This is a genomic window from Microbacterium sp. 1S1 (genome assembly GCF_008271365.1).
GTDB lineage: Bacteria > Actinomycetota > Actinomycetes > Actinomycetales > Microbacteriaceae > Microbacterium.
Map to the genome: position 1 here is coordinate 1289070 of NZ_CP043430.1, position 115343 is coordinate 1404412.

The following is a 115343-nucleotide window of genomic DNA, read 5'->3' on the forward strand; positions in this document are numbered from 1 at the left end:
TGGCGCGTGACGCCGGGGCCGCGTCGGTGACGTTCGCCTCCGCTGCTCCGCCGGTCCGGCACCCGCACGTGTACGGCATCAACATGCCGTCGCGGCACGAGCTCATCGCCCACGGGCGCACGATCCCCGAGATCGCGGAGGAGCTGGGCTGCGACCACCTCGTGTACCAGGAGGTCGACGACCTGAAGGCCGCGATCACCGAGGGCTCCGTGCTCGAAGACCTCGACATGAGCTGCTTCGACGGCCGCTACGTCACGGGCACCGTCACCGACGAGTACCTCGCGTGGGTGGAGGGGTCGCAGACCTCTTGATGTCCGGGTCCCTGAGCTCGCCCCAGGGCCGACCCCTCTGGCAGGGTCGTGCCCTCGCGTTGATCGGGATCGTGCTGGTCGCGTTCTCACTGCGATCGGCCGTCGCCTCGCTCTCCCCGGTCCTCGACCACGTCGCCGAGGACTTCCCGGTGGCCCCGGTGATCGTCGGGCTGATCGGTGCGGCTCCGCCCGTCTGCTTCGCGCTCTTCGGGCTGCTCACCCCGCTGTTCGAGCGACGGTTCGGGCTGGAGCGGATGGCGGTCGTGGCGATCGTGCTGATGGCGGCGGGCATGCTGCTGCGGGGTCTCGCCCCGGACTCGTGGAGCCTGCTCGCGGCGACCGCGGTCGTGTTCGCCGGAGTGGGGTCGGGGAACGTCCTCCTGCCGCCGCTGGTCAAGAAGTACTTCGCCGACCGCCTCGGCGTCATGATGACGGCCTACTCGACGACGCTGGCGGTGTCGACCTTCCTGCCGCCGCTGGTCGCCGTCCCCGTCGCCGACTCGCTCGGGTGGCGGATCTCGCTGGGGATGTGGGGCGTGGTGGCCGCGCTTGCGCTCGTGCCGTGGGTCACGCTGCTGGTGCGCTCCCGCGGCGGCGACGAGCGCCCGGTGCCGACGGAGCTCCTGGTCCCCGACCCGACCGACGGTGTGGACGATGTGCGCGACGCGGTCGCCGCCTCGACCGGGCCGATCACGACCCAGTCGGCGAGCCCTCGCGTCTTCGCTCGGCTCTGGCGGTTGCCGCTGGCGTGGGCGCTCGCTCTCGTGTTCGGCACCTCGTCGACCATGGCCTACGTCGCCTTCGCCTGGCTGCCCACCATCCTCGTCGATCTCGGCGGCGTGACCCCGGCGACCGCCGGCTTCCTGCTCTCGCTGTTCGCGCTCGTCGGTCTGCCCTGCTCCATGCTGGTTCCCGTGCTCGTCGTCCGGTTCCAGGCCACGCGCCCGCTGTTCTTCGTCGCCGTGATCGCCGGCCTCGTCGGGCTCACCGGTCTGCTGCTGTTCCCGACCGTCGCGCTGCCGCTCTGGGTCGCGATCTTCGGGCTCACCGCGATCATGTTCCCGCTGAGTCTCGTGCTGCTGAGCATCCGCGCCAGGACGCCGGAGAGCGCCGTCGCCCTGAGTGGCTTCGTGCAGAGCATCGGCTACGCGATCGCCGCGGTCTTCCCGCTCCTCGTCGGTCTCCTGCACGACACCAGCGGCGGGTGGCAGGTGCCGCTCCTGGTGGTGGCGGGAGTGTTGGTCGTCTCCGTACCCGCGGGGATCATCGCGGGTCGCCGCCGCACGATCGAAGGCGAGTGGGAGCGGCGCCACGGCCGCTGGTGACGATCGGCGTCAGTGCGCTCTGCGGGGCGGCGCGGTCGAGGAGCGCACGATGAGCTGCGGCTCGGTCGAGGGCATCTCCCCGATGGGCTCCTGACCTTCGATCTGGGCGATGAGCCGCAGAGCGGCGGCGCGGCCCATGGCCTCGAACGGCTGACGGATGGTGGTCAGCGCGGGCGAGGCGTAGGCGGCGAGGGCGATGTCGTCGACGCTCACGACGGAGATGTCCTCCGGAACGCTGCGCCCGGCCTCGTGCAGGGCGCGGATGAGGCCGAAGGCCATCTCGTCGCTGCTGACGAACACCGCGGTCGCCTCGGGGATCGCGGCGATGGTGCGGCCGGCCCGGTACCCGGACTCCGGGGTCCAGTCCGCCGGTATCACCGGCGGCGGGACGATGCCGCGCTCGCGGAGCGTCTGCTCCCACGCCTCGCTGCGCTGCTGCGTCTCCGTCCAGTAGTCGTCGCCGGAGACGTGCCAGACGGTCTCATGGCCGAGGTCGAGGAGGTGCTCCACAGCGAGACGCGCGATCGCGCGCTGGTCGACCGCGAGCGGGGCGTCCTCGTCGAGGGACGTGCGCTCGCTGCGGGTGGCGGGGGTCCGCTCGGTGCGCGCGCGCATCGCCGGGGTGTCCAGGGCGATCGGCACGCCGAGGATGATGCCTTCCGCGCCCTGCCGCTCCAGGCGATCGAAGGCCTCGAGGAAGGCATCGTCCGAGGCGTGGTCGGCCACCGCGGCCGTGGTCACGGTGTAGCCGTTCGCCGCCGCGGCTTGCTGGATGCCGACGCCGAGCGCGGCGGAGGAGTAGCGGTCGGTCGAGACGACGATCACGCCCAGCACGCGGGTGCGCCCCGACGCGAGCGAGGCGGCGGCGGCGTGCACCCGGTAGCCGAGCTCCTCGACGGCGGTGAGCACCCGTCGCGCGGTGTCGGGGCGGACGTTGTTCTGCCCGGACATGACGCGCGAGACGGTCTGCGTGGAGACGCCGGCGAGGCGGGCGACGTCGACCTGGCTGGGGGCGCGGTCGTCTTTCGGGCGGCGAGGGGACATGCCCCAATGGTAGCGATCCATCGGCGGAAAACCAGGGAGCGCGGGCCCCGGCGATGCGATAATGTGAACGCAAACAATTCGACTGGGAGAGCAATGTCCGACCTTCTCGCCGCGGCTTCCGACGGCTCCACCACCGCCGTCGCCGCGCGGACAGCCGCCGCCGCCTCCGGTGGTCCCGCTCTGTCCTGGCGCGATAGAGAGATCCTCCGTGACGGCGTGCCCCACCGCATCCTCTCGGGTTCGATCCACTACTTCCGCGTGCATCCCGACCAGTGGGAGGACCGCCTGCGTCGGCTGGCCGCGATGGGCGCGAACACCGTCGACACCTACGTCGCCTGGAACTTCCACGAGCGGGTCGAGGGGGACATCCGCTTCGACGGCTGGCGGGACGTCGAGCGCTTCGTGCGACTGGCGGGCGAGGTCGGCCTGGACGTCTTCCTCCGGCCGAGCCCCTACATCTGCGCCGAGTGGTCGAACGGCGGGCTCCCGTTCTGGCTCACCGGGAGGGTCTCGGCGCTCCGGACGAGCGACCCCGCGTTCCTCGCCGCGGTCGACGCCTGGTACGACGCCCTGCTCCCGCGGCTCGTGCCCCTGCAGGCGGCCTACGGTGGCCCGATCGTGGCGATCCAGATCGAGAACGAGTACGGATCGTTCGGCAGCGATGCCGCCTACCTCGCCCACTTGCGCGACGGGCTGCGCCGACGGGGCATGGTGGAGATGCTGACGACGGCCGACGGGATCACCCGGGACATGATCGCGCACGGAAGCGTGCCGGGCGCGATGACGACGTTCACGTTCGGCACCGGGGTGCCCGTGGCCGCCTCCCTCCGGCGACACGGCGAGGCGCTCATGTGCAGCGAGCTCTGGGGCGGCTGGTTCGACCACTGGGGTGAGCGGCACCACGTGCGCTCGGCGGACAGCATGGGCGGCACGATCCGGGAACTCCTCGACGAGGGAGGGTCGGTCAGTCTCTACATGGCGCATGGGGGGACCAACTTCGGCCTGTGGAACGGGGCGAATCACGATGTCGTGCTGCAGCCGACGGTGACCAGTTACGACTCCGATGCCCCGATCGGCGAGGACGGCACCCTCGGGGAGAAGTTCCATGCCCTTCGTGCGCTCTTCGCGCCCTTCCATCCGAAGGCACTGCCGCCGGTGCCCGATCAGCCGCGACGGCAGTCCGCGGCCGCTGCGCCCCTGGAGCCACGGGCGGCGCTCCTCGACGTCGTGCGGGCGACCCCGGCGGCGGGAGGGCTCTCGCCGCGCCCGCTGACGTTCGAACAACTCGGGGCGGAGGACGGCCTGGTCGCCTACGAGGCCGACGTGTCGTTTCCGGACGAGGCGACGCTGACCGTCGACGGCCTGCACGACCGGGCGGTCGTGTTCCTCGACGACCGGCGCCTCGGGGTGCTGGAACGCGACGGCGAGACGACGATCGCGCTCCCCGTCACCGGCGGTTCCGGGCGGCTGACGCTCGTCGTCGAGAGTCTCGGACGCATCAACTACGGGCCGTACACCGGCGAGGGCAAAGGCGTCATGCGCGGCGTGATGATCGGCCGTCGTCTCGTGAACGGCTGGACGCACCGCCTCATCCCGCAGACGGCCCCGGTTCCCGGGACGAGCGCCACCCGCGGGGCCGACGGCGTCGCCGTCGCCGTGCTCGACGTCGATGAGCCGCTGGACGCGTGGCTCGCGTTCCCGGGCGGCGGCAAGGGCATGGTGTGGCTGAACGGGTTCCTCCTCGGTCGCTACTGGCGCGTCGGTCCCCAGGAGACGCTCTACGCCCCGGCGCCCGTGTGGCGCGCCGGGCGCAACGAGGTCGTCGTGCTCGACACCGACGGTCTCGGCGAGACGGTGGAGATCCGCGAAGCACCGGCCTTCGGGGAGACCGAGGAGTTCATCGGCTCCTGAGTCGGGTGCGAACCGGGTGGGGACCTTCGGCCAATGTTTGCGCATAGCTGGTCTCCAGCTCTTGTCTTAAGGCGCGGGCACGTCCTACGGTGATAGCGCAAACATCGATCGCGATCGATGATCCATCTGCGGCGCATCGGGGCGTCCCGTCCTCCGGCCGTCGCACCGTTCGAGAGGCAAGACGTGTCGACACCTTCCCGACCGCCGCGCACCGCCGTCGCCGTCAGCTCCCTGCTGGCGACGGCTCTCGCGCTCGGCGGAGCGCTCCTCCCCGCGACCGCTGCGCAGGCCGCCGATCTCATCCCCGTCCCCCCGTCGGACTACCGGCTGCACGCGGTGTCCAGCGAGTCCGATCCGTACCCGGCGCCGCCCTCTCTCGACGGCACGGCCCTCGGCGCCTTCGACGGCGACTACGCGACGCAGTGGACCTCGCGGTACTCGTCCAACGCCCCCTTCCCGCACTGGATCGCCGTCGACCTGCAGCGGTCCCTCTCGGTCAAGGCGCTGGACTACTCGGTCAAGCGCGGGCAGAGCGTCGCGGCGAAGACCGTCGAGGTGTACGTCACGGATGACGCCGACGCCGCGCGCACCTCCCCGGCCGACGGGGGATGGGGCGACGCCGTCGCGGCTGCCACCCTGCACGCGCCCACCGCGAACGACGAGAAGCAGCGCATCACGCTGGAGACCGCGACGGACGGCCGGTTCGTCGCGCTGCTCATCCTCGACGCGCAGGGCACCACGGGCGGCGGCGCCGGCGAGCTCCAGGTGCTCTCCGATGAGGAGCTCCCGCCCATCGCGACCGAGCCGGAGACGCCGGAGCAGCCGGAGACCGGCGACACCGTCGAGATCGCCGCGGGCGGCACCACGGCCACCGTCTCCTCCGCCTTCCCGCAGATCCTCGGCTACCGCGTGGGCGATGAGCGCATCGGCGGGCAGAAGAGCTCGCCGCGTACGTGGGCGGTCAACGGCACCGCCTATGCGTCCACCACCACCTCGACGGCGACCGCGAACGGCGTCGACTACGTCTCGGCCCTCACCGGCATCGACGTCACGGTGCGCAGCAGCATCCGTGTCAGCGCCGAGGGTACGGTCGAGTTCGCCGTCACGGCGGTGGAGGGCTCCGCCGCCGTGAACACCCTCGGGCTGCCCGACAACGCCTTCCTCTCGGCGACGGCCGCGGACGGCGCCGTCCTCGACCGCACCGTGATCAGCCCGAACAGCACCACGAACGCCGATGAGCACATCGCGGTGGGAGCGGCGACGGCCACCGGGACGAAGGGCGCGGCCTTCGCGTTCCTCGGCGACGGGACCCTCGCCGGCAGCGTGATCACGAACGCCACGACGCAGGCCTCTGGCAGCACCGCCTCGTGGAACACCCGGCTCACGACGCGGGTGACCGCGGCCGACGGGCGGACGGCAGAGATCGGCTCGAACACCTGGCTCATCCACCCGACCGCGGCGGTCGACAGCCGGGTGGCGACGTACGCTCTGCCGAAGGTCACCGTGCTCCTCACGGCCGACCGCAACGGCGACGAGACGGTGGACTGGCAGGACGCCGCGATCCGGTACCGCGAGGTCGACGCCCCGCGCCTCGGTGCCGACCGGGTCGCCGACCGCGTGGTCAGCCGCATCCCGTTCAACTTCGCCTCCAGTGCCACGAACTACTTCGACCTCGTGCTCGACAACACCAAGCGCATCGCGAACCAGACCGACGGCCTCGGCCAGTGGGTGCTCAACAAGGGCTTCGGCAGCGAGGGTCACGACTCCGCGAACACGGACTACGGCGGGAACTACAACGAGCGCGCCGGAGGCCTGGCGGATCTCAACCGTCTCGTCGACGAGGGGGCGAAGCTCAACGCCGACATGAGCGTGCACGTCAACGCCACGGAGATCTACCCGCAGGCGGACGCGTTCGACGCGGCGATCCTCGACGGTGCGCCGCCCTACAAGCCGGGCTGGAACTGGCTCGACCAGTCCTACTACATCAATCAGCAGACCGACCTCGGCACCGGACGCGTGCTCGACCGCTTCCAGCAGTTGCGGGACGAGGTTCCGGGGCTCAGCGGCGTCTACATCGACGTGTACTACTCCAACGGCTGGGTGGCCGAGGAACTCGCGGACGAACTGAACGCCATGGACCTCGAGGTCGCGACCGAGTGGGGTGACAAGTTCGTCGACAGCACGGTCTGGTCGCACTGGCCGAACGACCTCGCCTACGGCGGCAAGGACAACAAGGGCATCAACTCGACGATGGTGCGGTTCATCCAGAACGCGCAGGCGGACGTCTGGAACGACGACGTCCTCCTCGGCCAGCAGCGCCTCGTCGATGCCGAGGGCTGGGTGGGCAACCGCAACTGGGACGGCTTCATCGGCAACATCTGGTCGCAGAGCCTGCCGACGAAGTTCCTCCAGCACTTCGACCTGCAGACGTACGAGGCCGGGGTCGAGGCGACCTTCACCGACGGCGTCGCGGCCCGGATCGACGGCGGCACCCGGGTCGTCACGATGGACGGCGCGACCGTCCTCCGCGGCGACTCCTATCTCCTCCCGTGGCAGTCGCTGGAGTCGAGCGCCGAATCGGGTTCGCCCGTCGACGCCGACAAGATGTACTTCTTCACGGCCTCCGGCGGCGAGAAGACCTTCGGTCTCACGGACGCCTTCCGCGGCAACACGACCTTCGACGTGTTCGCGCTGGGCGACCAGGGGCGCGAGAAGGTGGACACCGTCACCGCGGTCGACGGTGAGCTCACCCTCTCCGGCGACAAGGGGACGGCCTACGTCGTCGTGCCCCAGGGCGGGGCACAGCGGACGCCGATCGAGTACCGCGACGCAGGCCTGATCGATCCCGGGTTCAACTCGGGCTCGCTGGACGGCTGGAGCCCCCGAGGTGACGTGACCATCGAGCGCACCGACCTCGGCGGGGTGAAGAACGCCTCACGGGGCGACAACATCGCGGTATTCGGTTCGTCCGCCTCCGCGATCTCGCAGACCGTCACGGGACTCACGCCCGGGAAGCGTTACACGTTCTCCGCCCAGGTGCAGATCGATCCGAAGGCTACGCGTGATGTGAGCGTCGCGGTCGACACCGGGGACGGCGTCGTGAGCCGCACCTGGAACCTCTCGCCGACCTACAACTACATGCGCGCCGACTCCAAGGCCGGACAGTACTACCAGCGCGGATCGGTGTCGTTCCTTGCTCCCTCCTCGGGCACGGTGACCGTCTCGGTCTCGGCGGTCGCCGGTGACGCGGCGGTGCGGATCGACAACGCCAGGGTGATGGCGGACACGACGGCACCGGCCGCGGCCGGCACCGTGTACTCGAACGACTTCGAGGGCAATCAGCCCGGGTGGGGGCCGTTCGTGAAGGGCGACGCCAACGGCATCGACGATCCGCGCACGAGCATCTCGCGCCGACACGACCCCTACACGAGCAGCGACTGGCGCAACACGGCCAAGCCGTTCGACAGCGGAGCCCTCGCCGGCCTGGCGGTCGACACCACGCTCTCGGGAGAGCACTCGCTCCTGTCGCACTCCGAGAACTCCGGCGTCGTCTACCGGACCGACCCCACGCTCGTGCCGTTGCAGGCGGGCCACACGTATCGGATCGGATTCGACTACCAGGCCGGCGCGAGCGGGGCGTACCGCTGGCTGACCGGTACGGACGCCGTGCTCGACGGGGAGATCTCGTCGACCACCGTGCGCCGCACGCCGATCGTGCAGGCACGGGAGACCACCGCCTTCCAGGAGGACGTGATCGTGGGCTGCGGCGACTACACGTGGGTCGGTCTCGAGCGCGTCGGTGGCCCGGACGTCGACTTCGTCCTCGACGACTTCACGGTCACCGACCTCGGTCCGACGGAGGGCGGCACCCCGTGCGCCACCGTCTCCGGCGAGGCCGTGACCCTGAGCCCCGGGGCGCAGACGCCGTTCACCACGACCTTCACCAACAGCGAGGACATCCTGGCGGAGAACGTCGGCGTGCAGCTCGACCTCCCGGAGGGCTACACCGTCGAGGTCGCGGACGGGTCCTCGAACCTGTTCGCGAAGGTGGCCCCCGGTGAGAGCGTGACGACGGACTGGCTGCTGACGGCACCGGCATCGGCCGCGGGCTCCGCCGTGAGCATCGGCATCGCGGCCACCTATCTCGTCGACTGCGACGTGCGGACCGTGCAGACGGCGCAGGAGGCGGCGGTCGCCTCCCGTGCCCGCATCCCGAACGCGCAGATCACCGCGAGCGCGAGCTCTGAGGAGACCGCGGGCGAAGACGGCAAGGCGGCGAACATGCTCGACGGCAACGCCGGGACGTTCTGGCACAGTCGCTGGAGCAGCGACGCCCCCGGGTACCCGCACGTGCTGACGTTCGATCTCGGGGCCGCGGAGACGGTCGACGGCATCTCCTACCTGCGCCGGGGTGCGAACCAGAACGGTCCGATCAAGGGCTTCCAGGTCGCGGTCTCCACCGACGGGCAGACGTTCACCGACGTCGCCGCGGGAGAGTGGAACAACGTCGCAGACTGGCAGGACGTCGACTTCGCAGCGACGACGGCCCGTTATGTGCGGGTGACGGCGACCTCGTCGATCTCGGGCACGCCGTTCGCGGCCGTGGCGGAGATGGCGGTGTACGGTGTCACCTCCCCGCAGGCCGGGCACGCACCGGAGGCGCGACCTGAGGACGACCTCGGGGCCTGCGCTCCGGAGACCGATCCGGTGCTCACGCTCGGCGCGGATTCCGTGCGGGCAGGGGAGATGGTCGAGGCCGTGCTCTCGGGCTTCGCGCCCGACGCCGCCGTCTCGTTCTGGCTGGACGGCGTGCGGCTCGCGGACGCGACGGTCGATGCACGCGGCGCGCTGACCACCCGCGTGCTCATCCCCTCGGACGCGACGCTCGGGAAGCATCGGTTCATCGTCAAGGACGCCTCTGGCGCGGAGGTGGCCGGTGCGACCCTCAAGGTCAAGAAGGCGAAGCCGGCGAAGAAAGCCGTCCTCACGCCGTCGGTCGGTACCGCGGCGGCAGGAGACTCCCTTCGCGTGCAGCTCCGCGGCTTCGAGCCCGAGGCGGTCGTGCAGCTCTGGCTCCACTCGGAGCCGGTCCGCGTGGGCGAGGTGACGATCGCCGCCGATGGCAGTGCGGTCGCGACCGTCCTCATCCCGGCGGCCACGCCCGCCGGCGCCCACGCGCTCGTCGCGACGGACGCCGAGGGTGCCGAGCTGGCCCGTGCGGACCTGACGGTCACCGGCGCGGCGACGGGTGCCGGCGGCGCTCTGGCCACGACCGGAGCCGACGGGATGACCTGGCTGGCGGTGGCCGTCGGGGCTCTCGCGCTGAGCGCTCTCGGCGCAGGACTCTGGCGGCGTCGTCGCAGCTGAGTCCGTCTCCACGGAAGAGGCCCGGGTTCGCCCGGGCCTCTTCTGCACGCGGCGCACGCTTCGCGAGTCTTCCACGGGTCACGGTTCTGCGGAGGGAGGGCGTCCCTGCGGCCCTCGAGACTCGACGGGTAGCCCCGAAAGGAGTCTCACATGCATACTGTAAGCATGCCGAACGTCCTCATCCGCGACCTCGATCCGGCCGTGCATTCCGTACTCGCCGCACGCGCGCGCGAGCGAGGTCAGTCGCTTCAGCAGTACCTGTCGACGGAGCTCGCCCGCCTCGCCTCGCGCCCGACGCTTTCGGAGTTCCTGAGTGGACGAGCGGAGCAGCCGAGGGCGACCGCGCTCACCCCGGAGACCATCGTCGCCGCCGTGCACGAGGGGCGCGCCGAGCGGTGATCGTCGTCGACGCTTCGATCGTCGTCGACCTGGTCTGCACCGGGACATCGATCCGAACCCTGGCGGCGCGGGTGGAGGCTGAGGTGCTGCTGGCCCCGGACCTGTTGCCGGTGGAGGTGGCCAGTGCGCTGCGGTGGCTCGAACGCGGCGGTGTCCTCAATGCCGCGGCGCTCGAATCCGCAGCCGACGACCTCGCCCGCCTTCCTGTCGACCTGCAGCCCACGCTGCCGCTGGTGCCGCGCATCCTGGCGCTGCGCGCGAACCTCACCGCCTACGACGCCGCGTACGTCGCGCTCGCCGCGGCGCTCGGATGCCCGCTCCTCACCCATGACCGGAGGCTCGCGCGGGCGGCCTCCGGTCTGTGCGCGGTCGAGGTGCCCTAACCCTTGACGGCGCCGGCGGCGAGACCCGAACGCCAGTACTTCTGCAGCGTGAAGAACAGGGCGATGAGCGGGATCACGCCGAGCAGCGCGCCGAGCATGACGGCGCCCTTGTCGGGGGAGAAGTAGCTCATCATGCCGTAGAGGCCGAGGGTGACCGGCTTGAGGTCGGGGCTCGAGATCATCATGAGCGGGAGGAGGAAGTTGTTCCACGTGGCCACGAAGATGAACAGGAAGATCGTCACCATCGCGGGGCCGAGCAGCCGCAGCACGATCGTGAAGAAGATCCGGGCCTCGCCGGCGCCGTCGATGCGAGCGGCCTCCAGCAGCTCGGTCGGCACGGACGACTGTGCGTAGACCATGCCGAGGAAGACGCCGAACGGGGAGACGGCCGACGGGATGATGATCGCCCATACCGTGTTCGTGAGGCCGAGCGCCTGGAACTCGATATACAGCGGCACCGTGAGGAGGGCGACCGGCAGGAGGAGCCCCGCCATGATGATGCCGACCGCCAGCTTCTTGCCGGGGAAGGCGAACTTGGCGATCGCGTAGCCGGCCATCACGGCGAACAGCGTGCCGATCACCCCCGCGCTGAGCGAGTAGAAGAGGGAGTTGCCGACCCAGCGCCAGAACAGGCCCTGCGTCCAGCCCATGAGGCTCTCGTAGTTGGCGGCGAGGTTCGGCTCGGCGAACCAGAAGCCGAACGTCGACGTGAGGTCGGTGTTGTTCTTCGTCGAGGCGACCACGAGCCAGAACACCGGCACGAGGAAGTACAGCGTGGCGACGACGAGGGCGATGATGCCGAACGTGCGTGCGGCGGGGCCGGGGGCGATCGACGGGGGAGGGCGTCCGCCGCCTGCGGCTTCCGCGGGCGTCGCTTCGTCGGCGGAGCCACGGTGACGAGTCGTGTGGTGGTCATGCGTCGCCCTTCCGCCGCTGGAGCAGTGCGTACACGATCGCGAGCACGCCCGCGATGCCGGCCATGAGGAGCGAGTACGCCGACGCCGGACCGCTGCCCGACGGCGACAGCTCGCCCATCATCGTGTTGTAGGTGAGCATCATCGGTGTGAAGTCCTTGCCCATCCAGGAGTTCGCGGCCTCCAGGATGACCGGCTCGTTGAACAGCTGGATGGTGCCGATGATCGACAGCAGCACGGCCAGCAGCGCGGCGCCGCGTACGAGCGGCACCTTGATGCGGGTCGCGATCTGGAAACCGGTCGCGCCGTCCAGGCGGGCGGCCTCGTAGAGGTCGCGCGGGATGGCCTGCAGGGCGCTCAGGAAGATGAGCATGTTGTAACCCGTGTAGGTCCACGTCGTCATGTTCGCCATCGAGAAGAGGATCGTCTGCGGCGACATGAGGTCGGTCCCCTCCGGCAGATACGGCAGGAAGGGCGACACCTCGGGCGTGTAGAGGTAGAGCCACATCATCGCCGCGATGATGCCGGGGACCGCGTACGGGAGGAAGAAGGCGAGGCGGAACAGGGCGGGGCGGCGCACGATGAACGAGTCCAGCAGCAGGGCCAGGGCGAGGGCCGCGATGATCATCACCGGGATCTGGAAGGCCGCGTAGAGCACGACCCGTCCCATGCCGGCCCAGAACGCGCCGTCCGTCGCCGCCGCCGCGAAGTTGTCGAGGCCGACGAACGTGTCGACGAGCTCGCCGCCGCCGTACAGGCCTCCGCCGGCGGGTACCTGCGCGAAGAACGACGACCGGACCGACACGATGATCGGGATGAGGAAGACGACGGCGAACAGCAGCGCGAACGGCGCCATGAACAGCCACCCGGTCAGCCCCTCCCGTCGGATCCGCGATCGCCTCGTCGACGGGGCGACGGGGCGGCGCGCGGGAGGGAGCGGCGCCGCTGCCCTCGTCTCGGTCACTGTGGCCATGATGTGCCTCTCGCTCTCACGACGACGGCGGAGTGCGCGATCGCCCGTGCACTCCGCCGTCGTTCATCCGATGATGCCGTCCGGTCCGGTCATTCCGCGACCGGGAGGCCGAGGTCCTTGAGCGACGCGACGGCCGTGTCCTGAGCCGTGGTGAAGATGTCGGCGACCGTGGCCGTTCCGGCGGCGGCCGCGGCGGCCGTCTCGTTCATGTTCGCCAGGGTCGAGAAGCCGGGAGCGTACGGGAAGTCCGGGTTGAGGTTCTCGGTGGCCGTGCCGAGCTCTGCCAGCACATCCTGGCCGCCGAACTGACGCAGCATCTTCTCGGGCGTCTCGACCTCCCCCTTCGCAGCGACCACGAGACCCTGCGAGGCGAGGTCGTCGACCTGGGTGTTGAACCAGTCGTTGAACTCCATGGCGGCCTCGGGGTTCTCGCAGCCCTTCATGACCGAGACGCCGGACCCGCCGTCGGGGCCGCTCATCGCCCCGGCGCCGAAGTCGGGAAGCTGGGCGACTCGCCACTGTCCCTCGGCGGGCGTACCGTCGAGCGAGTCGAGGAGGAAGCCGGCCTCCCACGCCGCGCCGACGTGGCCGATGAGGCTGCCGTTGTTCAGCGCCGCCGTGAAGCCCTCGCCCCACCGCTCTGTCGCGAGCGTCTGCTTGCCGTCGAGCAGGCCCTGCCAGAAGGCGGCGACCCGCTCGGAGCCCGCTCCCTCGGCGTCCACCTTCCACTCCTCGCCCTCGGTGGAGAACCAGGTGTCGCCGGCGGCCGCAGCCTGTCCGGAGAGCCAGTTCTGTGCCTCGTCCGGCGTGAACGCCGTGACGAACTTGCCGGCAGCGGCGGCGGTGGCCGAGGCGGCGGTCAGGTCGTCGAGCGTCGCCGGGGCGTCGATGCCGAGCGCCTCGAACTCCGCTGCGTTGTAGAAGTAGACCAGGGGTCCGGTGTCCTGGGGAAGACCCACGATGGCGTCGCCGACCCGCATACCGCTGAACGCTCCGGCCGAGTAGTGATCCTCGTACTTCTCGGCCTCGGCGGCGACGTCCTCCAGCAGCCCCTTCACGTAGAGCTGCGGCACCTCGGAGTATCCGGTCTGCGCGAGGCACGGACCGTTCCCGGCCTTGATGTCGGTCTCGAGCTTGAGGATCATGTCGCTGGCCTTGCCATCGAACTTCGTGGCCTTGACCTGGATGTCGGGGTGCTCCTCGTTCCAGCGGTCGACGATCTCGGCGACTGTCGTCATGCCCTCCCCGTCGGGGAGGCGGTGCATGTACTCGATGGTGACCGGCTCTCCGCCGGCGTCGCCGCCTCCGGAGGCCGCCGGGGCGCAGGCCGCGAGTCCGAATGCCGACACCGCGCCGAGGGCGACGACCGCGGCGACGCGGGGGGTGCGTGAGGTGGGTGCCATGCTGTTCTCCTCTTTGAGGTCATGTTCCTGCGGATCGCCCGAAGCGGGAACGCGGCGAGGGTGCGCCGTCGATCACATGCACATCAAATCAGAAAATGTTTGCGCTCACAAGACGCGGATCGGCGGTATCTCGCCGAGTCTGCGAGACCTTGAGGGAGCGCTGACATCACGGAGGACACGTGCGCCGTGCACCAGACGGCGACAGGGCGAGGGCGCGCGGGCCGCGCATCGTCCTCCGGGTACGACGAAACACCCGCACGAGCCGTGCGGGTGTTTCGAACCGAGGGGCTAGGCCTTCTCTAGTTCGTCTTCGTCTTCGTCCGCGTACTCATCGGCCCACTTGTCGACGTAGGCGTCTTCGTCGGAGTCGCTCGAGTGCGCGAGCTCGCGCTCCAGCGCCGAGTAGTTCACCGACGGACTGTACGCCTTGAGTTCGCGGGCGATCTTTGTGTGCTTCGCCTTCTGACGGCCACGGCCCATGCCTGAGACCCCCTCACGAGTTAGCTGCGGGCAGACGGGCGCCCGAGTCATTCACGACACCGGCTCGAGGCCGGTAAGAGTAGCATTCAGGATAGCACGCGGGGAACAGGCCCTGGCCCCGGCCAGGCTGGCGAAGGGAGCGATCTCCATGACCGACAACACCTCCACTCCGTCCGATGAGGCCACGCAGAACGCCGCTCTGCAGAAGGCCGTCATCGTCGGCATGCAGGTCGATCAGGATCCGCACGTCCTCGACGAGGCGGTCCGGTTCGCCCGGCTGCTGAATACGCCGCTCGTCGTCGCACACGTCGACGTCACCCGGTTCGTGACGTACGAGGATCCGGACGGCTACGTGCACTCCGCCCCCATCGACATCAACTTCGACGCCGGCGCGGCCGAGTTCGAGGCCGTCGAAGCCGCCGCCGCCACGATCCTCGCGGGCAAGGGTGTCACGTGGACCGCGCGTCAGCTCGTCGGCGACCCCGCTCTGGCCATCAAGCAGCTCGCGAACAAGCTGGACGCGCAGCTCATCGTCGTCGGCACCAGGAAGCGCGGCATCGGCGAGTCGATCCGGGAGTTCTTCACCGGCTCCGTCGCCGCGCGCCTGGCCCATCGCCAGCACCGCTCCGTGCTCGTCGTGCCGCTCGGGGAGTCCGTGCCGGACGAGCAGAAGGAGATCTGGCCGGAGTGATCCGGACGCGATGAGGCCCCGCCGATGGATGTCGGCGGGGCCTCGTGCGCCGCTGTCGGAGGCTAGGACTCCGGCCGGCTCAGCGCGATCGTGACGGTGCGGGCGGCGTGGTCCAGCGCGTCTTCGAGCTCGGAGACCACTGCGGCGGGCAGTACTCCGCCTTTCGCGACGTGGGTGCGCAGATCCGTCCGGATCCGTGCACGGAAGGCGTTCACCACGGCGTCGGCGCGATGCAGCTCCTCCCGGCTGGTCAGCCGCGCGTCCTCGCCCGCCGTGCGGGGCTTGTTCTTCGCCGCCGACCGGTCGTCCTTGGTCGCGGTCGCCAGGTCGGCGCGCAGGCTCTTCATCGCCTCCTGCACGCTCTGACGCACCTCGTTCGCGATCAGGCGGACGGTGTCGGTGATGCCCGCCTCGATGTGGGCGAGGTCGCCCTCGCGGGAGGCGAGTTCGGCCCGTCCGGCCTCGGTGATCGCGTAGATCGTGGTGCGTCCGTCGACCGTTTTCGTCACCAGCCCCTCCTCCTCGAGCTTCGCCAGCCGCGGGTAGATCGTGCCGGCGCTCGGGGTGTAGGTGCCGCCGGTGCGGTCCGTCAGCGACTGGATGATCCCGTAGCCGTGCTGCGGAGACTCCGCGAGCAGCGACAGCAGGTACAGGCGCAGATCGCCGTGGGAGAAGACCGCGGGGCTCATGCTTCCCACTCCGGGTCGTTCTCGATCGTCTGCGGCACGCGACGGAGGACCGTCACCCCTCCGGAGACGGAGTTGGCGCGGAGGTCGACGAAGCGACCCGCGAGCTCGCCGGTCGTGCCGTTGTAGGTGCTCGGCCCGGAGGAGCTGCGCTCGACGCCGTCGATGAGGAGGCGGCCGCTGAGCGATCGGATGACGTAGTTCGCCGCGAGGGACTCGTCGAGCCGGACGGTGGTGCCGCCGGAGACCGAGTTCACGGTGATCGTGTTGACGTCGCCGGCCGCGTCCACCAGCGTCGAGCCGGAGACGATGTCGACCGTGGCCTTGCGGATCGCGCCGGTGACGGCCACATCGCCCGAAACGCTGTTGGCGTTGATCGAGCCGGTGAGGTTGCGCACCTGCACGTCGCCGGAGACCGAGTTCACGCTGAGGTCGCCGATGAGGGTGTCGACGATGATGTCGCCGGACACGGTGTTGAGTCGGGTGTCGTTGCGGATGCCGGACACCAGCGCACCGGCGCTGACGACTCCGAGGGTCAGGGCGATGGAGCGCGGGACCGCCACGCTCACCTCGGCGCGCGGGCCGCCGGAACCGAAGTTCCGGAACACCTCGAGGAAGTTGTCCCAGCCCAGCTGGGGGTGGTCGATCTCGACCTCGCCGTCGCGGGACTCGATGCGGAGGTCCTTGGTGGTGACGCCGTGCACTTCGATTCGGATGCCGGGTTCGTCGTGCGCGATCACGTCCACCTGCCCGCCGACGAGGCCCACCTTGAGCCGGGTCGCGGAGGCGATGTCGATGACGCGTTCCTCGCCGGGGGCGATGAGCCACTTCTCGGTCATGTCTGCTTCTCCTGTGTCGAGGGATTCACGATATATCGTGTTGCCGTCACGATAACACGATATATCTCGATCGCACCACCCCCTCTTGCGATCGCGCTTGACCTTGACGTAACGGCAACTTCTACGGTGGAAGTCGACGAGCTGAGGAGGACGCATGGAGGACCGGGACTGGTCGATCCAGGAGATCGCGAGACTCGCGGGGACCACCAGCCGGACGCTGCGGCACTACGACGACATCGGGCTGCTGCCGCCGTCCCGCATCGCGAGCAACGGCTACCGGCACTATGACGCCGCGGCGCTCGTGCGGTTGCAGCGGATCCTCCTGCTGCGGGAGCTCGGGCTCGGGCTGCCGCAGATCCGCGACGTGCTGGGCCCGTCCGCGGGCTCAGGGACTCGCCCCGCGGGCTCCGGGAGCAGGAACGCGGAGGCATCGGCTCTCGAGACCCATCTCACGCTGCTGCGTGAGGAGCAGACCAGGCTGGCGCGGCAGATCGCGTCGGTCGAGAAGACCATCACGGCATTGAGAGGAGGTGAGAACCTCATGGCAGAGAACATGTTCGACGGCTTCGACCACACGCAGTACCAGCAGGAGGTCGAGGAGCGCTGGGGGAAGCAGGCCTACGCCGACAGCGACCGCTGGTGGCGGGGGATGAGCGACGCCGAGCGCGCCGACTGGCAGCAGCGCGTGTCCGACCTCGGGCGCGACTGGATCGCCGCGGCGGAGAGCGGCGTCGACCCCGCGTCCCCCGAGGCCCAGGAGCTCGCGCGACGTCACGTCGCCTGGCTCACGGGCATCCCCGGCACTCCCGCCGCCGCCCTCCGACAGAGGCCGGATCCCGCGGTCAGGGCGTACGTCATCGGACTCGGAGAGATGTACGTGGCAGACCCCCGCTTCGCCGCGAACTACGCGACGTCCTCGGGCGGCACGCACGGCGCGGAGTTCGTCCGCGACGCGCTCCGCATCTACGCGGAAGCCTCCCTCTGATCCGTCGAGCGGCCCCTTTGCGTGCGTCCCACCCCGGTGCGGACGTACTCAAAGGGCCGCTCGCACGCAAGGGGGTGGATCGAGAAAGGAGGGGAGGGCGTAGGGTCGAGCCATGACGGGGCGAGGCCGACGAGCGCGACGGACGCGCGAGCCCGACCACCGCCCCGCATCGGGAGTCTTCGCGGCGGCCGCGACGTCCTACGCGGCGAACTGCGCCCTGGGCGCCGCGGTGGCGGCGCGCCTCATCGACACGCGTCGATTCCGCTGGGTCCACCACGCGCTCTACATCCTGACCTGCGTGACGACCGGATTCGCCGTCGTCGCGGGTCTCGCCACCGGCACTCCGCGTGGCCGCCGCGCCGCCCTGGCCCTCCTCCCCGCCGCCGTGCCGCTCGCCGTGATCCCCTCGGCCGGGACGCACACGCGCCGGCACCCCCTCGTCGCTCTCACGGCGGCTCCCTTCGTCCTCGCGGGCCTCGTGGTCTCGCGCCGCCCCTCCGACCGGAAGTGACTGCATGGAACTCCTCGACGCCATCCGCCGCCGCAAGACCACGAACGGGGCGTTCCTTCCTGACCCGGTCTCCGAGGAGCATCAGCGCATCCTCCTCGAAGCGGCCGGTCGCGCGCCGTCGCAGCTCAACAGCCAGCCGTGGCGCTTCGTCGTGATCGAGAACCGCGACACGATCGACGAGATCGCGCGCATCTCCGGCGAGAGCATGACCGAGGCGATGTCGAACGGGACGTTCTTCGAGCGGTACAAGCCGTACTTCCGGTTCAGTCAGGAGGAGATGGAGGAGAAGCGCAGCGGCATGCTGTTCGACAAGCTCCCCGCGGCACTGCGTCCCTTCACATCGCAGGTGTTCACGAAGCGTGGGCAGACGCTCATGAACACGTTCGGCGTGCCGAAGACGCTGGGCTCGGAGAACCGGAAGCTGGTCGCCGGATCGCCCCTGCTGCTCGGCGTCATGCTCGACCGCAGCGAGTACCGACCGGGGCAGCTGTCGTCGTTCTACTCCGTCTTCAGCATGGGCGCGGCGATGGAGAACGTCTGGCTCACCACGGTCGAGCTGGGCATGGGCATCCAGTTCATCTCCTTCCCGATGGAGGTGCCGGGACGCTGGGACGAGATCGTGCGGCTCCTGCGGGTGCCGGACGACCTGGAGCTCATGGCCGTCTACCGGCTCGGCTACCTGCCGCCCGAGCAGCGCCGTCCCGCGATCGACTGGTCCAGCAGTCAGCGCAAGCTCGTGTCGCAGTACGTGTTCCGCGAGGACTGTGACACCCCGCAGCGAGGCTGGGACGCGCCGCCCACACGGTCCTGAGTCAGGCGCCCCCGGCCTTCCGCGGCAGCTCCTCGAGGTCGTTCAGCGCCGGTCCCTCGATGCGGGTGCCGTCCGCGGCGAACCGTGAGGCGTGCAGCGGACAGTCCCACGTGCACTCGGCGTCGTTCCAGTCGAGCACGCCGCCCAGATGCGTGCACACCGCGCTGACCGCCCGCGTCACGCCGTCGACCGTGGAGATCGCGACCGGGCGACCGCCGCGGTTCGCCACCACGCCCTCACCCTCCGCGGGCTGTGGCACCGGCACGGGCGTGGTCTCCGCCTCGACCCAGCCCTTCGTGGCGGCGGCGGCAACCTTCGCGCCCTCGACCGCGCCGCGCGCGAGGTCGGCGGGGACGGTCAGGCGGGTGCCGAGGCGCAGCATCCAGGAGGGACGCTCGCTGCGCTTCGTCCCGATGATCTCCTCCGTGAGGCGAAGTGCGGCAGCGGGCGCGTTCGACAGCCCCCACTTCGCATAGCCGGTGGCGATCCGGATGCGGCCCAGGCCGCGCGGCAGCGCGCCGACGAAGGGGATGAGGTTGTGCGACTGGTAGTCCTGTGCAGACCAGCGGTGGGTCTCCTCCGCGTCCGGGAAGTGCAGCCGGGTCCACGCCACGAGATCCTCGATCGCGGCCGTCTCGCCGTCGGAGCGCCCGACCGGATGGCCGTTGCCGCCGACGATGAGCTGCGCCGTGCCTGCGGGGCCGTCGGCGGGGGATATCGGTCGGATCGACCGGGTCGGGCTGTCGGCGGAGATGAAGGTTCCCTCGGGCACGCCGCCGGAGACCCGGAAGGAGACGCAGTACGACCGCATCCCGGCGACCTTGGAGAAGTACAGACCGCGGTCGAGGATGGGGGTCCCCGTCGCGAGGACGATGTGCTCGGCGAACATCGGGCCCGCCGTCGTCTCCACCCGCGGCTCCGGCAGGGCGTGCGCCCCGGTCACGCGGACGCCGGTGTGCAGCGTGCCGCCACCGGCGACGAACTCCTTCGCGAGTGCGTCGGCGGCGGCGACCGGATCGATCGTCACCTGCGAATCCAGGGCAACCGCTCCCGCGACGGGGAACGGCGTCGAGAGCTCCCCCGCGGTGAGCAGGCGGGTCGGCAGTCCGGCCTCCCGCGCGGCCGCGTGCTGGGCGCGGACGGCTTCGAGCCCGTCCGGACCCTGCGCGTAGGTGTGGTCCGTGCGCTCGGTGTAGCTCAGGCCCGCGCTGTCGGCGAAACCGGTGAGCCACTCCATGCCGGCGCGGTTGGCGTCGACGTACGCCTGGACGAGAGCGGCCGGATGGTGCGTGCGGATGGTGGCGAGCTGCTGCCCCTGCAGAAGGGAGAGCTTGCCGGTGTTGCCACCCGTCGACAGCTCCGCCACGTCGCCCGCGTCGACGACCACGACGTCCAGCCCGGCGCGGGTCAGCAGCACGGCCGTGGAGAGTCCGGTGAGGCCGGCCCCCACGATGAGAACCTCGTGCCGGGTGCCCGGATCGAAGGGAGTGCCGTGGGGTGCGTCCTGGTCGACCTTCCAGAGTGGCTTCATGCCGACAGTCAACGCCTCTCCGCGGGGCGGCCCCAACACCTTGACATCCGACGGCTGCGCTGGCATGCGGCGACTACAGTGGCCAGCGTGAATCTGCGTCGTGTCCTGCTCGTGGCGCTCGGCGGCACGCTGGGGACGGCGGCGCGGCTGGGGCTCGGGCTTCTCCTACCCGATCAGGGCGGATTCCCCGTGGCCGTACCCGTGGCCAACGTGCTGGGCGCGGTGCTCATCGGGGTCGTGGCGGCACGGCTGCCGGCCTCCGCCGACCTGCGCATCCTGCTGGGCACCGGTGTCCTCGGGGGCTTCACGACCTACAGCGCCTTCATGACGGGGACCGTGGACCTGTGGGCGTCGGCTCCGCTCCTGGCCGCCGCGTACGCCGCAGGCAGCCTGGTCCTCGGCCTCCTCGCGGCGGCCGCGGGCCTGTGGCTGGGACGCCCGCGCCGGGGAGCGCCGTCGTGAGCCCGCTGCTCTTCCTCGCCGCCTCGCTCGCCGGGGGAGTCGGCGCCGTCCTGCGGTACCTCGTCGACCTCGGGATCGCGCGGCTCGCCGGGCGGCGGTTCCCGTGGGGGATCCTCGTCGTCAACCTCACGGGCTCGTTCGTGCTCGGGCTCGTCGCGACAGCGCTGCCGGACGCGGCGTTCGTGCTCGGAGCGGGGCTTCTCGGGGGCTATACGACCTTCAGCACCGCGATGCTCGATGCGGTCGTGCTGTGGCGGGACGGTGAGCGCGCGGCCGCGGTGTTCGACGCCGCCGGCATGCTCGCCCTCGGTCTCCTCGCCGCCGGACTCGGGCTGGCGCTGGGGTCCGCGCTCTAGACCGGTGCTTGCGGAGGGCCGACGCAGCGCGCTATTCTCGCTGCTAATCGTTTAACGCTAAACGGTTAACATCGCGCACCGCCTTCTCGTGCACCCGTCAAAGGAGACCTCGATGCCCCGCACCTCCCGCCGCGCCCTCGGCGCTCTCGCCGCCTCCGCGGCCGCCGTCCTGGCACTCTCCGCCTGCTCGTCCTCCGCCACGGGGGAGTCCTCGGGCGGCGACATCACCCTCAGCTACGCGATCTGGGACGAGAACCAGAAGCCCGCGATGGAGGACATCGCCGCCGCCTACACCGAGGAGCACCCGAACGTCACGATCGAGATCCAGGTCACGCCGTACAAGGAGTACTTCACCAAGCTCCAGACCGCGGTGACGGGAGGCTCGGCCGCCGACGTCTTCTGGATGAACGGCCCGAACTTCCAGCTCTACGCCTCGAACGGGCAGCTCGCCCCGCTCGACGGCGTCGAGACCTCCGACTACCCCCAGGGGCTCGTCGACCTCTACACCTACGATGGTGAGCTCTACGGCGCCCCCAAGGACTTCGACACGGTCGCGCTCTGGTACAACAAGTCGTTGTTCGACGCGGCCGGTGTGGAGTACCCGAGCGCGGGCTGGACTTGGGACGACTTCCGGGCCGCGGCCGCGAAGCTGACCGACCCCGCGAAGGGGCAGTTCGGCGTCGCCGCGAGCCAGTACGGCCAGGAGAACTTCTACAACTCCATCGCGCAGGCGGGCGGCGAGGTGATCTCGGCGGACGGGACGGAGAGCGGGTACGGATCGGCTGAGGCCCTGGAGGGCATCGAGCTGTGGACCGATCTCATCGCGGACGGCTCCTCGCCCTCCGCGCAGCAGATGACCGACACGAACCCGGAGGACTTCTTCCTCTCCGGCAAGGTCGCCATGTTCCAGAACGGTTCGTGGGCCGCCATCGCCTACGCCGACAACGCCGACATCGGCACGAGCGTCGACGTGGCCCCGCTGCCCGCCGGGCCGGAGGGCAACCAGAGCGTGATCCACGGCGTCGGGAACGTCGCGAACGCCAAGAGCGCGCACGTGGAGGAGGCCAAGGACTTCGCGGCCTTCGCGAGCGGTGAGCAGGCGGCGAAGATCCAGGCCGAGACCGGCACCGTGATCCCGGCGTTCAACGGCACGCAGCAGGCGTGGGTCGACGCGCTGCCGCAGTTCGATCTGCAGGTCTACATCGACGCACTGGAGACCGCCGTCCCGTACCCCGTGTCGAAGAACACCTCCGCGTGGACGAGCATCGAGAGCGAGGTGCTGTCGCAGGTGTGGTCCGGAGCGGTCTCCCCGAAGGACGGTCTGAAGGATCTCGCCGCGCAGATGCAGACCGCGCTGGACGCCGAGCAGGAGTGACGGCATGACCGCCCTCGCGCCTCGCACGGTCGCCCCTGCGGCCGGGCGGACACCGGAGGCCTCGCCCTCCGGTGTCCGCCGGCGCCGCCGCACCCCCGGCACCTCACCGTGGTGGGCCCTCGTCTTCCTCGGCCCCACCGCCCTGGGCCTGGCCGTGTTCTACCTGTGGCCGACCGTGCGCACGCTTATCATCTCCTTCACGAAGTCGGGCCCGTTCGGCGGTTCCGAGTGGATCGGGTTCGAGAACTACGTGCGGCTGGCCCAGGACCCGGAGCTCCTCGGTGCCCTGCGCAACACCGCGGTCTACACCGTGATCGCCCTCATCGGGATCCCCCTCGCGGTCGCGATCGCCGCACTGCTGAACACCACCGGTCTCAAGGGCCGCAGCGCCTACCGCACCCTCTATTTCATCCCCGTGGTCACCATGCCCGCGGCGATCGCCCTCGTCTGGCGCATGATCTACAACGGCGACTATGGCGTGCTGAACTCGGCCCTCGGTGCCGTCGGCATCGAGGGACGGAGCTGGCTGACCGACCCGAACACCGCGCTGATCGCGATCGCCGTCGTCGGCATCTGGGCGGGGCTCGGGACCAACATCGTCATCTTCCTCGCCGGACTCCAGGGCATCCCCGACACGATCATGGAGGCCGCCGACCTCGACGGCGCGGGACCGGTGCGGAAGTTCTTCTCGATCACGATCCCGCTGCTGTCGCCCTCGATCTTCTTCGTCAGCGTCATCAGCGTGATCGGGGCCTTGCAGGTGTTCGACCTCATCTACATGATGCTCGGCCGCAGCAACCCCGCGATGCCGAACACCCGCACGGTCGTCTACCTGTTCTATGAGGCGGGCTTCCTCGACAACGACCGTGGCTACGCGGCCGCGGTCGCCTTCCTCCTGCTGCTGATCATCCTCGTGCTGACGATCGTGCAGTTCCGGTTGCAGAAGAAGTGGGTGCACTATGAGTGACGTCTCCCTCGACACCCGTGCGGTCGTCGGTGCGGCCCCCGCACGATCGCGGACGGCGGGTACGCCCCGGAACCGCGGACTGTGGATCGTGCACCTCGTGCTGATCCTGGGCGCCGCGCTCATGGTGTTCCCCTTCGTGTGGCAGCTGCTGACCTCGTTCAAGACGCTGTCGGACTCGGTGCAGGTACCGCCGTCGCTCCTCCCGCGGGAATGGGTCTTCACCAACTTCGCCGAGGTCTTCGACTCGATGCCCTTCGGGCAGATGTTCCTGAACTCCGTGCTCCTGACCGTCGGCCGCACGGTCGGGCAGGTCGCGCTGTGCACCATGGCGGGCTACGCCTTCGCGCGCATCGCCTTCCCCGGCCGGAACGCCCTGTTCGTCGTGTTCCTCTCGGTGCTCATGGTGCCGTCGCAGCTCTACCTGCTGCCCCAGTACGAGATCATCCAGTCGCTCGGCTGGCTGAACTCGCTGCAGGCGCTCATCGTGCCCGGCATCTTCAGCGCCTTCGGGACCTTCCTGATGCGGCAGTTCTTCCTCTCGATGCCTGCCGAGCTCGAAGAGGCGGCGCGCATCGACGGGGCGAATCCGTGGCAGACCTTCTGGCGGATCATGGTTCCGCTCGCGAAGCCTGGCATCATCGCACTTGTGGTGTTCACCGTGCTGTGGTCCTGGAACGATCTGCTGTGGCCGCTGATCGTGACGACCGATCCGGCGAAGATGCCGCTGTCGGTCGGACTCTCGCAGCTCGTCGGCATCCACGGCACCGACTACCCGGTGCTCATGGCGGGCGCCCTGCTGGCGACCCTGCCCATGCTGGTGACGTTCATGATCCTGCAGCGGCAGTTCATCCAGGGCATCGCGTTCAGCGGGACGAAGGGCTGAGACATGGCACAGCGTGAGCACGCCCCGGGCCGCCGTCCGACCTTGCGGATGGTGGCCGAGCGGGCCGGAGTGTCGACCGCGACCGTGTCGTACGTCTTCTCCGGGCGCGCCGGGGCGAGCGGGGCGGGCGTGGCCGAGGCCACCGCAGCGCGGGTGCTCGCCGCGGCGGACGAGCTCAACTATCGTCCGAACACGGCGGCCAGGGCGATCCGCACCGGCCGCAGCGGCATGGTGCAGCTCTCCCTCCACATGCTGAGCGACCCGTGGTCGCTGGCGGTCGCCGACGCCGTGAACGCCGAGGCGAACAAGCACGGCCTCACGACGCTCATCCTCGCCGACGGCGACTGGCACGCGGCCCTCGACCGGGTCGAGAGCGACGTGGCCTATCTCGACGGCGTCGGGCTGGACGAGGCGGATGCACGGCGGCTGGGCGACCTCGTCAAGCGCGGCCAGCGCCTGGTGGTGTTCTCGGAGCACCTGGAGCCGGACGGGTTCGACGTCATCCGCTCGGATGCGATACCGGGATGCGAGCTCGCCATGGACCACCTGCTGGAGCGGCACACGGCCATCGGCTGCATCGCCGCAGAGGGCGCGGTCCGCCTCGCGGGGACGCGCGTCACGCGGTACACGCCGTACGTCGAGAAGCTGGCGGCCGCCGGGATCCCGCCGGACCCGGCATGGACCGTGACCTATGCCGAGACGCAGGCCAGCGCCTTCACCGCTGCCATCGAGTTGCTGTCGCGGGAGAACCGCCCGGAGGCCGTGTACGCGACGACCGACTTCGCCGCAATCGCAGCCATCAACGCCGCGCACATGCTCGGGCTCCGCGTGCCGCACGACGTCGCGGTGATCGGCGTCGGGAACACCCCGGACGCGCAGCTCATCGCCCCCACCCTCACCACCGTCGGACCCACGGACTTCTACGAGCGTCAGGCGCGCATCATCGTGGAGCGGGCGCTCGAGAGCGACCCCTCACCCGGCGCGCTGCACGAGTTCCCCTGGGCGCTCATCCCCGGCGGTTCGACCGACCTCGACGCCCCGGCGCCCCGCGGCCGCTGAGCCGTCCCCATTCTCCCCCTCTGTCACGAAGGACTTCTGTTGGACCTCCACATCGGCATCATCGGCTTCGGCGCGCGCTCGACCCTCCAGGAAGAGGTGCACCGGCCGGGGCACGGCTCCCGCATCACCGCCGTCTGCGACCTCGCCCCGCGCGCCCGTGAGGACGCCAGGGCGCTCGTCCCCGACGCGCTCATCACCGACTCCCTCGACGAGCTGCTCGCGTCCGGGGTCGACGCGGTCATGGTGCTGACCCCGGACGACACGCACGCCGCGCTGACCATCCGTGCTCTCGAGGCCGGGGTCCCCGTCTTCTGTGAGAAGCCCCTCGCGATCGACCTGGCCGACGCCGACCGCATGCTGGAGACCGCCCGGCGGACGGGGACCCGGCTCTACATCGGCCACAACATGCGGCACATGCCCGTGATCACCCTCATGCGCAGGCTCATCCAGGCCGGCCGCATCGGTCAGGTCAAGGCCGTGTGGGTGCGGCACTTCGTCGGGCACGGCGGCGACTTCTACTTCAAGGACTGGCACGCCGACCGGAGCCGCACCACGGGACTCCTCCTGCAGAAGGGAGCGCACGACCTCGACATCATCCATTGGCTGGCCGGCGCGTACACCGAGCAGGTGGCGGCGATGGGCGGCCTGAGCGTCTACGGCGACATCACCGATCGGCGGGACCGCACGGGGGAGCGGATGCCCGACTGGTTCAGCATGGACAACTGGCCGCCGACCGCGCTCACGGGACTCCACCCCGTCGTCGACGTCGAGGACATCTCGATGGTGAACCTGCGGCTCGAGGGCGGGATCTTCGCGTCGTACCAGCAGTGCCACTTCACCCCGGACTATTGGCGGAACTACACGGTGATCGGCACGGAGGGGCGCATCGAGAACTTCGGCGATGTGGCCGGCAGTGAGGTGAAGCTGTGGAACCGCCGGCATGCCGGGGCGGCCGACGCGGACGAGGTGTTCATCGTGCCCGAGGTGCCCGATGCCGGACACGACGGGGCCGACGCGCTGCTCGTGGCGGAGTTCCTCCGGTTCGTGCGGCACGGTGGTCTCACGGCGACCTCCCCTGTCGCGGCGCGTGAGGCCGTGGCCGCCGGGATCCTCGCCACCGCGTCCCTCCGGGGCGACGGCTCCGCGATCTCCGTCCCCCGCTCGACCCCGACCTCGTCGCCTACTTCGACCGCGGCCAGTCCCCCGCCCCCGCCCCTTCTTCCCCTTCTTCTCCTCCTTCTCCTTCTTCTCCTCCTTCTTCCCCCTTCTTCCCCTTCTTCTTCCCTCTCCTCCACCGCCTCGTCCTGACCCCCACCCCCGTGGGGTGCAATATGCCACCTCCACGGCGCCCCCCGCGCCCCTTTCCCGTCCCATCCCGCACCCCCCGACCCGCCCTGCCCGTCCCCTCCGTCTCCGGTGGGGGTGCAATATGCCACCCCCGCCGCGCCTCCCACGCTCCTTTCCGATCCCGCACCCCGGCCCGCCCTCCCCCGGCCCCGCCCCGTCGTCCCCTCCGTCTCCGGTGGGGGTGCAATATCGCCACCCTCGCCGCGCCTTCCGCGCCCCTTTCCCGTCCCGCACGCCCCGAGCCCCCTGCCCCGGGTCGTCCCTCGGGCAGGGGAGCCCAATATGGCACCCCGCGCGCAGCCCGCAGGCGCCTTTCCGATCCCGCTCCCCGCACTGCCACAGGAGGTCCCCGCGCCCCCGGGGGGAGGCGGTGCGTGCGAGTGCGAAAAGGAGCCGAAAACGGGCGTCCGGGGTGCGGAAGTGATCCGGCGTCGCGGGAGGACGAGCCTGACGGAGCGGCTCTCAGGGAGTTCACACCGGAGCAAATGTACAAACGTACATGTACGCGCGTCCAGGAGGTGAGCGGTGGCGGAGAGTCTGCGTCGACGACGTGACCCCGAAGCGCGCCGCCGAGAGCTCGTCGCCGCGACCGCCGAACTGATCGTCGAGGTCGGGGCCGACGCCATCACCCATCGCATGGTCGCCGCCAGAGCCGGAGTGCCGCTCGGCGCGACCACCCAGTACTTCGACACCCTCGACGACCTGCGCACCGCCGCCTTCCGGTCTCTCGCGGACGAGATCGAATGCCGGCTCGACGGCGTGCGGCAGACTCTCGTCGAACGCGGAGCGGGGGCGGACGTCATCGCGGCGCTCGTGTACGAGAGCGCCCGCGACGGGCACGCGGTGCAAGCGGATCGGGCCGTGGTCACGGCAGCCGTCCACGACCCGCGTCTGCGTGAGCTCGCCCGGCACCTGTCGGACCGTCTCGTCGAGCTCCTGGAGCCCACCTATGGCGCCGACCGGGCCCGAGCGGCGATGATCTTCATCGACGGCGTCATGTGGAGCACGCAGATCCGCGACGTCGATCTCGAACAGTCCTTCCTCGAATCCGCACTGGCGCGGATCCTCGGAGAACCTCTCTCCCTCCCATCCGCAGCGACCGCCACCCCCTGACACCGAGGACCCCGCCTTGTCGAAACTCGCCATCCTCAGCCTGAAGAACCGAGCGCTGATCGCGCTCGTGACGATCGTCGCCGCGGTGTTCGGCGGCCTCGCGCTCACGAACCTGAAACAGGAGCTCATCCCGTCGCTCGAGCTGCCGGCGCTCGTGGTCATGACCACGTACCCCGGCGCCTCCCCGGAGGTGGTCGAGAACGACGTCTCCACGCCGATCGAGTCCGCGATCCAGGGCGTCCCCGACCTCGAGTCGACGACGGCGACGAGCACGACCAACGCGTCCATCGTGCAGGCGATGTTCTCCTACGGCACGAACCTCGCGACCGCGGAGCAGAAGATCCAGCAGGCGATCAACCGCATCTCCTCGCAACTGCCGGAGGACGTCACGCCCCAGGTGCTCTCGGTGTCGATCGACGACTTCCCGGTGATCCAGGTGGCGGTCACCGGGTTCGAGGACGCGGACAACGCCCAGGCGCAGCTCGAGAGCGTCGCGATCCCCGACCTGGAGGATGTCGACGGGGTGAACGCGGCCGAGATCGTCGGCGGCGTCGGACAACGCATCACCGTCACGCCGGACGCCGCGAAGCTCGCGGCGGCGGGGCAGAGCACGCAGGCGATCACCACGGCACTGCAGCAGAACGGCACGCTCTTCCCCGGTGGCGACATCACCGAGGACGGCGAGACGCTGACGGTGCAGACCGGCGCCAAGATCACCTCGGTCGACGAGATCGCCGCCCTGCCCCTGGTCGGCACGGAGCTCACGATCGGAGACGTCGCGACCGTGGCCCAGGTGTCCGACCCGGTGACCTCGATCTCCCGCGTCGACGGCGAGGACGCCCTGTCGATCTCGATCACCAAGCTCCCCGCCGCGAACACAGTCGAGGTGTCGCAGGGGGTGCTCGCCGCGCTCGACGAGATCGGGGAGGCGCTGCCCGATGCCGAGTTCACGGTTGTGTTCGACCAGGCACCGTTCATCGTGCAGTCCATCGACACCCTCGCCACGGAAGGCCTCCTCGGCCTCGTGATGGCGGTGCTCGTGATCCTCGTGTTCCTGCTGTCGGTGCGCTCGACGCTGGTCACCGCGATCTCGATCCCGACCTCTGTCCTCATCACGTTCATCGGGCTGCAGGCGTTCGGCTACTCCCTGAACGTGCTGACCCTCGGGGCGCTCACGATCGCGATCGGCCGCGTGGTCGACGACTCCATCGTGGTGATCGAGAACATCAAGCGCCATTACGTCGGCGACGCGGACAAGGGCGATGCGATCCGGCTCGCGGTGCGGGAGGTCGCCGCGGCCATCACCGCGTCGACCATCACGACCGTGGCGGTGTTCCTGCCGATCGTGTTCGTCGGCGACATGGTGGGCGAGCTGTTCCGTCCGTTCGCGATGACGGTCACGATCGCGATGGTCGCCTCGCTCTTCGTGGCGCTGACGATCGTGCCGGTGCTCGCCTACTGGTTCCTCAAGCCCGGCAAGCCGCTCCTCGACGAGCACGGGAACGCGATCGACCCGGAAGACCCCGCCGCGCCGCCGACCACGCTCCAGCGCGGCTACCGCCCGATCCTCGGCTGGACGCTGAAGCACTCGGGCCTCACGGTGGCGCTCGCCGTGGTCGTCCTCGCCGGAACCCTCGCCGCCGCGCCGCTGATGAAGGTGAACTTCCTCAGCGACTCCGGTCAGAACACCATGACCGTGACGCAGGACCTCGGGCCGACCGCGAGCCTGCAGGCGAAGTCCGACGCCGCTGCTCCCGTCGAGGAGGCCCTCCTCGACATCGACGGCATCGAGCACGTACAGGCGTCGATCGGATCGAGCGGCTCCGCCCTTCGTGACGCCTTCTCCGGCGGGGCGGGGATCACCTACTCCGTGCTGACCGACGGAGACGCCGACCAGGAGAAGCTGCGCGCCGAGGTCCAGGACGCGATCGACGGCCTCGGCGACGAGGCCGGCGAGGTCACCGTCGCGGCGTCCGCCGGTTTCGGATCCAGTGACATCGAGATCACCGTGACGGCGGCGAACGGCGATGACCTCGCCACTGCGACCTCCGCCGTGGTGGAGGAGCTCGACGGCCGGGAGGGCATCGGGCAGGTCACGGACAACCTCGCCGAGGCGCTGCCCTACATCGCCGTGGTCGTTGACCGTGAGGCCGCCGCGCGGGTCGGACTGTCCGAGGTCGCCGTCGGCACGATCGTGTCGAACACGATGCGTCCGCAGCAGATCGGTTCGGTCGAGATCGACGACACCGCGCTGACCGTGTACCTCGTCAACCCGGAGCCGCCGACGACGGTCGCCGCCCTCCAGCAGCTCGCGATCCCCACGGCTACGGGCATCGTGCCGCTGCAGGACATCGCGACCGTGGAGCAGCGCAACGGTCCCACCTCGATCACCACCGAGCAGGGCCGCCGCACCTCGACGGTCACCGTGCCGCCCGCCTCGGACAACCTCGCGGTCGCCACCCAGTCGGTCACCGAGGCGCTCGCCGCGGCCGACCTTCCCGACGGCGCTTCGGCAGAGGTCGGCGGCGTCGCCTCGCAGCAGGCCGATTCGTTCGCGCAGCTCGGCCTGGCGATGCTCGCCGCGATCCTCATCGTGTACGTCGTGATGGTGGCGACGTTCAAGTCGCTCCGTCAGCCGCTGCTGCTGCTGATCTCGGTCCCGTTCGCGGCGACCGGTGCGATCCTGCTGCAGATCGTGACGGGTGTGCCTCTCGGCGTGGCCTCGCTGATCGGCGTGCTGATGCTCATCGGTATCGTCGTGACGAACGCGATCGTGCTCGTCGATCTCGTGAACCAGTACCGGGAGAAGGGACTGTCGACCGCGGAGGCCGTGATGGCCGGTGGGGAGAAGCGTCTGCGTCCCATCCTCATGACCGCGCTCGCCACGATCCTCGCCCTCACACCGATGGCGCTGGGGATCACCGGGCACGGCGGGTTCATCTCGCAGCCGCTCGCCATCGTGGTGATCGGCGGCCTCGTCTCGTCCACGGTGCTGACGCTCATCGTGCTGCCGACCCTGTACAACCTCGTCGAGGGAGCGCGGGAGCGGCGTCGGGCACGCAAGGACGAGCATCAGGACGCCCCGCCGGTGCCCGTCCACGCGGACGGCACCCCGGTCAGTCGTCGGGAACTCCGCGAGCAGCACGGCGACTAGCCGCCGCGCGTCCACAACTCAGGAGAAGAGCCCCGGTTCCCGTCCGTCAGACGGGGACCGGGGCTTTCGCGAGCGGTTCTCCTGAGTCGTGAACCGCGGTCAGGCGAAGGAGAGGCCCCACTCCAGGGTCCAGGTCTCGCCGGGAGCCAGGCGGCGCAGGCCGAGGCCGCTGTTGAACGCGTCCGCCGGGGCCGTCATCGGCTCGATCGCCACCGCCAGCGGGGTGCCGGGATAGTTCGTGGCCGTGTACACCTGCACGAAGTCGAAGCCTTCGCCCTGCCAGAGGGTGATCGCGCGACCGTCGGGGGCGGTGAGGGTGTGCCGTACCCGTCCGTCGGGGTCGCGCTCGAGGTCGGTGAACCCGGTGTCGAGGGAGACGTCGCCGACGCGGAGGCCCTCGCGGAGGGCCGGATCGGCGGGGCGGGTGCCGATCGGGAGCATCCGGTCGTCCGTTTCGAACGCGGTACGGGCGGGGACGCGGAGCATCAGATCGTGCGGGTCGACGTCGCCGATGGTCGGGAACGGGTGCGTGCCGAGAGCGACCGGAGCCGGAGCGTCGGACCAGTTCGTGAGAGTGTGCGTGACCTCGACGCCGTCCGCGGTGAGGACATAAGCGACGGACGTCTCGATCAGGTACGGGTATCCCGTCTGCGGGAACACCGTCGCGCTCAGGGTCGCGGCGCCCTCCGTCTGCTCGACCGTGTAGGCGGTGTAGCGGAGGAGCCCGTGGCTGGCGGTGTTCGTCTTCGGCTCGCTGAGGGAGAGCTGGCGGTTCGTTCCGTCATCGTCCCACCGCCCGTCCCGGATGCGATTCGGCCAGGGCACCAGCACGACTCCGGAGCAGGACGGTGTGGGGACGTCGAGGGGGTACGGCGAGATGAGATCGACCTCGCCGATGCGCAGGCGACGCAGCGAGGCGCCGACCTGGGCGATCTGTGCGGTCACGTCACCGAGACGGAGGTGGACCTGGGTGCCGGTGGGGGAGACGGAGTTCACCTCGACATCGTAAGGCCGGAGGCCGCAGGAGTGCGGGGGTCTCCCAGAGTCGGCGAGTAGGATGGACTGGTCGGCTTCGGACACCCGCGCAGGGCGCGGACGTTTTTCAGTGTGTGAAGTGTGAGTCCAGGGGCCGATGGTGCACGTCGATCGACGTGAATCAACCATCACAGGAATGGCCCCGGCCGCAGATCGTCCGGACTCCGCCCTCGTCGGAGTGCTTGCGCGTGCGCGCAGCGCTGTTCTCGTGCGAGAACGCAAGAAGGACACCCGAATGCCCAAGAACAAGAAGCCCCGCGGCGGTCGCGCCGCCGCGAACTTCGAGCCGCGCTACGGCGCCAAGAAGACATCGTTCCACGACCGTCACCGTCCGTCCGGCGGTCGGGACGCGGCGCGCGATGAGCGCCCCGCCCGCGACGACCGCGAAGGTCGCGCGACGAGCGGTTACGACCGCCGCCCGGGGAGCCGCAGCCCCGGCCACCGCGGCTACCGTCCGGACGAGGCGGAGTCCGGTGCCCCGAAGCGTCGGTGGAGCTCCCAGGAGCGCGCCGGCCGCGACGAGGCCCGCAACATCCGCAACCGTGCGGAGTCCGGGCGCCGCGAGGCCCCGCACCGCCGCGACGACCGCACCACGGGAGGCCGGTTCGAGGACCGCTCCGAGCGTCCGCGGTACGGCGACCGTGCCGGAACCGCGCGGTTCGACGCCCGTCCCCGTCGCGACGACCGGGGCGGTTCCGCACGCCAGGGATTCCGTGACGGCGACCACCGTGACGGCGGACGTCCGCGGTTCGACGACCGCCGGACCGAGCGTCCTCGGTTCGACCGTGACGACCGCCCCCGCGGGGCCGACCGACGCGACGACCGCGGCCGCGCCGGCGATCAGGGAGGCGAGCGTTCCTACGACGCCGCCCGTGCGCGCCGTTCCTTCGACCGCGACCGCACGCAGCGCTCCTTCGAGGGGGGCCGCGAGCGGCCGTCGACCGGAGGGGCGTATCGCACCGAGCGCCCGCGTCGCGACGAGCGCCCTCCGCGTGACGAGCGTCCGACCCGCAGCGACTGGAACGCGAAGCCGAAGGCGTCGTTCGAGCAGGCCGACGACGTCGTCCACGAGCGCCTCGAGGCACAGGCCGTGCAGGCCGTCGAGGTCGAGGGCGTCACCTTCGCCGACCTCGGCCTCGGCTCGAACATCACCGAGACCCTGAACAACATGGGCGCCGCGACGCCGTTCCCGATCCAGGCGGCGAGCATCCCGGCCGTCCTCGAGGGGCGCGACGTGCTCGCCCGCGGACGCACGGGCTCCGGCAAGACCATCGCCTTCGGCGCACCGCTCGTCGAGCGGGTGCTGCAGTCGCAGGCAGGCAAGCGCCGCGAGTTCGGCCGTGCGCCGCGCGCGATCATCCTCGCTCCGACGCGCGAGCTCGCGCTGCAGATCGACCGGACCATCCAGCCGATCGCCCGCAGCGTCGGCCTCTTCACGACGCAGATCTACGGCGGCGTGCCGCAGGGACGTCAGGTGGGCGCGCTGAAGAAGGGCGTCGATATCGTCATCGGCACCCCCGGTCGTGTCGAGGACCTGATGAACCAGGGCAAGCTCGACCTCTCCGACTGCCGGATCGCGGTGCTGGACGAGGCCGACCACATGTGCGAGCTCGGATTCGTCGAACCCGTGCAGCGCATTCTCCGCCGCACGGCCGAGGGCAGCCAGAAGCTCCTGTTCTCCGCGACCCTCGACCGCGAGGTCGCGGCGCTGGTGGACGAGTTCCTCGTGGACCCGGCCGTGTTCGAGGTCGCCGGTGAGGATCAGGAGTCCAGCACGATCGAGCACCGGGTGCTCGTGATCGAGCACCGCGATAAGGCCGACATCCTCACCTCCCTCGTCGACCGGGAGGGCAAGACGCTCGTCTTCGCCCGCACCCGTGCCTACGCCGAGATGCTGGCCGACCAGTTCGACGACGCCGGCATCCCCGCGGTGTCTCTGCACGGCGACCTCAACCAGGCCAAGCGGACGCGGAACCTGGAGAAGCTGACCTCGGGCCGGGTGAACGTGCTGGTGGCCACCGACGTCGCCGCTCGCGGCATCCACGTCGACGACATCGACCTCGTGGTCCAGGCCGATGCGCCGGACGAGTACAAGACCTACCTGCACCGCTCGGGTCGCACCGGTCGTGCGGGGCGTTCGGGCCGCGTCGTCACGCTCATCACACGTCAGCGCCAGCGTCGGATGACCGAGTTGCTCGGTCGCGCCGAGATCGAGGCCCCGTTCGAGCACGCTCGCCTCGACGACGACGTGATCGAGGAGATCGCCGGCCGCGCCCCGTCCGCCGCCGAGCTCACGTCCTGATCGCGTTCACAACTCAGGAGATGCGCATTCGAAGGCCCGGGAACCGCGGTTCCGGGGCCTTCCCACGCCCGGCCTCCTGAGTTGTGGACGCGTGTCAGCCGAGCGTGTGCTCGTGCAGTGCCGTCGTCATGGTCGTGCCGTTGAGGTCGAGGTAAAGGACCCGCTCGGTGACCGTGAGGGTCAGGGTGTTCCGCCGCGCGAGGTGGGGCGTCGCGGTGTCGATGAAGCCGGGATCGAAGCTGTAGACCCGGATGTCCTCGGCGTTGTGGATGCGCTTGTCGGCCCACGGTGCCATGACCTTGGCCGGGTCGCGGTGCGTATAGACCACCGTCCGCTCCGCGAGGCGGGAAGCATGATGCAGTCGTGCGGCATCGGGAGCGCCCACCTCGATCCAGACGGTGATCCGTCCCGTGAGGTCGCGCACCAGAACCGCGGGCTCCTCGGTCTCGGAGACGCTGCCGCCGAACGCGACGCCCTCGGCGAACTCGAGCCCGTAAGCGAGGACGCGCGTGAGCATGTATGCGTCGGTCTCGGACGGATGCCGGGCCGCCCGGAGCGAGACGTCTTCGTACACGCCGCGATCGGTGTCGGCGAGCTGCATCTCGAACGTGTGGACTGTCGAACCGATCGCCATGATTCCCGAGCCTACGCGGCGCGGAGACCTCGCGCCGACCGGGTCAGAACAGCATCGGCTGCGTCGGGGCGGTGGCGCGCCCGCTTGGGGTGAACATCACCGTACCGCCCACCGGCGGCCCCGCCTGGACATGGCCCTGTCCCGGACGGAAACCGCGCCGCGGATAGTCGTCCTCGTGGCGGCCGTCGAGTCCGTGCATGCGGATCAGGGGACGAGCCCGTTTGGCCAGCCACTGCCGATACGGTTTCGGGGCCTCGACGGACGCCCCGGGGTACAGGCCGCGGTACGACGAGACGAGATCGGGACGGTTCTCACCGAGCCACTGGAAGAACCACGGCTTGACGCCAGGACGCAGATGCAGCGCGCCGTAGATCACGCTCCGTGCCCCGGCGGCCTTGATGCGGCGCAGGGCGTCGTCGATCGCGGCGAGAGAGTCGGTCAGGTGCGGCATGATCGGCATGAGGAACACCGTGACGGGGAACCCGGCATCGGCGAGGGCCCGCACGGTGTCGAGGCGGGCCTGCGTGGTCGGGGCCCCCGGTTCGATCGCCTTCTGCAGCGCATCGTCGTACATCGCGATCGACATCTGCACGTCGACCGGGACGCGCTGCGCCGCCTTCCTCAGCAGAGGGATGTCGCGGCGGATCAGCGTGCCCTTCGTGAGGATCGACATCGGCGTTCCCGACGCGGCCAGGGCCTCGATGATCCCCGGCATGAGGGCGTAGCGCCCCTCGGCCCTCTGGTACGGGTCGGTGTTGGTGCCGAGGGCGACCGTCTCGTGCTGCCAGCTCCCGCGGCGCAGCTCCCGCTCCAGCACCTCGACGACGTTGACCTTGACGACGATCTGCGAGTCGAAGTCGGCGCCGCCGTCGAGATCGAGGTACTCGTGCGTGCCTCGGGCGAAGCAGTACGTGCAGGCGTGAGAGCAGCCGCGATAGGGGTTGATCGTCCAGGCGAAGGGCATGCGGGAGGCGCCGGGGACGTGGTTCAGGGCGGACTTCGACAGCACCTCGTGGAACGTCATACCGGAGAACTCCGGTGTGGTCACCGTGCGGAGGACACTGGATCGATTCTCGAGGCCCGGCAGTGCCGCCTCGTCGCCGTCCGCGAGCTTCTGTCCCTGCCACCGCATGGTGCCATTCGAACAAAGAAACGAAACAATGTCAAGCGAGTATGGCATCAATGTTCGAATGGAAGAATGGAGCGCATGCCCTCCTCGCCGCACGCTCAGCATGCGGCGCCGCGCTCCCCGATCTTCGGCCCCGCCCTCCCGGTCGGGCTGGCGGTGACCGCGCTCGGCATGGTGCTGTCTCTCACCGGTGCGGCCGCGTCGCCGGCCGCTCCCGAAGAGCTGCCGCGCCCCGCCGCCGTCCTGCAGGTGCCGTCGGTCGAGAACGCCGCGACGCCCGCGGCCGACCCGTGTGCCGATCCCGCGGTGCAGAGCGCGATCGAGGCGGGAGACGACGCGGCCACCATCGCGGCGTTCGGCGGCGGGCTGCCCTTCCGCGACGCGGTTGTTGCGGGGAACGCGCCCTGTGTCTCCCTCAGCGATCCTGCCCGGATCTGGGTCGTGGTGAACAAGGGGCGTCCCCTCGACCCCGCCGCCTACGAGCCCGCGGGACTGAGCCAGGTACCGTTGCAGATGACGACGCCCTCCGGTCGCGTCCGTGCGGAAGTCGCCGACGCGGCCGGGCGCATGGCCGAAGCCGCCGTGACCGCGGGGGTCGGGCGCATCGGGGCGAACAACGGCTACCGCTCCTACGGTTTGCAGGTCGCGACCTACGATGCGCACGTGCGGGATCAGGGGCAGGCCGACGCGGATGCCGGCTCGGCGCGACCGGGGCACAGCGAGCATCAGACCGGGCTCGCCCTCGACGTCGTGGCGTGTGATGGAGGCTGTGGGGGCCTCGACGGGTTCGGCGCCACACGGCAGAGCGACTGGGTGGCCGCGCACGCCTGGGAATACGGATTCATCGTGCGCTACGAGGAGGGCGGCACCCCCGTGACCGGGTACGCCCCGGAGCCCTGGCACCTGCGCTACGTCGGCACGGAGCTGGCGGCGGCGTATCACGAGGGCGGCTATCGCACCCTCGAGGAGTTCTTCGGGCTGCCCGCGGCGCCCGACTACGGTCACTGAGCGGCGGCGTCCGGAGGAGTGAGAAGCCGCCTCTGAGGCATTCCACAAACGCGGTACCCAGTGTCACCGTCGATGGGATGCATTCTCACAATCGCGTGTCCTGCCCCGTCTTTCCGCCGTAGACTCGCCGGAGCAAAGACGCACGACACGTTCGGGAGGACGGCATGGAACGCGACATCTACGAAGAGGATCACGAGGCATTCCGCGACCTCGTCAAGGATTTCGTCAAGCGCCACGTCACGCACGCGGCGATCGAGAAGTGGGACGCCGCCGGAGAGGTGGACCGCGCGACGATGCGCGCCGCGGGTGAGGCGGGCATCATCGGGCTTTCCGTGCCCGAGGAGTTCGGCGGCGCCGGGATGCTCCAGGACTACCGCTTCCGCGCGATCGTCAACGAAGAGGTCATCGCTGCCGGAGCGGGCTCGCTCGCCGGGGCCTTCGGCATCCAGGACGACCTGGCCGTGCCGTACCTCGTGCACATGGGTACCCAGGAGCAGAAGGAGAAGTGGCTGCCTCGCATGGCCACGGGCGAGGTCGTCGGCGCGCTCGCCATGACCGAGCCCGGCGCCGGGTCCGACCTCCGCGGCATCAAGACCACTGCGAAGAAGGTCGACGGCGGCTACCTCGTCAACGGTGCCAAGACCTTCATCTCGTCGGGCGCGACCGCCGACCTCGTCGTGACCTTCGTCAAGACCGGCGAGGGCAACCGGCCCGACGCGTTCAGCCTCGTCCTCATCGAGAAGGGCATGGAGGGGTTCGACAACGGCAAGAAGCTGTCGAAGATGGGCTTCCACGGCCACGACACCGCCGAGCTGTCCTTCAGCGACGTGTTCGTGCCCGAGGAGAACCTCATCGGCGGCGTCGAGGGCAAGGGCTTCATCCAGCTCATGATGAACCTCCCGCTCGAGCGCCTCTCGATCGGCGTGGCCGGAGCCGCCGCGGCACAGGCTGCGCTCGACTGGACGGTCGCGTACACGAAGGACCGCGAGGCCTTCGGCGAGCGCATCATCGACTTCCAGAACAGTCGCTTCACCATCGCCGACATGTCCGCCACGGTCGACGCGCTGTGGGCCTTCATCGACCGCGCGCTCCTCGCGTACAAGGACGGCAAGCTCTCGGCCGAGGAAGCCGCGAAGGTCAAGTTCTGGGCCACGGAGCGCGAGTGGGAGGTGCTCGACGCCGGGGTCCAGTTGCATGGCGGCTATGGCTACATCACCGAGTACCCCATCGCCCGGGCCTTCCTCGACGCCCGCGTGCACCGCATCTACGGCGGCACGAACGAGATCATGCGGGAGATCGTCGGACGGCAGATCGCCGGCAAGCGCTGACGTCAGGCCCGGTCCCTGGGCATAACTCCGGAGAATCCCGATGACACGCCGGGGCGGTCCCGTCCGCCCCGGCGTGTCGTGCCGTGACTCCGGAGTTGTGCCCGTGGATTACGGGAGGGGTGCCGCGGCGGCCTCGCGGGCGGCCCTGGAGGCGGGGGAGGCGGCGCCGATCTTCCAGTACCCGCAGAAGCTCACGGCGTTCTTGTCGACCCCGCGCTCGCCGACGAGCTGCTTGCGGGCGCCGGAGGCCAGCGCCTGCTCCCCGGCCGCATAGGCGTGGAACGGAGCGTCCGGGAGTGCCGTCCTGCCCAGGGCGTCAAGTGCAAGGGCACCGGGCGGGATCTCCCCCGGCCGCACGATCCAGACCACCTCGAGCCCGGGCGGGTGCGGGAACTCCAGGGCATCCTCCGCTGAAGGGACCTCGATGATCGCCGTCCCCGCGGCGTCGGCCGGCAGGGAGGCGCTGATCGACGCGATCGCGGGGAGGGCGGTCTCGTCGCCGACCAGCATCACTCGGTCGGTGCCGCGCTCGGGGTTGAAGGTCAGGCCCTCGTCGATGATGAGGACGTGCTCGCCGGGGGAGCAGGTCTCCGCCCACCGCGAGGCCGGACCGGCGGTGCCGTCGGCCGCCGAGCCGTGCAGGACGAAGTCGACGTCGAGCTCGGCGTGAGTTTCGGACGTGGCCGGGCGGTAGGCGCGCACGGTGTAGTTGCGCATCACGGGGCGCTCGCCGTCGGGGATGCGGAGGAACTTCAGGTATCCGAACATCCGGTTCGCCTTGGCGGGCACCCGCTCCAGCCCCGCCTCACCCCCGATCGGCAGGAACAGCCGGAACCACTGGTCGAAGCCCATCGGGCGGAAGCGGTCGATCTCACCGCCGCCCAGGGTCACCCGCATCCAGTGCGGGGCGAGCCGTTCGGTGCGGAGCACGGTGAGGTGCAGGAGCTCGGGCGTCTCCGGCTTGACCATCTTGCTGAATGCCATGGGTCACCTTTCAGGGGAGCTGCCAGGGGAAGAAGAGGAGGAAGAGCGCGGCCGACACCGCGAGCATGGCCACGGTGAACACGGTGTCCCGCGTCCGGAACGGCACGAGATGCCGCTCGGTCCGCGTCGGATGCGCGCCGAACGCGCGGGAGTCCATCGCGAGGGCCACGCGCTCCGCATGCCGGATGGCACCGGCGAGCAGCGGCACGATGTACCCCCAGCCGCGAGCGATGCGGGCGAGAGGCCCGCGGCCGCCGTGGTAACCGCGCACGCGGTGCGCAGCCCGGATCACGCTCAGCTCGTAGCCGAAGCGCGGCACGAAGCGGAAGGCCGCCAGGGCCGTGTAGCCGATGCGGTACGGCACGCGCAGCTGCTGCACGCTCGCCCGGACCAGGTCGGACCCACTGGTCGTGAGACCTCCGACGAGGGCGAGCGCGACGATCGAGCCCAGCCGCAGCGCCGTGGCGAACCCGATGAGGAGCGCGCCGCTGTACAGGGTCCAGTCGCCGATCGTGAGGAGGGGTGCGGTGTCGTCGACCAGGGCAGCGTCGACCCAGAGGGCGAAACCGACGCCGATCGCCACCATCGCCCCGGGCAGGCCGAGCAGCAGCAGCGCGAGGAGCCGCCCCGTCACCCGCGCGCCCACGAGGAGGAGCACGTACGCGAGCACGAGGAACGCGGCCGGCGCCGCCAGGTCCCGCACGAAGACGAGGAGCAGCATCGCGGGGGCGAAGCCGGCGACCTTCGCGAGAGGGTTGAGCCCGTACAGGAACTGGCGCCGTGAGGTGGCCGTCAGCGGCGCGTACGGGTCGAGTGTGGTCATCGTCACGGGGCCGCCTCCCATCCGGCCTCCGCGAGCACGCGCTGCAGGGCCGGGACGCGCAACCCGGCGGAGGGGAGGATCACGGGGTCCGCGAAGAGCGCGGCCGTCGGGCCGGCGGCGCGCACCCGCCCCTCGGCCAGGACGACTGTGTCGCTGGCGTGCTCGGCGACGAGCTGCAGGTCGTGGGTGACGATGACGACGGTCGTGCCATCGGCGCGAAGACTCGCCAGCAGGTCGAGGAGTTCGGCGGCCCTGGCGCGGTCCTGGCCGAACGTGGGCTCGTCGAGGGCGAGCACCGCGGGACGCGTGATGAGGGCGGTTCCCACCGAGAGCCGTCGCTTCTCGCCACCGGAGAGGAGGAACGGGTGCACGCCGGCCTTGTGCGCCAGGCCGAACCGGTCGAGCATCTCCGCCACGCGGGTGGCCACCTCGGCGTCGGGCACATGGCGCAGCCGGAGTCCGTGGGCGAGTTCGTCGAACACCGTGGCGGCGATGAACTGGTGCTCCGGGTTCTGGAACACGAAGCCGATGCGCGCCGCGAGGTCACGAGGGGAGGCGGTGCCCGGGTCGATGCCGTCGACGGAGACCCGTCCCTTCGGTGGCGGGACGACCCCCGCCAGCGCCTGGATCAGCGTGGTCTTTCCCGCGCCGTTGGCCCCGACGATCGCGGTGAGACTCCCGGCGGCGATGTCGAGGTCGACCCCGTGCAGGATCTCAGTGCGACGCCGCGCGACGGTGAGGCCCCGTGCCCGGATAATCGGCCCCCGATCGGCGGAGCGGGATGCCACGTCGGGCCTCCCCGCCGCGCGGGCAGGGCCTGGAGGCAGGGCGGCGGCCAGTGCCTCGGGCGTCAGCGGCAGCGGCTCGAGGACGATGCCCCGGTCGCGGAGGCGGAGCGCGGCGAGTGTCGCGGCAGGCAGCCAGACCCCCATGGCGACGAGCTCGTCCGCGTGCTCGCGGATGGTGTCCGCAGCCGGACCGTCGAAGACCACCCGGCCCTCGCGGTCGAGCACGATGGTGCGCGTGACGAAGCGCATCGCGGCATCGAGATTGTGCTCGACGAGGAGGATGGCGCGGTCTCCTGCCGCCACGACGTCGGTCAGCGCCGCGTAGACGTCGTCGATCCCCTGCGGATCGAGGTTGGCGGTCGGCTCGTCCAGCACGATGAGCGGAGAGCCCATCGCGAGCGCGCAGGCGATGGCGAGGCGCTGTCGGCCGCCGCCGGACAGGTGATCGGGGTTGTCGTCGCGGCGCTCCCACAGGCCGACGCGGTGCAGCGCGTCCTCGACACGGGTGCGCACGATGTCGAGCGGGAGCAGGAGGTTCTCGGGCCCGAAGGCGACCTCGTCGTACACGGTGCCGGTGACGATCTGGGCGTCCGGATCCTGGAACACCATGGCGACGTGCGTGCTGAGCGTCGCGGTGTGCGCCGTCGCCGTGTCGATGCCGCCGGCCTCGACGGTGCCGGACATGGTGGCGGGGAGCGCGTGCGGGATGAGGCCGTTGAGGGCCAGGGTGAGCGTCGACTTCCCGGAGCCGGAGGGTCCGAGCAACAGGACGACCTCGCCGGGATGGATGTCGAAGGTCACGTCACGCGGGGACGGGTGCGCCGCGTCCGCGTGGGTGAGAGTCAGCTCTCGCACGCGGAGGAGGGGTGCGGATGGGCGCACGGCACGTTCCTGGTTCGACGGTGGGTGTGCCTCTAACTTAGCTGAGCCTTACCTGTGCTGCCAGAACGGTCCGTGCGCGATCAGCGGCGGGCGACGCCGGCGGTGCGCAGCGAGGAGCCGACGGCGAGGCCGATCGCCGTCCAGACCACAGGGCCGAGCACCGAGATCGCCAGGTACAGCAGCTGGGCCCACAGGGGCATCACCGCGAGGTTCGCGGCGAAGAACACCGCGACCGCCACGACGACGCCGATCACGACGGCCGACGCGAAGAAGCGCCAGGCACCCCAGGAGCGGTAGCGGGTGAGCGCGGCGACGCCCTCCTGGATGAGCCCGAACAGCAGTGCCGTGCCGATGAACCGCAGCGACCACGCCGGGTTGAAGGCGCTCGCGATGAGGGCGGCGAACACGTGCGTGATGAGCGCCACGAAGGGCAGCCGCAGCACCTCCTGCGCGATGATGCCCGGCAGCACGTGCGAGCCCAGCACGAGGCCGTAGAGGAACAGCAGCGGACTGGCGAGAAGCAGAGGGGTGACCCAGCCGGCGATGCCGCCGAGGATGCCCGTCGCCACGCCGATCGCTGCGCAGATCAGCAGCACTCTGGTCGACAGGACGGAAGTTCGGGCCACGTCTCCAGCCTACTGGCGACATTCGGAGACCCGGCCGCCGTCCACCCTGACCGATCGGCGTGAGCGGACTCGACCATCGTTCAGTTCTCGATCCTGCGCGGAGAAGCGGGGCTATGGTGAGCCGCGGTGCGGCAACGACGCCGCATCGGGATCATCGGGATCATCAGGAGCGAGATATGGGTCGAACACCCCTTCGGATCGCAGCAGCCACCACCCTGGCCACGCTGTTCATCGCATCGACGGCCAGCGCGGGCTTCGCAGCGACCGGGGAGGTGACGCACCCGGTTCCGGTCGCCGGCACGCCAGGACACTACATCGTGGTCATGAAGGCCGACCCGCTCGCCAGCTACGAAGGGGACATCAAGGGGCTCAAGGCGACGAAGCCCGCCGAGGGCGAGCAGCTCGAGACGCAGTCGCAGGACTCGCAGCGCTACGTCAAGCACCTCAAGTCCGAGCAGAAGAGCCTCATCAACGACGTCGGCGTCACACCGGACACGACCTACCAGGTCGTGCTCAACGGCTTCAGCGCCGACCTCTCCGGCGAACAGGTGGACCAGCTCCGTGCCTCGAAGGATGTCCTCGGTGTGTACCCCGATGAGATCCGGCACCCCGATGCGCAGACCTCCACGGACTACCTCGGCCTCGGCGACGACCGCAAGGGCCGCGGCGGAGTGTGGCAGCAGACGGGAGGCGTGAAGAAGGCCGGTGAGGGCGTCGTGGTCGGCGTCATCGACACCGGCATCGCTCCCGAGCACCCGTCGTTCGAGGGCAAGAAGCTCAAGCAGCAGAAGAAGCAGAAGAGCCGGCACAAGGGCTCGGAGCCCTACACCGACGGCACCTACGTGTACTTCGACAAGTCAGACGGCGGACAGTTCCGTGGCGCGATGGTCGAGGGCCAGGACTGGGACGAGCGCGACTACTCGTCGAAGCTCATCGGCGGACAGTACTTCTTCGCGGGAGCTCAGGCCGCCGGCTTCGACTTCCAACACGACTATCTCTCCCCGCGCGACGGCGACGGCCACGGCTCCCACACGGCGAGCACCGCGGCGGGCAACTTCGGCGTGGAGGCCGGGATCGAGGGCGTCGACTTCGGAACGATCTCGGGCGTCGCACCCGGGGCGAAGGTCGCCGCGTACAAGGCCTGCTATGTCGGGCCGGACACGAGCGTGACCACGGATGACATCTGCGCGCTCAGCGACCTCGTCGCCGCGATCGACCAGGCCGTCGCCGACGGCGTCGACGTGATCAACTACTCGATCGGGGGCGGGGCCGCGAGCACCGTGATGGCGCCGGAAGACCTCGCGTTCCTCAGCGCCGCGGCCGCCGGTGTCTTCGTCGCGACCAGCGCCGGCAACGACGGACCGGATCCGGTCACCGCCGACCACGCCTCGCCGTGGTACACGACGGTCGCCGCCTCCACCATCCCGACGTGGGAAGGCACTGTGCAGTTCGACGGCTTCGAGCAGGCCGGCGCTTCGGTGACCGTGCCCTTCGGGGAGAGCGTCTCCGGGCCCTCCATCGCCGCGCTGGATGCCGCGGCAGCCGGGGCGGTGGACGCGCAGCTGTGCTTGCCGGGCACCCTCGACCCGGCGAAGGTCTCCGGGCACATCGTCGTCTGCGATCGCGGCGGCAACGCCCGCGCCGAGAAGTCCCAGGTCGTGAAGGACGCCGGCGGCATCGGCATGGTCCTGGTGAACGTGCCGGGTGGCGCGGACTCGCTCGACAACGACTTCCACGCGGTGCCGACCGTGCACCTGAACGCCGTGCACCGCGAGGCCGTGCTCGCCTACGTGCAGGGCGGAGTCGACCGGCCGATCACCCTCGTCGGAGAGAACACCACGGGCGTGACCACGCCGACCCCGCAGATCGCGGGCTTCTCGAGCCGCGGGCCGATGCTGGCCGACGGGAGCGATGTGTTGAAGCCGGATGTCGCGGCGCCGGGCGTCGCGATCCTCGCCGCCACGCACAACGCCCCGGGCGAGGAGCCGACCTTCGGCATCCTCTCCGGGACGTCGATGGCCTCCCCGCACATCGCGGGCCTGGGTGCGCTGTACCTCGGCGAGCACCCGAGGGCCACCCCGGCGGAGATCCGGTCGGCCATGATGACCACCGCGTACGACACCGTGCTCCCCGACGGTTCGAAGAACACGAACCCGTTCGAGCAGGGCGCCGGACAGGTCGATGCGACGCGGTTCCTGAACCCCGGTCTGCTCTACCTCAACGGCTTCAAGGACTGGGCGGCGTTCCTCGACGGGAAGGGGCTGTCGGACTTCCCCGGCATCGACCCCATCGACGGCAGCGACCTGAACCAGGCATCGATCTCGATCGGCTCCCTGGCCAGCGCGCAGACCGTCACCCGCTCGGTCACCTCGACCGAGAAGGGCGTGTTCACGGCGAAGGCCTCCGTCCCCGGCGTGAACGTCACGGTCACGCCGTCCCAGCTCTCCTTCGACAAGCCGGGGCAGACCAAGACCTTCACGGTCACGTTCGACAGCACCACCGCGCCGGTCGAGCAGTGGGCCACGGGTTCGCTCACCTGGACGAGCAAGAAGAACACGGTGCGCTCGCCGATCGCGGTGTTCCCGGTCACGGCGGATGCCCCGGCCGAGGTCACCGGCACCGGCGTCGACGGCAGCGCCTCGGTGGAGATCATCCCCGGGCTCGACGGCGACCTCGCGCTCGGTCTCTCGGGTCTCGCACCGTTCCAGCTCCTCACCGATCCGGGCAACCCCGTCGAGGGGCACTCGGGCAACGAGAACTCGGGCGACGCGAACAAGGACGTGTCCTGGATCGTCGACGTGCCGGAGGGCGCCACGCTCTCGCGGTTCGACCTCGACTCGTCCGACGACGAGGGCAGTGACCTCGACCTCACCGTCTACCGGGTCGTGGGCCCCGACGACCTGCGCTATTACGAGCGGTGGCAGTCCGCGACCGGGTCGGCCGACGAGCAGGTCACGGTCCCGACACCGACCGCGGGTACCTACCTGGTCGTGGCGAACGTGTACGCGACCACGGGACCGATGACGTGGGACATGACCTACGCCACCGTGCTTCCGGAGGGGGCGGGTTCGTTCACCGCGACGCCGAATCCGATCGCCGCGGTTCGTGGGGAGAAGGCGAGCTACGAGCTGAGCTGGACCGGTCTGGCCGCCGGCACCCGCTACCTCGGCCTCGTCCAGTACGGCGATTCGGACGTGCGCACCGTGGTGACCGTGACCGCGCCGGCCGGCGAGGCGCCGAGCCCGACGCCGGAGCCCTCGCCGACCCCGGACCCGACTCCGGACCCGTCTCCGGACCCGTCTCCGACGCCGGACCCGTCTCCGACCCCGGACCCGAGCCCGACGTCGGAACCGACCCCGGATCCGACCCCGGAGACCGACACCCCCGGGTGACCCCCGGCACGGCTGCACGACACCGGCACGGCCGCACGACGGAATCCGTCGTGCGGCCGTGCCGTCATATGCGGGTCGTGCAGCCGTGCCGACGTGTGGGGGCGTCCGTTCGTCGCACGACCGCCGCCGCTCGTCGCAGCGTCCCCCGATCCGGGCGCGACGGCGAGGCATGCTCCCTACCGTGGGGACACGCAATGATGCGTCCACCGAGGAGAACCCCATGACAGTACCTTCGTCGCGCCGCCGTGACGGCGCCGGGCTCGTCGACGACGACCCCGTCATCGAGACCGACCCGAACCTCCCACCCGTCGCCCTCTCGGCGGAGCACGAGGCGAAGAGCCGCCGCTGGACCCTCCCGAAGATCCTGCTGTGGACGGCCATCGCCCTGCTCGGCGGCGTCGCCTGGGTGATGCTCGCCATCGTGCGCGGCGAGACCGTGAACGCGATCTGGTTCGTGTTCGCCGCTGTCTGCACCTACCTCATCGGCTACCGCTTCTACTCCAAGGTCATCGAGCGGTACATCACCCGCCCCGACGACCGCCGGGCCACTCCGGCCGAGGTGAAGCAGGACGGCAAGGACTACGTCCCCACCGACCGTCGAGTGCTCTACGGCCACCACTTCGCCGCCATCGCCGGTGCCGGCCCGCTCGTCGGCCCCGTGCTCGCGGCGCAGATGGGCTATCTCCCCGGCACCATCTGGATCATCGTGGGCGTCGTGCTCGCGGGAGCCGTGCAGGACTACACCGTCCTCTTCTTCTCGATGCGCCGCGGCGGCCGCACCATCGGCCAGATGGCGCGGCAGGAACTCGGCAAGATCGGCGGTACCGCGGCGATCATCGCCTCGCTGCTCATCATGCTCATCATCGTGGCGATCCTCGCGCTCGTGGTCGTCAACGCGCTCGGCGAGAGCCCGTGGGGCGTCTTCTCCGTCGCGATGACCATCCCGATTGCCCTCTTCATGGGCGTGTACCTCCGCTATCTGCGTCCCGGCAAGGTGACCGAGGTCTCGATCATCGGGTTCGTGCTGCTCATGGCCGCGATCATCGGCGGCGGCTGGGTCGCCGGCACCGAGTGGGGTCAGGCCATCTTCCACCTCGACCGCACCACGATCGCGTGGGGCATCATCATCTACGGCTTCATCGCCGCGGTGCTGCCGGTCTGGCTGCTGCTCGCTCCCCGCGACTACCTCTCCACGTTCATGAAGATCGGCGTCATCGTGATGCTCGCCGGCGCGATCGTCCTCGTGCGCCCGGAGATCTCCGTGCCCGCGATCAGCATCTTCGGCGAGAACGGCATGGGGCCGGTGTTCGCGGGCCCGCTCTTCCCGTTCCTCTTCGTGACGATCGCGTGCGGTGCGTTGTCCGGCTTCCATGCCCTCATCGCGTCGGGCACCACGCCGAAGCTCGTGGAGAAGGAGCGGCAGACCCGGTTCATCGGCTACGGCGGCATGCTCATGGAGTCGTTCGTCGCGATCATGGCCCTCGTCGCCGCGATCTCGATCGATCAGGGCATCTACTTCGCGATGAACGCCCCCACGGCCGCGACCGGCGGCACCGTGGAGGGAGCCGTCGCCTTCGTGAACTCGCTCGGGCTGACCGGGGTGAACCTCACCCCCGACATGCTCACCGGGACGGCGGCGGCCGTCGGCGAGGAGTCGATCGTCTCCCGCACCGGCGGGGCTCCGACCCTCGCGCTCGGCCTCGCGCACATCATGCAGCAGGCCCTCGGCGGGCAGGCGCTCATGGCGTTCTGGTACCACTTCGCGATCATGTTCGAGGCGCTGTTCATCCTCACGGCGGTGGATGCCGGCACCCGAGTCGCCCGCTTCATGTTGCAGGATTCGATCGGAGCCTGGTTCCCGAAGTTCCGCGACGTCTCCTGGCGCCCCGGCGTGTGGATCTGCACGGCGATCATGGTGGCCGGCTGGGGAGCGATCCTCATCCTCGGCGTCACCGACCCGCTCGGCGGCATCAACACGTTCTTCCCGCTGTTCGGCATCGCGAACCAGCTGCTCGCGGCGATTGCGCTCGCCGTGGTGCTGGCCATCGTCGCCAAGCGCGGTCGCAGCTACGTCCGCTGGCTGTGGATCATCGCGCTGCCGCTCGCCTTCACCGCGGCCGTGACCATCACCGCGTCGCTCTACAAGATCTTCTCGCCGGTGCCGGCGATCGGATACTGGGCGAACCACTTCCGCTACCTCGAAGCCCTGAACTCCGGCGACACCGCGCTCGGCGAGCCGGAGGTGCTGCAGGCCGTCATCCGCAATACCGCGGTGCAGGGCACGCTGTCGATCATCTTCGTGGTGCTGGCGATCATCGTGATCGTCATGGCGGTCATCGCGACCGTGAAGGCGATCCGCAACGGCGGCGGCGAGAACACCGAGGACCCGGCCGTGCCGTCCCGCCGCTTCGCCCCGGCGGGGTTCCTGCCCGACGCGGAGGAGCGCGAGCTGGAGAAGCGGTGGGAGCCGATCCTCGCCGACGAGCGCGCGGCGGCACGGCACTGAGATGACCCACGCGATGGATCGGACGGATGCCGCGACCTCCCCGCTGCGGGCGCTGTGGAGCGCCCTCGGCCGGGTCGGCCGCGGCATCCGCTGGTACATGACGACGCTGATGGGCGACACCGCGTACGCCACGTACGTCGCCCATCACCGTCGGCATCATCCGGACGAGGAGCCGCTGACGGAGCGGCAGTTCTGGCGTCAGCGGATGGACGACCAGGACCGCAATCCCGGTGCCCGGTGCTGCTGACCCGTCGACGGGCTCAGGACCCTTCGATCGGCTCAGAGGCCCAAGCCGGGTCGCTGAGCCCGTCGAAGCGTCGGCCGCTGGACCCGCCGTCGCGTCCCTAGGCTGAACGCATGAACGACGTCGTCCTCGCCGCGGTCCTCGGCGCGCTCGGCGGCATCGTCCTCACGGCGCTGCTGCTCCTCGCCCGACGGTTCGCGCGCGGGGCGGCGGACCTCGGCAGCGAGGCGGAACAGGGGGCGCTGCGGGCGTTGCATCAGGCGAGTCTCGCCGCGCCTCACCTCCGCGGCGGACTGACCGGCCCGGACGTGGTCACGGCGGCGCGGCACCTGCGGACTCTGCTGGGGAGCGCCGCGGTCGCCATCGTCGCCGAGGGCGACACGGTCACGCTCGACGGGGCGGCGGACGGGCTGGAATCCGCCGCCGTGCGGATCGCCGCCCAGGTGCGTCGATCGGGTCGGCGTCAAGTGTTCCCGGCGCCGTCGCGGACGGACGACCTGGAGGCCGTCGGCGCGCCCATCCTCGTCGACGGGGTCATCGTCGGGGTGGTCGTCGCCTTCGCGTCGCCCGTGCGCGCTGCACTCGTGCGGGCGGCAGAGGAGGTCGCCGACTGGTGTGCGGCACAGGTCGAGCTCGGCGGGCTCGAGGCGTCGCGCACGCAGCTCGCCGAGGCCGAGCTCCGCGCCCTGCGCGCGCAGATCTCCCCGCACTTCATCTACAACGCCCTCACGGCGATCGCCTCGTTCATCACGACCGACCCCGACCGCGCCCGCGACCTCGTGCTCGAGTTCGCCGACTTCACCCGGTACTCCTTCCGACGGCAGGGAGAGTTCACCACGCTCGCGGAGGAGCTGGGCAGCATCCACTCGTACCTCGAACTGGAGCGTGCGCGCTTCGGCCATCGCCTGAGGGTGACGCTGCAGATCGCACCGGAGACCTTGGCGACGGTCATCCCCTTCCTCTCGGTGCAGCCGCTGGTGGAGAACGCCGTGCGGCACGGCCTGGAGCCGGGGGAGGGCGGCGGCGAGATCCGCATCACCTCGCGCGACGACGGCACGCACACCGAGATCCTCGTGGAGGACGACGGCGTGGGTATGGACCCTGAGGGTCTGCGCGCTCTGCTGACGGCGCGCGACGAGGGCGGTCACGTGGGCCTGCGGAACGTCGACACCCGGCTCCGCCAGGTCTATGGGAGTGGGGGAGGGCTGGTCGTGGAGACCAACGCCGGCGCGGGTACCCTGGTGCGCATGCGAGTCCCGAAATCGCAGCCCCTCCACGATCCGGACGACGACTGAGGAGCGGCATGATCGACGTCCTCGTCGCCGATGACGAGCAGCCGGCCCTCGATGAGCTCGTGCACCTGCTGCGTGCCGACCCGCGCATCGGCGAGATCCTCACGGCGGGCAACGGCGCCGACGCCCTGCGGCAGCTCTCCGCCCGTGCGGTGCGGATCGCATTCCTCGACATCCACATGCCGGGCCTCCGCGGCACCGAGCTCGCCCGCGCGCTCCTCGCCCTCGCGGAGCCACCGGCGGTCGTCTTCGTCACCGCCGACGAGGCCCGCGCGGTCGAGGCGTTCGAGCTGCGTGCGGCCGACTACCTCCTCAAGCCGGTCCGGCGGGAGCGGTTGCGCAGCGCGGTGGACCGGGTGATCGAGCAGGACGCCGCCCCGCGCGGGGAGGACGAGGTGCTGCCGGTGACGGTCGGTGCGGCCGTGCGGTTCGTCCGACGCAGCGACGTTCGCTGGGTGCAGGCGCAGGGTGACTACGCGCGCCTGCACACCGAGGACGACGGTCCGGGCCACCTCGTGCGGATCCCCCTGTCCGAACTCGAGGCACGGTGGGCCCCCGCGGGGTTCCTGCGTATCCATCGCTCCACCCTCGTGCGGATCGACGCGGTGACCGAGGCACGGCTGTCCGGCGGGGAGCCCACGGTCGTCGTCGGCGCGCTGGTCCTGCCGGTGAGCAGGAGACTCGTCTCGGCGGTGCGGGAGGCGCTCCTGCGGGGGAGGGGCCGGGGTGAGCGAGGCACCGAAGCGGGTGCGGGTCACCGCGGACGCCCCGCCCCGCCGCTCCTCCGCCGCGACGCGGGGGATCGCTCTGCCCGGAGCGCCGGTCGCGGAAGCCGACGCCGTCTACGCGCGTGCTCTGATGCGCAGCCAGCTCCGGCTCGCGCTCGGCACCGTCGCCGGCTTCGTCGTGGTCGTCGTCGCGCTGGCGCTCGGGATCGCGCTCATCCCCGAGATCGACGACATCGTCATCGGCGGGCTGCCGCTGTCGTGGCTGCTCCAGGCCTTCGCGTTCTATCCCGTGATCCTCGTCTTCGCGGTGCTGTACGTGCGCACGGCGGTCCGCAACGAGCGGCGCTACCGTGCCCTGCGGGACAGAGAATGAACGTCGTCCTCGACCTCGTGGGCGTCGCACTGGTCGTCATCGCGACCCTCCTCATCGGGGTCTACGGGCTGCGGGTGTCGCGGACGACCAGCGACTTCTTCGTGGCATCGCGAACGGTCCGTCCGGTATGGAACGCCTCGGCGATCAGTGGTGAGTACCTCTCGGCCGGTACGTTCCTCGGCCTCTCCGGGCTGGTGCTGCTGGACGGGGCCCGCGGGTTCTGGTTCCCCATCGGGTACGCCGCGGGCTATCTGCTCGTCCTCGTCTTCGTCGCCGCGCCCCTGCGCCGCAGCGGTGCGTACACCATCCCCGACTTCGTCGAGGCCCGGCTCGGCTCGGCGACAGCGCGCCGCGTCACCAGCCTCGCGGTGCTCATCATCGGCTGGCTCTACATCGTCCCCCAGCTCCACGGCGCGGGGATCACGCTCGTCGTGGTCGCCGGACTGCCGGAGTGGGTCGGCGCCGTGACGGTCGCGGTGCTCGTGGCGGCGGCGGTCGCCGCGGGGGGCATGCGCGCCATCACCTTCGTGCAGGCGTTCCAGTACTGGCTCAAGCTCACGGCCCTCCTCGTGCCGGTGGTGTGCATCGCATTCGCGCTGGGCGGCGGTCCCCACGATTTCGATCCCGCGCTCGTCTTCCCCGTGGAGGCCGGACCGTCCGGCTTCGACGCCTACGAGACCGCGTCGCTGCTGCTCGCCCTGCTCCTCGGGACGATGGGGCTGCCTCACGTCCTGGTGCGGTTCTACACGAGCCCGACGGGGGCCTCCGCGCGGCGGACCACCGTGATCGTCATCGCCATGGTGAGCGCGTTCTATGCCGTGTCGAGCGCGATGGGGCTCCTCGCGCGGATCGCGGCCCCGGACCTCGCACGCCCCGGGCTCGCGGACACGGTGGTGCTGCAGTTGCCGTCACGGGTGTTCCCCGGGCCCGTGGGCGAGGTGCTGACAGCCCTCATCGTGGCCGGGGCCTTCGCCGCCTTCCTGGCGACCTCGGCCGGACTCGTGGTTTCGCTCGCGGGGGTCATCAGCCAGGACGTCTTCTCCGGCTCGGTGCGCTCGTTCCGCCTCTCCGCGGTGCTGTGCGCGCTCGTGCCGCTGGGCGTCGCGCTGCTCAGCGCCCCCGCGGGCCTCGTCTCGAGCGTGGGGGTGGTGTTCGTCGTGGCCGCGTCGACGCTCTCGCCCGTGGTGCTGCTGGGCGTGTGGTGGCGTGGCCTCACCGGGCGCGGGGCGGTCGCGGGCATGGTGTGCGGCGGCGTCGCGACCGGGCTCGCCCTGCTCGTGCACGCCGCGGTGGACGGCGTGGGCGTCGCGGCGCCCTACCTCGCGCAGCCCGCCGCCTGGACGATCCCGCTGGCGACCGGGGTCACGGTCGCCGTGTCGCTGCTCGACCCTCGCGGGCCCTCGCCCCGGACGGACCGCTTCCTCGCGCGCGTGCACACCCCCGACCGCGTCTGACCCTGCTTCTGCTTCCTACTCCCGCTCTCGCTCTCGCCGGGACAGGCGACCGCGCGGTAGCAGGCAGGTGAATGCCCATCGAGCCTGAGCCCGCGCGAGTGCCTGAAGAGCGGGGTCGGTGTGGCCCGGTCAGGGGGCTCCAGCGCGACGGCAGGCACTGGAGCGAGAACAGGCAGGGAGCAGGGAGGCCTCAACGGGCGGGAGCGCGTGTCGGGGCGCGGTAGCGAGTTCGCGCGGGAGGGCAGGCGGTGGCCCGAGAACAGGCAGGGAGAGTCAGGAGTGCCTGCGCTGGCGGGAGTGTCTGACCCCGCGGGAGGGCCTGACCCCGCGGGAGTGCCTGACCTTGCGGGAGTGCCTGAGCTAGCGGGAGTGCCTGACCCCGCGGGAGTGCCTGCGCTGGCGGGAGGGCCTGACCCCGCGGGAGTGCCTGACCCCGCGGGAGTGCCTGACCCCCGCGGGAGTGCCTGACCCCGCGGGAGTGCCTGACCCCGCGGGGGTGCCTGCAGTGACGCGGGTACCCGGGGCCGGGGCCAGCGGGGTCGTGTACGGGGACAGGTGATCGCGCGGGAACAGGCAGGGAGCATCAGGAGTGCCTGTGCTGGCGGGAGTGCCTGACCCCGCGGGAGTGCCTGACCGCGCGGGAGTGCCTGACCGCGCGGGAGTGCCTGCCCGCGCGGGAGGGCCTGCAGCGGCGCGAGGACCCGGGTCCGGGGCTCGCGGAGTCGTGTGCGGGGACAGGTGATCGCGCGGGAACAGGCAGAGGGCACTGGGAGTGCCTGACCCCGCGGGAGGGCCTGCAGTGGCGCGAGGGTCAGAGGGTGCGGCTGCGCGGCATGAGTCGCACCGGCGGCAGCGGGGGCGCGGGGATGCGCTGATCGTGCCCCTCGACGACGCCGAAACGGGAGGACGCGGACTCCCAGTCCTCGCGGGCGGCGGCGATCTCCTCGTGGGAGCGTCCGGCGAAGTTCCACCACATCACGACGTCGTCCTCGAAAGGCTCCCCGCCGAGGAGGAAGAGCAGCCCGCCCTCGCTGCTGGTGACCTCGACGCCGTCGCGGGAGTCGCCCAGGTAGAGCATGTCGTTCCGGGTCATGGCGTGCTCCGGTACCGCGGCGTCGCCCTCGACGAGAAGCAGCGCATGCTCCCACTCCGGCTGCAGCGGCAGGCGCACGGTGGTCCCCGCCGGGACGACGATCTCCGCCCCGACGATCGGCGTGTGCACGGTGGCGGGCGAGCGCACGCCCGCGAACTCGCCGAGCACCACGGTGGCCGTGGCGTCCGTGCCGGTCGCGGCCGGGAGCGTCGTCGTGGGCAGGTCGGTGTGCCGCTCGAAGCCGCCGTCGCCGTGGCGCGCCGAATCGGGGAGCACGACCCAGAACTGCAGCGCGTCCAGCGGCACCGGCCCGTCGCCGACGGAGTACTCCGAGTGTGAGATGCCGTTGCCGGCGGTCATGAGGTTCAGCTGGCCGCGCCGGAGGTCGGCATCGCTGCCCAACGAGTCACGGTGCCGGATCTCGCCGACGAGCGGCCAGGTCACCGTCTGCAGCCCGATGTGCGGGTGCGGCTCGACACGCATCCGGGTCTCGGCCGGGCCGAACCGGTCGAGGAAACACCATGCGCCGATCGTGGGGAGGTTGCGATGCGGCAGCACCCGCAGCACCTCCATGCCGCGTACGCCGCCGAGCGGGACCGCCCGAGGCTCGAGGACGATGCGACGCTGCCCGATCATTCCGCCCTGCCCGTGGGGTCCTCGCTCGCGCGCGTCGACTCTTCCTGCACCGGGAGGTCCTGCACCGCGCCGGGGCGCCGCGGCCAGCGGATCTCGGCACCGGGGACCTCGTGGGTCTGCAGGTACTTGGCGATGTACGGGCAGAGCGGCACGATCGCGTCGCCCGTCGAGGCGACGTCGGCCAACGCCGCCGCCGCCAGCTTCCCCGCGAGCCCCTGGCCCTGGAAGGCGGGGTCGATCTCCGTGTGCAGGAAGCGGATCGCACCGGGGCGGGTGTCGAACTCGGCGAACCCGGCCAGCACCTCATCGGAGTGGATCTCGTAGCGGGAGGCCTCGTCGTTGCGGGTCACGGTGATGTCGGTCATCGGGGGTTCCTTCCGGCGTCTGAACCAAACCTACGCCCGGGACCGGCGGTTCGGGCCTGTGGACGTGGCCGTGCCGCTGTCCGTCGGGGTGATTACGCTGGAGGAATGCCGCACACTCCCCGTGACCCGTACGAAGGATGGGTCCCCGAGCTGGGTGCGGGGTCAGAGCAGCCGTGGGACGACGGGTGGGAGCCGACCGAGCCCCCGGAGCCCATGGACTGGGAGCCGCAGGGCCCGGGCTTCGAGCCGCCGCTCGACTGGGGTCCGGGGCCAGCGACCGCCGTCGCGCCAGCCGTCCGCCGTGCCGCACCGCGCCGGTTCCCGTCGGCGCGCGAGGCGCTGCACACGGTGTTCGGCTACGACGACTTCCGCGGCGATCAGGCCGCCATCGTCGAGCAGGTCATCGGGGGCGGTGACGCCGTCGTCCTCATGCCCACGGGCGGTGGCAAGAGCATCACCTACCAGGTGCCCGCGCTCGTCCGCGAGGGCACCGGACTGGTGATCAGCCCGCTCATCGCCCTCATGCACGACCAGGTCGACGCGCTGCGCGCCAACGGTGTGAACGCCGCGTACCTCAACTCCACCCAGTCGATCGAGGAGCGCCGCGAGGTCGAGCGCGCGTACGTCGCCGGGGAGCTCGACCTCGTCTACGTCGCACCGGAGCGACTGTCGAGCGCGCAGACGACGTCCCTCCTGCAGCGCGGCACGCTCAGCGTCATCGCGATCGACGAGGCGCACTGCGTGTCGCAGTGGGGACACGACTTCCGACCCGACTACCTCGCGCTCGGCGACCTCGGCGAGCGATTCCCCGGCGTCCCGCGCATGGCCCTCACGGCCACCGCGACGCGGGCCACGCACAGGGAGCTCACGGAGCGCCTTCGTCTCGACACGGCGAAGCACTTCGTCGCGAGCTTCGACCGCCCGAACATCCAGTACCGCATCGTCCCGAAGGTCGACCCCCGCAAACAGCTCGTCCAGTTCATCCGGTCGCAGCCGGAGGGGGCGGCGGGCATCGTGTACGCGCTCAGCCGCAAGTCCGTCGAGCAGACGGCGACCTATCTGTCCGCGCAGGGTCTCGACGCCCTGCCGTATCACGCGGGGCTGCCCGCCGAGGTGCGGGCGGCGAACCAGTCGCGCTTCCTCCGCGAGGACGGCGTGGTGATGGTGGCGACCATCGCGTTCGGCATGGGCATCGACAAGCCCGACGTGCGCTTCGTCGCCCACATCGATCTGCCGAAGTCGGTCGAGGGGTACTACCAGGAGACCGGTCGCGCCGGCCGCGACGGCGAACCGTCCGTGGCGTGGATGGCCTACGGGCTCGGCGACGTCGTGCAGCAGCGCCGTCTCATCGACCAGAGCCCCGGCGACCGCACGTTCAAGATGCGGATGGGACAGCACCTCGACGCGATGCTCGCCCTCTGCGAGACCGTGGAGTGCCGGCGACAGAACCTCCTGGCGTACTTCGGACAGGACTCGCAGCCGTGCGGGAACTGCGACACCTGCCTGGATGACACGGCGACCTTCGACGGTCTCGTCCCGGCGCAGAAGCTGCTGTCCACGATCGTGCGCCTCAAGCGTGAGCGCAATCAGGCCTTCGGTGCGGGCCACCTCATCGACATCCTTCGCGGGGCATCGACCGAGCGCATCCGCCAGCAGCGGCACGATTCGCTCGCGACCTACGGCATCGGCGCCGACCTCTCCGACCAGGACTGGCGGAGCGTGGTGCGTCAGCTCCTCGCCCGGGGCATCCTCGTGGCGCAGGGCGACTACGGCACGCTGGCCCCCGGGGAGGCGGCCGCCGGCGTGCTGCGCGGCGAGACTCCGGTGCCGCTTCGGAAGGACACCATCGGGCGTTCGTCGTCGCCGGCTCGCGCGCGGAAGGCGAGTGCCGCCGACACGCTCGACGCCGGCGACCGCGAACTGTTCGAGGCGCTCCGTTCCTGGCGCGCCGAGACGGCGCGGGAGCAGGGTGTCCCGGCGTACATCGTCTTCGGCGACGCGACGCTGCGCGCTCTCGCCGAGCATCGCCCGGCCTCGCATGCCGATCTCGACGGCATCACCGGGATCGGGGCCAAGAAGCGTGAGGCCTACGGCGACGGCATCCTCGCCGTGATCGCCGCGTCCTGACGCTCTCTGCGCCGCCCCACCCCTTTCCGTGGGAGCCACCCCTCTGCGGACGCCCGCAACGGGCCGGGACGCACGGAAGGGGGTGGGTCGACGGGCCGGCCGAGGCGGAAGCTGTCGCGAGCCGACAATGAGGGGCGCGGACGGGGCGGCCAGGCATTGGAGGGTGTGGACAGGGGACTTCGTGTCGTTTTGTCGCACACCTACCATGAAGGCATCCACCTTCGTCTCTCCGAGAGGAATGCTCATGGTCGACGCCGCCGTCCGCCCTTCGACGACACCTGACCCGCGCGAGAGCGCGACCGCCCCGCGGATCGATGTCGCCCGCCTGAACGACGCCCTGATGGGCACCTGGGGCGACGTGCGCCGCCAGGCCCGCGAGATGATCAAGGACTCCGCGTTCTGGCGGAAGGACGAGCTCGGCAAGGACGACCACCGCGAGCGCGTCCTCAGCCAGCTCCACCTGCTCGTCGACAACAAGGCCGTGCACCGGGCGTTCCCGAAGCGCTTCGGCGGCGAGGAGAACAACGGTGGCAACATCGCCGGGTTCGAGGAGCTCGTGGCCGCCGACCCGAGCCTGCAGATCAAGTCGGGCGTGCAGTGGGGACTCTTCGGCTCCGCGATCCTCCAGCTCGGCACGAAGGAGCACCACGACACCTGGCTCCCCGGTGTCATGGACCTGTCGATCCCCGGCGCGTTCGCGATGACGGAGATCGGTCACGGCTCCGACGTCGCCGCGGTCGGCACCACGGCGACCTACGACCCGGAGACGGAGGAGTTCGTCATCCATACGCCGTTCCGGGGCGCGACGAAGGAGTACCTCGGCAACGCGGCGCTGCACGGCGTCGCGGCCACGGTCTTCGCCCAGCTCATCACCAACGGCGTCAATCACGGCGTGCACTGCTTCTACGTGCCCCTGCGTGGTGAGGATGGCGTGGACCTTCCCGGCATCGGCCGCGAGGACGACGGCCTCAAGGGCGGGCTCAACGGCATCGACAACGGGCGCCTCTCGTTCGATCACGTGCGCATCCCGCGCACGAACCTGCTGAACCGCTACGGCGACGTCGCCGCCGACGGCACCTACTCCAGCGCGATCGACAGCCCCGGCCGCCGCTTCTTCACGATGCTGGGCACTCTCGTGCAGGGACGGGTCTCACTCGACGGCGCCGCCTCCTGGGCGTCCGCCCTCGGCCTCCACATCGCGATCACCTACGCCACGCAGCGGCGCCAGTTCGACGGAGCGGACGGCCAGGAGGTCGTGCTCATGGACTACGGCAAGCACCAGCGCCGCCTGCTCCCGCGCCTCGCCACGACCTACGCGCAGATCTTCGCGCACGACGAGTTCCTGCAGAAGTTCGACGGCGTCTTCTCCGGTCGCACCGACACCCCGGACGACCGTGAGGACCTCGAGACCCTGGCGGCGGCACTCAAGCCGCTGTCGACCTGGCACGCGCTCGACACGCTGCAGGAAGCACGCGAGGCCTGCGGCGGCGCCGGCTTCATGTTCGAGAACCGTCTGGTCGGACTCCGCCAGGACCTCGACATCTACGTCACCTTCGAGGGCGACAACAACGTCCTGCTGCAGCTCGTCGGCAAGCGGCTGCTGACCGACTACGCGAAGCAGTTCCAGGGCAAGGACGCCGCGGCGCTCGCCCGGTACGCCGTCGGCATGACCGCCGGCAAGGTGTTCCACGGTGCCGGACTCCGTCAGCTCGGCCAGGCGGTGACCGACTTCGGTCAGGTCGCCCGTTCGGTGGAGCGCGGACTGCGCGAGGAGCAGCAGCACGACCTCCTCGCGGGGCGTGTGCAGCAAATGGTCGCCGACATCGCGACCCGCCTGCGCGCCGCCGGGAAGGACAAGACGCTCGGAGCGCGGCTGTTCAACGAGAACCAGGCCGAGCTCATCGAGGCGGCCAGGGCGCACGGCGAGCTTCTCCAGTGGGAGGCCTTCACCGACGCCGTCCACGTGATGGACGACGCCGAGACGAAGAAGGTCATGACCTGGCTGCGCGACCTCTTCGGCCTGCAGCTCATCGAGAAGCACCTCGCCTGGCACCTCATCCACGGCCGGCTGTCCACCCAGCGAGCCGCGGCCGTGTCGAGCTACATCGACCGGCTGTGCGCCCGACTGCGTCCGTACGCACTCGACCTCGTCGATGCATTCGGCTACCAGCCCGAGCACGTGCGAGCACCGATCGCGAGCGGTGCGGAGAAGCAGCGGCAGGACGAGGCCCGTGCGTACTACGCCGAGCTCGAAGCCTCCGGTCAGGCCCCGGTGCTGGAGAAGGTCCTCAAGCGACAGAAGCGCTGAGCGGATTCATCGGCGGGGGCGGATAGTCTCGGCGGGTACCGACCCGAGGAGCACCATGTCGACCGTCAACGCCTACGCCGCCCCCGCCGAAGCAGCCCCGCTGGAGAAGACCGTCATCGAGCGGCGGGAGCTGGGCCCGCACGACGTCCTCATCGACATCGCCTTCGCCGGCATCTGCCACTCCGACATCCACACCGTCCGCGGCGACTGGGGTCCGCAGCAGTACCCGCTCGCCCCGGGACACGAGATCACCGGAACCGTCGCCGCGGTGGGGGCTGAGGTCACGAAGCACGCCCTCGGCGACCGCGTCGGCGTCGGCTGCCTCGTGAACTCGTGCCGGGAGTGCGTGTACTGCCTCCGCGGCGACGAGCAGTTCTGCACGCAGGGCGCGGTCGGCACCTACGGGGCGGTCGACCGCGACGGCACGATCACCCAGGGCGGCTACTCGCAGCAGGTCGTCGTCACCGAGGACTTCGTGCTGCGCATCCCTGACGCCCTCCCCCTGGACGCGGCGGCTCCGCTGCTGTGCGCTGGCATCACCACGTACTCGCCGCTGCGGCACTGGAAGGTCGGACCCGGCTCGCGCGTCGCGGTGGTCGGGCTCGGCGGCCTCGGCCACATGGGCGTGCAGATCGCGCATGCCCTCGGCGCGGAGGTGACGGTGCTGTCGCAGACCCTCGCGAAGCAGGACGACGGTCTCCGCCTCGGCGCCGACCGTTACTTCGCCACGGGCGACCGCGACACCTTCCGGGAGCTTCGCGGTTCCTTCGACGTGATCCTCAACACCGTGAGTGCCGTCATCGACCTCCGCTCCTACCTCGGGCTGCTCGACGTAGACGGCACCATCGTGTGCGTCGGTGCTCCGGCGGAGGCCCTCGCCCTGAATGCGGGGTCGCTGATCGCCGGGCGACGCTCCATCGCCGGCTCCAACATCGGGGGCATCCGGGAGACCCAGGAGATGCTCGACTTCTGCGCCGCACACGGCATCACCGCGCAGATCGAGGTCATCCCCGCGTCGGGGATCAACGAGGCGTACGAGCGTGTCCTCGCGTCCGACGTCCGTTACCGGTTCGTCATCGACGCCGCCACCTTCGCCGACTGACGCGTCCCCTCGCGGCTCTCCCGCCTCGGGACCGAGGGAGTTCGCGGTTCGGGATGAAAGACGTGCGTGTGGATGGCCCGTCGGGTGGGCTATCGATCCCGCACCCCTGCAGGGAGGAAGGGAAGAGGGGAGAGGGGAGGGTCGGTGGAGGCGGCTACGGTGAGGGCATGACCTCGCTCCTCACGGGCCCTGATGGCCGCGTCCGCTGCGCCTGGGTGGGCGACGACGCCGAGTACCGCCGGTATCACGACGAAGAGTGGGGCACCCCCCTGCACGGCGATCGCGCGCTGTTCGAGAAGATGGCGCTCGAGGGATTCCAGGCGGGGCTGTCCTGGATCACGATCCTGCGGAAGCGCCCGCGGTTCCGCGAAGTGTTCGCCGGATTCGAGCCTGAGCGGGTGGCGGCGTTCGACGAGGGCGACGTGGAGAGGCTGATGACCGACACCGGGATCATCCGCAATCGCGCCAAGATCCTCGCGACGATCGGGAACGCGCGCATCGTGCAGGAGCTCGCCGACGGGGAGCTGGACGCGCTCATGTGGTCGTTCGCCCCGGAGCCGACGGGAGTCCGGCCGGCGACCTTCGCCGACGTGCCGGCCGTCACTCCGGAGTCGACCGCACTGAGCAAGGAGCTTCGGCGACGGGGCTTCCGTTTCGTGGGGCCGACGACCATGTACGCGCTGATGCAGTCCGCGGGCATGGTGGACGACCACATCGCGGGGTGCTGGCGCGCATGACCCGCGCGGTGATGGGGAAACCTCCCCATCGAGCGATATTCCGGTACGTGGTTAGGATGTACGGGAGTTCCGTGGGCCATCGTGCCGCGGTGGAGTCAGAGGGATGTTGACCCTGGGGGGGAACCGGGAATGAAGGCGCTGTCCTGGATGCGGGCGCGACCCAAGACGCTGGCGTCCGCCGCCGGCGTGACCGTGGGCGTCATCGCGCTCACCACGATGGCCTTCACCTACGAGGGGTTCCCGACCACCAAGGTCGACCTCAACGACGGCGGCGTCTGGATCACGAAGACGTCGAGCCTGCTCGTCGGGCACTTCAACCACGAGTCGACGGTCCTGGACGGCGGTCTGCGTACGACCAGTGAGGACTACGACATCCTGCAGGATGCGTCGAACGTGCTCGTCGTCGACGAGAGCGCGTCCACCGTGACCGCGGTCGACCCGGCCCGCGTCTCCCTCGGCGACTCCACCCTCATCCCCTCCAACGCCAAGGTCGCCCTCGGTGGCGACACCGCCGCCATCCTCGACCAGGACTCGGGCGATCTGTGGGTCGTGCCGGTGGAGGGCATCGCGTCGTTCGCGATCGAGGCCGCCGAACCCGTCGTCGAGCTGGGGGACGACTCCGACGTGACCGTCGCGCAGGACGGCACCGTCTTCGGCCTGTCCGGCGAGCGCGGCGAGGTCGTCACGGTGCCCGTCGACAACGAGGGCGCCCCCGGCGAGCCGTCCGCGGCGTCGGTCGGCGAGCTCGACGTGAGCGAGCGCCCCTCCATCACGGCCGTCGGCCGCACCCCGGTCGTGCTCGATCCGGCGGCGGGCGTCGTCACGTCGCCCGGCGGCTTCCGCACCGAGGTCGCGAACGTGGCCGACGCGGTGCTGCAGCATGCCTCGGCCGAGACCGACGCGGTGGCGCTGGCGACCCCGTCGGCCCTGGTCAGCGTGCCGCTGGACGGCAGCGAGCCGCAGGAGACCTCCGCCGGCGGCGAGGGGACCGCTGCGGCCCCGGTCTGGCTGCGCGGCTGCACCTACGGAGCCTGGGCCGGCTCGGCGACGTTCATCCGCGAGTGCCCGGGCGACGGCGACGACGTGAACGCGCCGATCGACGGGGCCGAGGACTCGTCCAGCCTCACCTTCCGGGTGAACCGCGACGTCATCATCCTCAACGACGCGGTCGGCGGTGCCGCCTGGCTCGCCAACGAGAGCCTGCAGCGCGTCGACAACTGGAACGACCTCACGCCGCCGGAAGGCGAGACGGAGAACCAGGAGGACTCGACGGAGGAGACGGTCGAGACCACCCTCCCCGAGCGCAGCGAAGAGAACACACCGCCGATCGCCGAGGACGATTCCTACGGCGTGCGACCGGGGGCGACGACGCTGCTGCCGGTTCTGGACAACGACAACGACCCCGACGGCGACGTGCTGGTGGCGGCCCTCGCGGAGGCACAGCCGTCCATCGGGACGGTGCAGCCGATCAACAACGGTGGCTCGCTGCAGATCGCGGTGGACGAGAACGCCTCCGGCACCGCGAGCTTCACCTACGAGGTCGACGACGGCCGCAAGGGCAAGGACACGGCGGTGGTCACGCTCACCGTGCGGGACTGGAGCGAGAACAAGGCCCCCGAGCCGAAGCGGAAGACGTCGCTGGCGGTGGAGACCGGCGGCACGATCTCGTACAACATCCTCCCGGACTGGATCGATCCGGACGGCGACGACATCTACCTGAAGGAAGTGGTCGCCGCCCCCGGAGACGAGGTGGACTTCAGCCGCGACGGTCAGATGACGTACAAGGCCACCGCGAGCCTGCAGGGCCGCAAGGACATCATGGTCACGGTCGCCGACGCCTCGGGCGAAGTGGGCACGGCGTCGATCGCGCTCGACGTGCGGCCGCAGGGCTCGACGAGCCCGAAGACGAACGCCGATCACGTGGTGACCCACGCCGGTGAGCAGGTCACCGTCGCGCCCCTCACGAACGACACGAGCACGAGCCGGGAGCAGCTCCGCCTGACCCGTGTGCTGGAGACCCCCGGGGCGACCATCGAGCCGAACACCCCGAACAAGACGTTCACGTTCATGGCCCCGAACCCCGGGGTGTACTACGTGCAGTACCAGGTGTCCACCGGGCCGAAGAACGGCGAGGGGCTCGTGCGCGTCGACGTGATGCCGGAGTCCGAGAACGACCTGCCCCCGGTCGCGGTCCGCGACGTGGCGCTGCTCCCCACGGGAGGTGACGTGCTGCTCGGCGTGCTCAACAACGACACCGATCCCGCGGGCGGCATCCTCGTCGTGCAGTCCGTGTCGATGGACCCGAGCACCGGCATCTCGGTCTCCGTGCTCAACCACGAGACCCTCCGCATCACCGACCAGGGAGCGCTGGACGAGCCCGTCCGCATCGGCTACCGCATCTCGAACGGCTCGAAGTCGGCGGACGGCGAGGTGGTGGTGATCCCGATCCCCGCTCCGGACGAGATCCTGCCGCCGATCGCGAACCCGGACACGGCGACCGTCCGGACGGGCGACGTCGTGACCATCCCCGTGCTCGACAACGACTCGCACCCGAGCGACGACGTGATGCACGTCGAGCCCGAGCTCGTGGAGACGGTGGACCCCGACGACGGGGAGGCGTTCGTGTCGCAGGATACGGTGCGCTTCAAGGCCGGCTCCGAGGCGAAGACCGTCTACCTCACCTACGAGGTCTCCGACTCGCGGCAGCAGAAGGCCGCCGGATACGTCACGATCCAGATCCTGCCCGTCGACGAGGAGACCAACGCGGCGCCCCGTCCCAAGGACCTCACCGCCCGCGCCCTCGCCGGCAGCGACGTGGACATCGCGGTGCCGCTGGACGGGATCGACACGGACGGCGACTCGGTCGAGCTGCTCGGCATCGATTCGAGCCCGACCAAGGGTCGCATCACGACGGTCGGGCCCAACTACTTCACGTACGAGGCAGGCACAGACGCGTCCGGAGTCGACTCGTTCACCTATCGCGTGCGCGACCGCCTCGGCAAGGAGGGCGTCGCCACCATCCGTGTCGGCATCGCTCCCGCCGAGCAGGTCAACCAGGCGCCGTACGCGGTGAAGGATGCCGTCGTCGTGCGTCCGGGCCGCGAGATCGCGGTGCCGGTGCTGGAGAACGACTCCGACCCCGAGGGTGACAAGATCGCTCTCGTCGAGGACGGTCTCGAGGTGCCGGAGAACCTCAAGGCCCGCGTCTCGGGGGACCGCGTGATCGTGACCGCGCCCGACAGCGAGGTGGAGACCTCCCTGCAGTACACCGTGAGCGATGCTCGCGGGGCGTCGTCCACCGCGACGCTGCAGATCACGGTCGACGAGGACGTGCCGCTGCAGGCCCCCGTCGCCCGGGACGACCGGCTGCAGCCCTCCGACCTGAAGGACGGCGGGCTCTCGGCCGACCTGGAGATCCTCAAGAACGACGAGGACCCCGACGGCACGAAGGACCGCCTCGACGTCGAGGTCGGCGCGGGCGGAACACTGCTCGAGAACGGGAAGGTGCGGGTCACCGTCACGGACGAGCTGCAGCTCATCCGCTACACGCTGACCGACCCGGACGGTCTGCAGGCCTCGGCCTTCATCTTCGTTCCCTCGCGCGACGGCCTGCGTCCCACCCTCACCTCGACCAAGCCCGTCGAAGTCGTGAGCGGTGAGACGAAGAAGCTGCCGCTGTCGGAGTACGTCACGGTTGCCGGCGGCGGGGAGGTGCGCATCACCGAGAAGGCGAAGGTGAGCGCGATCCATGCCGACGGCGCGGACCTCCTGGTCGACGCCAGCACCCTGGTCTACACCTCGGCCGAAGGATACTTCGGCCCGGACGCCCTGACGTTCGAGGTGACGGACGGCGACGGCCCGGACGACCCCGAGGGGCGGAAGGCGACGCTGAGCATCCCGATCAACGTGCTCCCGCCGGACAACCAGCAGCCGACCTTCATCTCGGGTCAGGTGGATGTCGCCCCGGGCGAGGACGCGAGCGAACTCGATCTGGCCGCCCTCACCGACGACCCCGATCCCGAGGACAAGGGCGAGCACGAGTACACGTTCGTGGGCGGCGACGGGAACGGCATCTCGGCCCGCGTGGACGGCGACAAGCTCCTCGTCGAGGCGTCCTCGACCGCCAAGAAGGGTACCTCCGCCTCGCTCCAGATCCGCGTGACGGACGGCGAGACCGAGCCCGTCGACGGCACAGTGACCGCACGGGTGACGGCGTCCACGCGGGCGATGCCGACCGCGAACACCGACACGATCGCCGAGGCGGACGCGGGGCAGACGATCACCGTCCCCGCCCTCGCCAACGACTTCAACCCGTTCCCGGAGACCCCGCTGAAGATCGTCGGCGCGGTCACCGAGTCCGGCCGCGGCGAGGCGTCGTTCACCGACGACGAGGTCCGGGTCACCCCGGCCGAGGGTTTCGTCGGGACGCTCGTCGTGCGCTACCGCATTCAGGACGCGACGCAGGATGTCGACCGCGAGGTCAACGGCCAGATCGTCGTGACGGTGCAGGACGTTCCGGAGGCCCCCGGCACCCCGGTCGTGACGAGCGTGCAGGACCGCACCGTCGTGGTGTCGTACTCGGCGCCGTCGAACAACGGTGCGGTGATCGAGAAGTACACGGTGAAGTCCGTCGGCGGGAGCGCCTACTCCAAGGAGTGTTCGTCGACGACCTGCACCCTGGACGGGCTGACGAACAACGTCGAGTACACGTTCCAGGTGACCGCGACCAATCGCGTGGGCGAGTCGGAGCCCTCCGGCGTCTCCGAGGTCGCCCGCCCGGACGCCCGCCCCGACACCCCGAACCCCCCGACGCTGAAGTTCGGCGACAAGTCGCTGGAGGTCGCCTGGAAGACCCCGAGCACCCCGGGCTCCCCGGTCGAGCGCTACACGCTGGAGATCTCTCCCGCACCGCCCTCCGGGATCACGCAGAAGGAGGTCACGGGGAACTCCGTCACGTGGGAGGGACTCGAGAACGGGTCGGACTACCAGGTGCGGGTGCAGGCCCACAACCGCGCCCCGGAGCCGTCGAGCTGGAGTGGGTGGTCGGCCTCCGAGATCCCGGCCGGTCCGCCGATGGCCGCGGGGGCTCCCGCGACCAAGGAGCTCGAGCCGGTCGGCAACCAGGCGCAGATGCTCGTGAGCTGGACGCCGCCGAACAACAACGGCGACGCGATCAGCGCGTACCAGCTTCAGGTCCTCGAGGGGGGTTCCGCGTTCCGGACCCTGACCCCCGGCGCCCAGGCGCAGAGCCAGGCCGTGACCGTTCCCACGTCCGAGTCGGCGTACACGTACCGCATCCGCGCCTACAACAAGGCCGGGTGGGGACCGTGGAGCGAGCAGTCGGCGCCACGTCGCGGGGTGACGCCCCCCGGTGCGCCCACGAGCCTCCGCGTGACGCAGGAACTCGATCGTGCCCTCGAGATCTCGTACCAGCAGGCGTCCCGCAACGGCGCCCGCACGGACGAGATCAGCTACCAGTACCGCCTCAACGGCGGGGACTGGAGGGGCCTGAGCGGCACCCGCATCGGCGGCCTCACGAACGGCCAGAACTACCGCGTCGAGCTGCGTGCCGTCGCGACGGTCGACGGCGTCACGTACTCGGGCGCGGTGTCGAACGCGGCGAACGGCAACCCGTACGGCAAACCGGGCACCCCGCAGGCCTCGGCCAGCGGCGGCGCGACCCAGGTCACGCTGAACTGGAACGCGAACGGCACCGCGAACGGTCGCGACATCACCCGCGTCCAGATCTCGATCGACGGGGGCGGCTGGGAGGACGTCGGTATCTCCGGTTCCCGCACGGTCGGCAACGGCTACAACCAGGGCCACAGCATCCGCGTGCGCGCGCAGGATGCGGCGGGGCAGTGGACGCCCGAAGCGTCGGCCTCCGCGAGCTCGGGCCCACCCCCCGCGCCGCGGGCCTGGGTCACCCGGGGCACCTCGGGCTACTGGCCCGGACAGTGCACCGACGGCACGTGTGCGAAGTTCGTCATCAACACCTCCAACTTCCCGGCCGGTCGCTACCAGGTGTATTGCAACAGCAACGCCCCGACGGCCGGTCCCCGGTTCGCCGGCGGCAGCAGCTGGAACATCCCGGCCAACGGCGCCATCGAGATCGGCTGCTTCCACGGTGCGGGCGGCCGGGGCTACCAGGTGTGGGTCACGATCGGCGGCACCGACTACGAACGAACGAACTGGTGACGGGCACTCCGTCCATCCGAGAGGAAGCAGTGACTCCATGACAATGACCCCCGAGCAGGCCGCCTGGTTCCACGGCACCTTCCAGCGCCTGGTGGAGAACGTCGACAAGGCGGTGCAGGGCAAGCGCGAGATCGTCGGTCTCGTGCTGGCCTCGATGCTGGCGGAGGGCCACGTGCTCCTGGAGGACGCCCCTGGCACCGGCAAGACGAGCCTCGCGAAGGCCCTCGCCGCGACGGTGCAGGGCACGAGCGCGCGCATCCAGTTCACGCCCGACCTGCTGCCCTCCGACGTGACGGGTGTGACGATCTACGACCAGCAGTCGCACCGGTTCGAGTTCCACAAGGGTCCGATCTTCGCGTCGATCGTGCTCGCCGACGAGATCAACCGCGCCTCCCCGAAGACGCAGTCCGCACTGCTCGAGGTCATGGAGGAGTCGCGGGTCACGGTCGACGGCGTCACGCACGAGACGGGCCGCCCGTTCCTCGTGATCGCGACCCAGAACCCGGTGGAGCAGGCCGGAACGTACAAGCTGCCCGAAGCGCAGCTCGACCGGTTCCTCATCAAGACCTCGATCGGATACCCCGACCTCGCCGTGACCGAGAGCATCCTCGCCGGTGCCTCCGACCGCAACCCCTCCGCCGGCCTGTCGGCCATCATCACCACGAGCGCCGTAGCCGACATGGCTGACCTCGCCGCCACCGTGCACGTCGAGCCCGCCGTACTCCGCTACGTCGCAGAGCTGGCGGAGGCGACGCGTGCCGACAGCGCCATCCGCCTGGGCGTCTCGGTGCGCGGAGCCATCGCGATGGTCCGCGTCGCCAAGGTGTGGGCAGCCGCCCAGGGCCGGCACTACGTGCTTCCCGACGACATCAAGGCGCTCGCCCGTCCGGTGTGGCAGCACCGCCTGCTGCTCGACGCCGAGGCCGAGTTCGCCGGCACGAGCAGCGAGACCGTCATCGGCCGCGTGCTCGACGGCGTCGCGGCCCCCCAGGCGCGAACGGCGGCCTGATGACCGCGGAGGCCCTGCAGGCGCCGCCGGCGCCGACGGATCGCGACGCCGGGTGGCGGGACATCGCGGCCGTCGTCGGCGCGCGGGTCCTGGCGCGCCTCCGGCTCATCGCCGCCGCCGTCCGTCCGCTCGCCTGGGTGCTGATGGCGCTCGCGGTGGGCTTCTGGGTCCTCGGGCAGCTCGCCGGCTGGGTGGAGTTCACCGTGGCCGCCGTCGTGATCGCGATGGCGGTCGCCGTGTGCGCCCTGTTCCTCATCGGACGCACGGCGTACGACGTCTCGCTCGACCTGGCCCGCACCCGCGTGGTCGTGGGAGAGCGGGCGGTCGGCGCACTGACCCTCGCGAACCGGGGGACGCGGGCGATCCTGCCGTCGCGCGTCGTGCTGCCCGTGGGATCCGGCCGTGGCGAGTTCGGCATCCAGCGGCTCGCGCCGGGCGAGGAGGCCGAGGAGCTCTTCGCCATCCCCACCCACCGTCGCGGCGTCGTGAAGGTCGGACCGGTGAGCGTCGTGCGCGGCGATCCGCTCGGGCTGTTCGAACGGGCGCATCGGCGAGATGAGCCGGTGGACCTCTTCGTCCACCCCCGCACGGTCCTCTTCGACGGCCAGTCGCTCGGCTACCTGCGCGACCTCGAAGGGCTCCCGGCGGCCGACCTCTCCCGCGACGACGTCTCCTTCCACGCCCTGCTCGAGTATCAGCCGGGAGACGACCTCCGGCACGTGCACTGGCGCTCGACCGCGCGCACCGGCACGATGATGGTCCGCCAGTACGAGGAGACACGGCGCTCGCACTTCGTGATCGGCCTGTCCCGGTCCGCCGCCGACTACGACACCGCGGACGACTTCGAGCTCGGCATCTCCGCAGCCGGGTCGATCGGGCTCCGGGCACTGCGCGACTCGCAGCGCGTCGACCTCCGCGTGCAGGGGCGCGAACTGCCGTCGGGCACGGGGAAGCAGCTCCTCGACTCCCTTTCCGCGGTGGAGCACAGCAAGCCGCGGGAGGGCGGGATCGCCGAACTCGCCGGTGTCGTGGCCGCCACGATGCCCCTCGCGAGCGTGGTCGTACTCGTCTGCGGCTCGCGGGTGCGCGCCGACGACCTCCGTCTGGCCTGCTCCCGGTTGCCGTTCGGCGCCCGCGTGCTGGCCGTGGTCACCGACACCACCGCGTCCGCCCCGTCCCTGCGCCGGATCGGCGAGGCGGACGTCGTCACCGTCGGCGCGCTGGAGCAGCTCCCGCTCGCGCTGCAGAAGGTTCTCGCATGACCGCGTCCGCTCCGGCACCGGGCGGCCTCGCCCTGCGCCGCTGGATCCTCGACCTCGCGGCCAGCGTGCTGCTCATGGTCACGGCCCTGGTCGGCTTCTGGCCGACGTTCGCCGGGCCCTCGTTCCTTCCCGCTGTGGTGGGCGGCATGCTGCTCGGCCTCGCGATCGCGGCCGTCGCCGCCTGGCGCCGGTGGGGCATCCTCATCGTCACGGGGCTGACGCTCGCCGCCTACTTCCTCTTCGGCGGGGCGCTCGCCGTACCGCAGACGGCCATCCTGGGCGTGATCCCGTCGCTGGAGACGCTGCAGAAGCTCGCCGTGGGCACGGTCACGTCATGGAAGCAGATGCTGACGACCGTCGCCCCGGTCGCGGCGGCGGACGGTCACCTCATCGTCCCCTTCCTGCTGTCGCTGGTGTTCACCGTGGTGACGGCCTCCCTCGCGCTGCGCCTGGACCGGGTGGCCTGGGCACTGATCCCCGCGGGCGTGCTGTTCATGCTCGTCATCGCCCTCGGCACGCCGGAGCCGGCCTTCCCGCTCGTGCAGGGGCTCGTCTTCGCCGTGGTGAGCATGGCATGGCTCGCGCTGCGTCAGCTGTGGGCGCCGCAGAACATGGCGGTCTCGGTGAGCGAGGTCGATCCCGCACGGGCCGCCCACATGCGCACCCGACGCCTGCTCGCGGGGGTGGCCGTGCTGGCCGTCGCCGGGGGCGCCGGCGTCGCCACGAGTGCGATCGCCTCCCCCGCGCAGCCGCGGCACGTCTTCCGCGACGTGATCATCCCGCCCTTCGACATCCGCGACTACCCCAGCCCCCTGCAGGCGTTCCGCAAGAACGTGCGCGACGACGCCGACGAAACGCTGTTCACGGTGCAGGGGCTGCCCAAGGGCGCCCGCATCCGCACAGCCGTCATGGATCAGTTCGACGGCATGGTCTACAACGTCACCGACGGCGGTCCGACCTCGTCGAGCGCCTTCTCTCCTCTCCGGTCGAACATGGCGCCGGAGGCCGAGGGCGTGCCCGTCACGCTGAAGATCGCCATCGACGGCTACCGCGGCGTCTGGATGCCGACTGCCGGCGAGCTGGCGGAGATCCGGTTCGACGGCGACCGCGCCGAGGACCTGCGGCGGGGTACCTACGTCAACACGGCGACCGGCACCGCGGTCGCGACCCCCACGCTCGGGAAGGGCGACGAGTACGCGGTCGACGCGATCCTCCCCACGCAGCCCGACGACAAGCAACTGGCCGAGGTACCGTTCGGCCGCGTCACGATGCCGAAGCCGAGCAACGTGCCGGAGGAGCTGACCTCGCTCGCCGCCGAGACCGTGGCCGGTGCCGAGACCCCGATCGAGCAGGTGCGCGCGCTGGAGAACTTCCTCGCCGAGGGGGGCTTCTTCAGCCACGGCCTGGAGGGCGAGGTGCTGTCCCGCGCCGGGCACACGGCCGAGCGCATCTCGACGCTGGTCGGCGCCGATCAGATGATCGGCGACGACGAACAGTACGCGGTCGCCATGGCCCTGCTCGCCGGCCAGCTCGACATCCCGGCGCGGGTCGTCATGGGGTACTACCCGGACGAGGAGCAGGCCGACGCGGCGGTGTTCGAGGCCACGGGCGACACCGTGCACGCGTGGGTCGAGGTGAACTTCGACGGCGTCGGCTGGGTGACCTTCAACCCGACGCCGCCCGAGGACCAGGTGCCCAACGACCAGAACACGAAGCCGCGGGTGGACCCGAAGCCGCAGGTGCTGCAGCCGCCGCCTCCCCCGCAGGAGCCGGTCGACCTGCCGCCCACGCTGCCCGACGACCGCGAGTCCGAGGACGAGACGCTCAACCTCGCGGAGATCATCGGAGTGATCCTCCTCATCGGCGGGATCTCGCTCGCGGTCATCGCCCTGCTCATGTCACCGTTCATCGTCATCGGCGCGTGGAAGGCCGCGCGTCGCCGTTCACGCCGATCGGCTCCTCGCACCGCCGACCGCATCAGCGGCGGCTGGGACGAGCTGACCGACCGGGCGATCGACTACGGCGCCCGACTGGCTCCGAACGGCACGCGGGGGGAGGAGGCCGCTGTCGTCGCCTCGACGCTCACGGTGCCGCGGGTGACCGGACTGGCCGCGCGCGCCGACGCCGAGGTCTTCGGGCCCACCGAGCCCACTCCCCAGGACGTGGACGCCTTCTGGCAGGAGGTCGATGAGATCGTCGGCGGCCTGGGCGAGGAGGCCGGGTTCTGGAAGCGCGTCAAGGCACGCCTGAGCCTGCGCTCGCTGCTGGGCGGCAGCGCCGTCTCGCAGGGCTTCCAGAGCCTGAAGGACGCCGCGGCCGCCCGAGTGCGGCGCGAACCTGGCACCATCGAGAGCAACAAGGACACGACGCCGTCGTCCTCCGAGAGGGAGACCCCATGACGCAGCCCGCGCTCGAACAGATCGCGCCGATCTCCCGCCGTGCCATCGCCTACCTGATCGACGCCGCGATCGCCGGCGTGCTCGGCGCCCTGCTCGGCGGGGCACTGGTGCTCGTGGCGCAGTTCTCCGGGAGCCTGGAGGCGATGCTGACCACCCTGCTCATCGGGGCGCCGATCGTGGGCCTGCTGCTGCTCGCCTGGTTCGTCGTGTACACGGTGATGCAGACCGGCGCTGGCTCCGTCGGGATGCGCCTGCAGCGGCTGCGGCTCGTGTCGGCGGCCGACGGCTCAGCGATCGGCTTCGGTCGGGCGCTGCTGCGCAACATCGTGTTCGGGCTGGCCGGTGCGATCGTGGTCGGCTACTTCAGCCCGCTCTTCGACGGGTCGGGACGGTTCCAGGGCTGGCACGACAAGGCGGTCGGGTCGCTGATGCTCGATGCCGAGGTCCCGGCCCCGGAGCCCGAGCCGGAGCCCGTCCCGGTCGAGGAGGCTCCGCCGCTGCTGCCGGCCCCCTCGTTCGAGCGGCTCCCTCCCGCGCCGATGCCCGGGTTCGCCCCGGCCGGTGCGCCCGCCGCTCCCGCGGCGACCCCTGCGGCGCCCGTCGGCTCTCCCGCAACGACCGCAGCGCCGCCCCTGCCGACGTCTGACTCCGGGATGATCGCGTACGTGCCGGGGATCACCCAGGGCTCACGCCCGGTGCGCCCGCCGATGCCGCCCGCCCCGGCGACTCCCGCCGCGGAGACTCCCGCGTCCACGGACACCGCGCCCCCTGCTGCCCCGCCGGCACCTCCCGCTCCCGCGGCTGCTCCCGCTCCCGCGGCTGCTCCCGCTCCCGCGGCTGCTCCCGCCACTCCGTCCGCCGTGCCCGCGCCGCCCGCCCCGCCGGCCGCGGCGGTCCGCGCTCCTGTGGCGGCACCCGGCGCGGCCGCCACTCCGGCCACCGTGACCGAGGACGACGACCTCGAGGAGACGCGCATCAGCATCCCCGGTCACCGGCTCGTGTTCACGTGGGATGACGGCACCCGGATCCCGGTCTCGCGCCGGACGGTCTTCGGGCGCAACCCCGCAGTGGAGGAGGGCGCGACCGTGGTGCCCGTGCGCGACGAGACGCTCTCGCTGTCGAAGACGCACTTCGAGGCCGCGTCCGAGACCTCCGGCGGCTGGGTGCTCGACCGGCACTCGACCAACGGCCTGACCATCGTGCGCGACGGGCAGCGGATCGCGTGCCCGCCCGGGCAGCGCGTCCCGATCCGGCTCGGCGACGTCATCGAGATCGGCGACCGGGTCGTGATGGTCGGAGGCTACGCATGAGCGCCCCGCTCCTCGTGTCCACCGGCGCGGCCACGCACTCCGGACTCCGTCGTCCTCTGAACGAGGACTCCTACATGGCCTCGGCACCGTTGTTCCTCGTGGCCGACGGCATGGGCGGACACGAGGCGGGGGAGCGCGCGAGCGCGGCCGTGATCGACGAGTTCGCCCGCTACATCGGCCGCACCGACCTCGAACTCGACGATCTGCTCGAGGCGTTGGCTCGGGCGCGGCAGGCCGTCGAGGACCTGTCCACCGCGGGGAACGGTCGAGCGGGGACCACCCTGAGCGGCGTCGTGGTCGCCTCGGTCGAGGGCATGGGTTACTGGCTCACCGTCAACATCGGCGACTCCCGCACCTACCGTTTCGCGGACGGGGAGCTGGAGCAGATCAGTGTCGATCACTCCGTCGTGCAGGAGCTCATCGAGTCGGGCGAGCTGACGGCCGAGGAGGCGGCGACCGACCGCCGTCGCAACATCATCACGCGGGCGATCGGGGCCAGCAGCACGGGCGACGCCGACTACTGGCTGTTCCCTGCCGAGCTCGGCGACCGGATGCTGGTGTGCTCCGACGGGCTCACCACCGAGGTTCCCGACGAGCGCATCCGCCAGATCCTCGCCGCGGAGCCCGACCCGCAGCGCGCCGCCGACGTCCTCATCGACGAGGCCGTGCAGTCCGGGGGCCGCGACAACATCACCGTGGTCGTCGTGGACGCCGTGTCGGTCGCCTCACGACCGGGCACGCGCCTCCTGTCCGACGACACCGACATCGACGCCGACACGCGCCCGCGCGAGGCCGCAGCAGGAGGGGTTCGCTGATGCAGACGAGTTACCGACCGGGACAGTGGTACCTGATCGTCATCCCCGGCGCCCTGGTGGCGCTGCCGCCGGACGTCCCCGGAGCCACCGTCACGGCGCTGTGGGAACGTCTGCCCGCCGAGCGCAGCCTCGCGACGGTCATCGACGTGCTCACGACGCAGGCCGGCGGATCGTTCGCCGCCATGCCGTCGTTCGTGGCCGCGGTGCTGGAGGGCGCGGATGCGCGGGTCGCCGTCCGCGGTCCGCTGACCGTGCGCGTGACCGGGGGCGAGACTTCTGCGGCCGCTTTCTCGGGCGCGGACGTGACCACCTGGAGCGAGCGTTTCGTGCCCGGCGCCGCGACGATCGAGCTCACCGTCGAGGAGGACGGCAGCGGCACCGCGCTCCCGGTCCACGCGGGCATCGTGCTCGCGGCGGCGGTCACCGCGGACATCGAGCCGGCCGATGCCGACACCGTGCTCGACAGCGCCGGACCGGCGCCGGTACTCGACGAGTCCGTGCGCCCGACACCGCCCGCCACGGACGCCGCCCCGCAGGCCACCGCGCCCCCCGTCTCCGGGCTGCCCGCGGCGCCCGTGCCCGGCACCTCCGTGCCGCTGCCGCCCCCGCCTGTCGTCGCGCCTGTGCCGGCGGCGGCGGAGGAGGAGCCGTCCGTCCCGGAGGAAGAGACGGAGTCGCCGACGCCGGTGACCGACGACGCGGTGATCGAGGCGACGCTCGTACCCACCGAAGCGACCTTCGCGCCTCCGGTGGACGAGTTCGACCACCTCTGGGGCGAGACCGTGCACACACCCATCGAGGCCGCCGCTGTGCGCCCGAGCGAGGAGCCCGAGCCGGCCGCCGCCGACCCGGCCGTCGTGGATCCCGGAGGCGACCACGACGGCTCGACGATCTCCGCCGCCGATCTGCGCGAGCTCCGCCAGCAGCCGGCCGCCGCGCCGGACGCACCGACCGAGGTCATCCCGGTGGCCGAACCCGCCGCGGTCGCCGCCGGGCGCATCCGCGTCTCGACCGGCCAGGTCGTCACGCTCGACCGCACCGTCATCATCGGCCGCCGCCCGCGGTCCACCCGCGCCAGTGGGACGAACATGCCGCACTTGATCGCGGTCGACAGTCCCCAGCAGGACATCTCGCGCAGCCACCTCGAGGTGCGACCGGAGGGCGACACGGTCGTCGTCATCGACCTGCACACGACCAACGGTTCGACGCTGCTCCGCCCCGGGGCCGACCCCGTCCGGCTGCACCCGGGCGAGCAGACGCTCGTGCTGTCCGGCGACGTGGTCGACCTGGGCGACGGGGTGACTGTCGCCTTCGAGGACCTGCCGTGAGCCGTCGCCCCTCCCCGCCGCCCGCCCTCCCCGGCTTCACGTACGTGGAGCCGCTGGGCACCGGTGGCTTCGCGGACGTCTTCCTGTACGAGCAGGAGATGCCGCGGCGCCGGGTCGCGGTCAAGGTGCTGCTCGCCGATCGCATCTCCAGCGGTGCGGCGCAGGAGTTCGCCGACGAGGCGAACGTCATGGCCATGCTGTCCACCCACCCCGCGATCGTCACGATCTACCAGGCGGGAGTCGCAGGAGACGGCCGCCCCTACCTCGTGATGGAGTACTGCCCCCGGCCGAACCTGCAGCTCCGTTCCCGCAAGGAGCCGTTCTCGGTGGCCGAGGCGTTGCGCGTGGGCATCCAGGTCGCGGGCGCGGTGGAGACCGCTCACCGCGCCGGCGTCCTGCACCGGGACATCAAGCCCGCCAACATCCTCGTCACGGAGTACAACCGTCCCGCGCTGACTGACTTCGGCATCGCGTCCACGACGGGCGCGACCGGCGAGTCCTCGGGCATGTCGATCCCGTGGTCCCCGCCCGAGTCGTTCGCCGAGCCGCCGCAGAGCGGCCCCCGCACCGATGTGTGGGCTCTCGGCGCCACGCTGTACACCCTGCTCGCCGGGCGGTCGCCGTTCGAGCGTCCGGGAGAGCGCAACTCCAGCGCCGACCTCATCGAGCGCATCGAGCGGGCGGCGCTGCCGGCGCTCGCCCGACCGGACTCCCCGGAGAGCCTGCAGCGGCTGCTCGAGCGGGCGATGGCGAAGAATCCGGACGACCGGTTCCCCAGCGCCGTGGCCTTCGCCCGCGCCCTGCAGAAGATCCAGATCGAGCTCTCCCACTCGGTGACGCCGATCGACATCGTCGACGACCACCCGCCTGCGGAGGATCTGGAGGACGACAACGACGGTCTCACGCGGGTGCGGGAGATCGTCAGCATCGACCCCGGTATGGCCTCCACCTCGACCCGTCCGTCCGCGGCCACGCAGCCGAAGGGGCCTGCTGTCGTCGTGCCGGACGCGCCCCGGTTCACGCTCCCCGTGCGCGTCGACGATGCCGTGGAGCAGACCCAGCGCCGCGATGCCGCTGCGAATTCCGCGGTCGCCACCCCGGAGGCTCCCGTCGCGCCGGCGGCGCCCGGCCCTGACCGCGACGACCGGACCATCCTCCGACCGCCGCAGGTCGTACACCCGGAGGCCGCTCCCGTGCCGGCGCCGTCACCCGCGCCGGCCGCCGAACCCGCCGCGCCGGCACCGGCCGCCGACACCGTCGCGCCGGAGAAGCCGCGGTCCCGCCGCGGACTCTGGATCGGCCTGGCCGCTGCGGCGGTCGTGATCGTCGTCGGCGGCATCGTCGGCCTCAACCTCCTCGTCGCCGGGCTCGCGCCGGAACCGGCGCCCGAGACCACCGAGGCGGCGGTGGATCCGCAGGACCCGGTGTCCGACGCGGTCCCGAAGGTCACGGAACTCGCCGGGACACGCTCTGGCGATCAGGTCACCTTCACCTGGCAGAACCCCGACCCCCGCGAGGGCGACAGCTACATCTGGACCGAGACCGGGGGCGCCGCCGACGGCGCGGTGAAGCAGGCCGCTGAGGCGACCGTGACGTTCGCGCCCGCCTCGGCGGGTGAGGTCTGCATCGAGGTGATGCTGCGCCGCGAGGACGGTCGGGCGTCCGAGCCGGTGACGGGATGCGTCGGATGAGCGGGGCGGCGAGAGTCACGGTCGAGTTCGCGGGGGAGTACTTCCCGATCGCCCAGGGCAGCCGTTTCATCGTGGGCCGCGAGGGCGACCTCACCCTCGACGACAACCTCTTCCTGCACCGGCACTTCCTGGAGATCAGTGAGGGCGACGGGTTGTGGTGGCTCAGCAACATCGGCACGCGGCTGACGGCCACGGTCACCGACTCTGCCGGTGGGGTGCAGGCGTGGCTCGCGCCGGGCGCCCGGCTGCCGCTCGTCTTCGAGACCACCACGGTCGTGTTCAGCGCCGGCCCGACGACCTACGAGCTGGTGCTGCACGCCGCCGAGCCGGCGTTCCGCGCCACCAAGCGGGACTACGACGACGACGGCATGTCGACCATCGGGGACGTGCCGCTCACCGTGAGTCAGAAGCTGCTGATCCTGGCCCTCGCCGAGCCGCAGTTGCGGCGCGACGGCACGGGGATGAGCGAGATCCCCTCGTCGGCCAAGGCGGCCGAGCGGCTCGGCTGGACCGTGACGCGCTTCAACCGCAAACTCGACAACGTGTGCGACAAGTTCGACCGCGTGGGCGTGCCGGGTATGCGGGGCGGCCAGCGCAGCTTCGCCACCAATCGGCGCGCGCGCCTGGTGGAGCACGTCATCGCCTCACGGCTGGTGACGAAGGACGACCTCCCGCTGCTGGATGCCCCGCAGCCGAGCGAGGCAGAGGGAGACAACGAGTGAAGGTACGGCTGACCCTGCTGCGTCAGGGCGCGGCATCCAGCGACATCGAGGTCACGGCCGAGAGCACGGCGACGATCGGCGAGATCGCAGCGATGATCGTCCGGGCCGACCCGCTGGGGGCGTTCGCGCACGCCGACCCGTCGGCGGTGACGCTGGAGGCGTACAGCTCGGTCGTGGCCGGCGCGGGCGACCTGCTGGCGCCCGAGTCGACGTTCGCGCACGTGGGTCTCGCCCACGGTGCCACGGTCCGCGTCGTGCCGGCGTCGTACGAGCAGCGGCCCGTGGTCGGGCGCATGGAGGTCGGCTCCGGTCAGGGCGCGCGTTCGATCGCCCTGACCCGCGGCACCATCGTGCTCGGACGGGACGAGTCGTGCGACGTCGTGATCGACGACCCGCTCGTGTCGAAGAAGCACGCGCGACTGGAGATCGGCGACCGGGTCGAGCTCATCGACCTGAACTCCGCGAACGGCATCCTCATCGACGGAGCCTCGGTCGTGCGTCTCGTCGCGGCGGACGGTGAGCTCGCCGTCGTGCTGGGCGACACCCCCGTCCGCGTGAAGGTCGAGACGGGCGCGACCGCTCCCACGACCGCCGAGGCGTCGATCCGCCAGGTCGAGTTCGTGCGTTCGCCGCGCGTCGAGGAGCGCTACCTCGGCGAGGAGCTCGACGGGACCGATCTCCCCGTCCCGGCGCGCAAGCAGCCCTTCCCGCTGCTCACGCTCGTCGCCCCGCTGCTCATGGGCGGCGCGATGTACTTCTTCACCCAGAGCATCCTCTCGATCATGTTCGTGGCGCTGTCGCCGCTGCTCATGATCGGGACGTGGCTGACGACGAAGAATCAGCAGAAGCGCGAGCTGGAAGAGGACAAGAAGCGCTTCGAGGAGCAGCTCGAGCGCCTGGAGGCACGGCTGGAGAGCGAGCGCGAGCGGGAGATCGACGTGCGTCGTCGCGAGGTGCCCCTGCTCCGCGAGGTCAGCGACGCCGCTCTTGCCGCCGGGCCGCTGATCTGGACCCGCCGCACCGAGCACTGGTCCTTCCTGCACGTGCGCCTCGGCATCGGGGACACCACGTCGCGCAGCTCGGTCAAGGACTCGAACGGTCGCGACCGGGCGATCCCCGAGTACGTCGAGAAGCTCGACGCCGTGGTCGACGCCACCCGGATCGTGCCCCAGGTGCCGATCCTGGAGGACCTCACGGATGTCGGCGCCCTCGGCATCGCCGGCCTCGGCGGCCGTTCGACCGGCTACGCGCGCGCCCTGCTCGCCCAGCTCACGGGATTGCACGCGCCGGCCGACGTCGGCGTTGTCGGGCTCTGGGGCCCCCGCTGGGGTGCGCAGCTCGCCGACACCAAGTGGCTGCCCCACGCCTGGTCGGCACAGGCGGTGCTCGGCGTGCCGCCGATCGGCGACGGACCGACCTCCGCCGGGCAGATCGTCGCCCGGCTGGAGGAGCTCATCGCGACGCGGTCGACGCGCAACGGCGACGCCGTGGAGCTCGGCGCGCTCGAGGCCGAGAAGGCCGCGACGAACAGCGGCTCGAAGGTCGGCGAGGACTCGCGCAGCCGCCATGACGGGGTGCCGAAGCCGGCCATCGTCGTCCTCATCGCCCCGGATGCGCCCATCGACCGCGGGCGCCTCATCCAGCTCTCGGAGCGCGCCGCGTCGCGGGGGATCTTCCCGGTGTGGCTGACCGAGGACGTCGCGACGCTGCCCGCCTCCTGCCGGACGTTCGTCGAGCTCGGCGCGACGGACAGCGCCCACTTCGTGCGCCTCGGCGAGGTCGTCGAGAACCTCGCCGTCGACGAGCTGACACGCGAGCAGTTCGCCGTCTTCGCCAGGGCGCTCGCGCGCTTGACCGATGCCGGAGAGGTCGCGCTCGACCGCAGCGACGTCCCGCGGACGATCTCGATGCTCCACCTGCTCGGGCGCGACATGGCCACGCAGCCGGAGAGCGTCGTCGACCGCTGGACGCAGAACGATTCCCTCCACTCCCGGCGAAAGAGCGGCTCCGCGCGGCGGTACCAGCCCAAGCTCCGCGCCCTCGTCGGCGCCGGTGCCGAGGGGGCGCTGCAGCTGGACCTGCGGCAGCAGGGCCCGCACGCGCTGGTCGGCGGCACGACGGGGTCGGGCAAGAGCGAGTTCCTGCAGGCCTGGGTGCTGGGCATGGCGACCGAGTACAGTCCCGAGCGCCTGACCTTCCTCTTCGTCGACTACAAGGGAGGCTCGGCATTCGCCGATTGTGTGAGCCTGCCGCATTGCGTCGGCATCGTGACCGATCTGAACGAGCACCTCGTGCGCCGCGTGCTGGTGAGCCTCCGCGCGGAGCTGCACTACCGTGAGCATCTGTTCAACCGGAAGAAGGCCAAGGACATCCTGGAGCTGGAGCGGGCGGGCGATCCGCAGGCCCCGCCCGCGCTCGTGCTCGTGATCGATGAGTTCGCCGCCCTCGCCAAGGAGGTCCCGGAGTTCGTCGACGGTGTCATCGACATCGCCCAGCGCGGGCGCTCGCTCGGCATCCACCTCATCATGGCGACGCAGCGCCCTGCGGGCGTCATCAAGGACAACCTGCGGGCGAACACGAACCTCCGGGTCGCCCTGCGCATGGCCGACGAGACGGACAGCAACGACGTCATCGGCACGAAGGATGCGGCGCTGTTCGACCCCGGCACGCCGGGTCGCGGTATCGCGAAGACGGGTCCCGGCCGCATGACGCTGTTCCAGTCGGCGTACTCCGGCGGCTGGAGCCTGGGCGAGGACGAGGGCACGGACGTGACCATCGCGGCGTTCGGCACGACGGACCAGGGTCCGTGGGAGCTGCCGATCGACGAGAACGCCGTCGTCGTCGACGAGGATCTCGGGCCCAACGATCAGCAGCGCCTGGTGAGCACGATGGTCCTCGCGGCACAGGCGGCGCAGGTCGATCCGCCGCGCCGCCCGTGGCTCGACGAGCTCGCGCCGACCTTCGATCAGCTCAAGCTTCCGCAGCGCACCGACGCCGCTCTGCTGCTCGGCGTGATCGACGAGCCCGAGCGCCAGGAGCAGGTGCCGTTCCACTTCCTGCCGGACACCGAGGGCCACATGGTGATCTACGGCACCAGCGGCTCGGGGAAGAGCGCCGCGCTGCGCACGCTCGCGGTCTCCGCCGGCATCACTCCGCGTGGCGGCCCCGTGCAGGTGTACGGCCTGGACTTCGGCTCAGGGGCCCTGCGCATGCTCGAACCGCTTCCTCACGTCGGATCGGTGATCTCGGGGGACGACGCCGAGCGTGTGGCGCGTCTGTTCGCGACCCTGCGCAGCGAGCTCGACCGCCGCGGCGATGCCTACTCCGCGGTGGGCGCGGCGACGCTGACCGAGTACCGGGCGCTGTCGGGAAAGGCGGACGAGCCGCGCATCCTCGTGCTGATCGACGGCTTCGCCGCGTTCCGCAATGACTACGAGGCGGTGATCGGTCGCACCGACACCTACAACGCGCTGCAGGAGGTGCTGTCGGACGGCCGCGCGGTGGGCATCCACGTCGTGCTGTCCGCCGACCGTTTCCAGAGCATCCCGAGCGCGCTGAACGCGATGCTGCAGCGCCGGGTGGTGCTGCGCATGGCCGACACCGACGCGTACAACATCCTCAATGTGCCGAAGGACGTCCTGACGCCCGAGTCGGTCCCCGGGCGGGCGATCGTGGGCGAGAACGAGGCGCAGATCGCGATCATCGGCGGTACGCGCAGCATGAAGGAGCAGTCCCTGGCGATCGAGCGGATGGCGGCCTCGATGTCGCGCCGTGGTGTGCCAGACGCCCCGCCCGTGCGCGCCCTGCCGCTCAGCTACCGCCTCGACGAGGTACCGGCGACGCTCGGCGACCAGCTCGTGGTGGGTCTGGCGGACACCGACCTGGGTCCGTTCGGCATCGAGCCGACCGGCACGTTCGTGATCGCGGGGCCGCCCGCGAGCGGCAAGAGCAACGCCCTGGCCGCGATCACTCAGCAGGTGCTGCGGGCGCGGCCGGGCACGCCGACCCTGTTCCTCGGCTCGACCCGCTCGCCGGCGCGTAATGCCGTGTCCTGGACAGCGACCGCGGCGGACGGCATCAGCGGCACCGCGGCGGTGGCGGAGATCGTCGAGAAGGCGGAGCAGGGGCTGAAGCCGGTCGTGGCCGTCGAGGGCGTCGCGGAGTTCGCCTCGTCGCTGCTGGAGATGCCGCTGTCCGACCTCGTCAAGCGGGCGACCCGTGGTGAGCTGCTCCTGCTCTTCACCGGCGACACGAGTGAGTGGACGAGCAACTTCGGCCTGCTGGGCGAGATCAAGCAGGCGCGTCGGGGGGTGGTGCTGCAGCCGGAGACGATCGACGGCGAGCTGGTGCTCAAGGCTCCGCTGCCGCGCATCGGCCGCGGCGAGTTCCCGGTCGGGCGGGCGGTGCTGGCGCAGCGCGGCAAGGTCGTGCGGCTGCAGTTCCCGCTCGTGATCCCCGAGACCGTGTGACGAGTCCCGCACGCCGACGTCCATAAGAAAGCCATAGCGGCAGCGACGCCGCAGGGCCCCGCCTACGCGGGGCGTCTGCTTCCGCGCACCGACGAGGAGGTGGTCGATCAGGGAGCGGCTTTCGACCTGGACACGCTCTTCAGCCCCCGCGGGGTGCTCGGGCTCGGCGGCGCTCCGCAGGGCGGTCCGGACGGGGGCGGACGGCCGCCGGGGAACTGATGGGGACTTCTCCCCATTTGCGCGGAGGGTCCCCTTCGTTAGTCTCGAAGGACAAGAACACCTCCGGCACCCGCCGGGGCGACCGGAAGGTAACACCATGACGAACCTCAAAGTCAGCTACGCCGACATGAAGGACGCTGCTGGCCGTCTCCGCACGGGCCAGCAGGACATCGAGACTCAGCTCAAGAACCTGCGCGCCTACGTGTCGCAGCTCGTCTCGGGCGGCTTCGTGACCACGTCCGCCTCGGGCGCGTTCGACGCCTCCTACGCGCAGTTCAACCAGGGCGCGACCGCGACCATCGCCGGTATCGAGGGCATGGCGCGCTTCCTCGACGTGGCAGCCCAGTCGCTGCAGTCGACGGACGAGCAGCTCGCCGCGCAGATCCGCCAGTAAGGTCTCAGCGAGAAGAGGGGATGCCGATCCGGCATCCCCTCTTCTGCGTCCGGACCGCGATCAGCGCACGGCGGCGGCGGCGTCGGCCAGGTGGCGTGCGTTGTGGTTGAGGACCTTGACGATGATCCCGTGGCGGCGGAGTTCGGCCACCGTCCGGGCACCCTCCTCGCTGTTGCGGCCGAGGGCGGCGATGGTCGCGACCACGAGGACGTCGCCCGGGTTGAGCGTGTTGATGAGCCGGGCGATACGGTCGTTCCAGCTCTCCAGGATGTCGGGTGCCGGGTGGCGGAATCCCTCGATGGGAACCCCGAACCGCGTGAGGTCGGCGCGCTGCTCCACGACGGAGGGCATGTCGTCGCGAGAGACGACCAGGCCGACCAGACGGGAGCCTTCGGGGCGGGCGAGCCAGAAGTCGCGGTTCGCCTGCAGCTCGGTGAAGCACTTGGGGCATTCCGCGGCGGCATGCGGGAGGTGCAGCGGGCTCGTCAGGGTCTCATCCGCCGCAGCCTGCGCAACAGGTTCGATCGTCTCGCTCATCGGGCACCTCCACGTCCATTGTGCCCTGTCCGCGAGGGGGACGGAGCACGATTCCCGTGAGCGGGTCAGGGGGTGCCGTTGCTGGCAGCGCTGGTGATCTCGGCTTCCTGGGTCTCGAACGCGGTCGCGGAGTCGCGGGCGACGACGCCCGCGCCGGCGGTCATGCTCTGCAGCTGCAGCAGGGTGCCTTTGGCCCACAGGGCCCATGTGTCCGCGGCTGCGGAGACCGCGGAGCTTCCGCAGGTGCCCAGCGCCAGGTCCACGTCGAGGCTCATGCCCCACGCCGTGGACTGCAGGGTGCTGCCGGTCGCACCGACGGCGGCGGAGTCGAACTGGAGATCGGTCATCACGGCACCTTCACATCGTCGGGCGAATAGGTCTCTGTGGGGTCCGGCTGAGGGTCGAACAGGCCGACGGCCGCCTCCGACACGTCGCAGCTCTCGGTGGTGACGCTGTCGGTCTCGACGAGGTACCGGTCTTCCTCGCGGGTGACGCGGTAGACGACGGTACGCCCGTCGCCGAGCGACGGCGGCTCGGTCTGCTCGGCGTCGAGGTACCAGTCGCGCGCCTGGCACACGGTCACCACGGCCTGCTCGCCCTGCTCCTCGACCTCGACCGGGATCATCGGAACCGGACCGGGGTACGTGAAGAAGCGGCCTGCCTCGGCCTCGTCGCGCTGGAGGCTCGCGGCCGCGTCGATCGCTGCGGGCGTGGTCGTGCGGGCGAGGGCATCCGAGGTGTAGTCCCGGGTGACGGTGGCGATGCTGAGGGCGGTGTCGGAGGCCCGTACCGCCTCGACCCAGGGGTCGGACTCCCACTCGCCGGACGGTTCGCCGTCGGCCCAGGCGACGGTCGGCTCCTCCACGGCAGCAGGGGCGCACGCCGTGACCAGGGTTCCGAGGGCCAGGAGCCCGATGACTCCGATCACCGACGTCGGTCTTCTGTGCGCCATCCTCAATGCCCTTCCGCCCATGACGTGCTGGCCTCCACACCGCGCTGGTAGTCGGCCATGATCGCCTCCGCGCGGTCGGTGACCTCCGCGGGTGACAGCCCTTCGGTCATCCCGAGATCGCTGAGAAGCTGCTCGATCGTGGTGATCATCGCGATCTCGCGACCAGAGGCGCTGTCCTGCTGCTCCTGCAACAGTACTTCGTGCGAGTTGCCCCACGCGGCCGTGGCCTGCCCGGAGGCGAAGTCGGTGATGTTCCCGACCGCCGCGCTCTGAGCGATGTCGATGACGACGCTGCCCCCCTCCATCACGAGTTCGCCGGCCGCGGGGATCGGGATGAGTCCCACGATGGTCCCGACACCGTCGATCGCGGCCTGCACGGCCTCGTCGTGCCGCGTCGCCTCGGCGAGCGCCGCTCCCGCGCTCGATCCGTCCAGCAGACCCTGCAGCTCGACGACACGGGCGAGCGCTTCGGTCGCGAAGCCGCTGTCGGCGGGCGCGAGGTCGGCGAGCCCGATGAGCGCGTCCTGGTACTGCCGTACCGACTGCCCGATGACCTCAGCGCCGGCCGAGGGCGTGTCGCCGTCGCTCCATGTCGCCGTCCCGAGCAACTGCGAGAGCTGCGTCTGCGTGAGGTTCGGGATCGCGCGGGGGTCACTGGTTCCGATGAGTGCGTCCTGGACGGAGAGCGCGCTGGCGGTGCGGGGATCGTTCTCGCTGAGGTTCTCCGAGAAGTAGGGCATCGACAGGGAGATGCCCTCGGCGAGGCGTACCTGACCGATGCTGGTGAGGTTCTCCGGGAGGAACGACTCGTTGGAGAGGAGCTCGCGGACCACCTGGGTCGTGAGCTCGGCCACGCGCTCCCACGTCTCCGGGTTGTAGGTGTGTGCGGCGTCCGCGGGGCCGCCGGCCGCCTGCTGGGCGCCCGCCCACAACGCGCTCGGACCCTCGAAGCCGTCCCCGGTGGTGTTGGCGCTCCAATCGCGTTCACCGAACCAGTAGCCCACCCGACCCGTGCCGAGGTCGCCGTCCCCGAACGGGTCGTCCTCCGTGGACGTCAGCCAGTCGAGCGCGGCGTCGGGGTACGTGCCCAGGGTGGAGAAGATGCGCCCGGCCAGGTCGTCGACGCGGTTGCCATCGAGTCCGGTCTGCTCGCCCTCCAGGAAGGCGAGGGTGCGACCGCCGGCGTTCGGGGAGAAGTCCGTCCAGTTGCCGTACTGCATGCTGGAGGGGTCGCGCTCGATGCGGTCGATCTCGTCGGCCATGGCGACGGTGAGGTTCACGCCGAGCGGGTGGTTCTTCTCGTCCGAGAACAGGAAGCCGATCGCGGCGACGGCCCCGCCCACACTCGACGAGGCGCCGGTGAGCATGCTCTCGGCGAAGTCGCTCGACGTGGACGGCATCCAGATCTGCGAGCCGGTGGAGAGTCCTCCGCGGATCGAGGTCGCCAGGGCGAGGGCGGTCGCTCCGGCGAGGCCGTCGACCATCACCGCGTCGCCGAGGTTGTCGATCATCGAGACGGTGTTCTCGCCGCCGACCTCCAGGAAGAACTGCGACATGACGAACGTGTCGTCGCCCCACACGTCGAAGAAGTCCTGCATCGCCTGCAGGTTCTCGTCGGTGATGTCGCCCTCGGCGATCTCGTCCGCGACGTTCGCGAAGGCGTCGCCCAGGTTGTCGTAGGTCAGCTCGTCGATGTCCTCGATGCCCGCGAAGCTCAGCGCCGACTGCATCGCGTCCCACCGCGGTGACGACGGCGGGGCCAGGGCGGCGATGAGCGCATCGTCCGCGGCCTGTCGCTGGGTGGCCAACGCCTTGAGCTGGTTCGCCGCCTGCCGCATGTCCGCAAGACCCGGCTTGGTGCCGCTGGGGACGTACAGGCCGGGCTGCAGGGTGGGGTTCGGTGCGTTGAAGGTGTAGGTGGAGAGCGGGAAGAGGCTCTCCTCCTGCTCGGCGGCCTTCCAGGTGGCGTATCCGCTCGCATAGGCCTGGTGCGCGGCGGTGGTGGCCGCTCGGATGCGGTCGACTTCGGCAGCGTACGCCGTGAGGGCCGACTGGACGGCCGCGAACTCCGTCGTCAGTTCCGTGCACAGGGTCTGCGGCTTGGTCAGCGAGGTCCGGAAGGCGGCTCCCGCGTCACCGGCCCACACCTCCTCCGTGGTCCCGGTCGCTGCCGTCGACAGTGCCGAGCGCACGGTCTCCGTACCCGTGCTGCGGTTGCCGACGCGCGTCGCCGCGTCGTTCACCACGCCGGTGTTGCCGCGCCCCGGATGCAGATCGTCCCACTGTGCCATGTCGTCGCCCCTCCTCGACGGTGCTCCCGTCCGCAGTCAATCTACCCGGGGCGGACAACACCCTGCGATGGGCAGAACTCCCCATGCGGGGGCGAGCGGCGGTCAGAGCAGACCGAGCGAGCGGACCGCCTCGCGCTCCTCCACGAGTTCGGCGACCGACGCATCGATGCGGGCACGCCCCCGGTCGTCGATCGGGAGACCCTCGACGATGCGCCACTCGCCGTCGACGGACTGCACGGGGAACGAGGAGACGAGACCCTCCGGAACGCCGTACTCTCCGCGCGAGACGACGGCGGCGGAAGTCCAGTCCTCGGTCCCGCGGACCCAGTCGCGCACATGGTCGATCGTCGCGCTCGCCGCGGAGGCCACGGAGGACGACCCGCGGACCTCGATGATCTCGGCGCCGCGCTTGGCGACCCGGGGAATGAACGTCTGGTCCAGCCACGCCGGGACGTCCCCGACGATCCGCTCCAGGGCGTCCTGCACGGGCTTTCCGCCGACGGTCGCGTGCGACACGTCGGGGTACTGCGTGGCGGAGTGGTTGCCCCAGATGGGGACGCGCTTCACGGTGTGTACCGGGGCGCCGAGGGTCTGGGCGAGCTGGGCCCGCGCCCGGTTCTCGTCGAGCCGTGTCAACGCGGTGAAGCGGTCGGCGGGGACGCCCTCGGCCGCCGCGGCCGCGATCAAGGCATTCGTGTTCGCCGGATTGCCCACCACCGTCACCCGGACGCCGGGGTCGGCGTTCGCGGCGATGGCGGCTCCCTGCGGACCGAAGATACCGCCGTTCGCCGCGAGCAGGTCGCCGCGCTCCATGCCGGGTCCGCGGGGGCGCGCGCCCACGAGCAGCGCGAGGTCGCACCCGTCGAAGCCGACGGCGGCGTCGTCGGTGACCTCCACGTGCTCCAGCAGTTCGAACGCACCGTCCTGCAGTTCCAGTGCGGCACCTTCCGCGGCTCCGAGCCCCTGCGGGATCTCGAGGAGACGCAGCCGCACCTTCTCGTCCGGACCGAGCATGTCCCCGGCGGCGATGCGGAAGAGGAGCGCGTAGCCGATCTGTCCGCCCGCGCCGGTGATGGTGATCGTGGTGGCCATGGCACGAGCCTACGTCCGTCGGGGCGTCACCGCGCGGAGTACCCTCGACGCATGACGTTCAATCCCGACGCCGACCTCTCCGGCAACACCACGCGTCGCCGCGGACGCACCGCCGCGATCGCGGGCGGCACCGGGATCGGCGTGCTCGGCCTCCTCGCGCTGATCGCCGGCCCTCTGCTGGGCATCGACCTGAGCGGACTCGTCGGTGGCGCGCCCGGGGGCGGGAGCGAGCCCGCAGGCGGCTCGGCCATCGAGAACTGCGACACCGGCGCCGATGCGAACGCGAACGTGGACTGCCGCATGGCGGGGGCGCAGCTCGCGCTCGACGCCTTCTGGGAGGACAACGTGGAGGGGTACAGGGCGCCGCAGCTCACCGTGGTCGACGGCGCGACCTCGACGCAGTGCGGGACCGCGTCCAACGCGGTCGGACCGTTCTACTGCCCGCCGGAAGAGGGCGTCTACGTGGACCCCACTTTCTTCCAGCTCATGCAGCAGCAGTTCGGTGCCTCGGCCGGGAACCTCGCACAGCTGTACATCGTCGGCCACGAGTGGGGCCATCACATCCAGAACATCACCGGCGCCATGGAGCGGTATCCCGACAACGGCACGGGCCCAGGCAGCAACGGCGTGCGCATGGAGCTGCAGGCCGACTGCTACGCCGGCGGTTGGCTCGGCCGCATGACCGAGCAGACGGATGCCGACGGCGACCCGTACCTGGAGAAGCCGACGGAGACGCAGATCGAGGACGCCCTGAACGCGGCCGCCGCCGTCGGCGACGACCATATCCAGGAGCAGGCGGGCGTGGTGAATCCGGAGAGCTGGACCCACGGCTCCAGCGCGCAACGTCAGCGCTGGTTCGCGGAGGGTTACCGCAACGGGCTCGACGCCTGCGGCCAGGTGTTCACGCTCCCCGCCGATCAGCTCGACCCGTAGACACGGCGGTGCCGCCGGTGTCAGATAACGTGGACTCGGCAGGACCGCACGACCGGTTGGGGGACCGAACATGACGAATACCGAGGGGCTCTATCCGCCGATCGAACCGCACGAGACCGGTGTGCTGCTTGTCGGCGACGGCCACCGCGTGGCCTGGGAGGTCAGCGGCAATCCCGAGGGCAAGCCGGTGGTCTTCCTCCACGGAGGCCCCGGGAGCGGCACGTCGCCGTGGCAGCGGCAGTTCTTCGACCCCGACGCCTACCGCATCGTCCTCCTCGACCAGCGCGGTTGCGGCCGCAGCACGCCGTCCGCCGCGGATCCGAACGCGGACCTCCGGCACGTCACGACCGCGCACCTCATCGCCGATCTCGAGCTGCTGCGCAAGAACCTCGGCATCGAGAGCTGGCAGGTGTTCGGCGGATCCTGGGGCAGCGCTCTCGCCCTCGCCTACGCCCAGGCCCACCCTGCCGTGGTCTCCGAGCTGATCCTGCGCGGGATCTTCACGCTGCGTCGCGCCGAGCTCGAGTGGTTCTACGAGGGTGGAGCGGCGGCGCTGTTCCCCGACCTGTGGGAGGACTTCATCGCGCCGATCCCCGTGCTCGAGCGTTCCCGGCTGATCGAGGCCTACCACCGGCGGCTGTTCGACCCGGACCCTGCGGTGCACGAGCCGGCGGCTCTCGCCTGGGCGGCATGGGAGGCGTCCACCGTCACCCTGCGCCCCGACCCGGAGCAGATCGCAGCGATGGCCGATCCGCGCCGGGCGGTCGCGTTCGCGCGCATCGAGAACCACTTCTTCGTGCACCGCGGCTGGTGGGCGGAGGGACAGCTGCTCGCCGGGATCGACGCCATCCGGCACATCCCGACCGTGATCGTGCAGGGTCGTCACGACGCCGTGACTCCGATGATGACCGCCTGGGATCTGCACCGCGCGTGGCCGGAGGCCGACTTCCAGGTCATCGACGACGCGGGCCACTCCGCGGCCGAGCCCGGCATCCGCGAGGCGCTCCGCGCGGCGACCGACCGGTTCCGCCCCGCGTCGTGACGGCTGAGCGCGTCAGGCTCTGAGCGCTCGCATCAGCGTCGTCACCAGGCCGAGCGTGCCGCCGTCCGCGCGATGGCGCGTGAGACCCTCGCTCACGACTGCACCGGTGCGGGACGAGACGAACCACGGTGGCTTCGGCAGGATGGTCAGCCGTCCGCCGCCGTTCGCGAAGGGGAGGGAGCGTGGGAACGGCCGGAAGGGGCCGCGCAGCACGGAGCGCTCCACCCGATCCAGGAGCAGGGCGTTGTGGACGACGCCGATGCCGCTTCCGACGTCATCGATCGTGCTGCCGGGGAACGCGCCCCAGGTGAGCGTCGGCGTGATGAATCCGAAGGCGGTCCAGCCGTTGATCGCGATCGAGCCGTAGTGCAGGGCGGTGAGTGCGCGCTCGAACCCGCTGCCGAGCGCCTTCTCGGTCGCCGGGTCGATGAGCAGGTTCGCGCCGAGCGTGCCCTGTAGCTTCTCGTTCGCGTGGGCGACGGCCGCGTCGAGGAACTCCTGGCCGGTCCCGGGCAGGCTCACCACGCCGAGGACCGGCGCGAAGTACTCCGTGCTCTCCAGGGCGGCCGCGTCGTCGTCGGCATCGATCTCGACGAGGAGCCGGTCGCCGAGCACGAGGGCATCGGGGTAGTCCTCTGCGGCGGTATGCATGCGGGAGGGTGCTCCCGGGTACCAGATGGGGCGCTCCGGGGCGGCAGCATACGCGCGGCGCAGTTCGGCGCGGAAGGCGTCTGCCTGGTCCCAGTCCGCGGAGAGGATGACGACCTGCCCCGCGATGCAGTTGTGCCCGCTGTTCTGCAGGCGCATGGTCGCGATGTGCTCGGCCTGATAGGCGAGGTCGGCCGCGGTCCACTTCCCCGGCACGACGATGATGGGGGAGACCCCGCCGAGCTCGGCCGTGATGGGTTTCTTCAGCAGGGGGCGGTTCTCGCGGCGGCGCCGCTTCGTCGCGGCCGCCCCCTCGCCCGAGGAGGGGCCCCACACGATGGTGTCGAAGGTCGCCGCCGAGCCGGTGATGTGTACGTGCGCGAGGCCGGGGTGCTGGGTGAGGTAGGCGCCGGCGGCCGGGCCGCCGCGCACGATCCGCAGCAGTCCCGGTTCGATGAGCGGCGCGAGGGCGCGCTTGTAGACGGGGACCAGGGCGTCCTGCGTGGGGTTCACCTTCAGTAGCGCCGTGCGGTTGTGCGCCAGCAGTTCGTAGAGCACGTCGAGCACCGGGATGGAGGTGACGTTGCCCGCGCCCAGCACCAGCCCCACGCCGCCGGACACCGTGGGGGTGCGCTGCGCGAGGCCCGCCCCCGCCCGCGCCGCGTTCGGCGTGGTCCCGGGCTCGAGCCAGACCTCGCCGGTGAAGCCGGACAGGAGGAACCGGTCGATGCCGGTGAGGGGGAAGGCGTGGACGCGCGCACGGCCGCCGGGCGCGCGGTCGACCCGGATGCCGTCGAGAGGGTTGGTGCCGTTCGCGATCCGGGTGAGCGTGGCGATCGAGGCGTCGAGAGCGCCGAGGACGCTGTACGGACCGCTCAGCCACTCCTCGCCGCGGAGCGGATGCCGCGCGTCCAGGCCCTTGGAGGCGGCGGCGATCGTCGCCCAGTCCTCCGCGGTCGCGGCGACGCTCGCGTGGACCTGACGGAGCAGGGTCGCACGCTGCGCCACGGTGAGCGCGGTCCACACCGCGGTCCCCGTCTGCAACTCGGCGACGGCGGCGTCGAGGCGTTCCTTCTCGCCCTCGCCGAGAGCGGGCGCGGCGGGCGCGGTCGTGGGCGCAGAAGTCATCGGCGTCTCCTTCGAACGGGCTTTCAGCTTAGGCTTCCGCGGGGAGATCCGCCGAGTGCGAGGACGATCAGATGATCGAGAGCTCGCGCAGCTTCGACTCCACGTCGGCGTTCGACGGCTCCACGTGGTGCGAGGCATCGGGGTAGACCACGACGGGGATGTTCGTGCGGCCGGAGATGTCCTTCGCGATGTCCGCCGCGGCGGGGTCGGCGACCAGGTCGACATACGTGTATGCGACGCCGAGTTCGTCGAGCTGCTTCTTCGTGCGGATGCAGTCGCGGCACCAGTCGGCGCCGAACATCGTGATGGTGTCGGAGGCGGGGTTGGTCATGCCTCCAGCCTACGTCCGTGGGGGAGAAGCGGCTCCGAAGAAGCCCGCCAGTGCGGCGGCGAGAGGTTCCGGCGCCTCCTCCGCCATGTGGTGCCCGCTGTCGATGCCGTGGCCACGGACATCGTCGGCCCACTCCCGCCAGATGCGGAGAGGGTCGCCGTAGAGCTCTTCGAGGTCGTCGCGCTGTGACCACAGGACGAGCACGGGCATCGCGAGGCGGCGTCCGGCGGCGCGATCCGCCTCCTCGTGCGCGCGGTCGATCGTGAGACCCGCGCGGTAGTCCTCGAGCATGGCCCGGACGACCGAGGGTTCGCGGATCGCTCGCAGGAACTCGGCGTGGTTCGCGGCGCCCATCGTCGCCGGGTCGGCCTTGGGGGCGTACCACGCCTCCGGATCGGCGCCGATGACGCGCTCCGGGATGTCCGGCTGGGCGAAGAAGAACCAGTGCCACCAGTGCGTGGCAAAGGTCGCGTCGCAGCGCTCCAGATGTTCCGTGATCGGCAGGCAGTCCAGCAGAGCCACCTGCTCGATGACCTCCGGGTGATCGAGGGCGAGGCGGAGCGCGACATAGCTGCCGCGGTCGTGGCCCACCAGCCGGAAGCGTCGGTGACCGAGGCTCTCGGCCACGGTCCGGATGTCGCGGGCGACGGCGCGCTTGGAATGGGCGGAGTGATCGTCCGCGGGGGCGGGGCCACGGGAACGCCCGTAGCCGCGCAGATCCGGGCAGATCACGGTGAAGCCGCGCGAGACCAGCAGCGGAGCGACCCGATGCCAGGTCGCCGAGGTCCGTGGATGACCATGGAGGAGCACCACAGCGGGGCCGGAGCCGCCGTAGCGGACGAAGATCTCGGCCTCGTCGGTCCGGACGAGGGCCGTCGTGAAGCCGGGGAACAGCATCTCGTCGCTCATCGTCCGGGATCCGCTTCGTCTGGCAGCTCCTCGACCGGGATGATCACGACGTCCTGTACCTTCCAGTCCAGGTCGGCGATCCCCTCGGCTGCCGCCGTCAGATCCGCCGTGCGGACGGCGCGGTGATGCGGCACCACGAAGGCCTCGATGTGGAACACCTGCCCCTGGTCGCGCATCCGGACGGCGGCACCGTCGACCCACGGGCGACTGCGCAGGTACGAAACGATGTCCCTGGCCAACGGGTGCGGCTCCTTGCTGTCGAAGGTCCGGGCCCGCTGATCCATGAGGTCGACGATCGCCGTCCGCGTGTTGCGGAAGCCGTCCCAGATGATGCCGAGCGAGATGAAGAGCGCGGCCGCTCCGTCGAGCCACCACATCCCCGCTCCCACCCCGAGCACACCGATGATCGAGGCGACCGTCGTCTGCCAGTCCGCTTTGGCCATGTCGGCGTCGGCATAGAGCAGCTTGTTGTGCAGGACCGGTGCGAGCTTGGCCTTGGCCGGGCCGTAGAGGAACACCGGGCCGACGATGACCACGGCCATGACGGCCACCATGAGCCAGCCGAGCCAGATGGTCTGCCCGAACAGCTGAACGGTGCCGATGGTCGGGTGTTCGCCGCGGATGAGCCCGGTGACGGCTTCGAACGAGAGGTTCAGGCCGACCGCCAGGAGCGCGACGCCGGCGACGAGGTGGCCGACTCCCATCGCGCGGTGCAGGCTGTAGGGGTGCGTCCTTGTGGGGCGGCGCCGCACGAACAGGAGAGCGAGGAGGAAGGCGAACTGGGGGATGAGGGACAGCATGTCCTCGATCCACGCCGTCCGCATCGCCTGCGACTCCCCGACCACGAGCGCGATGACGGTGATGGTGATCGACGTGTAGACGATCGTGAAGACCTCCCAACGGACGGCCTTCCGTGTCGCCTTCTGCTGTTCGTCCGGGAGCTCCGTGCGGCCGAACTGCTTCGTCTCGGTCATCCGCCGACCTCCTCGTCGAGGTACGTCTCGAGTGCCGTGAGGAACGCGTTCTCGCCCAGGGGGACCAGCATGACGAGCTCCCGGTCTCCGGCGCCCTCGATCCCGGGATAGCCGCGCGTGACGCCGGCCTTGTCGATCCAGGGCGTGTCCGGGGTCAGGCCGCCGGCGACGAGGTCGAGGTCGCCGGTCTCCAGCATGCCCACGAGAGTCTCCTCGGTCGCGACCGTCCACGTGACGTCGGCCTCGATGCTCGCGGCGAAACCGTCGACGAGGTCGACGACCGGACCGCTGGGGTCGCCGCTGCCGGTGTCGACGAGGTCCGGATCGGGTGAGGTGCCGACCCGCAACTCCGCGCCGGTGACGCGGTCCAGGGTGCCGTTGGGGTCGACGGGGACGGTGGCCCCGCACCCGGTGAGGATCGCGGCCACGACGAGGCCGACCAGCGCGCCGACCCTGCGCCGCCCGGTGGACGTCCATCGAATGCTGTTGCTGCTCACGGACTCAGGGTGGCGCGCGCCCCCGTCCCGAGCAACGGCGTTGACGGGCGTCGCAGCGGGGGTCTAGCGCCTCTTGCTGGTAAGGATAGCCTTACCTATCATGGAGTCATGAGCAACGCGTGCGAACACCTGGAGGATCCGGAGTGGGAAGCGATGGAAGGTGCCGTCCTCATCGCGGGCGATGCCGCCGACGTGGGAGCCATCGCGCGCGTCGCGTCTCGGCTCCCGTGGGACGCGCAGGGGGTCATCCTCATCGAGGTGGCGGCCCGCATCCAGCTCCGGCACATCGACGTTCCCCCGGGGGTCTCCGTCCGCTGGCTCCTGCGCGCCGAGGGTCCGCGCGCCCATGAACGCGGCGAGCGCCTCGCGAACGCCGTCTACGCCTGGTGCCTGGAGTGGACGTGCAGCGAGCCCCCCGAGCACTGGACGGTCTGGCTCGGTCCGCACACCCCGCCCCGTGTCGCGCGGATGGCACGCAGCCTTCTCGGCGTCGCCAACTGACCCGCGCCGGCCTCAGCGCGTCGCGCCGACCGCGGGCACCGCAGCGTTCGCGGTGATGGCATCGAGGGCACGGCGCAGCGCCGAGCTCGAGGTGTGCGCGGTGTAGGGGAAGTAGACGACCTCGACACCCACCTCCGCGAATTCGCTCTCCAGCCGCAGGCCCTTCTCGGTGCCGCGCCAGTCGTCGCCCTTGAAGAAGTGCGTGAAGCGCACATCGCGCCACGAGTCCATCTTCGACGGCGTGGTCTCGACGTAGACGTCGTCCACGAAGGAGATGTGCCGGACGATCTCGGCGCGCTCCGCGGTCGGGATGACGGGCTCGATCCCCTTGACCTGGCGCAGCATCTCGTCGCTCACCACCCCGGCGATCAGAATGTCGCAGTGCTGCTTCGCGTGCCGCAGCAGGTTGAGATGCCCGACGTGAAACAGGTCGAAAGCTCCGACGGCATAGCCGATACGCGTCCCCATGATCTCCCCAGATCGATCAGTCCCCAGTCGAACGGATCCCCATCCGTTCGTCGCGACTCCCACAGCCGCAGACGACACTCTAGCAGCAACCTGTTCCCCGGCCCATAGGAACCCATGGAACGATGGAAGCCGGAGCCGATGGGGCTGCGGAACGAAAGGGACCACGTGGGGGCAGGGGTCACGGTCATCGTGCCGACGTTCAACGAGCGCGACAACGTCGCCGAACTCGTGGAACGGACGGCAGCGGCGCTGGCGGGGCGAGACGCCGAGATCCTCTTCGTCGACGACAGCACCGATGACACCGCAGCCGAGGTGGAGCGGGTCGCCGCCGACGCGGCGCTGCCGGTCCGCGTCATCCATCGCACCACCAACACCGCCGGCCTCGGCGGCGCGGTCGTCGTCGGACTCGGTGCCGCGGCGGCCGACGTCTGCATCGTGATGGACGGGGACCTCCAGCACCCGCCCGAGCTCCTGCCGGCGCTGCTGGACCGGTTCGCCGCCGGAGATGCGGACGTCGTGGCCGCCTCGCGCTACATCGGCGGTGGGGACACCAGCGGACTCGGGACGGCGGTGCGGTTCGGCGTCTCGCGGGCGGCCACCTGGCTGACCAGGGCGATGTTCCCGCGGCGGCTCGCCCGGAGCTCCGACCCGATGACCGGGTTCTTCCTCGTCGACCGGAGACGGCTCGACCTCGCTTCCCTGCAGCCGCAGGGATTCAAGATCCTGTTGGAGATCCTGGCCCGCACCGACCTGCGGACCGCAGAGGTGCCGATGGAGTTCGCGGAACGGCGGCACGGCACGTCCAAAGCGAGCCTCCGGCAGGGCGCGACGTTCATCGCCCACCTCGCACGCCTCCGTTTCGGCAAGATGTCGCTGTTCGCCGCGATCGGCGTGCTCGGAGCCGTCGCCAACCTCGCGATCATGTGGGCGCTGACGGCGGCGGGCGTGCCCTACATCTGGGCGGCCGTCATCGGCGCCGAGGTCACGATCATCGGCAACTTCCTGCTGCAGGAGCGGTTCGTCTTCGCCGACATGCGCACCGACGCCCGCAGCGCCGGCGTGCGCTTCGCGGCGTCGTTCACGTTCAACAACGTCGAGGCCGCGCTGCGCATCCCGGTGATGGCGCTCATGGTCGAGACCTGGCACATCTCCAGCGTGCTCGCCACGGCCCTGTCGCTCGTCGTGGCGTTCTTCGCCCGATTCCTGTTCCACTCGCTCGTCGTCTATGCGCCGCGGCGACGGCGCAAGGAGCGGGAGGCGGCGGGCGAGCCGGAGCCCGACACCGCCACCCTGCGCGTGATCCGCGCGATCGACGCGGAGGCGATGAAACCGGGCGAGCTCTAGGCGTCCGCGGACAGGTAGTCCGCGAGCGCCGCATCCGCATCCCGCGGGGTCCAACCGGTGGACCGGATGCGGGTGAGGTCGAGGACGCTGTTGCGGGGGCGCGGCGCGATCGGTCCGGCCTGGTCCGCGAAGTACTCCTCCGTGGTCACGGGCGTCACCGCCTCGGCGTCGTGGCCCGTCAGGCGATAGACGGCGCGCGCGATGTCCGCCCACGAGCGCGGTTCGCCGTCCCCGGTCACGTTGTAGAGCCCGTAGGGCGCGGAGACGTCGAGCAGGTGGCGGATGGCGGAGGACAGATCCGCCGTGAAGGTGAGCCGCCCGACCTGGTCGCCGACCACCCGCGGGGCGATGCCCCGCTCCGCCAGCGAGGCCATCGTGCGGACGAAGTTGCGGCCCTCGCCGATCACCCACGAGGTGCGCAGGATGTAGTGGCGCGGCACGGTCGCGACGATCGCGTCCGCGGCGGCCTTCGTCTGTCCGTAGACGCCGAGCGGACGGACGCCGTCCTCCTCGGTGTAGGGGTCGGGCTTCGTGCCGTCGAACACGTAGTCGCTGGAGACGTGCACGAGCGTGAGGCCGTTCTCGGTCGCGATGCGGGCCAGCGCGGACACGCCGGAGACGTTCGCCGCCCAGGCCTCCGCGCGCCCCTCCGCGGTCTCGGCGAGGTCGACGGCCGTGTAGGCGGCCGCGTTGATGATGGTGCCGAAATCGCGCCAGCGTCGCGCGCCGGGGAGGCTGGGATCGCGGAGGTCGAGGCTCTCCCGCGTGGCGTACTCCACGTGCGGTGCGTCGCCGAGCTCGGCCCGCAGCGCCAGACCGAGCTGACCGGACGCGCCGATGACGAGAGTCTTCCGCGGACCGATCGGCGTCACCGCCGACAGTCGTGGGTGCGCGCGGTCCTTCGGCGAGATCTCGACCTGATCGAGCGGGATCGGCCACGCGATCGCCGCGGTCTCGTCCGCGAGGTTCAGGAACGAGTAGGCCGCATCAGGGGACCAGTGGTCGTTGACCAGGTAGGTGTACGCGGTGTCCGCCTCGAGCGTCTGGTACGAGTTGCCCACGCCGCGGGGGACGAGGATCGCCCGCGACGGGTCGATCTCCGCCGTGAACACACGACCGAAGCTCTCGCCCTCGCGGAGGTCGACCCACGCGCCGAAGATGCGGCCGGTGGCGACCGAGACCCACTTGTCCCACGGTTCCGCGTGGATGCCGCGGGTGGTGCCGACCGCGTCGTTGAACGAGACGTTGTTCTGGACCGGCCCGAAGTCGGGCAGACCGGCGGCGACCATCTTCTCGCGCTGCCAGTTCTCCTTGAACCAGCCGCGGGAGTCCCCGTGCACGGGGAGGTCGACGAGGAGCAGGCCCGGGATCGGCGTCTCGGTGACCGCGAGCGTCTTGCCGAATGCGGTCATCACTGCCCCCTGGCCGCGTAGAACGACTCGGTCGCGTCCTTCGCGGGCGCCCACCAGTCCTCGTTCGCGCGGTACCACTCGATGGTCGACGCAAGGCCCGACTCGAAGTCCGAGAACCGCGGCGCCCAGCCGAGCTCCGTGCGCAGCTTCGTGGAGTCGATCGCGTAACGCAGGTCGTGGCCGGCCCGGTCGGTGACGTGGTCGTAGGCGTCCGACGGCTGCCCCATCTGGGTGAGGATCAACTCGACGACGGACTTGTTGTCCTTCTCGCCGTCGGCGCCGATCAGGTATGTCTGACCGATCTCGCCCTTCTCCAGGATCGTGAGGACGGCCGAGGAGTGGTCGTCGGCGTGGATCCAGTCGCGAACATTCTGGCCGGCGCCGTAGAGCTTGGGCCGGATGCCGCGCAGCACGTTCGTGATCTGGCGCGGAATGAACTTCTCGACGTGCTGGTACGGGCCGTAGTTGTTCGAGCAGTTCGAGATCGTCGCCTGCACGCCGAACGAGCGTACCCACGCCCGCACGAGCAGGTCGCTCCCGGCCTTCGTGGACGAGTACGGCGACGACGGGTTGTACGGGGTCTGCTCCGTGAACCGGGAGGGGTCGTCGAGTTCCAGGTCTCCGTACACCTCGTCGGTGGAGATGTGGTGGAAGCGGCGCTCGTGACGACGAGCGGCTTCCAGCAGCGTGTAGGTCCCGATGATGTTCGTGTCGAGGAACGGGCGGGGGTCGTGCAGCGAATTGTCGTTGTGCGACTCGGCCGCGTAGTGCACGACGGCATCGGTCTTCGCGAACAGCGAATCCACGAGTTCGGCGTCGGCGATGTCGCCCACCACCAGCTCGACCCGGTCGGCGGGCAGGCCCGCGAGGGAGGCGCGGTTGCCCGCGTAGGTGAGCTTGTCGAGCACGGTCACGTGCGCGTCCGTGTGCGCGACGACATGGTGGACGAAGTTCGAGCCGATGAAGCCGGCGCCTCCGGTCACGAGCAGGCGGGTCATCGAGCGCCCCTTTCCAGCAGTTCGAGCAGATAGGAACCGTAGCCGGACTTCACGAGCGCCTCGGCGCGGGTGCGCAGGCCGTCGTCGTCGAGGAAGCCCTGGCGCCAGGCGACCTCCTCCGGTACGCCGATCTTCATACCCGTGCGGCGCTCCATCGTCCGCACGTAGTCGGCGGCGTCGGTCATCTGGTCGAACGTCCCCGTGTCCAGCCAGGCGGTGCCACGGGGAAGCACCTCGACCTGGAGCTTCCCGCGTTCGAGGTAGGCCCGGTTCACGTCCGTGATCTCGTACTCGCCGCGGGCGCTCGGCGTGAGGGCGCGGGCGATGTCGATCACGTCGTTGTCGTAGAAGTACAGGCCCGGGACGGCGTAGTTGCTCTGCGGAGCGGACGGCTTCTCCTCGAGCGAGACCGCCTGACCGTCCGCGTCGAACGCGACGACACCGTACGCGGTCGGCTCCGCCACCCAGTACGCGAAGACCGCCCCGCCGTCGATGTCGGCGAAGCGCTTGAGCTGCGTGCCCAGTCCGGGGCCGTAGAGCAGGTTGTCGCCGAGGACCAGCGCGACGCTGTCGTCACCGATGAAGTCGGCCCCGATCGTGAACGCCTGGGCGAGGCCGTCCGGCGACTCCTGCTGGGCGAAGGAGAGCGAGATGCCGAACTGGGAGCCGTCACCGAGCAGGCGCTCGAAGTGCGCGGCGTCGTGCGGCGTCGTGATGACCAGGATGTCGCGGATACCGGCGAGCATGAGGGTGGACAGCGGGTAGTACACCATCGGCTTGTCGTACACCGGGATCAGCTGCTTCGAGACCCCCAGCGTGATGGGGTGCAGCCGCGTCCCCGAGCCGCCAGCCAGAATGATGCCCTTCATGATTCCCCCTCGTGAAACATCGATGCTCGTGGCGGCGTCACAGAGAGGACGGCCATCCCCTGCCGTCCGACGACCCCCACAGTCGTACGCTCGACTCTAGCGGAGAACTCGCTCTTTACACCGCCCGGGTCGGGGGCCATAGTGGCCTCGTGGGATCCGAGGACGGCCCCGCGCTGTCCGTCACCTGGGCGCATCGTGCCGAGCAGTCGGCATCCGCCTGGGCGCGCGCACACGCCAGGGGAGAGGTTCCGAGTGTCTGGCCGTACGGGTTGGACGCTCTCCGCGACCATGCCGCGGTGCAGGTGGAGGAACTCCCCGCCCCGGGCCGGGTCGCGCGGCTCCGCTCACGCGTCGGCCTCGGCCCTCGGCCCCGTCCGGGTCTCGCGCTCGCCTGGGACGAGAACACCGCGTACCGCATGCAGATCCTTCGTCCACGGACGCGCTTCGCGACCGGCGTCATCTGGCTCACCGATATGGCGGTTGCCGGCAGGGCGCCCGCTCGCTTGGTGGCGATGCTGCGCGCGGCGACCGCCGTCTGGGTGCTCAGCGCGGCGCAGGTGGTGCCCCTGGAGCGACTGCTCGGACCCGGGGGGCCGCCGGTCTTCCTGGTTCCGTTCGGGATCGACCACGAGTTCTTCGCCGCGCAGCCGCCCGCGCCACGTCCACGCATCGTCAGTGCCGGAAACGACCGGGACCGGGACCCCGCGACGCTGTACGCGGCGCTCACCCTGGTCCTCGCTGCGCGCCCGGATGTCGATGTCGTCGTGCAGACGCCCTCCGAACTGCCGCCTCCGGACGGGGTCCGGCTCGTCCGTCGTCTGTCGCACACCGCCCTGCGCGACCTGTATGCGACAGCGAGCGTGGTGGTGACCGCGACTCGTCCGAACCTGCACGCCTCCGGGATGACCGTCGCCCTCGAGGCCCTTGCGACCGCGAGACCGGCGGTGGTCTCGGACACCCCCGGCATGCGGGACTACGTCAGCCCCCGCATCGGCGCCCTCGTACCTCCGGGGGAGCCGGCGGCATTGGCGGAGGCGCTGCTCGGGATGGTCGACGATCCGGACCGCGCTGCTGAGCTCGGGCGGCAGGGCCGGATCCAGGTCGAGCGACGATTCACGACGAGGACGATGGTCGACGCCCTCGTCCGGGGCGTGGTCGCGGCCGGCTGACGTCTGCGGGACCGTTGCCCAGCGCGAGACGCGAAGGTCGCTGCCGACGTCCTTCGTGGTGCGCCGTGCAGGTGCCCCGTCGGTCGGACGCGGGTGAGTTCAGACGCGGGTGAGCCGCCGCCGCTTGTGGGCGATTCCCTCGCGGAAGGCGTCCCGGTGTGCCGGGCCGGCATCCTCCCACTCCCGCCGGGACAGATCGGGAACCCCGGTCGATGTCGAGGCCGAGCGCCATGCCGCCACGACGGTCGACGCGTCGAGGTCTCCGTCGTACATGAGCACCCACTCGGCACCCACTTCGCGTGCCAACGCTTCGTTCGCCTCGTTCCGCGGTACGAGGACGGGCCGTGCCATCGACAGGGCCGCGAGGACGCTGCCCGAGTTGTGCATGAACCGGTAGGCCAGCACGATCAGCTCGGAGGATGTCGCGAGCTCGACGAGCTCGACATCGCTCAGGAAGTCGAGGTGCAGTTCGACGCCGGGGAGCCCGGCCGTCCGCTCCCGGAGGTCATCGGCGAGCTCGGGGGTGGAGGGGCGGCCGCCGATCTTCAGGCTCAGCGACGGCTCGATCGCGACGGCTTCCGCGTAGGCGTCGATGAACCCTTCGAGTCCCTTGTAGCGGCGAACCCCGCCGAACGACCCGAGCCGACCCGGCACGCGGTCGGAGGACGGGAACTTCGCGTACCAGTCGCGATAGTGGCCGTGCAGGATGAGGCTGTGCGGCGTCCCCGGAGGCAGGGGCGTGGTCTCGTTGATGACGATCCGATAGTCGGTGTGCCGGTCGATGTAGCGCAGCAGCCACAGCCGCGGCGCGTTGTCGTCGGGGAGCTCGATGTTGTGGACCGTCCGCACCACGGCGATACGGCGGGACAGCCGGTGCCGGGCGACGAGGGCGGCGGTCAGAGCGTACTTCCCGGCGGACTTCCACCATGACGAGCCGTGGAGTTTCGCCTCGGGCCAGTGCCAGTGGAAGGCGTCGTAGCGCCCGAAGAGCGCGGTCTTCCATGAGAACCGGAGGTGATCGAGTCCCTCCGTCGACCCGAGGGCCTCGTCGAGCATCTTGTTGTACGGATTCGTCGTCGGGCGCGGGGCGCCCAGGGACTGCATCACGCGGATGCTCGCGGTGGATCCGGTCATCGTGTCTTCCTTCGAAGGGCGACGGTATTCGTCGTAGCGGTGGCCGAGCGCGGCGGCGATGGTGCCGCGGCCGCGGTGGATCAGGCGGGTGCCGCGAGCATGGTGGGTGATGTTCGAGGTCACGGCGCCGAGGGCCCGCCGCAGCGCGCCGACGACGATCCGCGCGACACCGCCGACCAGTGCCCGCACCCGGAGCAGGCCGCGGCGCAACCGCCCGTGCGTGAGCTTCAGCGCGATGCGGGTGCCGGCGTTGGCGGAGCTGAACGCCCGCTGCGCCGCCCATGCACGGCTGAGCCGCGCGGCGACCACGAGGTCCTCGGTCTCGGACTCGTTGCACCAGACGATGCGCGCACCGCGCGCGACGAGCTCGCGCGTGAACAGGGTGTCCTCGCCTCCGCCGAGCCCGAGCGACGGATCGAAGCGCACGCCGAACCCGCGCACGGACCGCAGATCGAGGAGGAGGTTCCCCGCCGCGGCCACCGGCAGCACGGTGCCGGTGGGCCGCGGCGGACGGCGGAAGGTGCCCGAGGCGAGAAGCCAGGGATCGACGTCGTCGTCGAACACGGAGATCACGCGGCCCATGACGGCATCCGCGTCGAAAGTGCGCCACGTGGTGATCAGCGCGGACAGCCAGCCGGCCCGGGGGACTTCGTCGTCGTCGATGAAGGCGAGCAGCTCGCGCTCGCCGCATTCGTCCAGCAGGCGGTTGCGAGCGGCGACGATCCCCGGCGTCGGCTCGACGACGTACCGGACCGGCAGCGGGGCGGCGGCGATCACCTCTCGGGCGGAACCTGCCGGGTCGTTGTCGACGACGAGGACATCCACGTCCACGCCGAGGTCCGCGCACTCCGCGATCCGGTCCGGGAGCGCACGGAGCAGCGCCGCCAGCAGTTCCGGCCTCCGGTAGGTCGGCACGCCGATCGTCACGGCGATCGCGTCGCCCGTCTCCGGTCCCCTCGTCATCCGCCTCATCCCCATGGCAGTCGTGCGCCTGTGTCCCCGCGCCGGCTCATCGTACCGTGAACGCCGGGTGCGCCGAACCGGCTCTGGCGTATAGTCGGTGTCCTGGGAGTCGACGCCGGTCGCGACTCTGGGGATTTCGACCGGCGACCCGAAGTGGTCCGTGAGGCGGATCCGGGGGGAGGATCGCGTGTCAATCGTGCACGGACGGCTGGCCGTCGTCGTCGTGAACTACGCTTCGGCGCGGCTGCTCGAACGCAACCTGGCGGTCGTGGAGCGGGAGGCCCGCGCGATCGACGAGGATGCGCTGGTCATCGTCGTCGACAACTGGGCGGGCGCGGGTGAGCGCGAGGCCGCCGCGACCGTCGCCCGGGCACACGGCTGGACCCTGATCGCCTCCCCAGACGAACACCGGATTCGGCGGCGGGGGTCAACATCGGGGTGGCCGGGGCGCTCGCCGAGGGGGCAACCGACGTCCTCGTGATCAACCCGGACGCCCACATCGACCGGACCTCGCTGTCTCGCCTGGCCGAGATCACCGCCGGGTCGCGGACGACGCTGGCGTCGCCGGTCATCACCGACTCCGACGGACGGACTTGGTTCGCGGGGATCGACCTCCTGCTGGACGACGGCACCATGCGTGCGCGCCGGAAGCGTCGGGCGGAGGACACGCGGCCCTACGAGCCGTGGCTGAGCGGTGCCTGCCTCTGGATCACCCGCGAGGTGTGGGAGCTCGCCGGGGGATTCGACGACGAGTACTTCCTGTACTGGGAGGACGTCGACTTCTCGCGTCGCGTCGTGTCGGCCGGGGGAGCCCTCGCGCTCGTCGAGGACGCGAGGGCGGTGCACGACGAGGGGGGTACCCAGCGCGCCGACCCGGAGCTGTCCCGCGCCAAGTCGGAGGGGTACTACTACTACAACATCCGCAATCGGATGCTGTTCGCGGTCCGTCACCTCGACGACGAGGCCGTGCGCCGCTGGCGCCGGTCGATACCCCGCACTGCGCGGGAGGTGATCCTCCGCGGCGGACGGCGGCAGTTGCTGCACTCCGCCGCTCCGCTCCGCGCGTACCTCCGCGGTGTGCGCGAGGCCCGCCGGATCGCACGGACCCCGCGGCCGGATCGTAAGGAGAGCACGTGGTCGTAGACGCCTATCGACAGCTCGCGAAAGCGCAGAAGGGGCACGCGCGCGGTGCCCCCGCCTACTCGGTGTACGTCAACCGTCGGCTCGGCCGGGTCCTCGCCGCCGTGGCATTCCGGCTCGGGCTCACGCCGAACCAGGTGTCGATCATCAGCGCCGTCCATTCCTTCGCGGCGATCGGCCTCATCGCCTTCGCGCCGGTGACCGTACCGCTGGGGCTGCTGATCGCGCTCCTGCTCGTCCTCGGGTACGCCTGGGACTCGGCGGATGGACAGGTCGCCCGTCTTCGTGGCGGAGGGAGCCCTCAGGGCGAGTGGCTGGACCACTTCATCGACACGCTCAAGATCGCTTCGCTGCACCTCGCCGTGGTCGTCGGTCTGTACCGGGTGCTGCCGGAGACGCCGGCGCTGCTGCTCATTCCGATCCTGTTCAGCATCGTCGCCTCGACGACCTTCTCCGGCATGCTCCTGAACGATCTGCTCAAGGGCAAGCATGCCGTGGCGTCCACGCACGAGCGCGGCGGCGGGACGCTCACGCGTTCGCTGGTGCTCCTACCGACGGACTTCGGTCTGGTCTGCCTCGTCTTCGTCCTGTGGGGCTGGACGCCGGGATTCCTGGTCGCCTACACCCTGCTGTGCGCCGCAGCGGTCCTGTTCCTCGCGCTCGCCGCGGTGAAGTGGTTCCGCGAGATCGGAAGGCTGGGGGACCCGACATGACCGGAGAGTCGATCCTCGTCGTGTGCGCCGCCAACGTCTGTCGGTCACCGCTGGCCGAGCTGACCCTGCGGCGCGGGCTGGGAGCGGGCTCCGCCATCGCCGTCCACAGCGCCGGCGTGCGCGCCCACGAGGGCGACCCGATCTGCACGGAGGTCGCCGGACGGCACTCGGAGGACGACTGGCAGGAGGAGGCGAAGGCGCATCGAGCGCGTGTCGTCTCGCCGGAGCTCCTCGCGGGCGCCTCCCTCGTCCTGACCGCGTCGAAGGACATCCGGGGCGAGCTGGTGCGGTCGGCCCCCGAGTTCCGCGATCGGATGTTCACACTCCGCGAGGCCGCGCATCTCGGAGCCGGCTTCCGTCCCGGCGGCTCCGATCCCGTGGCGGGCTACGTGGCGTACCTCGACCGTGCCCGCACCCGCGCGGTGCCCCTCGGAGGCACAGCGCGCCGCGGACGGGGGGTCCGGCGGCTCTTCGGGAGCCGTTCCGTCGCAGACCCGACCTCCATCGCCGATCGGCACGGAAGCCGGGGACACGCCGAGACGATCCGCGAGGTCGAGCAGGCCGTGGATGCCATCGTGACGCAGATCGGGGAACACCGCCGGCGCTCCTCCTGACCCGAAGGGTTGTGGATTTCCACGGGGCGCACTACGATTAGCCGACGCCGTGTTTCGCACGGTTGGGGGGAACCGGAGCCGAGGGGGCTTCGGCTGGGGAATCTGGGTTCTGGGGAGCTGCAGTGTTCACTGTTTCAGCATGCCGTTCTGGGGACGGCTCTTCGCGCGCTCGACGCGCGCTTTTCATCGCGCCCGTCGTGGCGTTCGCGGTTCTGCTCGCCGGGTGCACGGCGGCTCCGGACACGTCGGCGTCGCCGGCACCCGAGGGCACCAGCACGACCGATTGGACGCCGCCCGCCGATCCTGACGCGGAAGGGCCGACCGAGGCCCCTGCGCTGACCGAGGAGAGCGGTGCGCTGGACGCGGAGATCGCGCTCTCCACCGACATGGTCGTGACGGTCGACGACATCTCGACGACCGAGATCACGCCGCAGACGCCCGGCGAGTACGCCGGCTCCGCCGTCGTGGTGACCGTGAAGGTGGCCAACGACTCGAAGCGGACGCAGAGCGTCGACTCGGCCGTCGTTAGCCTCGTCACCGATGACGGCGACGTCGGCGTCGCCACCACCGCCGGACCGAACGAGCCGCTCCGCGGGGAGCTGGCCGCGGGCGACGAGGCCACCGGAACCTACGTCTTCATGCTCGACCCCATCGAGGGCCGCGCCGTGAAGATCAGCGTGAACTACGCCGCCGGCGAGCCGGTGGCGACCTTCGCGGGCGAGCTCTCCTGAGCCGCGGGCGCGAGAGATACCACCGCGTCTCGTACGTGACATTTTCGAAGAAGAAATCTGGGGCTGGGGAGCAACATGGGTAAGACATCCATTGGGAGGCGGGCGCGGAGCGCACTCGCATCGGTCGTGACGGCGGCGCTGCTGATCACGGGCATGACCACGCTGGGGGCGACGGGGGCCGCGGCGGCCGACACGCCGTCGACGCCGCCGCCGCTGCTGCAGCGGAACGATGACGTCGTGACGTCCGATCCGATTCCGACCGTGCAGATCGACAACGGCTACGTCTGGTCCCAGACGACGATCGGGTCGACGGTGTATGCGGTCGGGAAGTTCGACAACGCCCGTGCGCCGCTCGCCGCTCCCGGCACCAGCCTCACTGCGCGGTCGAACGTCCTCGCCTATGACATCAACACGGGCCAGCTGCTGCCGTTCGCGCCGCAGGTCAACGGCGTCATCAAGGCCGTCGCCGCCTCGCCGGACGGAAGCCGCATCTACATCGGCGGGTCGTTCAATTCCGTCAACGGCCAGACCCGCTGGAACTTCGCGGCGCTGGACGCCGCGACAGGCCAGCTCGTGCCCGGTTTCTCGCCCTCGATCGGTGGCAGCGGCGTGTACGCGCTGGCCACCTCCGGATCGAGCGTCTACGTGGGCGGCCTGTTCACCCAGGGCAACGCGACGCCGCGAAAGAACCTCGCCGCGTTCTCGGCCACGAACGGCGCGCTGCTCAGTTGGGCACCGCAGAGCGACCTTCAGGTCGACGCCATGGTGATGGACCCCGCGGGTCAGAACGTCATCGCCGCTGGCCGCTTCTCGCAGGTCAACGGCGACCTGACGATGCGCGGCACCGTCGCCCTCGACAAGACGACCGGCGCGGTCGACAGCGGTTGGGCGCTGCCGCAGACCGTGAAGAACGGCTCGAACACCGGGTCGAACTCGGGCAAGGCAGGAATCTTCGGCCTCGCAGCCGACGCCAACGCCGTGTACGGAACCGGCTGGGTCTACGCGGATGCGGCCACGGGTAACCTCGAGGGCACCTTCGCAGCCGAGGCCGGCAGCGGCCAGGTCCGCTGGATCGCAGACTGCCTCGGTGACCACTACGGCGTCTACTCGACCGGCAAGACGGTGTACACCACCAGCCACACCCACGCCTGCAGCACGATGGGCATGCACCCGGAGCAGAACCCGCGTACGCACCGCTATTCGGAGGCGTACACAGCGGATGCCCGTGGCCTGCTGGGGAACCAGCCCGCAGCGGGAGGCACGTACAAGAACTGGGCCGGCACGCCCGCGCCGTCGGCGTACGCCTGGACGCCCGACTGGGCCGTTGGCGTGACGACGGGCATGGGACAGGCCGGTCTGTCCATCACCGGGGTCGGGAACATGATCTCGATCGGAGGCGAGTTCCGCTCCGTGAACAACGGACGCTTCGAGGGACTCGTCCGGTTCTCCACCAACCCGCCCGGCGGGGCGAAGGACGGCCCTCGCCTGTCCGGAGCGAACTGGACCGGCACAGCGCAGTCCTTCATCCCCGGGCGTGTCCGGGTGTCGATCCCGGCGAACTGGGACCGCGACGACCTGACGCTCACGTACGAGCTGCGCCGCAAGGGGACCGCCGCTCCGGTCGCCACGACCACGGCCCGAGGCACCTGGTGGGACCGCCCCTCGGTGAACCTCGAGGACAAGACGGCTGCGCCCGGCTCGACGCAGGAGTACACCGTCGTCGCGAAGGACAGCGCGGGCAACACCGTGTCCAGCCAGGCGATGAGTGCGACCGTCACGGAGGGGGCCGTCTCGACCTATGTCGACGCCGTCACCGCGGACGGACCGCAGCTCTACTACCCGCTCGGCTCCGCCGCGCAGGACTGGGCCGGGTCGAACACTCCGGTCTTCGGCTCGGGAGTGACCGCATCGACCTCCGGCGTGGAGAACACGGCGACCGGTGCCTCGACCTTCACCGGCACGAGCTCCGGCCGGGTGGCCTCGGGCAGCAAGATCGCCGCACCCACGGAGTTCTCCACCGAGCTGTGGTTCAAGACCAACACGAACAGCGGCGGGAAGCTCATGGGGTACGGCTCCGCGCTGTCGGGCGACTCGACGAGCTATGACCGTCATCTCTACATGACGAACAACGGGCGACTGGTCTTCGGCACGTACAACGGCAGCACGCAGACGGTGCAGAACGACACCGCTCTGAACGACAACGCCTGGCATCACGCCGTCGCGACGCAGAGCGCTGACGGAATGAAGCTCTATGTCGACGGGCAGCTCGTGTCGTCCCTGAACGGGGCGACCACGGCGGAGAACTACACAGGATATTGGCGTATCGGTGGCGACAATCTCTCCGGATGGCCGTCCGCACCGAGCTCCAAGTACTTCAAGGGGTCGCTGGACGAGGTGGCGGTCTACCCGTTCGCCCTCACGCCCACGCAGGTGAAGACGCACTACGGCATCGGCAAGGGCTTCCAGGCTCCGACCGCCGACTTCACCGCCACGCCCGCCGACCTCGCCGTCGCGTTCGACGCAGGAGCCTCGGCACCGGCGGGGTCGGCCACCATCGCCGGATACCGGTGGGACTTCGGTGACGACTCGCCGACGGAGACCGGCAAGACGACGAGCCACACGTACGAGGAGTCCGGCACGTACACCGTCACGCTGACGGTGACCGACAGCAACGGACTCGCGACCTCGGTGGAGAAGCAGGTCGTGGTGCAGGCGCCGAACGTCCTTCCGACGGCGTCCTTCGAGACGACCGCGAACGGACTCTCGGTGTCGGCCGACGCGTCCGCCTCCTCCGACTCCGACGGATCCATCGCGACGTACGCCTGGAACTGGGGGGACGGCACGACCTCGACCGGTCAGGTCGCGACGCACGTCTACGCCACGGCGGGTACCCGCACCGTGACGCTGACCGTCACCGACGACCGCGGGGGCAGCTCGTCGACCACCCGCCAGGTGGTGACGACGCACGCCGATCCGGTCGCCGCCTTCACCGCGACCGCCTCCGGGCTGAACGTCGACGTCTCGGCCGCGGGTTCGAGCGCGTCCGACGGAGCCACGCTGACCTACTCGTGGAACTGGGGCGACGGTTCTGCCGCCGGCTCCGGGGCCACGGCCGCGCACACGTATGCGCAGGCCGGCGCGAAGGACATCACCCTCACCGTGACGGACAGCCTCGGCGCGTCCTCCACCCTCACGAAGACCGTGACCCTGACCGCGCAGGTGTTCGCCGCGTCCGATGCGTTCGGCCGCGTCGTCTCCAGCGGGTGGGGTGCGGCGGACAAGGGCGGCACGTGGGCCCCGATGAGCGGGTCCGCTGCGGTGCTCTCCGTGGGTGACGGCGTGGGCAAGGTGAACCTGACGCCGGGCGAGACGAGGGAGATGCTGCTGCAGGGCACGTCGGTCCTCGACTCCTCCGCACGCATCACGTACACCCTCGCCTCCGGACCGTCGACCGGCGTCGCCTACGAGGGGCTGGGCGCGCGGCGCTCCGGATCCTCCGGCTACCGGGCACTCGCCTGGCACCGCGCCGACGGGACGACCTGGCTCGTGATCCACCGCAACGGCACTGCGATCGCCAGCACCGCCGTCTCCGGACTCACCTGGAGCGCGGGCAGCTCGTTCACGCTCCTGATGGAGACGACGGGGTCCTCGACCACGACCATCCGGGCCAAGCTGTGGACGGCCGGGGCGGCGGAGCCCGCGAACTGGCAGCTCACCACGACGGACGCGACCCCGGCCCTCCAGGTCGCCGGTGCTCCCACGGTGTTCTCCTACCGGGCCGGCAGCGCGACCGGCACCAACCTCGCCAGCTTCGACGACTTCACGCTGAAGAACCTCGGCGCTCCGGCCCCCGAGCCCGAGCCGCAGCCGGAGCCGGAGCCCGCGAACGTCGCTCCGACCGCCGCGTTCACCGCCACTGCGACGAACCTGACGGTCGCGGTGGACGGTAGCGCATCCACCGACTCCGACGGCACCGTCGCGTCGTACGCCTGGAACTTCGGGGACAACACGACGGGCACGGGTGCGACCAGCTCGCACACCTACGCGGCGGCGGGGACGTACACCGTGACGCTCACCGTGAAGGACGACAAGGGCGCCACGCACACCACCAGCAAGCCGGTGACCGTGACGGCGCCGCCGGTCGACCCCGAGCCGGAGCCCGAGCCGGAGCCGGAGCCGGCCCCCGTCGCGGACGACGCCTTCGACCGCACGGCCGGTCCCGGCTGGGGCACGGCGACGGTCGGCGGGGCATGGACCATCGCCGGCGGCTCGCAAGCGGCGGCGACGGTCGCCGACGGCCAGGCGAAGCTGAATCTCATCGCCGGAGACACCCGCCACGCGACGCTGAACACGACGTCCGTCGCGGATGCGCTGCTGGAGACGCAGTTCCGCGTCGACCAGGCCCCGGCGGCGGGTGGCGCCTACATCGGTGTGATCGCCCGACAGTCGGCGGCGGGGAAGTACTTCGTCCGTGCCTGGCTGCGACCCGACGGCACGGTCTGGCTGGTCGTGCACCGGGAGGGGACCGTGCTGCGCACACAGACCGTGCCCGGGCTCGTCTGGGCCGCGAACACGTCGTACAGCCTCGAGGTGTCCGTGACGGGGACGACGTCGGCGACCGTGTCCGCCAAGGTCTGGCCGACGGGGACGACGAAGCCGGCGACCTGGCAGCTCACCACGACGGACGCGACGCCGCTGGGGGCGGGCGCGGTCGGTCTGAGCGGCAACCGTTCCGGCAGCGCGACCGCGCCGCTGGGCGTGTCGTTCGATTCGTTCCGCGTCACCGCACCGCAGTAAGATCCTGACGCATGGCCACTGCTGTACCGATCGCGCTCCTCGCCATCGGCGGAATCGCGGCAGTGGCCATCGTCGTGTTCGGGCTCCGTCTGCTCCCGCGCACCGCCTTCGTGGTGTGGGCCTGCGTGCTGTTCTTCGTCCCGCTCTGGGTGGGGGTGAACGTCGGCTTCTACTGGGCGGCGATCACCCTGCTGACGGCGCTGCTGATCATCGTCAACTGGTCCGTGGTGCCCCTGCGCGCGGCCGACGCCTGGGTCGCGGTGTTCGTCCTCCTCGTCGTCGGCCTGTACGGCTTCGGCACGGTCGACCTCGCCTCCCTCGTGGCGTCGCTGCTGGAGTGGGTCATCCCCTACATCTGGGGTCGGGTGGTCCTCGCCCGTGTGACTCCGGAATGGGTGACGTCGACCATCGCCGTGGTGGCGATCGTCGCGGCGGCGCTCGCCGTCGTGGAGTTCGTGACCTCGTTCAATCCGTTCGTCCTGATCCCCGGTTCCGGCGTCGTCTACGAGACGTGGAGCCCGTTGCAGGAGCGCGGCGGTGTCCTCCGTGCGGAGGGCGCGTACGGCCACTCGATCGCCCTGGGCGCGGCCCTGGCGATGTCCTCGGCTTTCGTGGTCGCGACCAGGTGGCGACTGTTCCCGAAGATCACGGGAGTGGTGGTCATCGCGATCGCGACGGTGCTCACCTTCAGCAGGGCCGGGCTGTTGACGCTCGTGCTCACGCTTGTGCTGTCCACCTTCCTCATCGTCGGCGTCTCGACGAGGTTCCGGGTGACGGTCGCGGTCGCGGGAGTCATCGGGGCGGCCATCGTGATCCCGATCATCGATTCCGTCTTCGGAGCGGCGGGTGACGAGGCGGGGGGAAGCGCCGACTACCGGACCGATCTGCTCGTGCTCCTGGAGCAGGTGCAGGTGTTCGGCAACCCGGGTGACTGGCATTCCCTCGTCTCCGGCGACTACTACCTCGGCTACTTCGCCCGCTCGGTGGACAACGCGCTGGTGCTCACGCTCCTGCGGTACGGGTACGTGCCGACGCTGCTCATCATGGCGGCCGTCGTCTGCGCCGCGCTGATGGCGGTGCGGCGGTCGACCAGAAGTCCCGCCGCCCTCGCCGTCGTCGGCCAGCTCCCGAGTCTGGTCGTGGTGGCGCTCATCACGCAGTACAGCATGTTCCTCTGGTTCTGCGTGGGGCTGGCGATCACCTGGGCCAGGGATGCGGGTGCGCGGTCGGCGCCGGGGGAGGACGCGTTCCTCCGCGAGGTGCCGACGGCGTCGTCTCCGAGGCTGGCGGCTCGAGCCGCTCCGCAGGCCGGGCAGACGTGAGGGTGCCGTGCAGATGGCTCCTCTAGAATCGAGACCTCAGGGGGAATGGGGAGTCATGGGCGAGAGCCGGGTCAGTCTGCGTATGATCGCAGGCTCGCTGCGCAAGTTCTGGTGGTTGATCGTGTTGTGCGGCGTCGTGGGCGCGGCGGGCTCGTACGGCTACGCGTCGTTGCAGACGCCGCTTTTCCAGGCGACGACCTCGCTCTACTTCGCGCTCAACCAGGGCACGAGCGCCTCGGATCTCAACCAGGGCTCGGTGTACACCCAGAGCCAGATGCTCTCCTTCGCTCAGCTCGCGACGAGCTCGCGGGTTCTCGAACCGGTGATCGAGGAGCTGGATCTCGACACCACGCCCCGAGCGCTCGCCAGGGATATCGAGGTCGCGATCCCGCAGAGCACCGTGACCCTGCGGGTCACCGGAATCCAGGATGATGCGGAGGCCGCCGCCGCCCTGGCGAATGCCGTCGCCGAGCAGCTCATCGTCGCCGTCAAGGACGTTGCGCCGAAGGATCCGCAGGGGGAGTCGACGATCACCGCGGAGGTGATCGACGACGCCGTCGTGCCCGAGTTCCAGTTCACGCCGAGCAAGCCGAGGGACGCGCTTCTCGGAGGCTTCCTCGGGGGAGTTCTCGGTCTCGCGGCCGCCGTGCTCATCGGCGTCCTGGACACGCGCGTTCGCAACGAGGAGGCGCTGACCCAGGCCGGTGGCGACCCCGTGCTCGGAGTGGTCTCGAAGTCGCCGCTGCTCGCGGAACGCGGCATCGCGGTGGCCCAGGAACCCCTCGGTCACACCTCGGAGGAGTTCCGCCGCATCCGCTCCGCGCTCGCGTACGCGAACGTCTCCTCCCGCGTGAAGGTGCTGCTGGTGACGTCGGGCATGCCCGCGGAGGGCAAGTCCACCGTCTCGGTGAACCTCGCCATGACCCTCGCCGCCCTGCGCAACTCCGTTCTCCTGATCGACGCCGACATGCGGCGACCGCGGGCTCACGAGCACGCCGGTATCGACGGTTCGGTCGGTCTCACGAGCGTGCTGCTGGACGAGGTGGGGTTCGAGGTCGCCAAGCACCGCGTCGCCGACACCACGCTCGACATCCTGCCCGCCGGCACGATCCCGCCGAACCCGGCGGAACTGCTCACGTCGGCCCGCATGACGCAGCTGCTCGACTTCGCCGCCGCGGAGTACGACTACGTCGTGATCGACTCGCCGCCGACCCTGAGCGTCGCGGATGCCAACCTCTTCGCCACGCAGACCGACGGCGTGATCCTCGTCGTGGACGCGACGAAGACCCGGCGCGCAGCGTTGACGAAGAGCATCAAGTCGCTGGAATCCGGTGGTGCGCGCATCCTCGGCACCGTCCTCAACCGCGCGCGGCCGGACCGGCATCGCAGCGAGTACTACAGCGAATGAGCGAGCTGTGCGCCGTGCCGGTGGGTCACCGCGCGGGCACGCAGCATATTGGCTGAGGTCGTCGCACCGTTTGCCTTCACCCAGACGGGCGGTTATTCTTCATGGGTTGCGAGGGGGGCTCGCTCTTTGTCGCCGGGGTTGAAACTGCGGCGAAGTGCGGGTGACCGTGCAGAACGCCCCAGAAACGGTGACATCGTGTCCTTTCCGTTCCCCGCTCGTCCCTTCTCGACACCGCACGGCGCGCCGCGCCGGCACCGTCGGTTCCTCGCCGCGTCGCTCGGCGCCATCGTCGCCCTCTCCGGTACCCTCGTCGCCGGTCCCGTGGCTGCAGCCACCGCCGGTTCCGCGACCACCGTCCCCGCGGCCCCGGCCGCGGCGCCACTCCTGTCCGACTCGATGAACCGCACCGTGGCGTCCGGGTGGGGCGCATCATCGACCGGCGCCTGGCGCGTGGTCGAGGGACCTTCGAGCGTCTCGAACGGTCGCGCCCTGCTCGCCAGCCGGAAGCCGGGGATCACCGCGAGGGCGACCGTCGCCGGGGTGAGCGCGGCGGACCTGAGCAGTCGTTTCACGGTCGCCGTACCCGCTCTCCCCGTCGGCGGCCCGCTGTATCTCGCGCAGGCCGTCCGAATCGTGGGCAAGAACTCGTACGGCGTCCGGCTGCGCGTGCACCCCGACGGTTCCGCCTACGTCTCCGTGGTCCGGATGACCGATCTCACCACCGTGCAGAGTCTGAGTGAGCGTCGTCTCCCGCTGACCGTGACGAAGGGCATGTCGCTGCGCGTCGCGCTGGAGGTCACGGGCACGAGCCCGGTGACGCTCGCGGCGAAGGCCTGGGTGAACGGGGCCGCCGAACCGTCGGCGTGGCAGGTCAGCCACGCCGACTCGTCCACCAGCCGGATCACCGCCGCGGGCGGCTACGGCTTCGCGCTGTACACCTCCGCGGGGGCGAAGGCGGCTGTCCCGCTGGCGGTCGACGACATCCTCGCCACCGCGCCCGTTCCTCCGGCCGCTCCGGCACCGACCCCTGCTCCGGCACCGGCCCCGAACCCGGCACCGGCCCCGAACCCGGCGCCCGCCCCGAACCCGGCTCCGGTTCCGCCGGTGACGCCGGCGCCGCCCACGACGCCCGCACCGCCGGCGACACCGGCAGGCGTCCGCGGGAAGCCGGGAGCGGCGGCACCGGGTTCGCTCTCCTACCCGGCACCGGCCACGGCGGTGTACGCGTCGCCGGGAGGATCCGACGGCGCGGCAGGCACCAAGGCCGCCCCGGTGCGGACGATCGCGGCGGCCCTCAGGATCGTGCCGAACGGCGGCACGATCGTCCTCCGCGGCGGTAGCTATCACGAGGAGATCGTCGTCCCCGCGCAGAAGCGCGTCACGATTCAGCCGGCCCCGAACGAGGCCGTATGGATGGACGGTACGAAGGTCGTC

The 115343-nt window shown here is 70.7% G+C and carries 88 protein-coding genes and 2 pseudogenes (2 of these 90 cut by a window edge); 58 read left to right on the forward strand and 32 right to left on the reverse strand.

Translation table 11 applies throughout. From position 1 onward, the window contains the following. On the forward strand, positions 1-311 hold the end of the coding sequence (purF, locus tag FY549_RS06385) for an amidophosphoribosyltransferase (RefSeq protein ID WP_149084304.1). 1162 nt of this gene lie to the left of the window's left edge; the window shows 311 of its 1473 coding nt (coding positions 1163-1473); its start codon lies beyond the left edge, outside the window; the stop codon is at positions 309-311. Then, positions 311-1636: a CynX/NimT family MFS transporter gene (locus FY549_RS06390; protein ID WP_149084305.1), complete on the forward strand. Its 1326-nt coding sequence runs from the start codon at positions 311-313 to the stop codon at positions 1634-1636. The genes purF and FY549_RS06390 overlap by 1 nt, the downstream gene beginning before the upstream one ends. Positions 1637-1645: 9 nt before the next feature. On the opposite strand, the gene FY549_RS06395 is transcribed toward FY549_RS06390, so the two are convergent. Continuing rightward, entirely contained in the window at positions 1646-2680 is a 1035-nt protein-coding gene (locus tag FY549_RS06395) for a LacI family DNA-binding transcriptional regulator (protein WP_149084306.1), read from the reverse strand. Positions 2681-2773: 93 nt separating this feature from the next. Between FY549_RS06395 and FY549_RS06400 the strand changes: the two genes are divergently transcribed. The 4 genes from FY549_RS06400 (at position 2774) to FY549_RS06415 (ending at position 10740) form a co-directional block, all read left to right on the forward strand. After that, the gene (locus FY549_RS06400; protein ID WP_149084307.1) at positions 2774-4591 is read left to right on the forward strand and encodes a glycoside hydrolase family 35 protein; all 1818 of its coding nucleotides are present in this window, start codon (positions 2774-2776) and stop codon (positions 4589-4591) included. A gap of 183 nt (positions 4592-4774) precedes the next feature. After that, positions 4775-9958: an endo-alpha-N-acetylgalactosaminidase family protein gene (locus FY549_RS06405; protein WP_149084308.1), complete on the forward strand. Its 5184-nt coding sequence runs from the start codon at positions 4775-4777 to the stop codon at positions 9956-9958. 165 nt (positions 9959-10123) lie between these two features. After that, the gene (locus tag FY549_RS06410; RefSeq protein ID WP_149084309.1) at positions 10124-10357 is read left to right on the forward strand and encodes a FitA-like ribbon-helix-helix domain-containing protein; all 234 of its coding nucleotides are present in this window, start codon (positions 10124-10126) and stop codon (positions 10355-10357) included. Continuing rightward, entirely contained in the window at positions 10354-10740 is a 387-nt protein-coding gene (locus FY549_RS06415) for a type II toxin-antitoxin system VapC family toxin (RefSeq protein ID WP_149084310.1), read from the forward strand. The genes FY549_RS06410 and FY549_RS06415 overlap by 4 nt, the downstream gene beginning before the upstream one ends. Here the strand turns inward: FY549_RS06415 and FY549_RS06420 are convergent. From FY549_RS06420 to FY549_RS06435, 4 genes are all read right to left on the reverse strand, one after another. Further along, positions 10737-11501, reverse strand: a complete 765-nt coding sequence (locus tag FY549_RS06420) for a carbohydrate ABC transporter permease (protein WP_262381145.1) — start codon at positions 11499-11501, stop codon at positions 10737-10739. The two genes, FY549_RS06415 and FY549_RS06420, sit on opposite strands and share 4 nt — an antisense overlap. Before the next feature lie 151 nt (positions 11502-11652). Next, positions 11653-12627, reverse strand: a complete 975-nt coding sequence (locus FY549_RS06425) for a carbohydrate ABC transporter permease (protein WP_025104707.1) — start codon at positions 12625-12627, stop codon at positions 11653-11655. An 89-nt stretch (positions 12628-12716) separates the two neighbouring features. After that, positions 12717-14030, reverse strand: coding sequence for an ABC transporter substrate-binding protein (locus FY549_RS06430; RefSeq protein ID WP_149084312.1), 1314 nt, complete (start codon positions 14028-14030; stop codon positions 12717-12719). Positions 14031-14318: 288 nt separating this feature from the next. Continuing rightward, entirely contained in the window at positions 14319-14510 is a 192-nt protein-coding gene (locus FY549_RS06435) for a DUF3073 domain-containing protein (RefSeq protein ID WP_025104705.1), read from the reverse strand. Positions 14511-14658: 148 nt separating this feature from the next. Here FY549_RS06435 and FY549_RS06440 point away from each other — a divergent pair, with 148 nt between their 5' ends. Continuing rightward, on the forward strand, positions 14659-15201 hold the full coding sequence (locus tag FY549_RS06440) for a universal stress protein (protein WP_149084313.1): 543 nt from the start codon (positions 14659-14661) through the stop codon (positions 15199-15201). Between the two features lie 62 nt (positions 15202-15263). Here the strand turns inward: FY549_RS06440 and FY549_RS06445 are convergent, their stop codons facing one another. Both FY549_RS06445 and FY549_RS06450 read right to left on the reverse strand, forming a co-directional pair. After that, the gene (locus FY549_RS06445) at positions 15264-15890 is read right to left on the reverse strand and encodes a PadR family transcriptional regulator (protein ID WP_149084314.1); all 627 of its coding nucleotides are present in this window, start codon (positions 15888-15890) and stop codon (positions 15264-15266) included. Further along, a complete protein-coding gene (locus tag FY549_RS06450) occupies positions 15887-16726 on the reverse strand; it encodes a DUF4097 family beta strand repeat-containing protein (protein WP_149084315.1) in 840 nt (279 codons plus the stop codon). The genes FY549_RS06445 and FY549_RS06450 overlap by 4 nt, the downstream gene beginning before the upstream one ends. A 154-nt stretch (positions 16727-16880) precedes the next feature. On the opposite strand from FY549_RS06450, the gene FY549_RS06455 reads away from it, so the two are divergent. The 3 genes from FY549_RS06455 to FY549_RS06465 all read left to right on the forward strand — a co-directional run bounded on the left by FY549_RS06455 (position 16881) and on the right by FY549_RS06465 (position 19033). Further along, positions 16881-17711 carry a MerR family transcriptional regulator gene (locus FY549_RS06455; protein WP_149084316.1) on the forward strand — a complete coding sequence of 277 codons (831 nt, stop codon included), beginning with the start codon at positions 16881-16883 and terminating at the stop codon, positions 17709-17711. A gap of 112 nt (positions 17712-17823) precedes the next feature. Beyond that, positions 17824-18222: a hypothetical protein gene (locus tag FY549_RS06460; protein WP_187614938.1), complete on the forward strand. Its 399-nt coding sequence runs from the start codon at positions 17824-17826 to the stop codon at positions 18220-18222. Between the two features lie 4 nt (positions 18223-18226). Continuing rightward, on the forward strand, positions 18227-19033 hold the full coding sequence (locus tag FY549_RS06465; protein ID WP_149084317.1) for a nitroreductase family protein: 807 nt from the start codon (positions 18227-18229) through the stop codon (positions 19031-19033). A gap of 1 nt (position 19034) precedes the next feature. Here the strand turns inward: FY549_RS06465 and FY549_RS06470 are convergent, their stop codons facing one another. After that, on the reverse strand, positions 19035-20564 hold the full coding sequence (locus FY549_RS06470) for an FAD-dependent oxidoreductase (RefSeq protein ID WP_149084318.1): 1530 nt from the start codon (positions 20562-20564) through the stop codon (positions 19035-19037). 87 nt (positions 20565-20651) lie between these two features. Here FY549_RS06470 and FY549_RS06475 point away from each other — a divergent pair, with 87 nt between their 5' ends. The 9 genes and pseudogenes from FY549_RS06475 (at position 20652) to FY549_RS06515 (ending at position 31280) form a co-directional block, all read left to right on the forward strand. After that, positions 20652-21026 (forward strand): fluoride efflux transporter FluC, encoded by a 375-nt coding sequence (locus tag FY549_RS06475; protein WP_259614089.1) that lies wholly within the window; start codon positions 20652-20654, stop codon positions 21024-21026. Then, positions 21023-21382 (forward strand): fluoride efflux transporter FluC, encoded by a 360-nt coding sequence (locus tag FY549_RS06480; RefSeq protein ID WP_187614939.1) that lies wholly within the window; start codon positions 21023-21025, stop codon positions 21380-21382. Before FY549_RS06475 ends, FY549_RS06480 begins: the two co-directional genes overlap by 4 nt. Before the next feature lie 112 nt (positions 21383-21494). Further along, positions 21495-22757: an ABC transporter substrate-binding protein gene (locus FY549_RS06485; protein WP_149084320.1), complete on the forward strand. Its 1263-nt coding sequence runs from the start codon at positions 21495-21497 to the stop codon at positions 22755-22757. A 4-nt stretch (positions 22758-22761) separates the two neighbouring features. Then, complete coding sequence (locus FY549_RS06490; protein WP_149084321.1) at positions 22762-23724, forward strand: carbohydrate ABC transporter permease; 963 nt, start codon at positions 22762-22764, stop codon at positions 23722-23724. After that, positions 23717-24607 carry a carbohydrate ABC transporter permease gene (locus tag FY549_RS06495; protein ID WP_149084322.1) on the forward strand — a complete coding sequence of 297 codons (891 nt, stop codon included), beginning with the start codon at positions 23717-23719 and terminating at the stop codon, positions 24605-24607. Before FY549_RS06490 ends, FY549_RS06495 begins: the two co-directional genes overlap by 8 nt. A gap of 3 nt (positions 24608-24610) precedes the next feature. Continuing rightward, positions 24611-25666: a LacI family DNA-binding transcriptional regulator gene (locus FY549_RS06500; RefSeq protein WP_149084323.1), complete on the forward strand. Its 1056-nt coding sequence runs from the start codon at positions 24611-24613 to the stop codon at positions 25664-25666. Positions 25667-25705: 39 nt separating this feature from the next. Beyond that, positions 25706-26865, forward strand: a pseudogene (locus tag FY549_RS06505) (Gfo/Idh/MocA family protein); the annotation flags it as partial. 673 nt (positions 26866-27538) lie between these two features. Then, a complete protein-coding gene (locus tag FY549_RS06510) occupies positions 27539-28126 on the forward strand; it encodes a TetR/AcrR family transcriptional regulator (protein ID WP_149084324.1) in 588 nt (195 codons plus the stop codon). 16 nt (positions 28127-28142) lie between these two features. Continuing rightward, positions 28143-31280, forward strand: a complete 3138-nt coding sequence (locus FY549_RS06515) for an efflux RND transporter permease subunit (RefSeq protein WP_149084325.1) — start codon at positions 28143-28145, stop codon at positions 31278-31280. 99 nt (positions 31281-31379) lie between these two features. Here the strand turns inward: FY549_RS06515 and FY549_RS06520 are convergent, their stop codons facing one another. Then, positions 31380-32276 (reverse strand): aldose 1-epimerase family protein, encoded by an 897-nt coding sequence (locus tag FY549_RS06520; protein ID WP_149084326.1) that lies wholly within the window; start codon positions 32274-32276, stop codon positions 31380-31382. A 274-nt stretch (positions 32277-32550) separates the two neighbouring features. On the opposite strand from FY549_RS06520, the gene FY549_RS06525 reads away from it, so the two are divergent. Continuing rightward, positions 32551-34617 carry a DEAD/DEAH box helicase gene (locus tag FY549_RS06525; protein WP_149084327.1) on the forward strand — a complete coding sequence of 689 codons (2067 nt, stop codon included), beginning with the start codon at positions 32551-32553 and terminating at the stop codon, positions 34615-34617. 94 nt (positions 34618-34711) lie between these two features. On the opposite strand, the gene FY549_RS06530 is transcribed toward FY549_RS06525, so the two are convergent. Beyond that, a complete protein-coding gene (locus FY549_RS06530; RefSeq protein WP_149084328.1) occupies positions 34712-35251 on the reverse strand; it encodes a YaeQ family protein in 540 nt (179 codons plus the stop codon). Positions 35252-35294: 43 nt separating this feature from the next. Continuing rightward, on the reverse strand, positions 35295-36383 hold the full coding sequence (locus FY549_RS06535; protein ID WP_149084329.1) for an Rv2578c family radical SAM protein: 1089 nt from the start codon (positions 36381-36383) through the stop codon (positions 35295-35297). A 75-nt stretch (positions 36384-36458) separates the two neighbouring features. Between FY549_RS06535 and FY549_RS06540 the strand changes: the two genes are divergently transcribed. Together FY549_RS06540 and FY549_RS06545 are read left to right on the forward strand one after the other, a co-directional pair. Continuing rightward, a complete protein-coding gene (locus tag FY549_RS06540) occupies positions 36459-37388 on the forward strand; it encodes a M15 family metallopeptidase (RefSeq protein WP_149084330.1) in 930 nt (309 codons plus the stop codon). Between the two features lie 164 nt (positions 37389-37552). After that, entirely contained in the window at positions 37553-38716 is a 1164-nt protein-coding gene (locus FY549_RS06545) for an acyl-CoA dehydrogenase family protein (protein ID WP_149084331.1), read from the forward strand. A gap of 108 nt (positions 38717-38824) precedes the next feature. On the opposite strand, the gene FY549_RS06550 is transcribed toward FY549_RS06545, so the two are convergent. The 4 genes from FY549_RS06550 to FY549_RS06565 form a co-directional block, all read right to left on the reverse strand. After that, positions 38825-39700, reverse strand: a complete 876-nt coding sequence (locus tag FY549_RS06550) for a siderophore-interacting protein (protein ID WP_149084332.1) — start codon at positions 39698-39700, stop codon at positions 38825-38827. 10 nt (positions 39701-39710) lie between these two features. Then, complete coding sequence (locus FY549_RS06555; protein ID WP_149086019.1) at positions 39711-40523, reverse strand: energy-coupling factor transporter transmembrane component T family protein; 813 nt, start codon at positions 40521-40523, stop codon at positions 39711-39713. Between the two features lie 2 nt (positions 40524-40525). Then, the gene (locus FY549_RS06560; RefSeq protein ID WP_149084333.1) at positions 40526-42193 is read right to left on the reverse strand and encodes an ABC transporter ATP-binding protein; all 1668 of its coding nucleotides are present in this window, start codon (positions 42191-42193) and stop codon (positions 40526-40528) included. An 80-nt stretch (positions 42194-42273) separates the two neighbouring features. Then, positions 42274-42819, reverse strand: a complete 546-nt coding sequence (locus FY549_RS06565) for an ECF transporter S component (RefSeq protein WP_149084334.1) — start codon at positions 42817-42819, stop codon at positions 42274-42276. 176 nt (positions 42820-42995) lie between these two features. On the opposite strand from FY549_RS06565, the gene FY549_RS06570 reads away from it, so the two are divergent. The 7 genes and pseudogenes from FY549_RS06570 (at position 42996) to FY549_RS06600 (ending at position 52808) form a co-directional block, all read left to right on the forward strand. Next, positions 42996-46211 (forward strand): S8 family serine peptidase, encoded by a 3216-nt coding sequence (locus FY549_RS06570; RefSeq protein ID WP_187614940.1) that lies wholly within the window; start codon positions 42996-42998, stop codon positions 46209-46211. Between the two features lie 220 nt (positions 46212-46431). Then, on the forward strand, positions 46432-48717 hold the full coding sequence (locus tag FY549_RS06575) for a carbon starvation CstA family protein (protein ID WP_149084336.1): 2286 nt from the start codon (positions 46432-46434) through the stop codon (positions 48715-48717). A 13-nt stretch (positions 48718-48730) separates the two neighbouring features. Then, entirely contained in the window at positions 48731-48964 is a 234-nt protein-coding gene (locus FY549_RS06580) for a YbdD/YjiX family protein (protein WP_259614084.1), read from the forward strand. 110 nt (positions 48965-49074) lie between these two features. After that, a complete protein-coding gene (locus FY549_RS06585; protein WP_149084337.1) occupies positions 49075-50256 on the forward strand; it encodes a sensor histidine kinase in 1182 nt (393 codons plus the stop codon). Between the two features lie 8 nt (positions 50257-50264). Beyond that, positions 50265-50975 (forward strand): annotated as a pseudogene (locus FY549_RS16480) (LytR/AlgR family response regulator transcription factor); the annotation flags it as partial. Between the two features lie 4 nt (positions 50976-50979). Continuing rightward, positions 50980-51354 (forward strand): DUF4212 domain-containing protein, encoded by a 375-nt coding sequence (locus FY549_RS06595; protein WP_149086020.1) that lies wholly within the window; start codon positions 50980-50982, stop codon positions 51352-51354. Next, a complete protein-coding gene (locus FY549_RS06600) occupies positions 51351-52808 on the forward strand; it encodes a cation acetate symporter (RefSeq protein ID WP_149086021.1) in 1458 nt (485 codons plus the stop codon). The genes FY549_RS06595 and FY549_RS06600 overlap by 4 nt, the downstream gene beginning before the upstream one ends. Before the next feature lie 811 nt (positions 52809-53619). On the opposite strand, the gene FY549_RS06610 is transcribed toward FY549_RS06600, so the two are convergent. After that, positions 53620-54537 (reverse strand): pirin family protein, encoded by a 918-nt coding sequence (locus FY549_RS06610; protein ID WP_149084338.1) that lies wholly within the window; start codon positions 54535-54537, stop codon positions 53620-53622. After that, positions 54534-54902 (reverse strand): GNAT family N-acetyltransferase, encoded by a 369-nt coding sequence (locus tag FY549_RS06615; protein WP_149084339.1) that lies wholly within the window; start codon positions 54900-54902, stop codon positions 54534-54536. Before FY549_RS06615 ends, FY549_RS06610 begins: the two co-directional genes overlap by 4 nt. 105 nt (positions 54903-55007) lie before the next feature. Here FY549_RS06615 and recQ point away from each other — a divergent pair, with 105 nt between their 5' ends. The 15 genes from recQ to FY549_RS06700 all read left to right on the forward strand — a co-directional run bounded on the left by recQ (position 55008) and on the right by FY549_RS06700 (position 82992). Beyond that, on the forward strand, positions 55008-57029 hold the full coding sequence (recQ, locus tag FY549_RS06620) for a DNA helicase RecQ (protein WP_374114487.1): 2022 nt from the start codon (positions 55008-55010) through the stop codon (positions 57027-57029). Positions 57030-57273: 244 nt separating this feature from the next. Further along, positions 57274-59337, forward strand: coding sequence for an acyl-CoA dehydrogenase (locus FY549_RS06625; protein ID WP_149084340.1), 2064 nt, complete (start codon positions 57274-57276; stop codon positions 59335-59337). 55 nt (positions 59338-59392) lie between these two features. Continuing rightward, a complete protein-coding gene (locus FY549_RS06630) occupies positions 59393-60439 on the forward strand; it encodes an NAD(P)-dependent alcohol dehydrogenase (RefSeq protein WP_149084341.1) in 1047 nt (348 codons plus the stop codon). Positions 60440-60606: 167 nt separating this feature from the next. Further along, positions 60607-61176, forward strand: a complete 570-nt coding sequence (locus tag FY549_RS06635; RefSeq protein WP_149084342.1) for a DNA-3-methyladenine glycosylase I — start codon at positions 60607-60609, stop codon at positions 61174-61176. A gap of 129 nt (positions 61177-61305) precedes the next feature. Then, complete coding sequence (locus tag FY549_RS06640) at positions 61306-67374, forward strand: Ig-like domain-containing protein (protein ID WP_149084343.1); 6069 nt, start codon at positions 61306-61308, stop codon at positions 67372-67374. Positions 67375-67411: 37 nt separating this feature from the next. Continuing rightward, the gene (locus tag FY549_RS06645) at positions 67412-68383 is read left to right on the forward strand and encodes an AAA family ATPase (RefSeq protein ID WP_149084344.1); all 972 of its coding nucleotides are present in this window, start codon (positions 67412-67414) and stop codon (positions 68381-68383) included. Further along, the gene (locus tag FY549_RS06650; RefSeq protein ID WP_149084345.1) at positions 68383-69645 is read left to right on the forward strand and encodes a DUF58 domain-containing protein; all 1263 of its coding nucleotides are present in this window, start codon (positions 68383-68385) and stop codon (positions 69643-69645) included. Before FY549_RS06645 ends, FY549_RS06650 begins: the two co-directional genes overlap by 1 nt. After that, a complete protein-coding gene (locus FY549_RS06655) occupies positions 69642-72044 on the forward strand; it encodes a transglutaminaseTgpA domain-containing protein (RefSeq protein WP_149084346.1) in 2403 nt (800 codons plus the stop codon). Before FY549_RS06650 ends, FY549_RS06655 begins: the two co-directional genes overlap by 4 nt. Further along, positions 72041-73354 (forward strand): RDD family protein, encoded by a 1314-nt coding sequence (locus tag FY549_RS16485; protein WP_187614941.1) that lies wholly within the window; start codon positions 72041-72043, stop codon positions 73352-73354. Before FY549_RS06655 ends, FY549_RS16485 begins: the two co-directional genes overlap by 4 nt. Next, complete coding sequence (locus tag FY549_RS06670) at positions 73351-74169, forward strand: PP2C family protein-serine/threonine phosphatase (RefSeq protein ID WP_149084348.1); 819 nt, start codon at positions 73351-73353, stop codon at positions 74167-74169. Before FY549_RS16485 ends, FY549_RS06670 begins: the two co-directional genes overlap by 4 nt. Next, positions 74169-75497 (forward strand): FHA domain-containing protein, encoded by a 1329-nt coding sequence (locus FY549_RS06675; RefSeq protein WP_149084349.1) that lies wholly within the window; start codon positions 74169-74171, stop codon positions 75495-75497. The genes FY549_RS06670 and FY549_RS06675 overlap by 1 nt, the downstream gene beginning before the upstream one ends. Beyond that, positions 75494-77188 (forward strand): serine/threonine-protein kinase, encoded by a 1695-nt coding sequence (locus FY549_RS06680; RefSeq protein ID WP_149084350.1) that lies wholly within the window; start codon positions 75494-75496, stop codon positions 77186-77188. Before FY549_RS06675 ends, FY549_RS06680 begins: the two co-directional genes overlap by 4 nt. Next, on the forward strand, positions 77185-77910 hold the full coding sequence (locus tag FY549_RS06685; protein ID WP_200838601.1) for a hypothetical protein: 726 nt from the start codon (positions 77185-77187) through the stop codon (positions 77908-77910). Before FY549_RS06680 ends, FY549_RS06685 begins: the two co-directional genes overlap by 4 nt. After that, the gene (locus FY549_RS06690; protein WP_149084352.1) at positions 77907-82379 is read left to right on the forward strand and encodes an FtsK/SpoIIIE domain-containing protein; all 4473 of its coding nucleotides are present in this window, start codon (positions 77907-77909) and stop codon (positions 82377-82379) included. The genes FY549_RS06685 and FY549_RS06690 overlap by 4 nt, the downstream gene beginning before the upstream one ends. 316 nt (positions 82380-82695) lie before the next feature. Then, the gene (locus FY549_RS06700; protein WP_017204355.1) at positions 82696-82992 is read left to right on the forward strand and encodes a WXG100 family type VII secretion target; all 297 of its coding nucleotides are present in this window, start codon (positions 82696-82698) and stop codon (positions 82990-82992) included. A gap of 60 nt (positions 82993-83052) precedes the next feature. Here the strand turns inward: FY549_RS06700 and FY549_RS06705 are convergent, their stop codons facing one another. The 5 genes from FY549_RS06705 to FY549_RS06725 form a co-directional block, all read right to left on the reverse strand. Next, complete coding sequence (locus FY549_RS06705) at positions 83053-83529, reverse strand: recombinase family protein (protein ID WP_149084353.1); 477 nt, start codon at positions 83527-83529, stop codon at positions 83053-83055. 65 nt (positions 83530-83594) lie between these two features. Continuing rightward, positions 83595-83876 (reverse strand): hypothetical protein, encoded by a 282-nt coding sequence (locus FY549_RS06710; RefSeq protein WP_149084354.1) that lies wholly within the window; start codon positions 83874-83876, stop codon positions 83595-83597. Next, positions 83876-84481, reverse strand: a complete 606-nt coding sequence (locus FY549_RS06715; protein WP_149084355.1) for a hypothetical protein — start codon at positions 84479-84481, stop codon at positions 83876-83878. The genes FY549_RS06710 and FY549_RS06715 overlap by 1 nt, the downstream gene beginning before the upstream one ends. Positions 84482-84483: 2 nt before the next feature. Beyond that, positions 84484-86772 (reverse strand): hypothetical protein, encoded by a 2289-nt coding sequence (locus tag FY549_RS06720; RefSeq protein ID WP_149084356.1) that lies wholly within the window; start codon positions 86770-86772, stop codon positions 84484-84486. 102 nt (positions 86773-86874) lie between these two features. Beyond that, positions 86875-87864: a malate dehydrogenase gene (locus FY549_RS06725; RefSeq protein ID WP_149084357.1), complete on the reverse strand. Its 990-nt coding sequence runs from the start codon at positions 87862-87864 to the stop codon at positions 86875-86877. A 51-nt stretch (positions 87865-87915) separates the two neighbouring features. On the opposite strand from FY549_RS06725, the gene FY549_RS06730 reads away from it, so the two are divergent. Together FY549_RS06730 and pip are read left to right on the forward strand one after the other, a co-directional pair. Further along, complete coding sequence (locus FY549_RS06730) at positions 87916-88797, forward strand: neutral zinc metallopeptidase (RefSeq protein ID WP_149084358.1); 882 nt, start codon at positions 87916-87918, stop codon at positions 88795-88797. A gap of 70 nt (positions 88798-88867) precedes the next feature. After that, positions 88868-89839 (forward strand): prolyl aminopeptidase, encoded by a 972-nt coding sequence (gene pip, locus FY549_RS06735; RefSeq protein WP_149084359.1) that lies wholly within the window; start codon positions 88868-88870, stop codon positions 89837-89839. Positions 89840-89851: 12 nt separating this feature from the next. Here the strand turns inward: pip and FY549_RS06740 are convergent, their stop codons facing one another. The 5 genes from FY549_RS06740 to FY549_RS06760 form a co-directional block, all read right to left on the reverse strand. Then, positions 89852-91615: an aldehyde dehydrogenase family protein gene (locus FY549_RS06740; protein ID WP_149084360.1), complete on the reverse strand. Its 1764-nt coding sequence runs from the start codon at positions 91613-91615 to the stop codon at positions 89852-89854. A gap of 67 nt (positions 91616-91682) precedes the next feature. Beyond that, positions 91683-91946 (reverse strand): glutaredoxin family protein, encoded by a 264-nt coding sequence (locus FY549_RS06745; RefSeq protein WP_025104627.1) that lies wholly within the window; start codon positions 91944-91946, stop codon positions 91683-91685. Positions 91947-91955: 9 nt separating this feature from the next. Then, the gene (locus FY549_RS06750) at positions 91956-92855 is read right to left on the reverse strand and encodes an alpha/beta fold hydrolase (RefSeq protein WP_259614082.1); all 900 of its coding nucleotides are present in this window, start codon (positions 92853-92855) and stop codon (positions 91956-91958) included. Next, on the reverse strand, positions 92852-93829 hold the full coding sequence (locus tag FY549_RS06755; protein ID WP_149084361.1) for a cation transporter: 978 nt from the start codon (positions 93827-93829) through the stop codon (positions 92852-92854). The genes FY549_RS06750 and FY549_RS06755 overlap by 4 nt, the downstream gene beginning before the upstream one ends. Continuing rightward, a complete protein-coding gene (locus FY549_RS06760; protein WP_200838603.1) occupies positions 93826-94326 on the reverse strand; it encodes a hypothetical protein in 501 nt (166 codons plus the stop codon). The genes FY549_RS06755 and FY549_RS06760 overlap by 4 nt, the downstream gene beginning before the upstream one ends. Positions 94327-94434: 108 nt before the next feature. Between FY549_RS06760 and FY549_RS06765 the strand changes: the two genes are divergently transcribed. Continuing rightward, entirely contained in the window at positions 94435-94827 is a 393-nt protein-coding gene (locus FY549_RS06765; RefSeq protein WP_149084362.1) for an SIP domain-containing protein, read from the forward strand. A 12-nt stretch (positions 94828-94839) separates the two neighbouring features. On the opposite strand, the gene FY549_RS06770 is transcribed toward FY549_RS06765, so the two are convergent. Next, positions 94840-95295 carry an adenylyltransferase/cytidyltransferase family protein gene (locus tag FY549_RS06770; protein ID WP_149084363.1) on the reverse strand — a complete coding sequence of 152 codons (456 nt, stop codon included), beginning with the start codon at positions 95293-95295 and terminating at the stop codon, positions 94840-94842. 138 nt (positions 95296-95433) lie between these two features. On the opposite strand from FY549_RS06770, the gene FY549_RS06775 reads away from it, so the two are divergent. Further along, entirely contained in the window at positions 95434-96639 is a 1206-nt protein-coding gene (locus FY549_RS06775; RefSeq protein ID WP_374114497.1) for a glycosyltransferase, read from the forward strand. Here FY549_RS06775 and FY549_RS06780 read toward each other — a convergent pair. Genes FY549_RS06780 through rfbA form a run of 3 tightly spaced genes read right to left on the reverse strand, consistent with a single transcriptional unit; the run spans position 96636 to position 99918 of the window. Next, entirely contained in the window at positions 96636-98051 is a 1416-nt protein-coding gene (locus tag FY549_RS06780; RefSeq protein ID WP_149084364.1) for a sugar nucleotide-binding protein, read from the reverse strand. The genes FY549_RS06775 and FY549_RS06780 overlap by 4 nt on opposite strands. Then, positions 98051-99049, reverse strand: a complete 999-nt coding sequence (gene rfbB / locus FY549_RS06785) for a dTDP-glucose 4,6-dehydratase (RefSeq protein ID WP_149084365.1) — start codon at positions 99047-99049, stop codon at positions 98051-98053. The genes FY549_RS06780 and rfbB overlap by 1 nt, the downstream gene beginning before the upstream one ends. Next, a complete protein-coding gene (rfbA, locus tag FY549_RS06790) occupies positions 99046-99918 on the reverse strand; it encodes a glucose-1-phosphate thymidylyltransferase RfbA (protein ID WP_149084366.1) in 873 nt (290 codons plus the stop codon). Before rfbA ends, rfbB begins: the two co-directional genes overlap by 4 nt. A gap of 149 nt (positions 99919-100067) precedes the next feature. On the opposite strand from rfbA, the gene FY549_RS06795 reads away from it, so the two are divergent. After that, positions 100068-101087 carry a glycosyltransferase family 4 protein gene (locus FY549_RS06795; RefSeq protein ID WP_149084367.1) on the forward strand — a complete coding sequence of 340 codons (1020 nt, stop codon included), beginning with the start codon at positions 100068-100070 and terminating at the stop codon, positions 101085-101087. Positions 101088-101186: 99 nt separating this feature from the next. Here the strand turns inward: FY549_RS06795 and FY549_RS16725 are convergent, their stop codons facing one another. After that, on the reverse strand, positions 101187-103184 hold the full coding sequence (locus FY549_RS16725) for a glycosyltransferase family 2 protein (RefSeq protein WP_259614080.1): 1998 nt from the start codon (positions 103182-103184) through the stop codon (positions 101187-101189). Between the two features lie 187 nt (positions 103185-103371). Between FY549_RS16725 and FY549_RS16730 the strand changes: the two genes are divergently transcribed. The 9 genes from FY549_RS16730 to FY549_RS06845 all read left to right on the forward strand — a co-directional run. Then, complete coding sequence (locus tag FY549_RS16730) at positions 103372-103665, forward strand: hypothetical protein (protein WP_262381146.1); 294 nt, start codon at positions 103372-103374, stop codon at positions 103663-103665. After that, positions 103623-104327 (forward strand): glycosyltransferase family 2 protein, encoded by a 705-nt coding sequence (locus tag FY549_RS06810; protein WP_262381147.1) that lies wholly within the window; start codon positions 103623-103625, stop codon positions 104325-104327. The genes FY549_RS16730 and FY549_RS06810 overlap by 43 nt, the downstream gene beginning before the upstream one ends. Continuing rightward, on the forward strand, positions 104318-105037 hold the full coding sequence (locus FY549_RS06815) for a CDP-alcohol phosphatidyltransferase family protein (RefSeq protein ID WP_149084368.1): 720 nt from the start codon (positions 104318-104320) through the stop codon (positions 105035-105037). The genes FY549_RS06810 and FY549_RS06815 overlap by 10 nt, the downstream gene beginning before the upstream one ends. Beyond that, positions 105034-105651, forward strand: a complete 618-nt coding sequence (locus FY549_RS06820) for a hypothetical protein (protein WP_149084369.1) — start codon at positions 105034-105036, stop codon at positions 105649-105651. Before FY549_RS06815 ends, FY549_RS06820 begins: the two co-directional genes overlap by 4 nt. Positions 105652-105848: 197 nt before the next feature. Beyond that, entirely contained in the window at positions 105849-106382 is a 534-nt protein-coding gene (locus tag FY549_RS06825) for a DUF4352 domain-containing protein (RefSeq protein WP_149084370.1), read from the forward strand. A 75-nt stretch (positions 106383-106457) separates the two neighbouring features. Beyond that, positions 106458-111179 carry a PKD domain-containing protein gene (locus FY549_RS16850; RefSeq protein WP_276545279.1) on the forward strand — a complete coding sequence of 1574 codons (4722 nt, stop codon included), beginning with the start codon at positions 106458-106460 and terminating at the stop codon, positions 111177-111179. Positions 111180-111190: 11 nt separating this feature from the next. Further along, positions 111191-112501, forward strand: a complete 1311-nt coding sequence (locus FY549_RS06835; protein ID WP_149084371.1) for a hypothetical protein — start codon at positions 111191-111193, stop codon at positions 112499-112501. A gap of 82 nt (positions 112502-112583) precedes the next feature. Beyond that, positions 112584-113909: a polysaccharide biosynthesis tyrosine autokinase gene (locus FY549_RS06840; protein ID WP_259614079.1), complete on the forward strand. Its 1326-nt coding sequence runs from the start codon at positions 112584-112586 to the stop codon at positions 113907-113909. Between the two features lie 195 nt (positions 113910-114104). Then, a protein-coding gene (locus FY549_RS06845) for a right-handed parallel beta-helix repeat-containing protein (RefSeq protein WP_200838609.1) crosses the window boundary here: on the forward strand, positions 114105-115343 show its start. 1401 nt of this gene lie beyond the right edge of the window; 1239 of the gene's 2640 nt are visible here — the first part of the coding sequence; its start codon is at positions 114105-114107; the stop codon falls past the right edge of the window.

Coding starts and splice junctions, on each gene's coding strand:
- FY549_RS06390 (WP_149084305.1), top strand. CDS start 311: ATGTCCGGGTCCCTGAGCTCGCCCCAGGGCCGACCCCTCTGGCAGGGT.
- FY549_RS06395 (WP_149084306.1), bottom strand. CDS start 2,680: ATGTCCCCTCGCCGCCCGAAAGACGACCGCGCCCCCAGCCAGGTCGAC.
- FY549_RS06400 (WP_149084307.1), top strand. CDS start 2,774: ATGTCCGACCTTCTCGCCGCGGCTTCCGACGGCTCCACCACCGCCGTC.
- FY549_RS06410 (WP_149084309.1), top strand. CDS start 10,124: ATGCCGAACGTCCTCATCCGCGACCTCGATCCGGCCGTGCATTCCGTA.
- FY549_RS06425 (WP_025104707.1), bottom strand. CDS start 12,627: ATGGCCACAGTGACCGAGACGAGGGCAGCGGCGCCGCTCCCTCCCGCG.
- FY549_RS06430 (WP_149084312.1), bottom strand. CDS start 14,030: ATGGCACCCACCTCACGCACCCCCCGCGTCGCCGCGGTCGTCGCCCTC.
- FY549_RS06435 (WP_025104705.1), bottom strand. CDS start 14,510: ATGGGCCGTGGCCGTCAGAAGGCGAAGCACACAAAGATCGCCCGCGAA.
- FY549_RS06440 (WP_149084313.1), top strand. CDS start 14,659: ATGACCGACAACACCTCCACTCCGTCCGATGAGGCCACGCAGAACGCC.
- FY549_RS06445 (WP_149084314.1), bottom strand. CDS start 15,890: ATGAGCCCCGCGGTCTTCTCCCACGGCGATCTGCGCCTGTACCTGCTG.
- FY549_RS06450 (WP_149084315.1), bottom strand. CDS start 16,726: ATGACCGAGAAGTGGCTCATCGCCCCCGGCGAGGAACGCGTCATCGAC.
- FY549_RS06455 (WP_149084316.1), top strand. CDS start 16,881: ATGGAGGACCGGGACTGGTCGATCCAGGAGATCGCGAGACTCGCGGGG.
- FY549_RS06460 (WP_187614938.1), top strand. CDS start 17,824: ATGACGGGGCGAGGCCGACGAGCGCGACGGACGCGCGAGCCCGACCAC.
- FY549_RS06465 (WP_149084317.1), top strand. CDS start 18,227: ATGGAACTCCTCGACGCCATCCGCCGCCGCAAGACCACGAACGGGGCG.
- FY549_RS06470 (WP_149084318.1), bottom strand. CDS start 20,564: ATGAAGCCACTCTGGAAGGTCGACCAGGACGCACCCCACGGCACTCCC.
- FY549_RS06485 (WP_149084320.1), top strand. CDS start 21,495: ATGCCCCGCACCTCCCGCCGCGCCCTCGGCGCTCTCGCCGCCTCCGCG.
- FY549_RS06490 (WP_149084321.1), top strand. CDS start 22,762: ATGACCGCCCTCGCGCCTCGCACGGTCGCCCCTGCGGCCGGGCGGACA.
- FY549_RS06495 (WP_149084322.1), top strand. CDS start 23,717: ATGAGTGACGTCTCCCTCGACACCCGTGCGGTCGTCGGTGCGGCCCCC.
- FY549_RS06500 (WP_149084323.1), top strand. CDS start 24,611: ATGGCACAGCGTGAGCACGCCCCGGGCCGCCGTCCGACCTTGCGGATG.
- FY549_RS06525 (WP_149084327.1), top strand. CDS start 32,551: ATGCCCAAGAACAAGAAGCCCCGCGGCGGTCGCGCCGCCGCGAACTTC.
- FY549_RS06530 (WP_149084328.1), bottom strand. CDS start 35,251: ATGGCGATCGGTTCGACAGTCCACACGTTCGAGATGCAGCTCGCCGAC.
- FY549_RS06535 (WP_149084329.1), bottom strand. CDS start 36,383: ATGCGGTGGCAGGGACAGAAGCTCGCGGACGGCGACGAGGCGGCACTG.
- FY549_RS06540 (WP_149084330.1), top strand. CDS start 36,459: ATGCCCTCCTCGCCGCACGCTCAGCATGCGGCGCCGCGCTCCCCGATC.
- FY549_RS06545 (WP_149084331.1), top strand. CDS start 37,553: ATGGAACGCGACATCTACGAAGAGGATCACGAGGCATTCCGCGACCTC.
- FY549_RS06550 (WP_149084332.1), bottom strand. CDS start 39,700: ATGGCATTCAGCAAGATGGTCAAGCCGGAGACGCCCGAGCTCCTGCAC.
- FY549_RS06555 (WP_149086019.1), bottom strand. CDS start 40,523: ATGACCACACTCGACCCGTACGCGCCGCTGACGGCCACCTCACGGCGC.
- FY549_RS06570 (WP_187614940.1), top strand. CDS start 42,996: ATGGGTCGAACACCCCTTCGGATCGCAGCAGCCACCACCCTGGCCACG.
- FY549_RS06575 (WP_149084336.1), top strand. CDS start 46,432: ATGACAGTACCTTCGTCGCGCCGCCGTGACGGCGCCGGGCTCGTCGAC.
- FY549_RS06580 (WP_259614084.1), top strand. CDS start 48,731: ATGGATCGGACGGATGCCGCGACCTCCCCGCTGCGGGCGCTGTGGAGC.
- FY549_RS06585 (WP_149084337.1), top strand. CDS start 49,075: ATGAACGACGTCGTCCTCGCCGCGGTCCTCGGCGCGCTCGGCGGCATC.
- FY549_RS06600 (WP_149086021.1), top strand. CDS start 51,351: ATGAACGTCGTCCTCGACCTCGTGGGCGTCGCACTGGTCGTCATCGCG.
- FY549_RS06610 (WP_149084338.1), bottom strand. CDS start 54,537: ATGATCGGGCAGCGTCGCATCGTCCTCGAGCCTCGGGCGGTCCCGCTC.
- FY549_RS06615 (WP_149084339.1), bottom strand. CDS start 54,902: ATGACCGACATCACCGTGACCCGCAACGACGAGGCCTCCCGCTACGAG.
- recQ (WP_374114487.1), top strand. CDS start 55,008: ATGCCGCACACTCCCCGTGACCCGTACGAAGGATGGGTCCCCGAGCTG.
- FY549_RS06625 (WP_149084340.1), top strand. CDS start 57,274: ATGGTCGACGCCGCCGTCCGCCCTTCGACGACACCTGACCCGCGCGAG.
- FY549_RS06630 (WP_149084341.1), top strand. CDS start 59,393: ATGTCGACCGTCAACGCCTACGCCGCCCCCGCCGAAGCAGCCCCGCTG.
- FY549_RS06635 (WP_149084342.1), top strand. CDS start 60,607: ATGACCTCGCTCCTCACGGGCCCTGATGGCCGCGTCCGCTGCGCCTGG.
- FY549_RS06640 (WP_149084343.1), top strand. CDS start 61,306: ATGAAGGCGCTGTCCTGGATGCGGGCGCGACCCAAGACGCTGGCGTCC.
- FY549_RS06645 (WP_149084344.1), top strand. CDS start 67,412: ATGACAATGACCCCCGAGCAGGCCGCCTGGTTCCACGGCACCTTCCAG.
- FY549_RS06650 (WP_149084345.1), top strand. CDS start 68,383: ATGACCGCGGAGGCCCTGCAGGCGCCGCCGGCGCCGACGGATCGCGAC.
- FY549_RS06655 (WP_149084346.1), top strand. CDS start 69,642: ATGACCGCGTCCGCTCCGGCACCGGGCGGCCTCGCCCTGCGCCGCTGG.
- FY549_RS16485 (WP_187614941.1), top strand. CDS start 72,041: ATGACGCAGCCCGCGCTCGAACAGATCGCGCCGATCTCCCGCCGTGCC.
- FY549_RS06670 (WP_149084348.1), top strand. CDS start 73,351: ATGAGCGCCCCGCTCCTCGTGTCCACCGGCGCGGCCACGCACTCCGGA.
- FY549_RS06675 (WP_149084349.1), top strand. CDS start 74,169: ATGCAGACGAGTTACCGACCGGGACAGTGGTACCTGATCGTCATCCCC.
- FY549_RS06685 (WP_200838601.1), top strand. CDS start 77,185: ATGAGCGGGGCGGCGAGAGTCACGGTCGAGTTCGCGGGGGAGTACTTC.
- FY549_RS06700 (WP_017204355.1), top strand. CDS start 82,696: ATGACGAACCTCAAAGTCAGCTACGCCGACATGAAGGACGCTGCTGGC.
- FY549_RS06705 (WP_149084353.1), bottom strand. CDS start 83,529: ATGAGCGAGACGATCGAACCTGTTGCGCAGGCTGCGGCGGATGAGACC.
- FY549_RS06710 (WP_149084354.1), bottom strand. CDS start 83,876: ATGACCGATCTCCAGTTCGACTCCGCCGCCGTCGGTGCGACCGGCAGC.
- FY549_RS06715 (WP_149084355.1), bottom strand. CDS start 84,481: ATGGCGCACAGAAGACCGACGTCGGTGATCGGAGTCATCGGGCTCCTG.
- FY549_RS06720 (WP_149084356.1), bottom strand. CDS start 86,772: ATGGCACAGTGGGACGATCTGCATCCGGGGCGCGGCAACACCGGCGTG.
- FY549_RS06725 (WP_149084357.1), bottom strand. CDS start 87,864: ATGGCCACCACGATCACCATCACCGGCGCGGGCGGACAGATCGGCTAC.
- FY549_RS06730 (WP_149084358.1), top strand. CDS start 87,916: ATGACGTTCAATCCCGACGCCGACCTCTCCGGCAACACCACGCGTCGC.
- pip (WP_149084359.1), top strand. CDS start 88,868: ATGACGAATACCGAGGGGCTCTATCCGCCGATCGAACCGCACGAGACC.
- FY549_RS06740 (WP_149084360.1), bottom strand. CDS start 91,615: ATGACTTCTGCGCCCACGACCGCGCCCGCCGCGCCCGCTCTCGGCGAG.
- FY549_RS06745 (WP_025104627.1), bottom strand. CDS start 91,946: ATGACCAACCCCGCCTCCGACACCATCACGATGTTCGGCGCCGACTGG.
- FY549_RS06750 (WP_259614082.1), bottom strand. CDS start 92,855: ATGAGCGACGAGATGCTGTTCCCCGGCTTCACGACGGCCCTCGTCCGG.
- FY549_RS06755 (WP_149084361.1), bottom strand. CDS start 93,829: ATGACCGAGACGAAGCAGTTCGGCCGCACGGAGCTCCCGGACGAACAG.
- FY549_RS06765 (WP_149084362.1), top strand. CDS start 94,435: ATGAGCAACGCGTGCGAACACCTGGAGGATCCGGAGTGGGAAGCGATG.
- FY549_RS06770 (WP_149084363.1), bottom strand. CDS start 95,295: ATGGGGACGCGTATCGGCTATGCCGTCGGAGCTTTCGACCTGTTTCAC.
- FY549_RS06775 (WP_374114497.1), top strand. CDS start 95,434: ATGGGGCTGCGGAACGAAAGGGACCACGTGGGGGCAGGGGTCACGGTC.
- FY549_RS06780 (WP_149084364.1), bottom strand. CDS start 98,051: ATGACCGCATTCGGCAAGACGCTCGCGGTCACCGAGACGCCGATCCCG.
- rfbB (WP_149084365.1), bottom strand. CDS start 99,049: ATGACCCGCCTGCTCGTGACCGGAGGCGCCGGCTTCATCGGCTCGAAC.
- rfbA (WP_149084366.1), bottom strand. CDS start 99,918: ATGAAGGGCATCATTCTGGCTGGCGGCTCGGGGACGCGGCTGCACCCC.
- FY549_RS16725 (WP_259614080.1), bottom strand. CDS start 103,184: ATGACGAGGGGACCGGAGACGGGCGACGCGATCGCCGTGACGATCGGC.
- FY549_RS06820 (WP_149084369.1), top strand. CDS start 105,034: ATGACCGGAGAGTCGATCCTCGTCGTGTGCGCCGCCAACGTCTGTCGG.
- FY549_RS16850 (WP_276545279.1), top strand. CDS start 106,458: ATGGGTAAGACATCCATTGGGAGGCGGGCGCGGAGCGCACTCGCATCG.
- FY549_RS06835 (WP_149084371.1), top strand. CDS start 111,191: ATGGCCACTGCTGTACCGATCGCGCTCCTCGCCATCGGCGGAATCGCG.
- FY549_RS06840 (WP_259614079.1), top strand. CDS start 112,584: ATGATCGCAGGCTCGCTGCGCAAGTTCTGGTGGTTGATCGTGTTGTGC.